The 112855-nt window shown below is 62.8% G+C and carries 107 protein-coding genes, 2 tRNA genes, 3 pseudogenes and 1 riboswitch (2 of these 113 running past the window's edge); of the genes and pseudogenes, 66 read left to right on the top strand and 46 right to left on the bottom strand.

Annotated features, from left to right (window positions below):
- The 24 genes from AC2CGW_RS02820 to AC2CGW_RS02705 all read left to right on the top strand — a co-directional run.
- Positions 1 to 829: the 3' portion of a phage portal protein gene (locus AC2CGW_RS02820; RefSeq protein ID WP_484573508.1), read on the top strand. 245 nt of this gene lie to the left of the window's left edge; 829 of the gene's 1074 nt are visible here — the last part of the coding sequence; its start codon lies off the left edge, out of view; it ends in the stop codon at positions 827 to 829.
- Positions 801 to 1505 carry a head maturation protease, ClpP-related gene (locus AC2CGW_RS02815; RefSeq protein ID WP_484573507.1) on the top strand — a complete coding sequence of 235 codons (705 nt, stop codon included), beginning with the start codon at positions 801 to 803 and terminating at the stop codon, positions 1503 to 1505. Before AC2CGW_RS02820 ends, AC2CGW_RS02815 begins: the two co-directional genes overlap by 29 nt.
- A gap of 67 nt (positions 1506 to 1572) precedes the next feature.
- Positions 1573 to 2796 (top strand): phage major capsid protein, encoded by a 1224-nt coding sequence (locus AC2CGW_RS02810; protein ID WP_484573506.1) that lies wholly within the window; start codon positions 1573 to 1575, stop codon positions 2794 to 2796.
- Positions 2797 to 2850: 54 nt separating this feature from the next.
- Positions 2851 to 3081, top strand: coding sequence for a hypothetical protein (locus AC2CGW_RS02805; protein ID WP_484573505.1), 231 nt, complete (start codon positions 2851 to 2853; stop codon positions 3079 to 3081).
- Positions 3082 to 3085: 4 nt separating this feature from the next.
- Entirely contained in the window at positions 3086 to 3658 is a 573-nt protein-coding gene (locus AC2CGW_RS02800; RefSeq protein WP_484573504.1) for a head-tail connector protein, read from the top strand.
- Positions 3655 to 3993 carry a phage head closure protein gene (locus tag AC2CGW_RS02795; RefSeq protein ID WP_484573503.1) on the top strand — a complete coding sequence of 113 codons (339 nt, stop codon included), beginning with the start codon at positions 3655 to 3657 and terminating at the stop codon, positions 3991 to 3993. Before AC2CGW_RS02800 ends, AC2CGW_RS02795 begins: the two co-directional genes overlap by 4 nt.
- Complete coding sequence (locus tag AC2CGW_RS02790; protein ID WP_484573502.1) at positions 3986 to 4471, top strand: HK97-gp10 family putative phage morphogenesis protein; 486 nt, start codon at positions 3986 to 3988, stop codon at positions 4469 to 4471. Before AC2CGW_RS02795 ends, AC2CGW_RS02790 begins: the two co-directional genes overlap by 8 nt.
- A complete protein-coding gene (locus tag AC2CGW_RS02785) occupies positions 4468 to 4836 on the top strand; it encodes a DUF3168 domain-containing protein (protein WP_484573501.1) in 369 nt (122 codons plus the stop codon). Before AC2CGW_RS02790 ends, AC2CGW_RS02785 begins: the two co-directional genes overlap by 4 nt.
- 52 nt (positions 4837 to 4888) lie before the next feature.
- Positions 4889 to 5614, top strand: a complete 726-nt coding sequence (locus AC2CGW_RS02780) for a phage tail tube protein (RefSeq protein WP_484573500.1) — start codon at positions 4889 to 4891, stop codon at positions 5612 to 5614.
- 8 nt (positions 5615 to 5622) lie between these two features.
- Positions 5623 to 6090, top strand: coding sequence for a phage tail assembly chaperone family protein, TAC (locus AC2CGW_RS02775; protein ID WP_484573499.1), 468 nt, complete (start codon positions 5623 to 5625; stop codon positions 6088 to 6090).
- Entirely contained in the window at positions 6066 to 6311 is a 246-nt protein-coding gene (locus AC2CGW_RS02770) for a phage tail assembly protein T (RefSeq protein ID WP_484573680.1), read from the top strand. The genes AC2CGW_RS02775 and AC2CGW_RS02770 overlap by 25 nt, the downstream gene beginning before the upstream one ends.
- A 77-nt stretch (positions 6312 to 6388) precedes the next feature.
- Complete coding sequence (locus AC2CGW_RS02765; protein ID WP_484573679.1) at positions 6389 to 6697, top strand: superinfection immunity protein; 309 nt, start codon at positions 6389 to 6391, stop codon at positions 6695 to 6697.
- A 39-nt stretch (positions 6698 to 6736) separates the two neighbouring features.
- Positions 6737 to 9268, top strand: a complete 2532-nt coding sequence (locus tag AC2CGW_RS02760) for a phage tail tape measure protein (RefSeq protein WP_484573498.1) — start codon at positions 6737 to 6739, stop codon at positions 9266 to 9268.
- Entirely contained in the window at positions 9268 to 9615 is a 348-nt protein-coding gene (locus AC2CGW_RS02755; RefSeq protein WP_054925847.1) for a phage tail protein, read from the top strand. The genes AC2CGW_RS02760 and AC2CGW_RS02755 overlap by 1 nt, the downstream gene beginning before the upstream one ends.
- Positions 9616 to 9756: 141 nt before the next feature.
- The gene (locus tag AC2CGW_RS02750) at positions 9757 to 10539 is read left to right on the top strand and encodes a C40 family peptidase (protein ID WP_484573497.1); all 783 of its coding nucleotides are present in this window, start codon (positions 9757 to 9759) and stop codon (positions 10537 to 10539) included.
- Positions 10536 to 11120, top strand: coding sequence for a tail assembly protein (locus AC2CGW_RS02745; RefSeq protein WP_484573496.1), 585 nt, complete (start codon positions 10536 to 10538; stop codon positions 11118 to 11120). Before AC2CGW_RS02750 ends, AC2CGW_RS02745 begins: the two co-directional genes overlap by 4 nt.
- A gap of 53 nt (positions 11121 to 11173) precedes the next feature.
- Positions 11174 to 14860 (top strand): TipJ family phage tail tip protein, encoded by a 3687-nt coding sequence (locus tag AC2CGW_RS02740; protein WP_484573495.1) that lies wholly within the window; start codon positions 11174 to 11176, stop codon positions 14858 to 14860.
- Positions 14861 to 15136: 276 nt separating this feature from the next.
- Positions 15137 to 15847, top strand: coding sequence for a hypothetical protein (locus AC2CGW_RS02735; RefSeq protein ID WP_484573494.1), 711 nt, complete (start codon positions 15137 to 15139; stop codon positions 15845 to 15847).
- A 1028-nt stretch (positions 15848 to 16875) separates the two neighbouring features.
- The gene (locus AC2CGW_RS02730; protein ID WP_416766587.1) at positions 16876 to 17232 is read left to right on the top strand and encodes a hypothetical protein; all 357 of its coding nucleotides are present in this window, start codon (positions 16876 to 16878) and stop codon (positions 17230 to 17232) included.
- The gene (locus tag AC2CGW_RS02725) at positions 17229 to 17507 is read left to right on the top strand and encodes a tail fiber assembly protein (RefSeq protein ID WP_484573493.1); all 279 of its coding nucleotides are present in this window, start codon (positions 17229 to 17231) and stop codon (positions 17505 to 17507) included. The genes AC2CGW_RS02730 and AC2CGW_RS02725 overlap by 4 nt, the downstream gene beginning before the upstream one ends.
- Before the next feature lie 60 nt (positions 17508 to 17567).
- Positions 17568 to 18215 carry a glycoside hydrolase family 19 protein gene (locus AC2CGW_RS02720; protein WP_484573492.1) on the top strand — a complete coding sequence of 216 codons (648 nt, stop codon included), beginning with the start codon at positions 17568 to 17570 and terminating at the stop codon, positions 18213 to 18215.
- Entirely contained in the window at positions 18212 to 18574 is a 363-nt protein-coding gene (locus tag AC2CGW_RS02715) for a hypothetical protein (protein WP_484573491.1), read from the top strand. The genes AC2CGW_RS02720 and AC2CGW_RS02715 overlap by 4 nt, the downstream gene beginning before the upstream one ends.
- Positions 18571 to 18840, top strand: coding sequence for a hypothetical protein (locus AC2CGW_RS02710; RefSeq protein ID WP_484573490.1), 270 nt, complete (start codon positions 18571 to 18573; stop codon positions 18838 to 18840). The genes AC2CGW_RS02715 and AC2CGW_RS02710 overlap by 4 nt, the downstream gene beginning before the upstream one ends.
- Before the next feature lie 427 nt (positions 18841 to 19267).
- Entirely contained in the window at positions 19268 to 19819 is a 552-nt protein-coding gene (locus AC2CGW_RS02705) for a YfbU family protein (RefSeq protein WP_484573489.1), read from the top strand.
- A 25-nt stretch (positions 19820 to 19844) separates the two neighbouring features.
- Here the strand turns inward: AC2CGW_RS02705 and AC2CGW_RS02700 are convergent, their stop codons facing one another.
- The 3 genes from AC2CGW_RS02700 to AC2CGW_RS02690 form a co-directional block, all read right to left on the bottom strand.
- Positions 19845 to 21077, bottom strand: a complete 1233-nt coding sequence (locus tag AC2CGW_RS02700; RefSeq protein ID WP_484573488.1) for an Arm DNA-binding domain-containing protein — start codon at positions 21075 to 21077, stop codon at positions 19845 to 19847.
- Entirely contained in the window at positions 21074 to 21328 is a 255-nt protein-coding gene (locus tag AC2CGW_RS02695) for a hypothetical protein (protein ID WP_484573487.1), read from the bottom strand. The genes AC2CGW_RS02700 and AC2CGW_RS02695 overlap by 4 nt, the downstream gene beginning before the upstream one ends.
- Before the next feature lie 218 nt (positions 21329 to 21546).
- Positions 21547 to 22428, bottom strand: coding sequence for a hypothetical protein (locus AC2CGW_RS02690; protein WP_484573486.1), 882 nt, complete (start codon positions 22426 to 22428; stop codon positions 21547 to 21549).
- 288 nt (positions 22429 to 22716) lie between these two features.
- On the opposite strand from AC2CGW_RS02690, the pseudogene AC2CGW_RS02685 reads away from it, so the two are divergent.
- Positions 22717 to 22833 (top strand): annotated as a pseudogene (locus AC2CGW_RS02685) (glycoside hydrolase family 19 protein); the annotation flags it as partial.
- Positions 22830 to 23393 carry a lysis system spanin subunit gene (locus tag AC2CGW_RS02680; RefSeq protein WP_484573485.1) on the top strand — a complete coding sequence of 188 codons (564 nt, stop codon included), beginning with the start codon at positions 22830 to 22832 and terminating at the stop codon, positions 23391 to 23393. The pseudogene AC2CGW_RS02685 and the gene AC2CGW_RS02680, both read left to right, overlap by 4 nt.
- 127 nt (positions 23394 to 23520) lie before the next feature.
- Here the strand turns inward: AC2CGW_RS02680 and AC2CGW_RS02675 are convergent, their stop codons facing one another.
- The 5 genes from AC2CGW_RS02675 to choX form a co-directional block, all read right to left on the bottom strand.
- Positions 23521 to 24177: a hypothetical protein gene (locus AC2CGW_RS02675; protein WP_484573484.1), complete on the bottom strand. Its 657-nt coding sequence runs from the start codon at positions 24175 to 24177 to the stop codon at positions 23521 to 23523.
- Between the two features lie 380 nt (positions 24178 to 24557).
- Complete coding sequence (locus AC2CGW_RS02670) at positions 24558 to 25088, bottom strand: hypothetical protein (RefSeq protein WP_484573483.1); 531 nt, start codon at positions 25086 to 25088, stop codon at positions 24558 to 24560.
- 887 nt (positions 25089 to 25975) lie between these two features.
- Positions 25976 to 27268, bottom strand: a complete 1293-nt coding sequence (gene tcuC / locus AC2CGW_RS02665; protein ID WP_186718954.1) for an MFS transporter — start codon at positions 27266 to 27268, stop codon at positions 25976 to 25978.
- Positions 27269 to 27392: 124 nt separating this feature from the next.
- A complete protein-coding gene (locus AC2CGW_RS02660; protein ID WP_484573482.1) occupies positions 27393 to 28313 on the bottom strand; it encodes an alpha/beta hydrolase in 921 nt (306 codons plus the stop codon).
- On the bottom strand, positions 28313 to 29248 hold the full coding sequence (gene choX / locus AC2CGW_RS02655) for a choline ABC transporter substrate-binding protein (protein ID WP_484573481.1): 936 nt from the start codon (positions 29246 to 29248) through the stop codon (positions 28313 to 28315). Before choX ends, AC2CGW_RS02660 begins: the two co-directional genes overlap by 1 nt.
- Positions 29249 to 29570: 322 nt before the next feature.
- On the opposite strand from choX, the gene hda reads away from it, so the two are divergent.
- The 3 genes from hda (at position 29571) to AC2CGW_RS02640 (ending at position 31714) form a co-directional block, all read left to right on the top strand.
- Entirely contained in the window at positions 29571 to 30275 is a 705-nt protein-coding gene (hda, locus tag AC2CGW_RS02650) for a DnaA regulatory inactivator Hda (protein WP_054890953.1), read from the top strand.
- A gap of 125 nt (positions 30276 to 30400) precedes the next feature.
- Positions 30401 to 31042 (top strand): C40 family peptidase, encoded by a 642-nt coding sequence (locus AC2CGW_RS02645; protein WP_054890952.1) that lies wholly within the window; start codon positions 30401 to 30403, stop codon positions 31040 to 31042.
- Between the two features lie 135 nt (positions 31043 to 31177).
- A complete protein-coding gene (locus AC2CGW_RS02640; RefSeq protein ID WP_186718959.1) occupies positions 31178 to 31714 on the top strand; it encodes a C40 family peptidase in 537 nt (178 codons plus the stop codon).
- Positions 31715 to 31749: 35 nt separating this feature from the next.
- Here AC2CGW_RS02640 and AC2CGW_RS02635 read toward each other — a convergent pair whose 3' ends face one another.
- Entirely contained in the window at positions 31750 to 32328 is a 579-nt protein-coding gene (locus AC2CGW_RS02635; RefSeq protein ID WP_288377421.1) for a hypothetical protein, read from the bottom strand.
- Positions 32329 to 32464: 136 nt separating this feature from the next.
- A riboswitch (cobalamin riboswitch) is annotated at positions 32465 to 32684 on the top strand.
- Between the two features lie 144 nt (positions 32685 to 32828).
- On the opposite strand from AC2CGW_RS02635, the gene cobO reads away from it, so the two are divergent.
- The 15 genes from cobO (at position 32829) to AC2CGW_RS02560 (ending at position 45319) form a co-directional block, all read left to right on the top strand.
- Positions 32829 to 33440 (top strand): cob(I)yrinic acid a,c-diamide adenosyltransferase, encoded by a 612-nt coding sequence (cobO, locus tag AC2CGW_RS02630; RefSeq protein WP_065862217.1) that lies wholly within the window; start codon positions 32829 to 32831, stop codon positions 33438 to 33440.
- On the top strand, positions 33437 to 34735 hold the full coding sequence (locus AC2CGW_RS02625) for a cobyrinic acid a,c-diamide synthase CobB (protein WP_186667142.1): 1299 nt from the start codon (positions 33437 to 33439) through the stop codon (positions 34733 to 34735). Before cobO ends, AC2CGW_RS02625 begins: the two co-directional genes overlap by 4 nt.
- The gene (bluB, locus tag AC2CGW_RS02620; RefSeq protein ID WP_186718969.1) at positions 34732 to 35382 is read left to right on the top strand and encodes a 5,6-dimethylbenzimidazole synthase; all 651 of its coding nucleotides are present in this window, start codon (positions 34732 to 34734) and stop codon (positions 35380 to 35382) included. The genes AC2CGW_RS02625 and bluB overlap by 4 nt, the downstream gene beginning before the upstream one ends.
- On the top strand, positions 35379 to 36287 hold the full coding sequence (gene cbiB / locus AC2CGW_RS02615) for an adenosylcobinamide-phosphate synthase CbiB (RefSeq protein ID WP_186667140.1): 909 nt from the start codon (positions 35379 to 35381) through the stop codon (positions 36285 to 36287). The genes bluB and cbiB overlap by 4 nt, the downstream gene beginning before the upstream one ends.
- Positions 36280 to 37272 carry a threonine-phosphate decarboxylase CobD gene (gene cobD / locus AC2CGW_RS02610; protein ID WP_484573480.1) on the top strand — a complete coding sequence of 331 codons (993 nt, stop codon included), beginning with the start codon at positions 36280 to 36282 and terminating at the stop codon, positions 37270 to 37272. Before cbiB ends, cobD begins: the two co-directional genes overlap by 8 nt.
- Positions 37269 to 38723, top strand: a complete 1455-nt coding sequence (locus tag AC2CGW_RS02605) for a cobyric acid synthase (RefSeq protein WP_484573479.1) — start codon at positions 37269 to 37271, stop codon at positions 38721 to 38723. The genes cobD and AC2CGW_RS02605 overlap by 4 nt, the downstream gene beginning before the upstream one ends.
- 1 nt (position 38724) lies before the next feature.
- The gene (gene cobU / locus AC2CGW_RS02600; protein WP_484573478.1) at positions 38725 to 39246 is read left to right on the top strand and encodes a bifunctional adenosylcobinamide kinase/adenosylcobinamide-phosphate guanylyltransferase; all 522 of its coding nucleotides are present in this window, start codon (positions 38725 to 38727) and stop codon (positions 39244 to 39246) included.
- On the top strand, positions 39243 to 40298 hold the full coding sequence (gene cobT / locus AC2CGW_RS02595; RefSeq protein WP_484573477.1) for a nicotinate-nucleotide--dimethylbenzimidazole phosphoribosyltransferase: 1056 nt from the start codon (positions 39243 to 39245) through the stop codon (positions 40296 to 40298). The genes cobU and cobT overlap by 4 nt, the downstream gene beginning before the upstream one ends.
- A complete protein-coding gene (gene cobC, locus AC2CGW_RS02590) occupies positions 40295 to 40864 on the top strand; it encodes an alpha-ribazole phosphatase family protein (protein WP_411383084.1) in 570 nt (189 codons plus the stop codon). The genes cobT and cobC overlap by 4 nt, the downstream gene beginning before the upstream one ends.
- On the top strand, positions 40864 to 41598 hold the full coding sequence (locus AC2CGW_RS02585; RefSeq protein ID WP_484573476.1) for an adenosylcobinamide-GDP ribazoletransferase: 735 nt from the start codon (positions 40864 to 40866) through the stop codon (positions 41596 to 41598). The genes cobC and AC2CGW_RS02585 overlap by 1 nt, the downstream gene beginning before the upstream one ends.
- Before the next feature lie 166 nt (positions 41599 to 41764).
- Entirely contained in the window at positions 41765 to 42877 is a 1113-nt protein-coding gene (locus AC2CGW_RS02580; protein WP_484573678.1) for a glycoside hydrolase family 5 protein, read from the top strand.
- 54 nt (positions 42878 to 42931) lie between these two features.
- Positions 42932 to 43336, top strand: a complete 405-nt coding sequence (locus AC2CGW_RS02575; protein ID WP_186711541.1) for a MarR family winged helix-turn-helix transcriptional regulator — start codon at positions 42932 to 42934, stop codon at positions 43334 to 43336.
- A 63-nt stretch (positions 43337 to 43399) separates the two neighbouring features.
- Positions 43400 to 44602 (top strand): MFS transporter, encoded by a 1203-nt coding sequence (locus AC2CGW_RS02570; protein WP_484573475.1) that lies wholly within the window; start codon positions 43400 to 43402, stop codon positions 44600 to 44602.
- Positions 44599 to 44721 carry a hypothetical protein gene (locus AC2CGW_RS02565; protein ID WP_272979658.1) on the top strand — a complete coding sequence of 41 codons (123 nt, stop codon included), beginning with the start codon at positions 44599 to 44601 and terminating at the stop codon, positions 44719 to 44721. Before AC2CGW_RS02570 ends, AC2CGW_RS02565 begins: the two co-directional genes overlap by 4 nt.
- 46 nt (positions 44722 to 44767) lie before the next feature.
- Complete coding sequence (locus tag AC2CGW_RS02560) at positions 44768 to 45319, top strand: glutathione peroxidase (protein ID WP_484573474.1); 552 nt, start codon at positions 44768 to 44770, stop codon at positions 45317 to 45319.
- A gap of 25 nt (positions 45320 to 45344) precedes the next feature.
- Here AC2CGW_RS02560 and AC2CGW_RS02555 read toward each other — a convergent pair whose 3' ends face one another.
- Complete coding sequence (locus AC2CGW_RS02555; RefSeq protein ID WP_065862204.1) at positions 45345 to 45602, bottom strand: DUF2798 domain-containing protein; 258 nt, start codon at positions 45600 to 45602, stop codon at positions 45345 to 45347.
- A 117-nt stretch (positions 45603 to 45719) separates the two neighbouring features.
- Here AC2CGW_RS02555 and AC2CGW_RS02550 point away from each other — a divergent pair, with 117 nt between their 5' ends.
- Positions 45720 to 46649: a LysR family transcriptional regulator gene (locus AC2CGW_RS02550; protein WP_484573473.1), complete on the top strand. Its 930-nt coding sequence runs from the start codon at positions 45720 to 45722 to the stop codon at positions 46647 to 46649.
- A gap of 44 nt (positions 46650 to 46693) precedes the next feature.
- On the opposite strand, the gene AC2CGW_RS02545 is transcribed toward AC2CGW_RS02550, so the two are convergent.
- The 3 genes from AC2CGW_RS02545 to AC2CGW_RS02535 all read right to left on the bottom strand — a co-directional run bounded on the left by AC2CGW_RS02545 (position 46694) and on the right by AC2CGW_RS02535 (position 49055).
- Positions 46694 to 47956 carry an OmpP1/FadL family transporter gene (locus AC2CGW_RS02545; RefSeq protein WP_063545839.1) on the bottom strand — a complete coding sequence of 421 codons (1263 nt, stop codon included), beginning with the start codon at positions 47954 to 47956 and terminating at the stop codon, positions 46694 to 46696.
- A 145-nt stretch (positions 47957 to 48101) separates the two neighbouring features.
- A complete protein-coding gene (locus tag AC2CGW_RS02540; protein ID WP_484573472.1) occupies positions 48102 to 48584 on the bottom strand; it encodes a hypothetical protein in 483 nt (160 codons plus the stop codon).
- A gap of 246 nt (positions 48585 to 48830) precedes the next feature.
- Entirely contained in the window at positions 48831 to 49055 is a 225-nt protein-coding gene (locus tag AC2CGW_RS02535; RefSeq protein WP_186667127.1) for a hypothetical protein, read from the bottom strand.
- A gap of 957 nt (positions 49056 to 50012) precedes the next feature.
- Here AC2CGW_RS02535 and AC2CGW_RS02530 point away from each other — a divergent pair.
- Complete coding sequence (locus tag AC2CGW_RS02530) at positions 50013 to 50435, top strand: tetratricopeptide repeat protein (RefSeq protein WP_186667126.1); 423 nt, start codon at positions 50013 to 50015, stop codon at positions 50433 to 50435.
- A gap of 168 nt (positions 50436 to 50603) precedes the next feature.
- A complete protein-coding gene (locus tag AC2CGW_RS02525) occupies positions 50604 to 51977 on the top strand; it encodes a DNA recombination protein RmuC (RefSeq protein WP_186667339.1) in 1374 nt (457 codons plus the stop codon).
- On the opposite strand, the gene AC2CGW_RS02520 is transcribed toward AC2CGW_RS02525, so the two are convergent.
- Entirely contained in the window at positions 51949 to 55425 is a 3477-nt protein-coding gene (locus AC2CGW_RS02520; RefSeq protein ID WP_484573471.1) for a hybrid sensor histidine kinase/response regulator, read from the bottom strand. The two genes, AC2CGW_RS02525 and AC2CGW_RS02520, sit on opposite strands and share 29 nt — an antisense overlap.
- Positions 55426 to 55576: 151 nt before the next feature.
- Positions 55577 to 56761, bottom strand: coding sequence for an MFS transporter (locus AC2CGW_RS02515; protein WP_186718996.1), 1185 nt, complete (start codon positions 56759 to 56761; stop codon positions 55577 to 55579).
- Between the two features lie 162 nt (positions 56762 to 56923).
- On the opposite strand from AC2CGW_RS02515, the gene AC2CGW_RS02510 reads away from it, so the two are divergent.
- The 4 genes from AC2CGW_RS02510 (at position 56924) to AC2CGW_RS02495 (ending at position 61187) form a co-directional block, all read left to right on the top strand.
- On the top strand, positions 56924 to 58063 hold the full coding sequence (locus tag AC2CGW_RS02510; RefSeq protein ID WP_484573470.1) for a TDT family transporter: 1140 nt from the start codon (positions 56924 to 56926) through the stop codon (positions 58061 to 58063).
- 129 nt (positions 58064 to 58192) lie between these two features.
- A complete protein-coding gene (locus tag AC2CGW_RS02505; protein WP_186711373.1) occupies positions 58193 to 58924 on the top strand; it encodes a GntR family transcriptional regulator in 732 nt (243 codons plus the stop codon).
- Between the two features lie 129 nt (positions 58925 to 59053).
- The gene (locus tag AC2CGW_RS02500; RefSeq protein WP_288377398.1) at positions 59054 to 60328 is read left to right on the top strand and encodes an MFS transporter; all 1275 of its coding nucleotides are present in this window, start codon (positions 59054 to 59056) and stop codon (positions 60326 to 60328) included.
- Between the two features lie 16 nt (positions 60329 to 60344).
- Complete coding sequence (locus AC2CGW_RS02495; protein WP_484573469.1) at positions 60345 to 61187, top strand: amidohydrolase family protein; 843 nt, start codon at positions 60345 to 60347, stop codon at positions 61185 to 61187.
- Positions 61188 to 61330: 143 nt separating this feature from the next.
- Here AC2CGW_RS02495 and AC2CGW_RS02490 read toward each other — a convergent pair.
- Positions 61331 to 61855 (bottom strand): annotated as a pseudogene (locus AC2CGW_RS02490) (methyl-accepting chemotaxis protein); the annotation flags it as partial.
- Between the two features lie 330 nt (positions 61856 to 62185).
- A pseudogene (locus tag AC2CGW_RS02485) lies at positions 62186 to 63250 on the bottom strand (methyl-accepting chemotaxis protein); the annotation flags it as partial.
- Between the two features lie 268 nt (positions 63251 to 63518).
- Here AC2CGW_RS02485 and AC2CGW_RS02480 point away from each other — a divergent pair.
- Entirely contained in the window at positions 63519 to 65393 is a 1875-nt protein-coding gene (locus AC2CGW_RS02480; RefSeq protein WP_186667110.1) for an MFS transporter, read from the top strand.
- Between the two features lie 15 nt (positions 65394 to 65408).
- Here the strand turns inward: AC2CGW_RS02480 and sugE are convergent, their stop codons facing one another.
- The 3 genes from sugE to rdgC all read right to left on the bottom strand — a co-directional run bounded on the left by sugE (position 65409) and on the right by rdgC (position 67959).
- Positions 65409 to 65726 (bottom strand): quaternary ammonium compound efflux SMR transporter SugE, encoded by a 318-nt coding sequence (gene sugE / locus AC2CGW_RS02475; RefSeq protein ID WP_186667108.1) that lies wholly within the window; start codon positions 65724 to 65726, stop codon positions 65409 to 65411.
- A 226-nt stretch (positions 65727 to 65952) separates the two neighbouring features.
- Positions 65953 to 66918: a bile acid:sodium symporter family protein gene (locus tag AC2CGW_RS02470; RefSeq protein ID WP_411383077.1), complete on the bottom strand. Its 966-nt coding sequence runs from the start codon at positions 66916 to 66918 to the stop codon at positions 65953 to 65955.
- Positions 66919 to 67038: 120 nt separating this feature from the next.
- Positions 67039 to 67959, bottom strand: coding sequence for a recombination-associated protein RdgC (gene rdgC, locus AC2CGW_RS02465; RefSeq protein WP_054890921.1), 921 nt, complete (start codon positions 67957 to 67959; stop codon positions 67039 to 67041).
- Positions 67960 to 68144: 185 nt separating this feature from the next.
- Between rdgC and AC2CGW_RS02460 the strand changes: the two genes are divergently transcribed.
- Positions 68145 to 68220: transfer RNA gene (locus tag AC2CGW_RS02460), tRNA-Val, on the top strand.
- Between the two features lie 13 nt (positions 68221 to 68233).
- Positions 68234 to 68310, top strand: a tRNA-Asp gene (locus tag AC2CGW_RS02455).
- Positions 68311 to 68441: 131 nt separating this feature from the next.
- Here AC2CGW_RS02455 and AC2CGW_RS02450 read toward each other — a convergent pair.
- Positions 68442 to 68822 carry a COG4315 family predicted lipoprotein gene (locus AC2CGW_RS02450; protein ID WP_484573468.1) on the bottom strand — a complete coding sequence of 127 codons (381 nt, stop codon included), beginning with the start codon at positions 68820 to 68822 and terminating at the stop codon, positions 68442 to 68444.
- A 267-nt stretch (positions 68823 to 69089) separates the two neighbouring features.
- Here AC2CGW_RS02450 and AC2CGW_RS02445 point away from each other — a divergent pair, with 267 nt between their 5' ends.
- Entirely contained in the window at positions 69090 to 70796 is a 1707-nt protein-coding gene (locus AC2CGW_RS02445) for an Hsp70 family protein (RefSeq protein WP_484573467.1), read from the top strand.
- Here the strand turns inward: AC2CGW_RS02445 and AC2CGW_RS02440 are convergent, their stop codons facing one another.
- From AC2CGW_RS02440 to AC2CGW_RS02425, 4 genes are all read right to left on the bottom strand, one after another.
- Positions 70797 to 73475, bottom strand: coding sequence for a molecular chaperone DnaJ (locus AC2CGW_RS02440; RefSeq protein ID WP_484573466.1), 2679 nt, complete (start codon positions 73473 to 73475; stop codon positions 70797 to 70799).
- Positions 73472 to 74164, bottom strand: coding sequence for a DUF1266 domain-containing protein (locus AC2CGW_RS02435; protein WP_186667097.1), 693 nt, complete (start codon positions 74162 to 74164; stop codon positions 73472 to 73474). Before AC2CGW_RS02435 ends, AC2CGW_RS02440 begins: the two co-directional genes overlap by 4 nt.
- Before the next feature lie 69 nt (positions 74165 to 74233).
- Positions 74234 to 75010 carry a type I methionyl aminopeptidase gene (gene map, locus AC2CGW_RS02430; RefSeq protein ID WP_484573465.1) on the bottom strand — a complete coding sequence of 259 codons (777 nt, stop codon included), beginning with the start codon at positions 75008 to 75010 and terminating at the stop codon, positions 74234 to 74236.
- The gene (locus AC2CGW_RS02425; RefSeq protein WP_054890915.1) at positions 75007 to 75210 is read right to left on the bottom strand and encodes a ParD-like family protein; all 204 of its coding nucleotides are present in this window, start codon (positions 75208 to 75210) and stop codon (positions 75007 to 75009) included. Before AC2CGW_RS02425 ends, map begins: the two co-directional genes overlap by 4 nt.
- 337 nt (positions 75211 to 75547) lie before the next feature.
- On the opposite strand from AC2CGW_RS02425, the gene AC2CGW_RS02420 reads away from it, so the two are divergent.
- From AC2CGW_RS02420 to nirD, 3 genes are all read left to right on the top strand, one after another.
- Positions 75548 to 79576, top strand: coding sequence for a bifunctional nitrate reductase/sulfite reductase flavoprotein subunit alpha (locus AC2CGW_RS02420; RefSeq protein ID WP_484573464.1), 4029 nt, complete (start codon positions 75548 to 75550; stop codon positions 79574 to 79576).
- A gap of 321 nt (positions 79577 to 79897) precedes the next feature.
- Positions 79898 to 82450: a nitrite reductase large subunit NirB gene (gene nirB, locus AC2CGW_RS02415; RefSeq protein WP_186667091.1), complete on the top strand. Its 2553-nt coding sequence runs from the start codon at positions 79898 to 79900 to the stop codon at positions 82448 to 82450.
- A complete protein-coding gene (nirD, locus tag AC2CGW_RS02410) occupies positions 82450 to 82812 on the top strand; it encodes a nitrite reductase small subunit NirD (protein ID WP_151926318.1) in 363 nt (120 codons plus the stop codon). Before nirB ends, nirD begins: the two co-directional genes overlap by 1 nt.
- A gap of 186 nt (positions 82813 to 82998) precedes the next feature.
- Here nirD and AC2CGW_RS02405 read toward each other — a convergent pair whose 3' ends face one another.
- From AC2CGW_RS02405 to AC2CGW_RS02380, 6 genes are all read right to left on the bottom strand, one after another.
- Positions 82999 to 83235, bottom strand: coding sequence for a hypothetical protein (locus tag AC2CGW_RS02405; RefSeq protein ID WP_202885218.1), 237 nt, complete (start codon positions 83233 to 83235; stop codon positions 82999 to 83001).
- A 134-nt stretch (positions 83236 to 83369) separates the two neighbouring features.
- Positions 83370 to 83843 (bottom strand): hypothetical protein, encoded by a 474-nt coding sequence (locus AC2CGW_RS02400; RefSeq protein WP_484573463.1) that lies wholly within the window; start codon positions 83841 to 83843, stop codon positions 83370 to 83372.
- A 65-nt stretch (positions 83844 to 83908) separates the two neighbouring features.
- The gene (locus AC2CGW_RS02395) at positions 83909 to 84346 is read right to left on the bottom strand and encodes a hypothetical protein (RefSeq protein WP_484573462.1); all 438 of its coding nucleotides are present in this window, start codon (positions 84344 to 84346) and stop codon (positions 83909 to 83911) included.
- A 384-nt stretch (positions 84347 to 84730) separates the two neighbouring features.
- Positions 84731 to 85228, bottom strand: coding sequence for an Imm42 family immunity protein (locus tag AC2CGW_RS02390; RefSeq protein ID WP_484573461.1), 498 nt, complete (start codon positions 85226 to 85228; stop codon positions 84731 to 84733).
- Positions 85215 to 89765: an RHS repeat-associated core domain-containing protein gene (locus AC2CGW_RS02385; RefSeq protein WP_484573460.1), complete on the bottom strand. Its 4551-nt coding sequence runs from the start codon at positions 89763 to 89765 to the stop codon at positions 85215 to 85217. The genes AC2CGW_RS02390 and AC2CGW_RS02385 overlap by 14 nt, the downstream gene beginning before the upstream one ends.
- 28 nt (positions 89766 to 89793) lie before the next feature.
- Positions 89794 to 90219, bottom strand: a complete 426-nt coding sequence (locus AC2CGW_RS02380) for a DcrB-related protein (RefSeq protein ID WP_484573459.1) — start codon at positions 90217 to 90219, stop codon at positions 89794 to 89796.
- 149 nt (positions 90220 to 90368) lie between these two features.
- Here AC2CGW_RS02380 and pcaQ point away from each other — a divergent pair, with 149 nt between their 5' ends.
- The 5 genes from pcaQ to AC2CGW_RS02355 all read left to right on the top strand — a co-directional run bounded on the left by pcaQ (position 90369) and on the right by AC2CGW_RS02355 (position 93744).
- Positions 90369 to 91301 (top strand): pca operon transcription factor PcaQ, encoded by a 933-nt coding sequence (gene pcaQ, locus AC2CGW_RS02375; RefSeq protein ID WP_186667079.1) that lies wholly within the window; start codon positions 90369 to 90371, stop codon positions 91299 to 91301.
- A 144-nt stretch (positions 91302 to 91445) separates the two neighbouring features.
- The gene (bamJ, locus tag AC2CGW_RS02370) at positions 91446 to 92189 is read left to right on the top strand and encodes a BamJ family beta-barrel-assembly machinery protein (RefSeq protein ID WP_186667077.1); all 744 of its coding nucleotides are present in this window, start codon (positions 91446 to 91448) and stop codon (positions 92187 to 92189) included.
- A 291-nt stretch (positions 92190 to 92480) separates the two neighbouring features.
- Complete coding sequence (locus tag AC2CGW_RS02365) at positions 92481 to 92921, top strand: YkvA family protein (RefSeq protein ID WP_063545813.1); 441 nt, start codon at positions 92481 to 92483, stop codon at positions 92919 to 92921.
- 89 nt (positions 92922 to 93010) lie between these two features.
- The gene (locus AC2CGW_RS02360; protein ID WP_484573458.1) at positions 93011 to 93370 is read left to right on the top strand and encodes a helix-turn-helix domain-containing protein; all 360 of its coding nucleotides are present in this window, start codon (positions 93011 to 93013) and stop codon (positions 93368 to 93370) included.
- A complete protein-coding gene (locus tag AC2CGW_RS02355; RefSeq protein ID WP_186667074.1) occupies positions 93367 to 93744 on the top strand; it encodes a hypothetical protein in 378 nt (125 codons plus the stop codon). The genes AC2CGW_RS02360 and AC2CGW_RS02355 overlap by 4 nt, the downstream gene beginning before the upstream one ends.
- 3 nt (positions 93745 to 93747) lie before the next feature.
- Here AC2CGW_RS02355 and AC2CGW_RS02350 read toward each other — a convergent pair whose 3' ends face one another.
- Both AC2CGW_RS02350 and AC2CGW_RS02345 read right to left on the bottom strand, forming a co-directional pair.
- The gene (locus tag AC2CGW_RS02350; RefSeq protein WP_186711497.1) at positions 93748 to 95502 is read right to left on the bottom strand and encodes a GGDEF domain-containing protein; all 1755 of its coding nucleotides are present in this window, start codon (positions 95500 to 95502) and stop codon (positions 93748 to 93750) included.
- 120 nt (positions 95503 to 95622) lie between these two features.
- On the bottom strand, positions 95623 to 97704 hold the full coding sequence (locus tag AC2CGW_RS02345; RefSeq protein ID WP_186667070.1) for a carboxy terminal-processing peptidase: 2082 nt from the start codon (positions 97702 to 97704) through the stop codon (positions 95623 to 95625).
- A 141-nt stretch (positions 97705 to 97845) separates the two neighbouring features.
- On the opposite strand from AC2CGW_RS02345, the gene AC2CGW_RS02340 reads away from it, so the two are divergent.
- Complete coding sequence (locus tag AC2CGW_RS02340; protein WP_288377374.1) at positions 97846 to 98808, top strand: NAD(P)H-quinone oxidoreductase; 963 nt, start codon at positions 97846 to 97848, stop codon at positions 98806 to 98808.
- Between the two features lie 63 nt (positions 98809 to 98871).
- Here AC2CGW_RS02340 and AC2CGW_RS02335 read toward each other — a convergent pair whose 3' ends face one another.
- The 6 genes from AC2CGW_RS02335 to AC2CGW_RS02310 form a co-directional block, all read right to left on the bottom strand.
- Positions 98872 to 99525 (bottom strand): HAD family hydrolase, encoded by a 654-nt coding sequence (locus AC2CGW_RS02335; protein ID WP_186667062.1) that lies wholly within the window; start codon positions 99523 to 99525, stop codon positions 98872 to 98874.
- A 13-nt stretch (positions 99526 to 99538) separates the two neighbouring features.
- Positions 99539 to 100528, bottom strand: coding sequence for an ABC transporter ATP-binding protein (locus AC2CGW_RS02330; RefSeq protein ID WP_186667060.1), 990 nt, complete (start codon positions 100526 to 100528; stop codon positions 99539 to 99541).
- Positions 100528 to 101322: an ABC transporter permease gene (locus AC2CGW_RS02325; protein WP_186667058.1), complete on the bottom strand. Its 795-nt coding sequence runs from the start codon at positions 101320 to 101322 to the stop codon at positions 100528 to 100530. The genes AC2CGW_RS02330 and AC2CGW_RS02325 overlap by 1 nt, the downstream gene beginning before the upstream one ends.
- Positions 101312 to 102151: an ABC transporter permease gene (locus AC2CGW_RS02320; RefSeq protein ID WP_186667057.1), complete on the bottom strand. Its 840-nt coding sequence runs from the start codon at positions 102149 to 102151 to the stop codon at positions 101312 to 101314. The genes AC2CGW_RS02325 and AC2CGW_RS02320 overlap by 11 nt, the downstream gene beginning before the upstream one ends.
- Entirely contained in the window at positions 102148 to 102954 is an 807-nt protein-coding gene (locus AC2CGW_RS02315; protein ID WP_125931639.1) for an alkaline phosphatase family protein, read from the bottom strand. Before AC2CGW_RS02315 ends, AC2CGW_RS02320 begins: the two co-directional genes overlap by 4 nt.
- 155 nt (positions 102955 to 103109) lie before the next feature.
- Complete coding sequence (locus AC2CGW_RS02310; RefSeq protein WP_186667053.1) at positions 103110 to 104174, bottom strand: ABC transporter substrate-binding protein; 1065 nt, start codon at positions 104172 to 104174, stop codon at positions 103110 to 103112.
- Between the two features lie 346 nt (positions 104175 to 104520).
- Between AC2CGW_RS02310 and AC2CGW_RS02305 the strand changes: the two genes are divergently transcribed.
- Positions 104521 to 105234 carry a UTRA domain-containing protein gene (locus tag AC2CGW_RS02305; protein WP_186667051.1) on the top strand — a complete coding sequence of 238 codons (714 nt, stop codon included), beginning with the start codon at positions 104521 to 104523 and terminating at the stop codon, positions 105232 to 105234.
- A gap of 35 nt (positions 105235 to 105269) precedes the next feature.
- On the opposite strand, the gene AC2CGW_RS02300 is transcribed toward AC2CGW_RS02305, so the two are convergent.
- The 7 genes from AC2CGW_RS02300 to minC all read right to left on the bottom strand — a co-directional run bounded on the left by AC2CGW_RS02300 (position 105270) and on the right by minC (position 111875).
- Positions 105270 to 107423: a mechanosensitive ion channel family protein gene (locus AC2CGW_RS02300; protein WP_186667050.1), complete on the bottom strand. Its 2154-nt coding sequence runs from the start codon at positions 107421 to 107423 to the stop codon at positions 105270 to 105272.
- A gap of 48 nt (positions 107424 to 107471) precedes the next feature.
- Entirely contained in the window at positions 107472 to 107636 is a 165-nt protein-coding gene (locus AC2CGW_RS02295; RefSeq protein ID WP_186667048.1) for a hypothetical protein, read from the bottom strand.
- Positions 107637 to 107776: 140 nt separating this feature from the next.
- Positions 107777 to 109066, bottom strand: coding sequence for a M18 family aminopeptidase (locus AC2CGW_RS02290; protein WP_054895571.1), 1290 nt, complete (start codon positions 109064 to 109066; stop codon positions 107777 to 107779).
- A gap of 103 nt (positions 109067 to 109169) precedes the next feature.
- The gene (locus AC2CGW_RS02285) at positions 109170 to 109805 is read right to left on the bottom strand and encodes an RluA family pseudouridine synthase (protein WP_186667046.1); all 636 of its coding nucleotides are present in this window, start codon (positions 109803 to 109805) and stop codon (positions 109170 to 109172) included.
- Positions 109806 to 109950: 145 nt separating this feature from the next.
- Positions 109951 to 110205, bottom strand: a complete 255-nt coding sequence (gene minE, locus AC2CGW_RS02280) for a cell division topological specificity factor MinE (protein ID WP_003252572.1) — start codon at positions 110203 to 110205, stop codon at positions 109951 to 109953.
- Between the two features lie 3 nt (positions 110206 to 110208).
- Positions 110209 to 111021: a septum site-determining protein MinD gene (gene minD, locus AC2CGW_RS02275; RefSeq protein WP_054893840.1), complete on the bottom strand. Its 813-nt coding sequence runs from the start codon at positions 111019 to 111021 to the stop codon at positions 110209 to 110211.
- 95 nt (positions 111022 to 111116) lie between these two features.
- Positions 111117 to 111875 (bottom strand): septum site-determining protein MinC, encoded by a 759-nt coding sequence (minC, locus tag AC2CGW_RS02270; protein ID WP_186667044.1) that lies wholly within the window; start codon positions 111873 to 111875, stop codon positions 111117 to 111119.
- Positions 111876 to 111986: 111 nt separating this feature from the next.
- Here minC and AC2CGW_RS02265 point away from each other — a divergent pair, with 111 nt between their 5' ends.
- Positions 111987 to 112855 carry the 5' portion of a lipid A biosynthesis lauroyl acyltransferase gene (locus tag AC2CGW_RS02265; protein WP_186667042.1) on the top strand. 67 nt of this gene lie beyond the right edge of the window, so only the first 869 of its 936 coding nucleotides appear in the window; the start codon lies at positions 111987 to 111989; its stop codon lies beyond the right edge, outside the window.

Below are 112855 nucleotides of genomic sequence, written 5' to 3'. Positions count from 1 at the left end.
GGTGGGTGACACGCTGCACTACTACGTCAACGACGACGGCAGGTACTTCGGACTGGAGGCAGAAGACGTACTGCACTTCCCTGGCTTCGGTTTCGACGGCACCAAAGGTGAGTCGGTGATTCGCTACGCAGCCCGCCAGGCTGTCGGGGCGGCCCTGGCTGCTGACGAGTATGCCGGCGAGTTCTTCAGCAACGGTGCCAGTCCGAGCGTGGTGATCACCTACCCGCAGGGCGTGTCACCGAACGATGAGCAGCAGAACTACCTGCGGCAGCAATTCACCGAGAAGTACACCGGCCGCACCAACCACCACAAGCCGATGCTGCTGGTGAATGGTGGCGATATTAAGCCGGTGAGCCTCACCGCCGAGGACGCTCAGCTACTTGAAACCCGAAAGTTCCAAGTGGTGGAGATTGCCCGAGCATTCGGTGCGCCGCCGCACATGATCGGTGAAACCTCGGCATCAACAAGCTGGGGCACCGGCATTGAGCAACTGTCGATCGGCTTCGTCCGTTACACCCTCGGTCCGCACTTGCGGCGCATCGAGCAGGAGCTGAACCGCAAGCTGTGGCCAAGGTCGGCGCAGTTCTTCACCGAGTTCAACCGGGACGGCCTGCTGGCCGGCGACAGCAAGACCGAGGCCGAAGTGCTCGGCAAGTCGCTCGGCGGCCCAGGCAGCCAGGGCTGGTCGACCGTAAACGAAGTGCGCCGCCTGAAGAACATGCCCCCGATCGAGGGTGGCGACAAACTGTATTTCCCGAGTGCCGGGCAGAAGCCGGCAAAACCCCCAGAGGCGCAGCCCGATGAACCTGATCCAGCTATTCCAGAATAACCAGGCCGCGAAGCGGGAGTTCCGCATCGTCAGCGAGGCGCGTGAGGCGACCGTCTACCTTTACGACATCATCGGCGAGGACTGGTATGGCGGCGTCTCCGCCAAGGACTTTGTCCCGAAGCTGGCCGCCCTCGACGTGGATACCATCCACCTGCGCATCAACAGCCCCGGCGGTGATGTGTTCGATGCTCGAGCAATGGCCCAGGCCATCAAGCAGCACCCGGCCAAGGTGATCGCGCACATTGACGGCCAGGCTGTCTCAGCAGCGACTTATGTTGCTATCGCGGCTGATGAGGTCGAGGCCGCCGACGGCAGCTTCTTCATGATCCATAACGCCTGGACCATCCAGATGGGCAACGCCAAGGACTTCCGCGACCAGGCCGATCTGCTGGACAAGGTCGACGCGAGCATTAGCGCGGACTACGAGCGCAAGACCGGCAAGTCGTCGGAGGAGATCTTGGCCATGATGGCCGCCACCACCTGGATGACCTCTGCCGAAGCGCTCGCCGCTGGCTTCATCGATCGCCTTGCTGAAGGCAAGTCCGCAACCCAGAACCACTGGAACCTTGCCGCTTACGGCAATGCCCCCAAAGCGCTCACTGAGCGCCCCGAACCCACGGTGAACCGCGAAGCCTTGGAGCGCCGCCTTTCGCTGCTGGAACAAATTGCGCCGTAGGCCTCGCGCCGTCGCGTAACCACAGCCCGCCCAGTGCGGGCTTTTTTGCATCTGGAGATCTGATCCTATGACCATTCAAGCAATGCGCGAGCGCCGCAGCGGCCTGGCCATCGAGGCGCGAAAGCTGCTCAATGACACCAAAGACAAGCCGTGGAACGCCGAGCACCAGGCGAAGTACGACACCCTGACCGGCGAGATTTCCGACCTCGACGGCCGGATCGAGCGCGAACAAAAGGTGCTGGACCTCGCCGCCGAGCAGCACTTCAATAAGGGCGGTGACGGTGAGAAGAAGCCTGGCAAGCGTAATACCGAGGACCTGCTCTCGGATATCGGCATCTTCGACACCTGGACCCGCCGCGGTGAGCGCGGATTCACCAACGAGCAGGCCGCCAAGTTCTTCAACACCATGAGCACCACCACCGGCGCCGAAGGCGGCTACACCGTGCCGTCTGCGGTGGCGTCGAGCCTGATCGAGTCCCTGAAGCTGTTCGGCGGTATGCGTGGGGTTGCTGAGATCCTGAATACCGCCCAGGGCAACCCGCTTAGCTTCCCGTCTTCGGACGGTACCAGCGAGGAGGGTGAAATCCTGGCGGAGAACGCACAGGCCAGCACGCTCGACCCTTCGTTCGGCACTGTTGGCCTGAACGTCTTCAAGTACAGCTCCAAGATCATCGCGGTACCGATCGAGCTGCTGCAGGACAGTTCCATCGATATCGAGGCGTTCATTCGCAAGCGCATCATCACGCGCGTGGGCCGCATCACCAACCGCCACTTCACCACCGGCACCGGTACCGGTCAGCCGCGCGGCATCGTCACCGCATCTACTGCCGGCAAGATCGGCGAGACCGGCCAGACCCTGACCGTCGGTTACGACGACCTGGTCGACCTGCTCGAATCCGTGGACGAAGCGTATCAGCTGGCCGGCAACTGCAAGTTCATGTTTGCACAGACCGTCCGCAAGCTGCTGCGCAAGCTGAAAGACACCGCCGGCCGCCCGATCTGGACCCCAGGCTACGAGGCTGGCATCACTGCCGGCGCGCCGGACCTGCTGCTGGGCAAGGAAGTCGCGCTGAACAACGACATGCCCGCACCGGCCGCGAACGCGAAGTCGATCATCTACGGCGACCTGTCGAAGTACATGATCCGCGATGCCATGCAGGTCAACCTCATGCGCTTCGACGACAGCGCCTTCGCCTCGAAGGGGCAGGTGGGCTTCCTGGCCTTCATGCGCAGCGGCGGCAACCTGACCGACTCGGCTGCGGTGAAGCACTACCAGCATTCGGCGACCTGATGCGCCTGGCGGGCTCCGGCCCGCCACCCACCCCACTTTCACGAGGATTGAATCATGGCTGCAAAGAAAGACCTGGTGCCGGTGCGCATCCTGTGCGGGTTCCCGCTCGATGGTCGCCAGTACACGCCTGGCCAACTGGTGGGGTTCCCTGCCGAGCTGGTTGATCAGCTGAAGAAGATGGGCTCCATCGACGCAGGCAAGGAAGCGGTGGCCGCCAGCAAGGCCGCCGGCTTCCAGCTGATCGAGCATTCGGCAGAAGACGAGCAAGAGCAGGCGGAGGGCTGACCTTATGGGGCTGCAACTGTTGGAAGGCCCTGCGGAGCAGCCCGTATCGATCGAGGTGGCCAAGAAGCACCTGCGCATCGCCCCGGCTGATACCGGCCAGGATGACGAGGTCGCCCGTATCATCCGCGCCGCTACGACGCGGGCTGAGAAGATCACGCAGCGCGCCTTCCTCACGCAGCGTTGGCGCCTCTATCTCGACTGCTTCCCGCCTGGAGCCATCCTGGTTCCGCGCCCGCCGCTGAAAAGCGTAGAGGCGGTCACGTACACCGACCCGCTTGGGGTTGAGCAGGTTCTTGACGAGGCGAGCTACCTGGTGAACCCATTCGAGATCCTTGGGCAGGTTACCCCCGCCCAGGGCCGTCGCTGGCCTGCAACGGCCAGACAAGCCATGGCTGTGAAGGTGGATTTCACTGCAGGCTACGACGCCGTGCCCGAGGATATAGTTTCGGCGATCCTGCTGCTGGTGGGGCATTTCGACCAGAACCGCGAGGAGGTGGTGACCGGCACCATCGCGACCAAGCTGCCGGGCGGGGTTGATGCGCTGCTCTCGTCGTATGAAGTTCCGGGTGTCCCGTGAGGCTGGGGCAACTGCGGCACCTCATCAGGATCGAGGAGAAGATTGTCCCGCGCGATCCCGTCACTCTGGAGTTCGGGGAACCGGTGTGGCAACTCTTCGCTGAGGTCTATGCCCGGAAATCGCCACTGTCGGCCCGCGACCTCATCGCGGCAAAGGCAGCGCAGTCGGAGGCCTCGGCTCGCTTCCTCATTCGCTATCGCGAAGGCGTTCTTCCTACGATGCGCATCGTCTACGCCGGCGAGGTCTACAGCATAGAAGGTCCACCGCTGGAGGACGATGATTCCGGGCTTGAGCATCTGACCATCCTGGTATCGAAGGGGGTGAAGGATGGCTGACGGCGTTGAGTTCACCATCACCGGCCTGGATAGCCTGCTCGGCAAGCTGGACGCCGTCAGCTACGACGTTCGCCGCAAGGGTGGCCGGGCCGCGCTACGCAAGGCTGCCCAAGTGGTGGTGCAGAACGCCAAGGAGCGCGCCGAGCGGATCGACGACAAGGCCACTGGCCGATCCATCGCTGACAACATCGCGCTGCGCTGGAATGGCCGGTTGTTCAAGCAGACGGGCGACCTGGGATTCCGGATCGGCGTTCTGCATGGCGCCGTGCTCAAGGATGGCGGTGATCTCAGTCCGAACGCACCGACGCCGCACTGGCGCTTGATCGAGTTCGGTACCGAGAAGATGGCCGCCGTGCCATTCATGCGGCCGGCGCTGGCAGACAGCATCAGCCAAGCGACCAGCACCTTCGTCAGCGAATACGAAAAAGCGATCGACCGCGCGATCCGTCGCGCTGCAAAGAAGGCAGCTTCCTCATGACCCCACCAATTGCCCAGCTGTGCACCGAATCAGCGGCCGTCACGGCACTGCTCGGAGCCGGGACAAACCTCAGGCTCTACTCATTCGGCGAGGCTCCAGAGGCCGTGGCCAAGCCGTACGCGGTATGGCAGGTGGTGAGCGGCAGCCCGGAGAACTTCCTGGCCGGCCGGCCAGACGCTGACAGCATAACGCTGCAGGTCGACGTGTACGGCACCACCGGCGTCTCGGTGCGCCAGGTCCGTGATGCGATCCGCGATGCAATTGAGTTGCACGCCTACGTCACCCGCTGGGGCGGCGAGGGCCGAGACCCAACAACCAAGAATTACCGAACAAGCTTCGACGTGGACTGGATAGTCCGCCGTTGAGCCAACCGAGCCCGCCTAGAGCGGGCTTTTCTTTGCCCGACAGGAGATCACCATGTCGATTCTCACCCAAGGCACCCAGGTATACACCCTGATGCCGCCCCTCAATGGCAACGGCCCATCGACTGTGATGGAGGTCGAATGCGCCACAGCCTTCAACCCAGGCGGCGCCCCTGCCGAGCAGATCGAGGACACTTGCCTCAGCGACCGAGATCGCACCTACAAGAAGGGACTGCGCACTCCCGGACAGGCATCGCTGACCATCAACGCGGACCCCAACAGCCCCAGCCACCTGCGGCTGCATCAGCGCTCCGAAGAGAACGGCGACACGACCCAGAAGTGGGCTGTCGGCTGGTCCGACGGAACCGCGGCCCCCACCTTGGCGGCTGCGGGCGCCCTGGACGCAATCGCCGTCACCAGCGGCGGCAGCGGCTACACCAGTGCGCCGACCGTGACCCTGACCGGCGGTGGCGGCAGCGGCGCGACTGCCGTGGCCCTGCTCGACGACGACGGGGTGGTGGCGATCAACATCACCAACCCTGGCAGCGGCTACACCAGTGCGCCGACCGTAAGCTTCACTGGCGGCTCCGGGTCCGGCGCCGCGGCCACCGCCTCGGTCAACCTCGAGGAAGACTTCGTTCTCCCTCCTTCGCGCACCTGGTTCGTCTTCGAAGGCTACGTCGCCGACTTCCCGTTCGACTTCGCCGCCAACGCTGTTGTCAGCACCGCGGTATCCATCCAGCGTTCGGGCGGTTCCGCCTGGATCAAGAAGACCGCTTGAGGTAGCCAATGAAGCTCAATATCGACAGCCTGCGCCAAGCGGGTTCGTTCACCGGCCGGCCAGTTGAAAAGGAGATCAGCTGGCGGCAGGGCAGCGATACGATCACCGCCACGGTGTTCGTGCGCCCGCTGGGTTACCAGACCGCCGTGAGCGATGTGCTCGCCGCCGGCGGCAAACAGGACAGTATCGCGGGGCGCATTGCAGCCGCGATCTGCGACGAGGAAGGCAATCCAGTGTTCACTGCGCTGGATATCACGCACGGCCCCCTCGACAAGGATGAGCAGGCCAAAGACCCGGACAGCACCAAGCGCATGGGCGCGCTCGATGGCAACCTCACCGTGGCGCTGCTCCAAGCTATCCATGAGGTCAACAACCTGGGAAAGACGACGAGCTCACCGACCTCGACGAGCTCTGGCATGAGCTCGTCCTCGCCGGTGTCGGAGGCTGCACCATCGCGCAAGCGCAAGAAAACCTGAGCCTGCGCGAATATCGATCCTGGGTGAAGTTCCGGGATCGACGCGGATCGCTGCACCTCGGGATGAGGGTTGAGCGGGGTGTGGCGCTTCTTGCATCCATCCTGGCCAACCAGGGCCGTGACAGGAAGGCGCGGCCACAACCCTTTACCCCGGATGATTTCACCCCTCACGGTGACCTCAAGGTGCTCAGTCTGGAGCAGGCGATGGACGAGTGGGCATAGCCCCAATCCTTTGGAGTTCGGCTGCTTGGTGGTAGATTGACCGGCTGTTTATGCCGGAGGGAACCAGAGTGGAAATCATGTATGGCGGTTACTTGCTTGGGATTGCGCTTTCATTAGTTATTTACTTCGTTCCAATGATGATTGCCTTTTATAGAAATCATGGACGATATACCACCATTTTCATGATGAACCTTTTTCTTGGTTGGACGATTTTGGTTTGGGTCATTTGTTTGATATGGGCTTTGTTTGGTGCATCCCGAATAAAAAATGCATTTGGCGGCTCGAATAAGTACGAGGACCTTGAGCGAATATCTCGTCTGAAAGCTTCCGGAGATTTAACGGAAGATGAATACCAGGCAGAGAAGGCCAGGTTACTCAATCAATGAAGGAGGCCCGCTTAATGCGGGCTTTTTTTTGGAGGCAGTATGGCAAACAGGTCGTTGGGGACGCTGACGCTGGACCTGATTGCCAAGGTTGGTGGGTTCGAGCAGGGTCTCGACAAGGCTGGGCGGTCTGCAGAAAAGCGTATGAAGCAGATCAGCGACAGTGCAGCCAAGCTTGGTGCGGCTGTTGGTGCAGGTCTCGCCGCCGGGGTTACGGCTCTTGGGGCGATAACCGTTTCAGCGATCAAATCTGCAACCGAGGTTGCAAAACTCGCTTCTGTAGCGAACGTCAGTACTACTGACTTTCAAAAACTTGCATCTGGCGCAAGACTTGTTGGTGTTGAGCAGGACAAGCTCTCTGACATTCTCAAGGATGTGAATGACAAGGTCGGTGATTTTCTTAATACCGGCGGCGGAGAAATGAAGGACTTCTTCGAGCAGATCGCGCCGAAAGTAGGCGTTACGGCCGATCAGTTTCGTAACCTTAGTGGAAGCCAAGCACTAGGGCTGTATGTATCAAGTCTTGAAAAGGCGAAGGTAAGCCAGAGCGATATGACCTTCTATATGGAGGCTATCGCCAATGACGCAACTTTGCTGCTACCCCTGCTCAGGAACAACAGTGAAGGATTCAAAAGGTTTGGCGATGCGGCTGAGGCAGCCGGCGCCATCATGGATGAGAAGACGGTTCGAGCGGCGAAAGAGCTGCAGGCTGCCAACTGGCTTGTCGATCAGTCGATCTCCGGCATTACAAATCAGCTAACCGCAGCGCTGCTGCCAAGCATGGCGGAGTTCGCTGGGCGGTTAAGTGATTCCAGCATCAATGGAGTTGTCGCGAAGAAAGTCGCGGATGATCTGGCAGCGAGCCTCCAGGCACTGGCAAAGTTCGCAATCGGGACAGTTGCAGGGATTCACCTGTTGGGCGTCGGTTTAAAGTCTCTTTCCGACTTCGACAACGCAATGGTAGGAGGAGAGGACGCCAAGTGGTGGGATAGGTATCTGCCGCCAGTGCGTATTTACAATGCTTTCAAGAATATCGATGCCATGGGGAATGTCATCGGTGGCACCAAAGAGCATATGGATAGCTTGATCACCGGTTACGGTGATCTCATGGCAAGCTTCGACTCCAAGACTGGTGGATCTGGTAGCACCAACCAGGTCAAGGAACTTGCAGACCTTCTCGATAGGCTTAAAACCAGTGGGCCTGGAACATTCACAGCGATCACAAGGGCCCAGCAGGATGCCGCCAAAGCCGCGGAGGCCGCAGCAAAGAAGCTTCAAGGGCAGTTCGATACGACAGAGCAGGACTACCAGCGCCAGATCGCACTCATCAATACCGAGGTCGACAAACGCAAGGACGCCACGGAGGTGGCGAAGCTGCAGTTCGAACTCGAATCCGGCAAGCTGAGCGGGCTGAGCGTTCAGCAGCAGGATCGCCTCAAAGGGCTCGCCGCTGAGCTCGACCAGCTCAAGAAGATCAAGCAGGAGAACGAGGACGCGAAGAAGCTCGCCGCCTTCCGAGCCAACGTCGGCGAAGACTACCAGACGGCCAGGAGCGGCTTCGATCAGGACCTGGCTGGCGCGGGCCGCGGCGACAAGTACAAGGAGCGCTTGAAGGAGCGCCTGGCGATTGAGGAGGACTTCAACCGCCAGCAGCGCGAACTGGTCTTGCAGCGCAACAGCGGCGATATCAGTGCCGAGTTGTACGCTCAAGAAACCGAGGTGCTGAGCGAGGCCCTTGCCGCGCGCCTGGTGCTGCAACAGGACTACTACAACCAGGTAGACGAAGCGCAAAGCAACTGGATGGATGGTGTCACCAGCGCCTGGGAAAACTTCGCTGACGCAGCCACCAACTATTCAGCCCTGGCGGCCGACGCCACCACTTCGACTCTCGGGAGCGCCAAGGGGGAGTTGAGTTCTTTCCTCTCTGACGTGGCCACCGGTTCCAAGGACGCCGGCGATGCGCTGGTGGATATGATCACCGGTTTCGGTAAGTCCTTCGTCGGCGCTCTTTCGGACATGGCTGCCCAGTGGCTGGTGTATCAGGCTGTGCAGTTGCTGGTTGGCAAGACGACCCAGTCAGCTGCGGGAATTGGGATGGTAGCCAATGCACAGGCTACTGCATTCCAAGCCCAGCTTGCGGCCTACGCTTCGACTGCTGCAATTCCTGTCTTTGGTCCAGCGCTGGCGCCGGGAGCCGCTCTTGCTGCAGCTGCTGCTACCGCGCCAATGGTTGCAGGTGTGGCATCGACTGCGCTGATGGGTATGGCTCACGACGGTATCGACAACATCCCCAGGGAAGGCACCTGGTTGCTTGATGGCGGTGAGCGGGTGCTGAACCCCAACCAGAACCGTGACCTGACCCACTACCTGCGCAGCGCGAACGAAGCCGGCGGGGGCATGGGCCGGGGCGGGGGAATCACCATTAACGCACCAGTGACCGTTCAGGCCCAGCCAGGCATGAGCGACGAAGCGGCGCGCCGCCAGGGCGAAATGATGGGTCAAGCGTTCAGGCAAACCATCCGCGAGGTGGTGAACGAGGAGTTCGCCCAAGGCGGATCGATGTGGAGGAGGTAATGGCCGAGGAGTTCAGTTTCTGCACCCGGGTGGGCGCCTCCGGGGATGTAAAACAGCGCGTGTGGGAAAACGACTTCGGCGACGGTTACAGCCAGTCGGGCGGTACCGGCATCAACGGCAAGTCGGAGGAGTGGACGCACCAAGCCGTGGGCAGCCTTGAGGAGGGTCAGGAACTACGCCAGATGCGTGACTTCCTCGATCGCCACGAGGGCTACAAGTCGTTCTTCTGGACCTCGCCAAGTGGCTTGCGCGCCCGCTTCAAGGTCAACGGCTACAAGCTGGACCCGCTGGGCGCGGGGCAGACCAAGATCAGCTTCACGATGAAGCAAGCCTTCACCCCTTACTGACCCCGCCTTCGCGGGGTTTCTTTTTTCTGAGGCCCCCATGACTTTCGAGACCGATATCCAGAAGCTCGAGCCGGGCAACCAGATCCGGCTGTATGAGGTGGACGCCATGGGCGCGAGCCTGATCGCAAGTTCGAGGTAACCATGCGCATCAACCAACAGCTGCAGGCCGCGATTCGCGAGCATGCCGAACGCGCGCACCCGGCGGAAGCCTGCGGCGTGCTGATCAAGACCGACGCCGGCCGCGAGTACGTGCCATGCCGCAACCTGGCACGTACCCCGCGCGACCAGTTCACGCTGCACCACGAAGACCTGGCCCAGGCCGAAGACCGCGGCACCCTGCTGGCGATCATCCACAGCCATCCTGATGCGAGCCCGCGCCCCAGCATGGCAGACCGAGTCAGCTGCGAGTTGCACGAAGTGCCCTGGGGCATCGTGTCGTGGCCAGGCGGGGATATGGAGTGGTTCAAGCCCTCCGGCTACGTCGCCCCGCTGCTGGGGCGGGACTTCTCGCACGGCCTGCTCGACTGCTGGGGGGCCTGCCGCGACTGGTACGCCCGCGAAGCCGGACTGGCGCTGCCGAACTTCGAGCGCAAGGACTTGTGGTGGGAGGAGGCCGAGGGGCCGAGCCTGTACGAGGACAACTTCAAGGGCGCTGGCTTCTACCAGGTCAATGAGCCGCGCCGTGGCGACATGCTGGTCTTCATGGTGCCATCGCCTGGCCGTCCATGCCTCCACCCGAACCACGCTGCAATCTATCTCGGTGACGAGCCGGCGCTGGTGAGCGAGGACGCTCCAGCCCTTGGCGGGTCCGGCCCGTTCATCTACCACCACATGGCTGGCCGCGCCTCGACCCGCGACATTTACGGGTGGTCGATGGCCAACCGCTGCCGACTGATCCTCAGGCACAAGGACTACCAGCCATGAAGCGCACCGTGAAGCTCTACGGCGTGCTGCGCAAGCACTTCGGGCGCGAATACCTCCTCGACGTGCAAAGCCCGCGAGAAGCGGTGCAGGCGCTGTGCATCATGCTGCCAGGCTTCGAGAAGTTTCTCGCAACAGGGGAGGAGCGCGGCCTGGTGTTCACCGTGTTCTCCGGCCGCCGCAACCTGGCGCCTGAGGAACTGGACCTGCAGGGCAGCGATGCTGAAGAGATCCGCATCGCGCCGATCATCCAGGGCAGCAAGCAAGGCGGCCTGTTCCAGGTGGTGCTCGGCGCCGTGCTGGTGGTCGCCGGGGTCTTCACTGGCGGCCTGAGCTCCGGTGTCGGTATTGCCCTGATGGCTGGTGGTGCTGCGCTGGCGCTGGGCGGTGTCGTGCAGATGCTCTCGCCTACGGCCAAGACCGGCAGCCTGGATCGCAACGAGGACGGCAACAACCCCAGCTATGGGTTCGGCAGCGCCGTCACCACCATCGCCCAGGGCAACCCCTATCCCGTCCTGTACGGCGAGCGCGAGATCGGCGGCGCGATCGAGTCTGGTGGGGTGTACCCACAAGACCGGCTGTAGCCAGCTGAATTACCTGACCTGCTTCGGCAGGTTTTTTGTTTCTGGAGGAATGAATGGGCGCAGAAGTGAAGCGCAGGGCGCGCATGCCTAAGGCGCAGCGGCGCCAGGTCGTCGGGCACAAGGGCGGCGCCAAGAAGCAGAAGCAGCCCAGCATTGCCTCGAACAGCGTGCCGTCGATCTCCACGGCGCGCCTGCTCTACCTGTGGAGCTGGGGGCCTATCGTTGGGCCGGTGAACGGGCTGCGCTCGGTCAAGCTCGACGGGACGCCGCTCGTGGCCGAAGACGGCACGGTCAACTATCCAGGCGTGAAGTGGCAGTTTCGGTCGGGTGAGCTGCACCAAGACCGCCTGGAAGGTGTGACCGAGTCCAGCAACGAGATCCAGGTCGCGCAGGAATTGCGCACCACCGCGCCCTGGGTGTACTCGATCAACAACCCCGTGATCGATGCGGCACGCGTGCGGTTCGGGTGGGCTGTACTGCAGGCTCAGGACAGTGGCGGCAACATCAACGGCGTGCGTATCGACTATGCGATTGACGTGGCTACCGACGGAGGCCCGTACCAGCAGGTGCTGGCGTCCTACGTAGACCGCAAGAACGTCACCAAGTACGAGCGATCCCACCGCATCGACCTACCGGAGGGTAGCAGCTGGACCATCCGCGCGCGCCGCATCACGCCGGAGGCCAACAGCTCCCTTGTCCAAGACACGATGGTCGTGGAAGCGATCGCCGAGGTGGTCGACAGCGACCAGGAGTACCCGCTGACCGCCGTAGGCTGCGTGGAGTACGACGCCCAGCAGTTCGGCGGCGACTTCCCGAAGATTGCCGTGCTGATGCGCGGCCGCATCGTTCGTGTGCCGATGAACTACGACCCGGCAACCCGCACCTACGCCACCAGCGGCGCCGGTACCAGCGGCGGTATCTGGGACGGCTCGTTCAAGGAGGCTTACACCAACAACCCGGCCTGGGTTTTCTACGACCTGGCGCTGCACCCGTACTACGGGCTCGGCGACCGAATCGACGCAAGCATGATCAATCGCTGGTCGCTGTACCGGATCGCGCAGTGGTGCGACCAACTGGTGCCGGACGGGAAGGGCGGACAGGAGCCGCGTTTCACCTGCAACCTCTACCTGCAGAAGCAGGCCGAGGCCTGGGCCGTGCTGCAGGACTTGGCCGCGATCTTCCATGGCCTGGCCTACTGGGACGGCAACCAGATTGCCGTGAACGCCGACATGCCGCAGGACCCGGTCTACACCTATACCGTGTCGCAGATCCTCGGCGACGGCGCGATCAAGTACACCGGCAGCAAGTGGCGCGACCGGCACAGCCTGGCCATGGTGTCGTTCGACGACCCGGACCAGGGCTTCGAGACCGACAAGGAGCCGGTATTCGACGAAGACGCCATGGCCGAGTATGGGGTTCGCGACGTGTCTGTCGAGGCCGTTGGCTGCACCAGCAGGGGCCAGGCTCAACGCGCCGGCAAGTGGGCTCTGCTGACCGAGCAACTGCAGACCCGCGGCGCAACGATCAATGTCGGCCTCGATGGGTACATCCCGAAGCCCGGCACAGTGATCGCGCTGTCCGACCCGATGCTGGCCGGCAGGGCCAACGGCGGCCGGATCGCCGCTGTCGCCGGGCGTGTTGTGACACTCGACCGTGACGTTGAGGTGCCCGCCGGCGCTAGGCTGCTGGTCAACCTGCCAAGCGGGAAGGCTGAAACCCGGCAGGTGCGCTCGGTTTCGGGCCGCCAGATCACCGTGATTGCCGACTTCAGCGAGCCACCGCAGCCGGAGTGTGCCTGGGCGATCGATTACGACGACCTGAAGCTGATGCAGTTCTACGTTCGCAACGTGACCCGGCCGGAATGGACCCGTTTCCAGCTGGAGCTGATCCAGCACGAGCCGAGCAAGTTTGACGCCATCGATCACGGGACCATGATCGATGATCGGCCGATCAGCGTGCTACCGCCTGGCGTGCAGGATGCGCCGGCGCGCGTGCTGATCAGCAGCCACTCGGCGGTTGACCAGGGCATTGCGGTCACCACCATGACCATCGGTTGGGACGCTGCACCCGGCGCCGTCGCGTATGACGTGGAATGGCGCTGGGGCTCGCGCGACTGGATCAAGGTGCCGCGCACTGGCGAGCTCTCGGTTGACGTGCGGGGCGTGTATGCCGGCCAGTACCTGGCCCGCGTGCGCGCCGTGAACGCGATGGATGTGGCTTCGATCCCGACCACCTCGGTGCTGACCGACGTGGCGGGCAAGACCACGCCACCGCCGGCGGTGTCGTTCCTGCGTACAGCGTCGGAAATCTTCGGCATCCGGTTACAGTGGGGCTTCCCTACAGGAGCTGATGACACGGCGTACACCCAGATCGAGATGGCCTCCGAGAGCAGCGGGCAGAACCCCGTGGCGCTGGGGATGTTCGCTTATCCGACCACCACCTACCTGAACTCGGGCATGGCGGGGGCGGTGGTGCGGTTCTTCCGTGCGCGCCTGATCGACCGTACGGGCAATATCGGTCCGTGGTCCGATTGGGTCTATGGTCAGTCGAGCGCCGACTCGTCGGCTGTGCTCGAGTATCTGGATGGCAAGATCACAGAGAGCCACCTTGGCCAACAGCTACTCAGTGAGATCGGGAAGATCAGCGGCGACGGCCCCGGGTCGGTCAACGAGCGGTTCAAGGAGGGTGACAAGGCGCTGCAGAGCCAGATCGATTCACTGTCCGCCCAGTTGGCTGATCTTGCTGGCGCTGAAGAATGGAAGCCTGATCAGCCCTACCTGGCCGGAACCTTGGTCAAGCACGAAGGCAAGTTGTACCGGGCGAAGGTGGATGTTCCAGCGGGCACCCCGGTGGGCGATGCCGCATTCTGGGAGTACCTGGGCGACTACGCGTCTCTCGGGGAAATGGTCACGGCACTTGCTGTGCGCGTGGACGGCGTCGAGACCAGCGTAGAGGAGATCAACGGCGAGCTCACTGCCATGGCGAGCCGAATTCTCGGCGTAGAGGCGGCTGTCTCGCCCAAGATGGCTGGCGCAACCGAGGGCTGGCGCGCAGGCGAAACCGGCTCCCACGCTGGGGCTTGGTCGATCTACTCGGCGTTTGCGCAGGCAGACATGGCGATCGCCAAACAGGTCGACGAGGTGAAGGCGCAGGTCGGCGGCAACCTGGCGCGAGTAGTTCGCACCGTGGAGACGCTCACAGACGACGTGTCCGCGCTGGCGCGTGACAACGAGACCCTGACTGCGCAGGTGGGCGACACCAAGGCGATGGTAGAGGATAACGCCGAGGCTCTGGTTGAACTGAATGGAGACATTCGCGCGACGCGCAACATCAAGGTCGGCGTTGACGTGAACGGCGTCTACTACGGTGCGGGGATGGGCGTTTCGGTCGAGAACACTCCGGAGGGAATGCAATCCATGATTGTCTTCCTGGCCAACTTGTTCTCCGTCATGCACCAGCCAGGAGGCACGCCGAAGTCGGTCTTCGCGATCAACAACGGCCAGGTGTTCATGAACAGCGCGATCATCAACCAAGCCGACATTATCAACCTGATCATCACCGGCGAGCTCAAGAGTGCGAATTACATTCCAGGCCAGCAGGGGATTTTGATCAACTTCGTGACAGGGGCGTTTGAAATCAACGGCGCTCAACCGGGACAAGGCAGAATGAACATCACCAATCGCCTACTGACGATCTATGATGCGACCCGGCTCCGCCTGCGAATGGGGCTGCCAGGATGACTAATGTAGTCTTTGATGTTTATAGAGCTGACGGAAGTCTTCAAATTGATCTGGCAGCATCTTTGCCTCAGACGCTAGGGGTTGTGTATGTGACTGAGTTTCCGGGGAATGAAGGGTCGGTTTATGTCCCGCAATGGGAAGGGAATCGACACTGGTTTTTCCTCGAAGGATCTATGACGCCAGCTTACATTTCCAACCCGTTAATCAGTCGCTCAGGAAACTATCTGGTGTTTTCCAATTTCAGGATACGCACTGGAGACAATCCGAGGATAAAATATGGCATCTATTGAAATCATAAATGATGACGGTTTTATCCTTCTTGGTGATGGGAACTATCCACACAGGCTTATTGCAAGTGGTGTTGTTTCCTCTTCGAGGAGCGTAGGCAATGGTGAGATAGTTGGCGCCGGTTTTGCAATTACCCTGCCTATTTCTGTTGCAAGGGAGTCGATGCCCATTCTTGCAGTCAGGCCGCTAACTCCGGGCGCATTCTTTGACCTTTTCCGAACCTATGTAAATGTCGATACTGTGCAGTGGGTTATTGCAACCGCGCAGTACACGGCAGGAGAAAGTTTCGAGTGGTTCGCCTTCCAGGACGGAATATCCTCACCATTGGCTGGCACAGGGCTGGTTGTGCTATGGGATGCCAATGGTCGGGTAACCTTCGATAGCGATGCCAGCTATGCCGTCATGAAGGATTTTGTCCAAGTTCCGGTGAGTGGTAGCGCAGTGCGAAATCTGGCGGCGGGGCGAAAATATGCTGTGGCGCCTGTTATCCCTGCTGTGCGTCGTGTCTCGGGCGGGCCCGGCGGCGGTTACATTGATGTGATGCCGCTTGGGTGCTCAATCAACGGATCAACGATCAATTTTCAGCACTACTGTGAACGCCCTAGCGGCAATACCGGCGTGTGCTCGTTTGGCTCACCGGTTACGTCCGGTGCGGTGGGGTGCTTTATGATTTTCGATGCTACCGGGCTAGGTATTTAGCGGTTGGTGTATAATCAGCGTCCCAAATGGATTTAATCTTCTAAAGGACTTTTATGAAGCTCATCATTGCTGCTCTTATCGCTACCCTTGTGTGCGCCTGCACCCCCTACACCGCAGAAGAATACGCCGAGTTGATGGCGAAGGAGCGGAAGTGGAACGGACCAACAGGAACTGTGTGCACGCGGACAGCCCACGGCGAACTTTGCAACTACTCGGGAAGGTAGACGCTTCCCTTCAACCGATTAAGTGGCAGGAGAAAGTATGTCGCTAGATTTAATCAGGCTCGGAACTCCTCCCGCGGCCCTGGACGGTGATGATCCGCGCACCGCGTTCACGAGGGTCAACAACAACTTCCAGTTCTTGGACACTATTGGGGTTTCTGCCCCAATCGGTCGACCAGTCCCTAACGATGACTGCAATCAGGCAATGACCGAAGGTTGGTGGAACGCGGCCAGCGGTTCAGCTGCCAACAGACCGCCGAGCATGACTTTCATATTGATCCACGTCGTGACCGTTGGCGGCTACGTTGTCCAAAACGCTGTGGATATGTTTTCTGGCCGTCGTGCGGGGCGGGCCTTTAACTTCGGAAACTCGACATGGAGCGTATGGGGGCGGGAAGTTTTCCTTACGGACCTTGGGACTGCTGCATTTGCTAATATCCTTGGGGCCGTTTCGAGTTCTGGAGGCGTCCCGACCGGGGCAATCATGGAGGCCGGAAGCAATGCCAGCGGGCGATACGTCAAATTTGCGGACGGGACAATGATCTGCACGTCAGAGGGCGTTGTTATTCAAACGCCATCGTTTCCAGCAAATAGCGTATCCAACACATTTGCCGTAAATCTTCCCGCAGCCTATGCAAATGGTGCTTTCACTCCGTACGCTATCGCTGGCCCTAACGGGAGTAACGACCACTACGGCGTTACGAACTGCTACCCCTCCGGTGCATCTCAATTCAGCATTATCGTCCGTAACGGCGGAGTGGCACAGGCATTTGTCGTTCGTTACATAACCATAGGACGCTGGCGCTAATGATCATCACACTATATCCGACGCGAATGGATGAGACTCTGTTTCTGTCCAGGGACGGTGACGCATTGATTGTAAACGGTGAGGTCTTCGATCTATCACCTCTTGCCGATGGCGCAACCTTGCCATGCGAAGCGATCGATTCAGATTGGTTCTGCGGTCCGGTAGAGAAGGTCGAAGGTGTCTTGACTGTAGCCCTGCGTCTTCCTTATGGCCCTAACGCACCCGAAGCTACCAAATTCCCGCAGCCGATCCGGGTCACTAACCATAACGGTCAAGTAGATTTGCCGCTGTACGGCACTCCGGCAGATTCAAGCCAAACTGAAGAATATCCTGTAGAGGTGGGAGTCACACGATGAGCAACATCGACTGGAGCAAGATGATAACCGCCGAAATGAAGGCAGATAAGGAAGCAGCAGATCGGCTTTCCTGGGTCGGGGGCGAAACATCTCGCCTGCGATCCATTGCTGATGCCACCATTGCTCCGCTGCAGGATGCAGTCGACCTCGAAGATGCAACCGAAGCGGAAGCGGCGTTGCTCAAGGAGTGGAAGCGGTACCGCATCGCGCTCAATCGTCTGCCTGATCAGCCAGGCTACCCGAAGACCATCGACTGGCCCGCGCCGCCGGCATAAATCTACACATCCGACAGACAACCGCCGCATGGCGGTATTTTTTTGCCTGGAGAAACCCGAATGCCGATCACTGAGCAGCAGTTGCTGCAGATCCTCCCCAATGCCCGCCCAGTTGCGGGCATTTTTGTACCCGCACTGAACCGGGCGATGTTGCGCTGGAAGATCGATAGCCGCCTGCGCATCGCTGCCTTCCTTGCCCAGGTCGGGCACGAGTCTGGACAACTTCGCCGCCTGGTGGAGAACCTCAACTATCGCGCGGACCGTATTCGGCAGATCGGCCAAGGGTCGTCAGCCGGAAGCCGTTGGCGATCCCTGGTGCCGCGGGCGGACGAGCTGGGCGGTAAGCCTGAGCGCCTGGGCAATGCCGTATACGGCGGCCGGATGGGCAACGGTCCTGAGTCGTCCGGCGACGGCTGGCGGTACCGCGGGCGAGGCCTGATCCAGCTGACCGGTCGCGACAACTACCGCGCCGCCGGCCAGGGCTTGGGCCTGCCACTGCTTGAACAACCTGAACTGCTCGAGCAGCCCGAACACGCAGCCGCTTCCGCCGCCTGGTGGTGGTCACAGCGCGGCCTGAACGAACTTGCCGACGCGGGCCGAATTCAGGATATCGGCAGCATCATCAACACCGGCCAGCCTGGCCGGGTGCCGCACGGCGCTGCTGAGCGGAAAGCGCTATATGACCTCGCGGTCAAGGTGCTGTCATGAGCACCTGGCTGCTTCGCCTCGCCGGCGCAGGCCTGCTGATCCTGCTCGGTATGGCCGTCGGTACCTGGGCCACCACCAATCACTTCCGGCCGCTGCTCGACGCTGAGCAGGACCAGGTCGCCCAGTGCGCCGCCGCGCGCGAAAACTTGGCCGGCCTGGCGCAGGAGCAGGGCAAGGCACTCGGCGACCTGACCCTGGCCGCGAACGAGCGCCAGGCCCTGGCAGAGCAAGCGCTGATTGAGGCCAAGGCCAGCGCCCAGGACGACTACGTGGCGGCGAACCGCCTGCAGCAGGAGCGCACAGGTGGCGATCAGTGTGCCGCTGCTTCCTCTATCATCGACAAGGAGCTTGGCCTATGAACGTGCAGGTGCTGCAGGTGCTGCTGGCCGGCCTGCTGCTGGCTGGCTGTACGACGAGGCCTGCGCCGGAGATCCGTTACGTGCGCGTCGAGGTGCCGGTGCAGGTGCCGTGTCGCGCGCCGGAGGTGGCTGTGCCGCCGTGGGCAGCTGCCGGCCTGCGCAAGACCGACAGCCTGGAGGTGAAGGTGCGGGCGCTGTTGGCTGAGCGCCGGCAGCGGATCGGGTACGAGAAGCAGTTGGAGGCGGCGACCTCTGCCTGCCAGTAGCCTGGGGGAATTTTGGGGGAATTGATCCCCCCAATGGTGTGGAATCCTGTTGCGTTACCTTGTGTTGAAGTGGCTGATTTTATTGGGATTTGTGAAAGTCGCCCAAAAAAATATGAGGCTAAAAACGGATTCGAAATCCGTTGTACTGGCAACAGTACCTAGGGTTCAAATCCCTATCTCTCCGCCATACGCGAAGTAGCCAAAGCCCCCGAAAACGTTGATGTTTTCGGGGGCTTTGTCGTTTCTGGCTTAGCGCTTAGGGCATTTTTAGGGCAGATTTCAATCACTCCAGACCGCAATAGGCCGAATTCGGCCGCTGTTCTGTAGGTTTTGGAATTGATTTCTGCCTTCCTGTTTTCATGGCGTTTTGTAATCATCGATGTTTCTAGGGAAATCTCCAGCCTCAATCGATTCCAGGAGGAACGTCATGCGCCCTACGGCTACCGAAAAACTGATTTTGCAAATGCTTTGCGATATTCATAAGCGCCTTGAGATTGACGACAGTTACGATGCTGAACTGATCTCGAAGGCGATCGCTTCTGATGACTACTGGGTGTTGGACTGGGCGTATGACATTCGCGACCCGGGTGATGATACTCCAGCTCATGTCAAGCTCGTGGCTGATACCCTCGACATGTACAGTTTCCTGCGTGACTCCTTCGAAGAGATCGGGCCTGAGGGAAGGCAGGTTGTTGAGGCTGCAGTTAGCAATGCTGCTGGCCAGGTCGTTTTCCCAGGTTTCGATGGTAACAATGAGGGTGAATACAGGACCGCCGCCCGTTTCCTTGTTGATGATCTGGAGCGTTTTCAGTCGATGAGGGAGGTGGCAGCTAAGAACTCGCACGTGCCTTCGGTCCAGGCCTACTCTCGTATGATCGAGGTCTTTGAACCAATCCGAACTACCTTGGTTGGGCATTTGATGAGCCCTGAGCAAATAATCGAGGTTCTGCAGGCTTGGGTACATCCCTCGAACAGATGATCAAACAGGCCCTCGCGGGCCTGTTTCATTCGAACCCCATCATCTTGGACACGATGTCCGCCATGCTCTTGGTATCCTTCGAGATCCAGCGGCCGTAGTGCTTGCGGACCATAGTCGTGTCGCTGTGGCCGAGTTGGCGGGCGACCCATTCAATCGGTACGTAACTCGACAGCGCTTGGCTTGCAAACGTGTGACGTGCTTGGTTGGCGCCTCGATGGCGAATGCCTGCTTTCTCAAGGTGCGCGGTGAACCAGTTGCTGACTGTCTTGCCGTTCCACAGCAAGCCGCTGGTGGAGCTGCGAAACAGGAAGCGGACCCGATCATGCTTCTTCGTGATGTTGTCCCGCTGCACAACGGTGATGTGCGTGGGCTCGGCATCCTTGGCTTCCGTCACGATCATGCTCAGCAGCTCCAAGGCCGGCGCGATTAGCTCCACCGTACGAATGCGCGAGCGCTCCTTCGGTACCTTGAACTCCCCAGCGACCAGGGCGCGCCGTATTGTCAGGGTGCCGGCCACCAGGTCGACGTCCTCTACCCCGGCCGCGATCAACTCGGACAGAGACAGCCCGGCCCAACAGTTGAAGACGATCATCCGGCTGTCTGTCATTCGCTCAGGGTCGGCGGCGGCTATCCGCTCGATCTCGCTCCGAGTGAATGGGTCGGCGAATTCGCTGTCGCTGTCAGACTGGATGTTCTCGATGCGCTCTAGGGGGTTGAGCTTGATGATCTCATCGCTGAACGCATCCCCCCACACCCCTCTTATGATTGTGAAAACGTCGTTTACGGTTTTCGGTTTGAGGCCATTGGTGAGTAGTTCGGCTTGGAACAATTCAAGCTCGCTCTTTGGGATGCTTGCTATTGTTCTGCCTGTGAATTTTTTTCTAACGTGCTCGGACTTGCTCTTATAGTTGATGAACGTACTGTGGGCCTTTTTGACCTTGGCAACTTCAAGCCACTGAGTTATTCCTTCGTCTACAGTCCTTTTGGCTGGCTCATTGGGAAGTTCTTGTCGAGCTTTGAGCCAAGCCGAATCTGGAAAGTGTGCCGCATAGTCGAAGCGGTTTTCCTTGATCTCCGCAAGTATCGTTCTGCGCTTGTTGTCTGCATATGCGATGGCGGCCTTGTTGATCTTGGCGACGTTTCGTAGGGGCTCCCGGCGGCGCTCGCCTTCATACATGAAGGCGATCCGCAGAAGGTTGCCATTGATATCGATGCCCGTCGGTAAGGCGCCGATACCTGCTGGGAGTTTCGCACTCATGGACGGCCGGCCATCCAGTTTTCGATTTCAACACGGTTGTAGACAATAACGTTGGCGGGGTCAGTACGCCATTGTTTCTCTTCCAGCCAGATGCCTCTATCACGGTACTTGCGTACCGCCTCAGTGCTCAGACCAAAAATTGGGAACAACAACTCTTTGCGGATCCATACTGCTGGAGTTATTAGAAGTTGCACCGCATCGGAGGTCGAGTTGCTTGCTTCGTTGATAGGTTTAACTTGTGGCTTTGCCATATGAAGACTCTCCGAATTACCGAAGTGGTCGCAGGCGCTGTGCCTGCTGACGATTTTTCGCGGCCACATTGGCCATGTACGCTTCCCATTTGCCGCTCTCGCGCTGTTGTCGGATTCGACTGCACCGCTTGTGTCGCCGCGTCGACCTGCCTTTGCCGCACACATCGCAGATGGCAGGAAGGTCGAGGCTGTGTGAGGCCATGGGTGGCCGGATGCGCTCAGTCATAACTCACTGCCTCGCTACCATTGTTGATAGCGTCCAGCGCGGCTTGGTCAAACAAGCGATGCATTTGGTTGGTGCCTTGCTCGTCCTCACGCTGCAGTTCGTGGATGATTTCCTGAATCAGTAACGTACCGCTCTGGATGCTGATCGGATTGCCCTTGTAGTCGATCGGCCATTCCGGTGCGCAAGTGATTGCGTGCAAGAGGCACTCGGTTGTGATGCGGATAACCAGTTGGTCGCCTTCGACAGCCACGCTCGGCAGCACGTCGGTGAGTTCGGAGGTCGACGTGCTCGGTTTTGCGCTGGCGGATAGGGCGTCCGCGATCGCCGCCGCAGCGTAATCCGCTACCGTGCACCCTTTCGGAACCTCTCTACCGGCGATGGTGGCCATGTCACGGTGTAGGCCATCGTGCCGTCGCTTGAGGTCGGCCAGTTGGGCGCGCAGCCGCTCGACCTCGCCGGAGTCTGCATGATCGTAGAGTGCAGAAACCGCAAACCCTTGTTCATGCCAGCCGGCTGCCAGGTCTTTGTCAGTTGTGTGGTCGTCGATGAAGCCATTGTCAAAGATGACCCAGGCCACCGGCGTGGCCTGATCCTGTTCGGCTTCTGGAGTGTTGAGGTCGGGCTGCTCGCCCTCCGCCTTGTCGAGGCTGCGGCAAGGCGCTGCCCCGGCGCCGGGGAGGCCGAAGAGCAGGATGCTGCTGTCGGGCTTGCAGCCCTCGGCTTCTACCTGGCGGCGGCGCTCGATTTCCGCGATCAGTTCCAGCGTTACCGCCGGCTCCATTGCCATGCCGTAGTCATTGAGTGCTACGGCGTCGTACTGGTTGTGCTTGGCTGCGGTGGCGAGCGCCTTCAGTTCGATGAGGTCGATGGTCATGCCTTGGTACTCCGAGAAATGATGAACCCCGCCGCTTGGCGGATCTTCGAGCACTTGTCGTGGCCGCCTGGGCGAGTACGCGATTTGCCGCACACGTCGCAGATCGCCGACATCGCTGGGCGAAGTAGGGGCTGCATGCCCCTACGCGTTCTGGTCTCAGGTTGATAGCTGGTAGCGGGATTCACAGTGAGTACCTCTCATGAGCGCGGCGGGCTGCCGGGCTCAGCACTAGAGCGGTGGCGGCGTCGGCATTGATAACAGCCGGTAACGTGCCTTTGGTGGCTGGGGCATAGCCTGGCAGACAAGGGCGACCTGCTGGCCATCACGAAGCGGATCAACGGCGGCACCAATGGCTTGGATGATCGCTTGGCCATCTATAAGCGAGCCGTTGAGGTGCTGCGGTGAGCGCGTGGGGCGGTCGACTGATCGCATTAGCGACCCTGGTGCTCGTGTCTGCCGTAGGTGCTCGGGCGGCCTGGGTGTGGCAGGCGAATGCCTACGGCGCACAGCTCGCCGAGCAGGCAGACGACTTCGGCGAGCAGTTGGCGGAGAAGGACCGCCTGTATGGCCGTGAGCGTGAGGAAGCTGCTGCAGCTGCGCTTAACCAATTGGCAGTGCAGCAGGATGCGCGTCGTGCCCTGGAGGCGCGCCTGCAGGATCAGACTAAAACGCATTGGAGGGAAATGAACGATGCTCAACAAGCTCAGGCTCGTCTGCGCGATAGGCTTGCTACCGCTGATCTGCGGTTGTCAGTCCTTGTCGAGGCCGATGCCCTTGCCGCCCAGGGTTGTGACAGTGGGGTGCGAAAGACCCCCAGCACCGGAGGCGTGGTACATGGAGCCGTACGCGCCCAACTTGACGCAGCGCATGCTCAACGAATTGTCGCCATCACGGACGAAGGCGACCGGGCAATCGTCGCTCTGAGGTCCTGCCAAACCTATATCCGTGAAATCGTAGACAACTAGGTGCTAAATTCATTAAGCGCGATCGCCTGATTATAAGTTATTAAGTTTTTGCTCGGGTGTAAATCGAAAGCTTAGATCTGGGCGGCGCGCTGTGTAGGGTTTAATATATTGACTGTTGCTGGCGTTTTTATTTAACAAGTCTCAGGTATGGCCTTTCTTTGCCCGCGGGCTTGCTTTTCGAGAATTTATTTCGACAATCTTTTACGATGTGGCTTAAGAGGTCTAAGTATTCCATGCATAATTTTTCTATTGATTTGTTTTCAAGTATTTTTGCATATTTATCTGGGACGTTGCCGAACTCATGTTGGGTATAACCTACTGATGTTGGAAGTTCAATGTAATACATTTCTGAGGAGCCGTCAGGAAAATCAATTTTCCACCCGTTGCCCCCGTATTGATCGCCTATTATGAATGCTGTAGCACCAGGTGGGCGAGGTAGATTGTGAAGTTCGCGGCTATCAAAAAGTGCTGAAACTTTATTTGTTTCAAGTTTTCCTTGTTTTAGTATCTCGTTTCTCAGTTCGACAAAATATTTGAGTGTTGGATTTTCTTGTAAGGCTTTTTGTACTTCAGTGTACCAGGGGTCAAAGTTTTCGACTTTGCCTTTTAAGTTTTGAATGACAAATGTTACACTTCTTGCAAATACTAGAAAGTTCCTTAGGCCTGTGTATCTCTTAGGGCCGACTATGGAGGTGAAATCATCATATCCATGTTTTGCAGTAAGTAAGGTTTCATCAATGCGATTAAGGATTTCTTCAACTTCTTTTTCCTGGGTTGTGCTCATTTTTAAGCTCCTCGCCAATCTCGGATTCCAGTAGGTGCGGTATTTTATGTAATGTAGTTGAAGAACGATTTAGGCATTGGCCCGGTCTCTGCGGGGGTTGTCCTGATGCAATCACGCTTCGTCCTGCCAGTCAATCTGTCCGGGCAAGTATGGCCAGAGGACGTCATGATTTTCACGTCGCTAAGCGACTGGAAGGATTGTAAACAATTGGGTCGAGTTAGAGTTGGATGTCTTAACCGCCTTGTTTTCCGAGGTGGTGTGCTATACAGGCTCAATCCACCATTACGCCTTGGTTGTGCCCTATAGGGCAGATGTAGTAAGACCGCCAGCTCGGCCTATTGGGGGTTGCTCATGGAGCAACCATGCGCTTTTTCATGTTGCTACTCCCTCATAATCGGAGTATGTCCAATTATTGTTCCCTTACCCGTATCTACCTTCGCGGTATACCTCAAGGCTGGCCGAGAAGAGGCGGAGTCCACAATCTCTTCGGGTGTAGCCTTCAGTATCGCCTGGGCGACCTTCTGTGAAGCCAGGTTGGTCATATCCGTCACTGCCTCAATGTAGATATACGAATATCCTGCCCGTCTGGCCTGCGCAGCTTGGTCGAGGACAACGTCTCGAAGCAGCGATTTAGCGTAGCCCTTGTTGCGGTTGGTTTCGGGTATGGCATAGCCCACCGCAACACAAGGCGCATCGCCGATCTTTCCATTCATGACGCAGGTCAAGAATGCCTCAACAGTCTTGCGATCATCCGAGAGCCGGACATACGTGAAGCGGGCAGTCCCAGGTGTTGGCACATCGAAGTGGCTGTAGAGGTTGGGATACCCAGGTACGGGGTCGATTTCTAGGATGCCGATACTCAAGCCCTGCTGAAAGGAAAGCATGCCGTCGTGTGGGTCGGCCATTTGCATTGTGAAGCTCCGAGGGTTGAGGTGGTAACCCCGATGCTAGCTGTTGCTTGGCAAATTGCCATGATGGAAGCGCTAAGATGGCCCGTTTTTTAGGGCAAATTTAGGGCAGAGTTGGGGCCGCATTAGGCCGTAATGAGTCACATCACCATGGCTCGATAGCAATGATTTCGGGCCTGAAGCGGCCTGTCGGGCAACCCGGGCGGGTTCAAATCCCTATCTCTCCGCCATACATGAAAAGCCCCGCTGATGAAAATCAGCGGGGCTTTTTAATGGGCAAAATTCGACGATAGGTAGGCTCGAGGCTCTCAAGAGTTTGCGGCAGATATCAGCGCTTCGGCCTCTAGTCTGCCGGGTCGTTGCCAATTCAACGACCGGCTTTGACAGGCCGCTTCGATCACTGAAACTCGAATTCCTTTTGAAACAGGTTGCTCAGGATCTGGGTGTTGCCTTGAGCATTGCAGACCGACGATGGTTTTGGGGTCAGGAGCTGCCGCGATCAGAGGCCTGGTCAGGATGGCTTTGACCAGGATGCTAGGGTCTGTATGAAAAGCCTTGAGACGAAGGTCAGGCAAGGCGAAAACAGCCGAGGAACGGCCGGGGTCGCGCTCGACTTTACGAGTTGTAAATGAGCATTCCGACCGGGCTGGCGCACCAGGCTGTTTTCAACGCAGCATCACCGAGTATCAAGGTTTTTCATACAGAGCCTAGTAGATCGCTATGGATCTTTGCCGATGGCGGCGCCCCCATCGCGGGACCAGCCCGCTCCTACAGGTAGAATGAACCAGGACTAAGCCGAAAGCGCGCCCGAGAAGCTCGGGCGCGCTTTTTAGTTATGCGAATTTACTTTCCAGCGCTCTGCACAGCACTCGTAAGGATCCGTCACACCCTCAGGCAACAGCCGTGCTGCGTGCAGGCCGGCGGCGATACAGCACAAGCGTTGCAGTGAACGCACACAGCGCTGCAAACATCAGCCAGTAAGCCGGGGCGGCCTTGTCTGACGTGGCATGGATCGCCCAGGTGGACACCGCCGGGGTGAAGCCGCCGAATACCGCAGTGGCGAGGCTATAAGCCAGGGAGAATCCGGCAACACGCACTTCGGTGGGCATGATTTCGGTCAGGGCCGGGATCAGTGCGCCGTTGTACACGCCGTAGAGGCACGAGAACCACAGCAGCACCTCCAGCATGTGAGCGAAGCTGGGGCTCTGGGCCAGGTACGACAGCGCGGGATATGCCGTGAGCACGGTCAGCAGGGACATCGCCGCCAGCAGCGGTTTGCGTCCCAGGCGATCGCTCAACGTGCCGCCGATCGGCAGCCACAGGAAGTTGGACACGGCGACCAGCAAGGTCACCATCAATGCGTCACTGGTATCGAGCTGCAGCACGGTTTTGCCAAAGGTCGGGGCGTACACGGTAATCATGTAGAAAGCGGTGGTGGTCATGGCCACCATCAGCATGCCCAGGATCACCACCGATGCGTTGGCGCACAGCGTCTTGAACACTTGGCTCATGGTCGGGCGATGTTCGCGTTTGGCGAATTCTTCGGTCTCCTGCAGGTTACGGCGCAGCAGGAAGATGCACGGGACGATCAGGCAGCCCACGGCGAAGGGAATCCGCCATCCCCACTGGGAGAGCTCCTCGGCGGACAACCACTGATTCAAGCCATAACCCAGGGCTGCGGCAACCATGATGGACACCTGCTGGCTGGCCGATTGCCAACTGGCGTAGAAGCCTTTGCGCCCGGGCGTGGCCATCTCCGCCAGGTAAACAGAGACGCCGCCGAGCTCGGCGCCGGCCGAGAACCCTTGCAGCAGCCTGCCTAGCAACACCAGGGCGGGCGCCCATAGACCGATACTGGCATAGCCGGGCACGAACACGATCAGCAAGGTGCCGCTGGCCATGATCGCCAAGGTCACGATGAGGCCCTGGCGCCTGCCTACGTCATCGATGTAAGCGCCAAGGATGATTGCGCCCAGCGGGCGCATCAGGAAGCCTGCGCCGAACACGGCGAAGGTCATCATCAAGGAGGCGAATTCGTTACTGGCAGGGAAGAACGCGGCAGCGATCTGGGTGGCGTAGAAGCCAAACAGGAAGAAGTCGAATTGTTCGAGGAAGTTGCCGGAGGTCACCCGGAAGACTCTTCCGGCTTTGGACGAAGCTTTGGCAGGGAGGGAGGGATTCATCACAGGCTCCAGCTATTCAGCGAATCTTTGTAAGAGGTTGTAACTAAAGATTCTTGCAGAAAGAGCATGAGTCAAAACATGAAACTTTCATTAGGTTGGCGCCCGTGGTGCCGTCAGGGGACGATCAATCGAGGCTGTTCTCGAGCGCCGCAAACAGTGCCTGGTACAACTGCTCCACCTCCGGCAGCTCCCTGGCCCGCAGGCAGCCATGAACCAGCCCGTGGCCGGGGAAGTAATCCACGGTCACGCCGTGATCCTCCAGCCGTTGCGCATAAAGCAGGCCGTCATCGCGCAATGGATCGAACTCGGCGACGGCAATGAAAGCGGGCGCCAGCCCTTTGAAATTGTCGGCGAGCAGCGGTAGCGCCAGCGGGCTGCGGGTAGTGGAGGGCAGGTAGGCATTCAGGCAGGCCTGCATGTCCGCGACAGACAGCAGCGGCGCATCGGCACATTCGCGTCGCGACACGCTGTCCTCGTCGCCCAGTGCTGGATAGATCAGTGCCTGCATGCGCGGCTGCGGCTCACCGGCCTCGCGCAGTGCCAGGCACAAGGCGGCGGCGAGGTTACCCCCGGCGCTGTCGCCGATGGCGACCAGGCGCGTGAGGTCGATCGGTATATCCAGCACGCCATCGCGCAGGGCGCGCCAGGCGGCGAGGCTGTCGTGCAGGGCGGCGGGGAAGGGGGTTTCCGGCGAGAGTCGGTAATCCACCGCCACCACCAGCACCTCCAGGCGAGCTGTCAGTTCGGCGCAGAAGAATGCGTGTGAATCGAGCCCGCCCAGCATCCAGCCGCCGCCGTGCATGAATAGCAGCGCTGGCCACCCATCGGCCGGTGCCGATTGTGCAGGCTGGAACACGCGCAGCGGCGCCAGTCCGGGCAAGCTCAGGTCGCGCACCTGCACGCCTTTCGGGCAGGGCGGGGTGAAGGCTGCTGCCATGCGTGAATAGGCCGCGCGCTGGGCCGACAGTGCAGGATCGGCCACGCCGAAGGCGCGGGTCCGCTCGATGAAGGCCTGCATGCCGGCCGAGAGTGCGTAGCGCTGCATTACTGTTGCGCGACCAATGCCGCATCGGCGGGCTTGCCGTCGAACGTGGTGACGCCTTCGAGCCAGGCCGAGACCTGCTCGGGGTGTGCCTTGAGCCAGTCTCGCGCGGCATCGAGCGGCGCTTTGCGGTTGAGGATCGGCTCCATGACCTGACTCACACCTTCACTGGTGAAACGCAGGTTGTGCAGCAGCTTGGCGACGTTGCCGCATTGTTGCTGGTAACCGGCAGCGGTCATGATCGAGACGGTGGCCGAGCCTTCGTTGGGGCCGAAGGCGTCATCGCTGCCGGAGAGGTAGCGCATGTCGATCTGCAGGTTCATCGGGTGCGGCTTCCAGCCGGCGAACACCACCCACTCGCCCTTCTGCACGGCACGCTTGACCGCTGTCAGCATGCCAGCCTCACTGGACTCTATGCCCTTGAAGCCCTTCAGGCCGAATTTGTCTTCGGCGATCATCTGCGCGGTGATGCGGTTCATGCCGCTGCCTGGCTCGATCAGGTACAGCTGGTTCTTGAGCTTGTCGCGAAACCTGGCGATGTCGGCGAAGGTCTTCAGGCCTGCGTCGTAGGCGTAGGCAGGCACGGCATAGGTGGACTGAGCATCGGCGAGGGTGGCGGGGCTGATCACGTCGATCTGCTGTTTGTCCAGGAAGGGCTTGGCCACCGATTGCATGGTCGGCTGCCAGTAACCGAGGAACACATCGAGGCGTTTTTCCGCCATGCCGGCCAGGACGATCTGCTGCGAGGCGCTGGTCTGCTTGACCTTGTAGCCCAGACTGTCGAGCAGGGCTTCGGCGACGGCGCTGCTGGCGACGACATCGGTCCAGTTCACCGAGCCCATGCGCACATTCTGGCAAGCGGCGGGCTCTGCGGCCCAGCTGGCTGCGCTGATACTCAGGAGTGTGGCGCAGGTGGCCGCCTTGATCGATCGCTGCATGACTTTTCCCCTCACGAGACGGTGATTATCGTTGTTATGTCATGACGCCCCGCGCGGCGGTGGCTGCCGCTCAGGTTATGAGTCGGCCGAGCGGAAAAATCGCACCCAGGCGACCTGCTTTTGCACCCAGGCGACTTCGAGTTTGGCACGCTACCGGATGAGGCGCTTGGCCGGGACGCTGTTCTGGTTGTTCAAAAATCACGCAACCCGTTGATTTTGCTTGCGCTATTCCCCTCCCTGATTGTGCCGCCCGCGTTGCGGGTATAGACTTTGCAAACTCTTCACCAAAGGCCCCCTTTGGTCCTCGCGACCGCCCGCCAGCATGAAACCGATCCAGTTGCCCCTGGGTGTGCGCCTGCGCGATGACGCCACCTTCATCAACTACTATCCGGGTGCCAACGCCGCGGCGCTGGGCTATGTCGAGCGGCTGTGCGAAGCCGACGCCGGCTGGACCGAGAGCCTCATCTATCTATGGGGTAAGCAGGGCGCGGGGCGTACTCACCTGCTGCAGGCCGCCACCCACCGTTTCCAGCAACTGGGCGAACCCGCTGTCTACCTGCCGTTGGCGCAATTGCTCGACCGTGGCGTGGAGCTGCTCGATCATCTGGAGCAGTACGAGCTGGTGTGCATCGACGACCTGCACGTGATTGCCGGCAAGGCCGACTGGGAAGAGGCGATGTTCCATCTGTTCAATCGCCTGCGAGACAGCGGCCGGCGCTTGCTGCTGGCGGCATCGAGTTCGCCGCGGGAGCTGCCGATCAAGCTTGCCGACCTCAAGTCACGGCTTACGCTGGCACTGATTTTCCAGATGCGTGGCCTGTCCGACGAAGACAAGCTGCGCGCCTTGCAACTGCGGGCCTCGCGCCGTGGCCTGCACCTGACCGATGAGGTCGGGCACTTCATTCTCACCCGTGGCACGCGCAGCATGAGCGCACTGTTCGATCTGCTCGAGCGCCTCGACCAGGCCTCGCTGCAGGCCCAGCGCAAATTGACCATTCCCTTCCTCAAGGAAACCCTCGGCTGGTAACCCTGAAAACACCGGGCCAGAGCGGCAAAACGCAAAAGTCACATTTTTTTCGATAAAATTTGCAAATAGGTCCGATAGAAGGCATAGTTTCCCCCTTCTAAAGGATTACAGACACGGTCGTGCCCATGCTCAAGCGCTTCGCACCCCTCGTGCCACTCGCACTCGTGACCCTGCTTTTTGGCTGCGCGGCCCAAGGCCCGATTTCCCAGCCCCAGGATCACCCATCGGTCACCGCGCAAACCGCGGTCAAGGCCAAGGCGTCGCATTCGTCGGTATTCGATGAAGAAGACCTCGCCACCGATGAAGACCTCCAAGCCTTCTCCAGCAACAGCAAGCCCTACCAGCTGCCCGTCCTTGCAGACAGCATCCTGGAGCGCGGCATGTCGCTGATCGGCACCCGTTATCGTTTCGGCGGTACTTCCGAGCAGTCCGGCTTCGATTGCAGCGGCTTCATCGGCTACCTGTTCCGCGAAGAGGCCGGCATGAACCTGCCGCGCTCGACCCGCGAGATGATCAACGTCGACGCACCCAAGGTCGCACGCAACAAGCTCAAGCCAGGTGACCTGCTGTTCTTCAGCACCAATGGCCGTGGCCGTGTCAGCCATGCCGGCATCTACCTGGGCGACAACCAGTTCATCCACTCCAGCAGCCGCCGCAGCGGTGGTGTGCGCATCGATAACCTCGGTGACCGCTACTGGAGCAAGACCTTCATCGAAGCCAAGCGTGCCCTGGCCATGGCGCCGACCACTACCCTGTCGCGCAACTGATATCAAAATGCTGTATCCTCGCACGGCGGCGTAGCTGAAAAGCTAGCCGCCGTGCGCATTTACGAATAGCGTCTAATCTAAATCCTTAACTCTTTTTTCGGCTGCGGCCGATTGGTCTCAGACAGGTTCTGACCCATGGCGATGATGACGCGCTTCGCATTCCTCTCCCTGGTGGCACTGCTTGCCGCCTGTTCCAGCCGTGCTCCGGCCCCGGCACCCGTGGCCAAGCCGCAGGTTACCTTCATTGACCAGCCTTCCTCGTCGCCCGTGGCTGACGACGTGCTGATCCGTGCCATCGGTCTGGTCGGCACCCCGTATCGCTGGGGCGGCAACACGCCGGACTCGGGCTTCGATTGCAGTGGCCTGATCGGTTATGTGTACCGCGATGCGGCGAACATCAGCCTGCCACGCTCGACCCGCGAGATGATCGTCATGCGTGCGCCGACCGTGAGCATCAACGCGCTGCAGTCCGGTGACCTAGTGTTCTTCGCCACCGGCGGTGGTTCGCAGGTAAGCCATGCCGGGATCTACGTGGGTGAGGGGCGCTTCGTGCATGCGCCGTCCACCGGCGGTACGGTGCGGCTGGACTACCTGTCGAACAGCTACTGGTCCAAGGCCTACCTGCAGGCCAAGCGGGTGTTGACGCCGGGGCATCTGGCGCAGAATCCCTGAGATCGTCGGGGCTGCACAGCAGCCCCGACGTACATTCAAGCCTGCTTGAGCAGCAGCGCCACCCCCGGATGGTATTGCCCCGACTCGTTATGCAGCTTGCGGTACGCATACGGGAAGTACCAGGCAATCGCACAGGCCGTGTGCTTGTTCAGGTCATCGACCAGATCCTGCAGTTCCTCGGGGCTTGCATTCTGCCCCGCCTTCCACGGGCTGACGAACAGCGCCCCGGCCTTGAGCTGGCTGGGATAGGCTGCCAGCCGCGCCAACGTCGCCGCCTCCTGCAGGGCCCCCGCCAGATCCAGGCGGGCGATCTTCGGCCAGCGCTGTTCAGTGTGCAGATGAATGGAGTGTTCGGCACCGGCAATCGACAGATCGCAGCGCCCTTCTCGCTCACCTTCGTCACGCTGCTTCTTGCTCTGATAGTGCTGCAGCGCCACCAGCTCGGCCTGCCAGGCCGCCGCGGCGAGAATACCGGCATTGGCCTGGGCACCATGCCAGTAGGGCGCGTCGCCGTCGCCGTGGATCTGGTTGAAACGGTCGATGCAGTCGATCCAGCGCTCCAGGGCCGGGCGCAGGAACTCCAGGTGCGGGTTGTTGATGATCAAGCCTTGCATGCCGCGCTCTCCTTTTATTATGGTCGCGTACAGCCGGTGATGGCTGTGTGATATCACTGCTTCAATAGTGAGACAAGCATCCAGATCAACCGTTCATCGTCCGCGTTTAATTGACGCTCCCGGTGCAACCCTCTAACCTTCGCGGCGTGTTTCAGGTGCTCTGCGGATCAGCTCCGGCAGGGTGAAACTGGGAAGCCGGTGGGCGCCAGCAGGGCGCGAATCCGGCGCTGCCCCCGCAACGGTAGGTGAGTCAAGGCCGCGCAAGGCCACTGGGTGTCCACACCCGGGAAGGCGCGCGGTTTCGGGCCAAGGCCCGGCTCACGAGCCCGGAGACCGGCCTGTCACTGCCAACGGCATCACGGAGGGTGATGCGCGCTGCCCCGTGGTGTCGCCACGGCTTTTGCGCGCTCCCTTCGCCTGCCTGCCTTGTTTTCTGTCGTTGCCTGGTGCCCGCCCGCGAGTGCCCGACCGGTGCGTCGACAGCTTGCGGAGAACCCCTGATGAGCGAATCCACCGAACGCGACGAACGCCACTTGGCGCGCATGCAGCGCAAAAAAGCGATCATCGACGAACGTATCGCCAACTCCCCCAACGAATGTGGCCTGCTGCTGGTGCTCACGGGCAATGGCAAGGGCAAGAGCAGCTCGGCCTTCGGCATGCTCGCCCGCGCGCTGGGGCATGGCATGCAGTGCGGGGTGGTGCAGTTCATCAAGGGTCGCAACAGCACTGGCGAAGAGCTGTTCTTCCGCCGCTTCCCCAATGAAGTGCGCTACCACGTGATGGGCGAGGGCTTCACCTGGGAAACCCAGGACCGCCAGCGCGACATCGCGGCTGCAGAAGCGGCCTGGGCGGTCTCCCGCCAGTTGCTGCAGGACCCGTCGGTGCAGTTCGTGGTGCTCGACGAGCTGAATATCGCCCTCAAGCACGGCTACCTCGACCTCGACCAGGTGCTCTCGGACATCCAGGCCCGTCCACCGATGCAGCACGTCATCGTCACGGGCCGCGCCGCCAAGCCGGAGATGATCGAGCTGGCCGACACCGTGACCGAGATGGGCATGCTCAAGCACGCCTTCCAGGCCGGTATCCGCGCACAGAAGGGCGTTGAACTGTGAGTCGAGCCACCCGTCATTGCCCAGCGGTGTTGATCGCCGCACCGGCCTCCGGCCAGGGCAAGACCACCGTCACTGCCGCCCTGGCGCGCCTGCACCGCAACCTCGGGCGCAAGGTGCGGGTGTTCAAGTGCGGGCCGGATTTTCTCGACCCGATGATCCTGGAGCGCGCCAGTGGCGCCCCGGTGTATCAGTTGGACATGTGGATGATCGGCGAGCAGGAGAGCCGCCGCCTGTTGTGGGACGCCGCCGCCGAAGCCGACCTGATCCTCATCGAGGGTGTCATGGGGCTGTTCGACGGCACGCCGTCGAGCGCTGACCTGGCGCGGCATTTCGGCGTGCCGGTGCTGGCGGTGATCGATGGCACTGCCATGGCCCAGACCTTCGGGGCCCTGGCCCTGGGGCTGGCGCGCTACCAGCCCGACCTGCCATTCGCTGGCGTGCTGGCCAACCGGGTCGGCAGCCTGCGTCATGCGCAACTGCTCGAAGGCAGCCTGACCGAAGGCTTGCGCTGGTATGGCGGGTTGTCTCGCGAGCGCGGCATCGAATTGCCCAGCCGTCACCTCGGGCTGGTCCAGGCCAGTGAGCTGAACGATCTGGATGCACGCCTGGACGCCGCCGCCGAGGCCTTGGGCGCCAGCTGCGATGCTGCCTTGCCGCCACCGGTGGCCTTTGTCGAGCCACAAACCGTGCACTCGGCCGCAAGCCTGGCCGGTGTGCGCATCGGTGTGGCCCGCGACGAGGCCTTCGCCTTCCTCTATGGCGCCAATCTCGACCTGCTGCGCGATCACGGCGCGGAGCTGGTGTTTTTCTCCCCGTTGCATGATCGCCACCTGCCTGTGGTCGACAGCCTGTATTTGCCTGGCGGCTACCCCGAACTGCATCACCACGCCCTGGCGGCCAACGCGCCGATGCGCGAGGCGATCCGCGGCCATCATGCCGAAGGCAAACCCTTGTTGGCCGAATGCGGCGGCATGCTCTATCTGCTCGATGCCTTGACCGACGTTGCGGGCGAGCGCGCCGAGCTGCTGGGACTGTTGCCCGGCGAAGCCGTGATGCAGAAGCGCCTCGCCGCCTTGGCGCTGCAGGCTGTCGAGTTGCCTGAAGGCACCCTGCGTGGCCATACCTATCACCACTCCCTGACCACCACCGAGCTTGTGCCCATCGCCCGTGGCCTGAGCCCCAATGGCGGACGTGGCAACGAGGCGGTCTATCGTCTGGGGCGCTTGACGGCGTCCTACGTGCACTTCTATTTCCCTTCCAACCCCGAAGCGGCGGTGGCGCTGTTGCGACCATGAACGAACACGCTTTCAGCGAGGCCGAGCGCGCTGCGGTCTACCGCGCGATCGGCGAGCGTCGCGACATGCGCCACTTCATCGGCGGCGACGTGGCGCCTGCGCTGCTTGCCCGGCTGCTGGCCGCCGCGCACCAGGCGCCCAGCGTCGGGTTGATGCAGCCCTGGCGCTTCATTCGGATCAGCCAGCGCGATCTGCGCTTGCGCATCCAGGCGCTGGTGGAGGAAGAGCGGATTCGCACCGCCGAGGCCCTCGGTGAGCGCTCCGATGCATTCATGAAGCTCAAGGTCGAAGGCATCGGCGAGTGCGCCGAGGTGCTGGTTGCCGCCTTGATGGACAAGCGCGAGCCGCACATCTTCGGCCGCCGCACCCTGCCGGAAATGGACCTGGCGTCGATGGCCTGCGCGATCCAGAACCTCTGGCTGGCCGCACGCGCCGAGGGGCTGGGGATGGGCTGGGTGTCGTTGTTCGACCCGCAGGCGCTGGGCGAGCTGCTGGGCATGCCGACTGGGGCCAAGCCGGTGGCGGTGTTGTGCCTGGGGCCGGTGGCGAAATTTTACGAAGCGCCCATGCTGGTGCTGGAAGACTGGGCGCGTGAGCGGCCGCTGAGCGAGATGCTCTACGAGAACCAATGGGGAGAGCGGCCATGAGCATCGCCTTGCTGACCGTGGCCGGTGTGGCGCTGGATGCGCTGTTGGGGGAGCCGCAGCGGCGTCATCCTCTGGTGGCTTTCGGCAACTTCGCCGGGCGTCTGGAGCAGCGCTTGAATGCCGGTGGCCGTGGCTGGCGCAGCCACGGCGTCAGTGCCTGGTTCCTGGCCGTGGTGCCCTTGACCCTGCTGGCGCTGATCCTGTCGTGGCTGCCCTACATCGGTTGGCTGGTGGACGCCCTGGCGCTGTATTGCGCGCTGGGCATGCGCAGCCTGGGCGAGCATGTATTGCCCGTGGCCCAGGCCCTGCGCCAAGGGGATCTGGATGAAGCACGGCGACGGGTAGGCTATCTGGTCAGCCGCGAGACCCGCGAGCTCGACGAGGCTGCCGTGGCCCGCGCCGCCACCGAGTCGGTGCTGGAGAATGGCAGCGATGCGGTGTTCGCCGCGCTGTTCTGGTTCGTCGTGGCCGGTGCGCCGGGCGTGGTGCTGTATCGCCTGAGCAATACCCTGGATGCCATGTGGGGCTATCGCAATGAGCGCTTCGAGCGCTTTGGCTGGGCTGCGGCGCGCATCGACGATGTGCTCAACTTCCTGCCGGCCAGGCTGGTGGCACTGACCTACGCGTTGCTGGGCAAGACCCGCCTGGCCTTGAGGTGCTGGCGCAGCCAGGCGCCACTGTGGGACAGCCCCAACGCGGGCCCGGTGATGGCCGCAGGGGCCGGCGCCCTGGGCGTGGAGCTGGGAGGCCCGGCGGTGTACCACGGCGAGCTGCACGAACGCGCCCGTCTGGGTGAGGGGCCGGTGGCCGATGCCGATGCCATCGAGCGCGGCTGGAGCCTGGTGCAGCGCGGCGTATGGCTGTGGCTGCTGGTGATCTGCACGGGGGCCTGGCTCTATGCTTGAACATGGTGGTCGCCTGCTGCGCGCGATGCGCCAGTACGGTATCGCACGCGAAGACTGGCTCGACCTGTCCAGCGGTATCGCTCCCTGGTCCTTCGCCATCCCACCGATTCCGCTGGATGCCTGGGCGCGCCTGCCCGAGGTCGAGGATGGCCTGGAGCAGGCCGCGCGCGCCTATTACGGTGTCGATGAGCTGCTCGCGGTGGCCGGTTCCCAGGCGGCGATCCAGGCCTTGCCGCATTTGCGCGCGCGCGGGCGTGTTGGCGTGTTGTCGCCGTGCTATGCCGAGCATCCGCACGCCTGGCAGCGCGCCGGGCATGAGCTTGTCGCGCTCGATGACGACCAGGTCGAAGAGGCCCTGGACAGTCTCGATGTGCTGTTGCTGGTCAACCCGAACAATCCGACCGGGCGCTGTGTACCGCGCGAGCGTCTGCTCGCCTGGCACGCTCACCTGGCCCGGCGCGGCGGCTGGCTGGTGGTGGACGAGGCGTTCATGGACAACACCCCGGCACACAGCCTCATCGACCAGAGCGGACGTGCTGGATTGATCGTGCTGCGTTCGTTCGGCAAGTTCTTTGGTCTGGCCGGTGTGCGTCTGGGCTTCGTCATGGCCGAGGCGCCACTGTTGCAGCGCCTGGCCGAGATGCTGGGGCCATGGACGGTCAGCGGCCCGACTCGAATCATCGGCCAGTCGTGCTTCGCCGACCATGCCTCGCAGCAGACGCAGATCCTGCGCTGCGCCGAAGCCAGCGCACGCCTGGCAGCACTGTTGGCCGAGTCCGGCTTGCCCGCCACTGGCGCCTGTAACCTGTTCCAGTACCTGCGTGATCCGCGCGCCGCGCAGTTGCATGACTTTCTCGCCCGTCGCGGCATTCTCGTGCGCCTGTTCGAAACGCCTGCCGCCCTGCGCTTTGGCTTGCCCGCCTGTGCGGCGGATGAACAGCGCCTGCGCCAGGCGCTGCAGGACTTCCAGAAGGAATCGGCATGACCACCCTCATGGTGCAAGGCACCACCTCCGATGCCGGCAAGAGCACGCTGGTTACCGCCCTGTGCCGCTGGCTGTTGCGCCAGGGTGTCGGCGTGGTGCCGTTCAAGCCGCAGAACATGGCGCTCAACAGCGCGGTGACCGCCGACGGTGGCGAGATTGGCCGCGCCCAGGCGGTGCAGGCCCAGGCCTGCCGGCTGGCGCCGCACACCGACATGAACCCGGTGCTGCTCAAGCCCAACAGCGACACTGGCGCCCAGGTCATCGTCCATGGCCGCGCGGTAACCAGCATGAACGCCGTCGCCTACCACGACTACAAGGCCATCGCCATGCAGGCGGTGCTGGCCTCGCACCAGCGCCTGAGCGCCGCCTACCCGGTGGTGATGGTCGAAGGTGCAGGCTCGCCCGCCGAGATCAACCTGCGCGCCGGCGATATCGCCAACATGGGGTTTGCCGAGGCAGTGGACTGCCCGGTGATCCTGGTGGCCGATATCAACCGTGGCGGCGTTTTCGCCCACCTGGTCGGCACCCTCGAACTGCTGTCGCCCAGCGAGCAGGCGCGGGTGAAGGGGTTTGTCATCAACCGTTTTCGCGGTGACATCGCCTTGCTGCAACCGGGCCTGGACTGGCTCGAGCAGCGTACCGGCAAACCGGTGCTGGGCGTATTGCCCTACGTCACCGACCTGCACCTGGAGGCCGAGGACGGCATTGACCGGCGCCAGTCGCTCAAGGGCGATCGTGTGCTCAAGGTGATCGTTCCGGTGCTGCCGCGCATCAGCAACCACACCGACTTCGACCCGCTGCGCCTGCACCCGCAGGTGGACTTGCAGTTCATCGGACCCGGCCAGCCGATCCCGCCTGCCGACCTGATCATCCTGCCCGGCTCCAAGAGCGTGCGCGGTGACCTGGCGCAATTGCGCGAGCGCGGCTGGGACAGCGCCATTGCCCGCCACCTGCGTTATGGTGGCAAGCTCATCGGCATCTGTGGCGGGCTGCAGATGCTCGGGCGCCAGGTGCACGACCCGCTCGGGCTGGAGGGGCCAGCAGGTTCGAGCGCTGGGCTGGGCCTGTTCGACTACGCCACGGTGCTGGAAGCCGAAAAGCAGCTGCGCAATGTCGCAGGCGTGCTGAGCCTCGAGCAGGCATCGGTGTCGGGCTACGAGATTCACGCAGGTGTCACCCAGGGGCCTGCGCTGGAGCAGCCCGCGGTGATGCTCGCAGACGGCCGTGCCGATGGCGCGATCAGCGCCGACGGGCAGATACTCGCCACTTATCTGCATGGCCTGTTCGAGGTTAGCCAGTCGTGCGCCGCGCTGCTGCGCTGGGCCGGGCTGGATGACGTCGAGGTGGTCGATTACGAGGCATTGCGCGAGCGCGATATCGAGCGTCTGGCCGACCTCATCGAGCAGCACCTGGACACTGCGCAGTTGCGCGCCTTGTGTGGAGTCGCCTGAGATGCGCAACCTGATCCTCGGTGGTGCCCGCTCGGGCAAGAGCCGCCTGGCCGAGCAACTGGCTGCGGCCAGTGGTTTGCCGGTCACCTACATCGCCACCAGCGAGCCGCTGGACGGCGAGATGAATGAACGCGTGCGCCTGCACCGCGAGCGTCGGTCTTCTGACTGGGGGCTGATCGAAGAGCCTCTGGCCTTGGCCCGCGTGCTGCGTGCCGAAGCCGACCAAGGGCGCTGCCTGCTGGTGGATTGCCTGACCCTGTGGTTGACCAATCTGCTGATGCTCGACGACGAGCAGCGCCTGGCCGAGGAGCGTGACGCGCTGCTCGACTGCCTGGGTAGCCTGCCGGGCACGCTGATCCTGGTCAGCAACGAAACCGGCCTGGGCGTGGTGCCCATGGGCGAGCTGACCCGTCGTTACGTCGACCTGGCCGGCTGGCTGCACCAGGCCGTGGCCGAACGCTGTGAGCGCGTGGTGCTCACGGTTGCCGGCCTTCCTCTCATGCTCAAAGGACCTGCTCTATGAATACCACCTGGTGGCTCGATGCCTGCCAACCCCTCGACAACGACGCCATGGAGCAGGCGCGCAGCCGTCAGCAGCAACTGACCAAACCCGCCGGATCGCTGGGCCAGCTGGAAGCCCTGGCGATTACCCTGGCCGGCCTGCAAGGTCGTGAGCGTCCGAACCTCGAGCGCGTGGCAATCGGCCTGTTTGCCGGTGACCATGGCGTGGTGGAGGAGGGTATCTCCGCCTATCCCCAGGCAGTTACTGGCCAGATGTTGCGCAATTTCGTCGGCGGTGGCGCGGCGATCAGCGTGCTGGCGCGTCAACTGGAGGCGACGCTGGACGTGGTCGACCTGGGGACCATCGACCCCGAACTACAACTGCCGGGCGTGCATCACCTGCGCCTGGGTACCGGTACTGCCAACTTCGCCCGTCAGCCAGCGATGACCGACGCGCAACTGCGCGCCGCGCTCGCGGCCGGGCGCGACAGTGCCTTGCGTGCAGCAGAGCAGGGCGCGCAGTTGTTCATCGGTGGCGAGATGGGCATTGGCAACACCACGGCAGCGGCGGCCCTGGCCAGTGCGTTGCTCGGGTGCCCGGCCAATGCCCTGAGCGGCCCGGGTACCGGGCTCGACAGTGCCGGGGTACGGCACAAGGCCGAGGTGATCGAGCGTGCCCTGACATTGCACGGCCTGCAGGACGGCGACCCGTTGCGGGCATTGGCCTGCGTCGGTGGTTTCGAGATCGCCGCGCTGGCGGGGGCGTACCTGGCCTGCGCGCAGGAAGGGATAGCGGTGCTGGTCGACGGCTTCATCTGCAGCGTGGCGGCCTTGGTTGCCGTGCGCCTCAATCCGCAGTGCCGCCAGTGGCTGCTGTTCGCCCACCAAGGCGCCGAGCCTGGGCATCGGGCCTTGCTCGAGGCGCTGCAGGCAGAACCGCTGCTGGCCCTCGGGCTGCGCCTGGGCGAGGGCAGCGGTGCTGCGCTGGCGGTTCCATTGATGCGTCTGGCCTGCGCGCTGCACGGGCAGATGGCGACCTTCGCCGAAGCGGCGGTCGCGGATCGCCCGGCATGATCCTCGATCTGCTGCGCCATGGTGAGACCGAACTGGGCGGCGGCCTGCGCGGCAGCCTGGACGACGCCCTGACCGCGCAGGGCTGGACGCAGATGCGTGCGGCTGTCGAGAAGGGTGGGCCCTGGGACGTGCTGGTCAGTTCGCCCTTGCAGCGTTGTGCACGTTTCGCCGACGAGCTGGGCGCAGGTCTCCAACTGCCGGTGCAGCTCGAAGCGGGTGTACGCGAGCTGCACTTTGGCGAGTGGGAAGGACGCAGCGCGGCGCAGATCATGCAGACCGAAGCTGACGCCTTGGGGCTGTTCTGGGCTGACCCTTACGCCTTCACGCCGCCTGCAGGCGAGCCGGTTGCCGACTTCGCCGAGCGCGTGCTGGCCGCGATCGAAACCCTGGCCCGGCAACACTCGGGCAAGCGCGTGCTGCTGGTGACCCACGGCGGTGTCATGCGCCTGTTGCTGGCGCGTGCCCGTGGCCTGCCGCGTGAGCAGTTGCTGCAGGTCGAGGTGGGGCACGGTGCGTTGGTACGCCTGGCGCTGCAGGCTGACGGCCAGTTGCGTGAGGTAGCCTGATGCTGCCGTTCTGGATTGCCCTGCAGTTTCTCAGCAGCCTACCGGTAAGCCTGCCGGGCATGCCGGAGCCGCGGCAGATGGGCCGCTCGCTGCTGTTCTACCCCGCCGTCGGGTTACTGTTCGGCCTGCTGCTGTGGGCTGCCAGCGCGCTGCTGCAGGGGGCAGCGGCACCGTTGCAGGCGGCATTGCTGCTGACCTTGTGGGTGCTGCTCAGTGGCGCCCTGCACCTGGATGGCCTGGCCGACAGTGCCGATGCCTGGCTGGGTGGCTTCGGCGACCGCGAGCGCACCTTGCAGATCATGAAAGACCCGCGCAGTGGCCCGATTGCCGTGGTCACCCTGGTGCTGGTGCTGCTGTTGAAGTTCTGCGCCTTGTGGGTGCTGGTCGAGCGTGGCGCGGGTGCCTGGTTGGTTCTGGCGCCAGTGGTCGGGCGGGCTGCGATGCTCGGTTTGTTCCTCTGCACACCTTATGTGCGTGCGGGGGGGCTGGGCTCGGCACTGGCCGAACACCTGCCCAGGCGTGCGGCAGGCGGGGTGCTGCTGGGCAGTGCGCTGGGCTGTCTGGTGCTGGGTGGCTGGCTGGGGCTGTGGCTGCTTCTAGTGGCAGCGCTGGTCTTTGCGCTCTTGCGGCGGCAGATGTGCCGCCGGTTGGGCGGGACCACCGGTGACACTGCAGGTGCACTGCTGGAACTGCTGGAGTTGACGGTGGTATTGGGGCTGGCACTTTTGTATTGATACCCGGGCAAATTCGGAATCTGCCTTCAATCATTGTGGAAATTTCCCAGTGTTTGCAGGGTTACGCTCGGCTTCCTTCCGTGCCCTGGGGTAATCTCCGATGCTCTACCGTCTGCTTGTCGGCCTGTTGTTACTGGTGCCGCTAACGGCTCCAGCAGCTGATCTGATCGATTTCTGGGGCACACCGCGCCACGGTGGTAACAGTTTCAACCGCCTGCCGCCCGAGCAAGCTTACTTCGACGCCCTGCAAGCCTACGGTGCGACCTGGGTGCGGCTTTCGTACGACAAATGGAAGCCGGCCGGCAGGGATTTCCTGTTGGGCGACGCCGACAACTACACAGAGCTTGTCCAGACAGATCTGGACACACTGAAACAGGTGCTGGATCGCGCGCAGCGTGCAGGCCTGAAAGTGGTCATCGCACCGCTTTCGCTGCCGGGCATGCGCTGGTCGCAGAACAATCAGGGTCATTTCGATGATCGGCTGTGGCAGGACAAGCGCTACTGGGTTCAGTCCGCGGCCTTCTGGCGGGACCTGGCGCAGGCATTGAAAGGCCATCCCGCTGTCGCAGCCTATAACCTGGTCAATGAGCCCGCCCCGGAAAAGCAGGGTGGTCTGCCGGAGCATGCCTCGCAGGAGCAGATGAAAGCCTGGTATGCGCGGCAGCAGGGCGGGCCGCGTGATCTGCCGGCACTGTCTGCCAAGCTGCTGGCAGCGATCCGGGCAGTGGACGACAAGACCCCGGTGATGGTCGATGCCGGCTGGTATGCCGCGGCCGATGCTTTCGGCTATTGGCCAAGGCCGCTGGCAGATGTGCGTGTGCTCTACAGCGTGCACATGTACGAACCCTACGCTGCCACCAGTGCGCCGAACATGGCGCGCAAGCGGCCGTTCGAATACCCGGGCAGGGTGCCTTTCGCGGGGCGTGACGAGCACTGGGATGCGGCGCGGGTAGCACAGTACCTGCAACTTCCGCTGCAATGGGCCGAGGCCATGCGGGTCCCGCGTTCACGACTGGTGGTCGGCGAGTTCGGCTGTATGCGCCGTCTGCCGGGCTGTCATCGCTACCTGGAGGACGTTCTGGAAGTGCTCGTGCATGAGCGGCTGCACTGGGCCTTCTACAGTTTTCGCGAGGACAGCTGGGATGGCATGGACTACGAACTGGGCAGCGGCAAGGTGCCGTGGCGCTACTGGAAGGCTATCGACGAGGGCGCGCCCGATCCGCTCGAGCGTAAGGCCGGTGAGGCATTCGAACCGATTCGTCGGCGTTTGCAGCCATGAGCGAATCGAGAAACTTCTTGCAACATCCCTGGGTGCGGGTATATACACGCTTTCATGTTGACCAGTGAATGCATCTGCACCCACCTGCGTCGTGCCGCCCGCGGGGTGAGCCGACATTACGACGAGGCCCTGGCGGGCTTCGGTATCAATGTCGCGCAGTTTTCCTTGTTGCGTCATCTGCAGCGGCTCGACCAGCCGAGTATCACCAGCCTGGCCGAGGCCATGGGCCTGGACCGCAGCACCTTGGGTCGCAACCTGCGGGTGCTGGAGGCCGATGGGTTGGTGGCGCTTGGCGAGGGCAGCGACCAGCGCAATCGCCTGGTGTGCCTGACCGAGGCTGGCAAGGCGTGCCTGGCTGCCGCACATCCTGCCTGGGAGCAGGCTCAGCTACAGTTGGTCGAGCATCTGGGCGAGGAGCAGCGCGATGAACTGGTTCGCTTGTTGGAGCGTTTGGCCTGAAATGTGCCCTATAAAGCGGGTATATACCCGCACAAACCTTGCGATGGTTAGGAGACAACAACAATGACTTCCGTTTGGCGAACCAGTGGCTGGGTGCTGCTCGGGGCGGCGCTGATCCTGGCGCTGTCGCTGGGTGTGCGGCATGGCTTCGGCCTGTTCCTGGCCCCCATGAGCGCCGATTTTGGCTGGGGGCGTGAAGTCTTCGCCTTCGCCATCGCCCTGCAGAACCTGATCTGGGGATTGGCCCAGCCGTTCGCCGGCGCGCTGGCCGATCGCCTGGGCGCGGCGCGGGTGGTGATCATTGGCGGCATTCTCTACGCCGTTGGCCTGGTACTGATGGGCATGGCCGATTCGATCTGGTCGTTGTCGCTGAGTGCTGGCTTGCTGATCGGCATCGGGCTGTCTGGTACCTCGTTCTCGGTAATCCTCGGCGTGGTTGGCCGCGCGGTGCCGCCGGAAAAACGCAGCATGGCCATGGGGATTGCCAGCGCGGCGGGATCGTTCGGCCAGTTCGCCATGCTGCCGGGTACGCTTGGGCTGATCCAGTGGCTGGGCTGGTCGGCAGCGCTGCTGGTACTGGGTTTGATGGTGGCGCTGATCGTGCCTTTCGTCGGGCTGCTGCGCGATCGGCCACTGCCCAGCCAGGGCGGCGAGCAGACGCTGGGCCAGGCACTGCGCGAGGCGTGCTCGCATTCCGGTTTCTGGCTGCTGGCACTGGGCTTTTTCGTCTGCGGTTTCCAGGTGGTGTTCATCGGTGTGCACCTGCCGGCCTATCTGGTCGACCAGCACTTGCCAGCGACCATCGGCACCACGGTGCTGGCACTGGTCGGGTTGTTCAACATCGTTGGCACCTACACTGCCGGCTGGCTGGGCGGACGCATGTCCAAGCCGCGTCTGCTGACTAGCCTCTATCTGTTGCGGGCGGTGGTGATCGTGCTGTTCCTGTGGATACCGGTGACCGAATTCAGCGCCTACCTGTTCGGCATTGCCATGGGCCTGTTGTGGTTGTCGACGGTGCCGCTGACCAATGGCACGGTGGCGACCCTGTTCGGTGTGCGCAACCTGTCGATGCTGGGGGGGATCGTGTTCCTGTTCCATCAGCTCGGCGCCTTCCTCGGTGGCTGGCTGGGCGGGGTGGTCTATGACCGCACGGGCAGCTATGACCTGGTCTGGCAGATCTCCATCCTGCTCAGCCTGCTGGCGGCGGCCCTCAACTGGCCGGTGCGCGAACGCCCGGTTGCGCGCCTGCAGGCCACGGCGGCATGAACCGCGCCTTGCTGCGCGGGCTGCTGGTGGCGGGTGCGCTGCTGGTGGTGGCGCTCGCCTGGTGGGGCTGGCATCAGGGCGGATTGGCGTTGATGCAACTGGGCATGGGTGTTTGTTAAGCGCTACCCTGCAAGGCAAGGAATTGTCTTGCAGGAGAACAAGAACATGCTCACTCGTTGGTTCGCGCTACCTTTGCTGGCCCTGACAGTCACTGCTTCCACTTGGGCGGCCGAATGCCCGGCGCTGCTGCAGGGCAGCCTGCCGGAGCTGCGTGGCAAAGGGCAGGTCGAGCTGTGCCAGCGCTACGCCGGCAAGCCGTTGGTGGTGATCAATACCGCCAGTTACTGCGGCTTCGCGCCGCAGTTCGAGGGCCTGGAGGCTACCTACAAGGAGTACCACGAGCAGGGGCTGGAAATGCTCGGCGTCCCCTCCAACGATTTCAAGCAGGAAGATGCCGACAGCGAGAAGACCGCCAAGGTCTGCTACGCCAACTACGGCGTCACCTTCACCATGACCAAGACCCAGTCGGTGCGTGGCAAGGATGCGATCCCGCTGTTCGTCGAGCTGGCAAAGCAGAGCAGTGCGCCCAAGTGGAATTTCTACAAGTACGTGGTGGACCGGCGAGGCAAGGTGATCGGCAATTTCTCCAGCCTGACCAAGCCGGATGATCCGGCGTTCCGGGCGGCTATCGAGAAGGCCATTGCGTCGCAGCCTTGATGCAGCGCTTTCTGTTGATGGGCGATCAGTGCGGGTGCACGGTGATTGCCACCAGGCGCATCACCACGGGCCGCACCATCAGCACGCAGACGAACGCCACCGGCATCGCCAACTGATAGGCCTGGAGTACTTTGCGCAAGTAGTCCTGGTCGATGCCGGCCGTTGCAGCAGTGATCACGAAGCACATCAGCATCGCCATGATCGCCGACATGTAGAAGGCGAAGACATAGGGTGTGGCACTGGCGCGCAGCTTGCGACGGCGGGGCTGGGACAAAGGAGTCATGAGGGCGCCTCTTGGTTGAACATGAGAAGCGCAGGGTAACAATGGCCTCCTGTGCGCTGTAGACCCGTCGCGCTGAGTTCTTTATAAAGAGATTCTTACGAATCCCCAGAGCCCGCCATGGATCTGCTCAACGCCATCCGCAGTTTCATCAAGGTCGTCGAGGCCGGCAGCATTGCCGGTGCGGCGCGCGCACTGGGCCTGAGTGCGGCAGCGGTCAGCCAGAACCTGGCACGCCTGGAAGCGCACCTGCAGGTCCGCCTGCTATCGCGCAGCACCCGCAGCATGGCCCTCACGCCCGCTGGCAGCCAGTATTACAGCCGGGTCAAGCAGGTGGAGCGCGACCTGATCCTGGCCGAGCAAGCGGTCACCACTCCCGATACCGAACCGCAAGGGCGCTTGTGCATTGCCGCCACATCGGCATTCGGGCGCCGTATCCTGGCGCCACTGATTCCCGCTTTCAGTGCACGTTACCCGCTGCTTTCGATAGAAATGGTTGCGAGTGATCGTCGCGTCAATCATGCCCGCGAAGATGTCGATGTCAGCCTGCGTATCACTCCGCAGTTGGAAGACCACTTGCTGGCTCGGCATATCGCCCGTATCCCGTTCGTCTGCTGTGCCTCGCCCGGCTACCTGGCCCAGGCCGGCCGGCCGACCACGCCCGAGGCGTTGCGGGATCACCGCTGCCTGGTGCTGCGTTACCCCGTCGATGGGCGGCTGCTGCGCTGGGGATTCGTGCGGGATGGTATGCGCTTCGAGGCTGAGTTCGGACGCGTGCTGATCAGCGATGACATCGAGGCCCTGGCGGAAATGGCGCTCAACGATGGTGGGGTGACGCGCCTGGCCGAGTTCCTTGTGCGCCCGCACCTGGACAGTGGTCAGTTGGTGCCGTTGTTCGACTCTGCCCAGTCCGGTGAGGCGTATGCGCAGACCGAACCGATGGATGTGTTTCTGTGCGTGGCTGATCGCTTTGCCATGACCGCCAAGGTGCGCGTGTTCATGGAGTATCTGCAGGTGAGCCTTGGGGAGAGCTGGCGCGTGCAGGCATGAAAAAACCGCCACGAGGGCGGTTTTTTCATGCAGGTCGAACCTACTCAGAAGCGGTAGGTGAGCGAAGCTCCGATACCGTGAGCGCTGTTCTCGTACTTGGCCTGGTAAGTGCCTTTGGTGGCGCTGGCCAGGTTCACCTTCGTGTCCTCTTCCCACAGGTAGGAGTAGGCCACGTCGATGGTCACGTCGTCGGTCGGGCTGTAGCCGGCACCCAGGCTGAAGATCTTGCGATCGCCAGTAGGGATGCGCGGAGAGCGGTCGTGGTTGTTGGTCGGCGACTGGTCGACGGTGAAACCGGTACGCAGGGTCCACTCCTTGTTCACCTTGTACGAGGCACCGATGGCGTGAGCCCAGGTGTCGTGCCAGTTCTGCTCTTCGCTGATGGTGCCGAACTGGCCGGCCAGCGGGGCAGGGACGTCGTTGGTGACGGTGATGTCTTTCAGGCGGCTCCAACGGGTCCAGGTGCTGCCTGCGTACAGGGTCCACTGGTCGTCGAGTTCGTGGGTGACCGAGAAGTCTACCGACTCGGGCGTCTTGATCTTCAGGTCGGCGTCGAACTTGCTGCCGCTGAACGGGCCGATCAACGCGTTGTTGATCTTGGTCTTGCCTTCGAGCTTGTAGTCGACCATCGAGTGGTAGGTCAGGCCGAGGCGGGTACGGTCGGTGGCCTGGACCAGGATACCGATGTTGTAGCCCACGGCGGTGTCATCGCCCTTGATCTTCACTTCGCCATCGTTGCGGCCAGGGGAGCGCGGGTTGATGGTGCTCGAACCCAGCTCGCCCTTGATGCGGTTGATGGTCGGGCCGAAACCGATCGACACCTTGTCGTTGAAGGCGTAGCTGACGGTCGGCTGGAAGGTGACCACTTCGACGTGGCTTTTCTTGCCCCAGTAGCGCGCCGCGTGGTTGCTGCCGTAGTCGGTGACCAGGCCGAAGGGCACGTAGACGCCGAAGCCCAGGCTCCAGTGATCATCGATTGGCTTGACGTAGTAGCCCATGGGCACGCCCACGAACGGCACCATGTCACCGTCCATTTTCCCGCCCAGGTTGCTGCCGCGGCCGGAAATGTCGGTCTTGGCGATGACGGCTGCGCCGCCTACGGTGATCTGTTCGCGCTTGAGGCGCGACATGCCGGCAGGGTTTCCGTAAATGGTGCTGGCATCGTCGGCAGAGGAAGAACGACCCGCAAAACCTGTCCCCATGCCACTGACGCTTTGTTCGTTGAGGGCGAAGCCGCTGGCGAACAGTTGGCTGGAAGCGAGCGCGATCGCGACGCCGAGAGAGGTTTTGAGCATGACTGTTTTCATTATTAGAACTCCTTGGGATCTCCGGGGCGAAAAGCTACCAACAAATCACGCACTACGCCATAGCCTGTATCGGCGGAGATAGAGCGGTTTTGTAGGACAATCCGACCAAAATTCCCTTTTTTCCGGTTTGTGCGTAGGACAGTTCTTAAGATGCCTGGGACATTATCGGATTTACCCAGCAGTGCCAGGCTTGGGTGAAATCACGCAGGCGTCCCTGGGGGTGGAATGTCTGTCGCCAGATTCGCGCCAGGCCCAGAAGATCGTCGGCGGCGGGTAGAGGGGTGGCCTGTTCTTCGATGAGCATCCAGGCAATGGCGGTGGCATAGCGCAGGTTGACCGTCAGCTCCAGGTGCGGGCCGCCAAGGAAGGCATGCTGGCTGGCAAGCCCGCGTACCAGGCTTGCCAGCTCGGGGTCGCGGGCCAGGTACTCGTCCCAGAGGGTCTGATGGCGCGTCTCGCCGATCCTGTACAGGCCGTGACCGCGACGGTCGTGCAGGGCCGCTCCAAGGCTGGACTGGCTGGCGGCGACCCCCAACAGCAAGGCTTCGGCGCTCGCGCTGTGGCGATCCAGGTAGATCAGCGTGGGGCGGATCACATATTGGCTCAACTCGTTCGCAGCGATACCCATGATGCCCTCGAACTGTCAGGGGCCGACGGGCGCTGGAGCTTGGCAGCTAATGGATGATCAGGCCCGCCGGAAGCGGCTCGCACCGCTCGAGTTGAAGTGTAGTGTGATAATCATGGTGTAAAGGGCTGTTTTTAAATCGATTGCTGCCGCAGCGCCTGCGCTATATGCCTTGTGGCAATTAAGCAAAGAGCGTTTCGGGCAGCGATCAGGGTCGCTCATTCATGGGGTGAATCCTCACCCATTCATTCATGCGACCAGCGACTGGCGGGTGCGATCGATTACCGCCTGCAGCGGCTCTGCACGGGTGTAGTGCTCTGGATACAGGCGCTCGGTGTGACAGGCCACGCCGTGTTCGTCGACCAGGGTGAAGCTGAAGCTGCCCTTGCGAGGGGCAACGATGAGGCACTTCAGTGGGGCGAAGGCCTGAGAAAGCGTGCCGAAGGCGCGCTGGATCTGATGGTGATTAGTCATTTTTTTAGATTTCCTGCTCAAGACACGGGTTTCGATCCGTGCACAATAGAAACGTTCCGGTGACGCCTTTATTAAGGGAGGCGAAAAACCTGACCGGAACAGAGCAGCCAGAGGTAGCGCAAGCACAAGTAAGGCGCCGGGCTGACTGGTAGGTACTTCGGAAGGCGGGCAGCATCCCGCGGACCAGGTTCTAGGCCGCTGGGTGAAGATCCCGATCAATCTGTCATTAGGTGATTCGTGCTGGAGCGGCTGTTGCCGTCGAGGGAATCATCGAGTGGGCCGGTCCTGGTTTCAGCGGTGCTACCCGGGGAGGGTGGCAATTCGCAAGGACGTTGTGGCCAGAATTGACTTTCAGCTTGGTACTAACGACGGCCACACTACTGGAAGAATTGCCGAATGGCAAGCCCTTTTTGATTTTTCTTCAGCGAAGCCGATCATTATCTCTGTTCGCGGGGCTTCTGTGAAGAGGGCGCGATGCCGTGAAATAGCGCGGTTTTTTCTTCGTGGTGCAAGCCCGGGCACTTCGTTGGTGCACTTGTGCACACTTGGAGTATGACTTGTAACCGTTCTGCAACAGGCTCCCCGGACTCCGCCAATGACTTGACTGAGCCCTTAAGTCAATGAAAAAAAACACTTATTTTGGCTGGTGAAAAAATCGTCAGTTTGACTGTAAGCCCCATTCCACAGGGGTTTGCGGGCGCCAAGGGGGGGTTGTCCACCGAGTTATCCACAGGTTCTGTGGATTGTCCCTAGGGCTTGCTCTAGGACGGGCGTGCCAGCTGTTTTCAGAAGCGTCCGACACTGCGCCGAGGAAAATACCCACGACCTTTCTCTGGGGTGAAAACGTCAAGAAAAGAACCATAAAATATTTTTTCCCAACGCCCCAAGGTTGCACCGGGCCTTTGTCGAAAAAAAGGAGTAGAGTGGCGCGCCTTTCGAATCACCATCGCTGTTGTCATGAATTTTCGTGGTAAATCCCCCGCTGGATCCCCCGCCGTTGCGCCATTGGTTTCCCCCAAGCGCTTTTCCCTGAAAGTGGCCCTGTGGCTGCTCGACAACCCGCGCCTGGGCGACAAGCCCAGCGTCAAGCACCTTGCGGGGCGTATGCTCAAACAACCCGCCCGGCAAGGCGTGGTGGTGGCGCAGAGTCGCCTGGGGCAGATGCTCTGCCGTGACTGCGGCACTGCGCGGGATCGGCGTATCGGCCACGAGCTGCTGCGCCAGGCCGCCCGCGCAGGCGATAGCCGGGCTCAGCTCGAATATGGCCGGTTGTGCCAGGCGCAGGACCCCGAGCAAGCGCGGTACTGGCTGGAGCTGGCGGCAGGGCAGGGTTCGCAGGAGGCGCGGCGGCTGCTTGGGCTGCTGCCTTCGCTGCGATAGCACCGGCAAAAAACCTGTAAGCTGCGCACAATCTAAGCGTTGACCGGAGCAAGCATGGCAGTGGACCTGGCCAGTATTCTATTGGGCATCGTGGCTGCCGCGGTGCCATGTCTGGGGTGGGTGTTGCAGCTCCAGCGTCGGCTCGCTGCCCGCCAGGCCGAAACCGGCCTGATGCAGGAACGCCTGAGTGCCGCGCAGTTGGCCCAGGCCGGCCTGCAGGCGCAGCTCGAGGCCAGTCGCGACGAGATCAGCGACCTCAGCGAAGCCAACAGCCACAAACAGGCGACGCTCGCCGCGCAGAACCGCGAACTGGAACTGTTGCAGATCGATCGCGACAACGCCCGCGATGCTGCCCATGCCTGGAACCTGGAGCGCGCCACCCGCGAAGCCGAACTGCGTCGCCTGGAGGCCCAGGCCGCACGCCTGGACGCCGAACTGCGCGAGCAGCAGGAAAGCCACGCCCAGCGCCTGGACGACTTGCAGGAAGCCCGCGATACCCTGCGTGCCCAGTTCGCCGAGATGGCCACCAAGATTTTCGACGAGCGCGAGCAGCGCTTCGCCCAGACCAGCCAACAGCACCTGGGGCAATTGCTCGATCCGCTCAAGGAGCGCATCCAGGCCTTCGAAAAGCGCGTGGAAGAAAGCTATCAGCAGGAGGCCCGCGAGCGCTTCTCGCTGGGCAAGGAGCTTGAGCGCCTGCAGCAACTCAACCTGCGTCTGTCTGATGAGGCCACCAATCTCACTCAGGCGCTCAAGGGCCAGAAGACCCAGGGCAATTGGGGCGAGTTGATTCTGGAGCGGGTACTGGAGCATGCGGGCCTTGAGAAAGGCCGCGAATACCAGACCCAGGTCAGCCTGAAGAGCGCCGATGGCGAGCGTTTCCAGCCCGATGTGCTGATCATGCTGCCGGGAGACAAGCAGGTGGTGGTCGATGCCAAGGTCAGCCTCACCGCCTACCAGCAGTTCGTCTCCGGCAACGACGAGGCGGCGCTCAAACAGCACGTGCAGTCGTTGCGCAGCCACGTCAAAGGCCTCTCCAGCAAGGATTACAGTCGGCTGGATGGCTTGCACAGCCTGGATTTCGTATTGCTGTTCGTGCCCATCGAAGCGGCCTTCTCGGCAGCGCTGCAAGCCGAGCCGGGCCTGTTCCAGGAAGCCTTCGACCGACAGATCGTCATTGTCAGCCCCACCACCTTGCTCGCGACCCTGCGGGTCATCGACAGCTTGTGGAAGCAGGAGCGTCAGGGCCAGAACGCCCGCGAGATCGCCGAGCGTGCGGGTTGGCTGTACGACAAGTTCGTGCTGTTCATCCAGGACTTGGACGAGCTCGGCGCGCGCCTGCAGCAGGTCGACAAGGCCTACGCCGCAGCGCGCAACAAACTGTGCGAAGGGCGTGGCAACCTGATCAGCCGCAGCGAGCAGCTCAAGCTGCTGGGCGCGCGCGCCAGCAAGAGCTTGCCGGCCGACCTGCTGGAGCGGGCGCTGTCGGATGAGGCGCTGGCCGATGCAACGCTTACTGAACCAGGCTCAGATGCCGATTGAGCAAGGCGCGCAGGGCGGCGGGCTTGACCGGCTTGGCCAGGTAGTCCAGCCCGGCGGCATGCACCTGGGCGATGGTTTCGTTGCGCCCGTCGGCACTGATCACCACGCCAGGGACGGGTTCGCCCAGGCGCGTGCGTAGCCAGACCATCAGGCCGATGCCGGTTTCGCCATCGTCCAGGTGGTAGTCCACCAGCGCCAGGTGCGGGCGCATGCCCTTCAATAGCAGCGCCTCGCACTCGGCCTGATTGCGTGCGGTCCAGACCTGGCAGCCCCAGCGCCCGAGCAGGCTGTTCATGCCGATCAGGATGCTGTCTTCGTTGTCCACGCACAGCACCTGCAGCCCGGCGAGCGGCTGCCCGCCCGGTTCCACTGGCGCTGCGGGCGCTGCCACCGAATGTCTGGCGATCGGCACGCTGACCCGGAACACGCTGCCCTTGCCTGGCCATGAGCGCACTTCCAGGCGATGCCCGAGCACCCGGCACAGACCATCGGCGATTGCCAGGCCCAGGCCCAGGCCTTTTTCGGCGCGGGTCTGATGGCTGTCCAGGCGTTTGAACTCCTGGAAGATCACCTGCAGTTTGTCGTCGGCGATGCCCGGACCGCGGTCCCAGACCTCCAGCCAAAGGTGCTCGCCTTCGCGCCGAGCGCCCAGCAGGATCGGGCTCTTGCCGTAGCGCAGGGCATTGGTGAGGAAGTTCTGCAGCACCCGGCGCAACAGTTTCATGTCGCTGGCGACTTGCAGTCGGCTGCCGCGCAAGCGGAATTCCAGGCCTTTCTCGGCCGCCAGTACCTTGAACTCTGCGCCCAGGGTGTCGAACAGTTCGTTGAGCGCGAAGGGCTTGATGTCGGGGGTGACCTTGCCGTTCTCCAGGCGCGAGATGTCCAGCAGGTCGCTGATCAGCTCCTCGGCCGAGCGCAGCGAGCTGTCCATGTGCTGCACCAGTTGCTGGGCCTCCTCACTCAGGCCCTCGGCTTGTTGCGACAGGGCGGCGGAGAACAGCCGCGCGGCATTCAGCGGTTGCATCAGGTCGTGGCTGACGGCGGCGAGGAAGCGGGTCTTGGACTGGCTGACCGCCTCGGCATGGCTCTTGGCTTCCGACAACGCCTGGTTCAGTTGCGACAGCTCGTGGGTGCGTTCGGCCACGCGTTGCTCCAGCCCCTCGTTGGCGTCCTTGAGCGCCTGCTCGGCTTCGCGGAACGGGGTGATGTCGGTAAAGCTCATGACGAAGCCCCCGCCGGGCATGGGGTTGCCGATCAGTTCGATCACCCGCCCGTTGGGGAACAGCCGTTCGGAGGTGTGCGCCCGGCCCTGGCGCATCCAGTGCAGGCGCCTGGCCACGTGCACCTGCGCCTCGCCCGGGCCGCACAGGCCGCGCTCGGCGTTGTAGCGGATGATGTCGGCGATCGGTCGGCCGACACTGATCAGCCCGTCGGGGTAGTTGAACAGCTCCAGGTAACGACGATTCCACGCCACCAGGTGCAGGTTCTGGTCGACCACACTGATGCCCTGGTTGATGTTCTCGATGGCGCCCTGCAGCAGGGCGCGGTTGAACTGCAGCACCTCGCTGGCTTCGTCGGCGATGCGCACGACGTCTTCGAGCTGCATGTCGCGGCCTTCGATGGCCGCCTTGACCACCGCACGGGTGGAGGAGGTGCCGAGCACGCCGGCAAGCAGGCGCTCGGTGTGTTCGATCCAGTCGCCGTCGGCGTTCTGGTTGGGGTTGAAGCCCTTGCCCTGGCGGTAGGCGAAGCGGATGAAGCTCTGCCGTGCGCGCTCCTCGCCAACGAAGCGCGCGGCGAGGTTGAGCAGATCGTCGATCTGCACCGCCAGCAGGGTGCGACTGCTGGGGCGGGCGCTGGTTTGCTGGCCGATGAAACGCCCGGCCTGCCAGTGCTCGGAAACCCGGGTGCGCGAGAGGATCGAGACCCAGGCAAAGAGCATGAAGTTGCCCGCCAGCGACAGCACCACCCCTTGCGTCAGCGGGGTGATCGGCAGGTCCAGCGGGTTGCCGTGCAGCCAGGCAAGGCCGGGGAACAACTGCAGCGACCAACCCAGGCTATGGGCGGCGATCGGCAGCACCAAGGTGTAGAACCACAGGAAGATGCCTGCGGCGAGGCCAGCGAACACGCCACGGCGGTTGGCCTGCTTCCAGTACAGGGCGCCGAGCATCGCCGGGGTCAGCTGGGTGACCGCGGCGAAGGCGATCTGGCCGATGGTCGCAAGGCTCGCGGTGGAGCCGAGCAGGCGATAGCTGACGTAGGCCAGCAGCAGGATGACCACGATGGTCACCCGGCGCACCGAGAGCATCCAGTGGCGGAAGGCCTCGAACGGGCGTTCGGCGTTGGTGCGTCGCAGCAGCCAGGGCAGCAGCATGTCGTTGGAGACCATGGTCGACAGCGCCACTGCCTCGACGATCACCATGCCGGTAGCGGCCGAAGCGCCGCCGATGAAGGCGAGCAGGGCCAGGCTCGGGTGGGCCTCGGCCAGCGGCAGGCTGATGACGAAGGAGTCGGAAATCACCGTGCCCGGCAGCAGCATCTGCCCAGCCAGGGCGATCGGCACCACGAACAGTGCGGCCAGCACCAGGTACAGCGGGAACACCCAGCGCGCCAGACGCATGTCCTGGGGCTCGATGTTTTCCACCACGGTGACGTGGAACTGCCGTGGCAAGCAAATGATCGCCATCATCGCCACGGCAGTCTGCACCACCATCGATGGCCAGTTGATGGTCTCCTGCCAGTAGTTTTCCAGATGGATCGACTGGCGTGCCTGGCTGAACAGGTCGTCGAAACCGTCGTACAGGTTGAAGACCACGAAGGCGCCGACGGCAAGAAACGCCAGCAGTTTGATCAGTGACTCGAAGGCGATGGCCAGCACCATGCCGCGATGGTGTTCGGTGACATCCAGGCTGCGCGTGCCGAAGACGATGGCGAACAGCGCCAGCACCAGCGACACCACCAGTGCGGTGTCCTGCACCCGGGTGCCGGTGGCGTCGGGGGTGGCGCCGATCAGCAGGTTGACGCCAAGCACGATGCCCTTGAGCTGCAGGGCGATGTAAGGCAGCACGCCGACCAGGCAGATCAGGGCCACCACCACCGCGAGCGTCTGCGACTTGCCGTAGCGGGCGGCAATGAAGTCGGCGATCGAGGTGATGTTCTGCTGCTTGCTGATCAGCACCATCTTCTGCAGCACCCAGGGTGCGAAGATCAGCAGCAGCACCGGGCCCAGGTAGATGGGCAGGAACGCCCAGAGCTGCTCGGCCGCCTGGCCGACCGCACCGAAGAACGTCCAGCTGGTGCAGTACACCGCCAGCGACAGGCTGTACACCCAGGCGCGCAGGCGCGGCGGCAACGGCGTGCTGCGACGGTCGCCGTAGAAGGCGATGGCGAACATGATGGCCATATAGGCCAGGGCGACCACGGCGATCAGCCCGCTGGACAACGACATGCAAACTCCGGAGCAAAAAGGAAAACGCGGTCCCGATCAATCAGTCTGGCACGCGGGCGCGGGTTCGTCAGCGCAGACGATGGTCGCAGTGGCAGGTGGTCGCAGGGGCCCCTGTGGGAGCGGGCTTGCCCGCGAAACGGCCAGCGCCGCTCTAAGCCTTTGCCCCTCGCGTCCCCAGCCAATAGAACAACGCCGCCAGCACCACCGACAGCACCAGCAGGTAGAACACCGCCACCGGCACCACATACCCCAGGGCAAACCCGACCAGAACCGGCCCCAGCGCCGCGCCGAGGTTGGAGAGGTTCTGTGCGCCATAGTAGACGCCGCGCAGATGCTCCGGCGCGATCAGGTCGATGAACATGTACTCGGCGGGAATCACGATGATCTCGCCGAGGGTGAACACCAGCATGGCCAGGCACCAGGCCAGCACCGAGCCGGCCAACGAGAAACCCACGAGCCCGGCGATGAACAGCGCCATGCCAGCCATCAACCAAGGCATCAGGTGCTGGCGGCTGATGCGTCGGCCGATCAGGTATTGCAGGGCGATCACCGTCACCGCGTTGGTCGTCACCAGCACCCCGACCAGCCGCGCCGCTTCGGCAGGGCTGGCGGTCACCACCAGGAATTGCGACAGGTAGGCCGTGAACTGGCCGAACACCACCGCGCTGAGCACCCCGCCCAGGGTGAAGCACACCAGGCGCCGGTCCCGCGCCAGCCCCATGGCGACCTGAACGAAGCCGGCACCGGGCCGTTGCGGCTCGCTGGGGCGCAGTTGGCGATCGCCCAGACGCTGGTAGACCAAGCACATGAGCAGGCCGATCAGCGCCGAGACCAGGAACGGCAGATGGCCATCGAGCTCGATCAGCGCCACTCCCAGCAACGGGCCGACGGCATAGCCGATGTTGCTGAGGGTGTACTTGATGGCGAACACCTCGGCGCGCTCCTCCACCGGCAGCAGGGCGCAGAATCCGGCCTTGCTGGCGATGTCGACCACCGCCAGGGCGAGGTTGATCAGCACCAGGCACAGGAAGAACAGCGCCACCGAGGGGCTGAACATGGCGACGGCGAACGACAGCGTGAACACCAGGGTTGCGACGATGATCACCGTATGGTTGCGCAGCGTGTCGACCAGATGACCGCCATACAGGCTCAGCAACGAGGCGACGATCAGTGCCCCGCCGATCAGCAGGCCGATATGGCTGACCGACAACTGGAAGCTGTCCGACAGATAGACGACCAGATAGGGCAGGGTGATCGCGCGCGCCAGGGTCAGCACGAAGGTGGTGAGCAGCAGCAGGCGGACAGCGGAGGGATAGCGTTTCAGTGCGGCGAGCATTGCCACGTCCTTGTTGTTGGAATTGTCGCAGGCAGCAAGCATAAGCCACCGGCTCTGGCTTGCGCTATATCTGCATAATAGATAACAGATAGAGAAAATAACCGTTATATGGATATTCTTTGCGGGCATAAGATGATTCCACCTTACACGAGGAATCTTGCCATGACCTGCCCACAGACTCGCGCTGCATCCTTGCGGCCCTTCCACCAGTTGGCCCGCCCGCTGGAAGTGATCCGTCAGTTCACCCCGAACTGGTTTGCCGCGACCATGGGCACCGGTGTCCTCGCGCTGGCCTTGCGGCAGTTGCAGATACCGGCGCTGCATGGCGTGGCAGAAGGGCTCTGGTGGCTGACCATTGGCCTGTTCATCCTGTTCTGCGTGCTGTACGGCGCGCGCTGGTTGCTGTTCTTCGACGAGGCGCGGCGGATCTTCGCCCACTCCACGGTCTCGATGTTCTTCGGCACCATCCCCATGGGTCTGGCGACCATCCTCAATGGCGCGCTGGTGTTTGGCCTCGAGCGCTGGGGCGACGGCGTGCTGCCTTGGGTCGAGGCGCTCTGGTGGCTGGACGTGGCGCTGGCACTGCTGTGTGGCGTGGCAATCCCTTATCTGATGTTCACCCGCCAGGAGCACAGCATCGACCAGATGACTGCAGTGTGGTTGCTGCCGGTGGTAGCGGCCGAGGTGGCGGCGGCCAGTGGTGGCCTGCTGGCGCCGCACCTGGCGGATGTCCATGCGCAGTTCCTGGTGGTGGTGACCAGCTACGTGCTGTGGGCGGTGTCGCTGCCGGTGGCGTTCAGCATCCTGACCATCCTCATGCTGCGCATGGCGCTGCACAAGCTGCCGCCGGCCAACATGGCCGCATCCAGCTGGCTGGCGCTGGGCCCGATCGCCACCGGGGCGCTGGGCATGCTGCTGCTGGGCGGCGATGCGCCCGCAGTGTTCGCGGCCAATGGCCTGGGCAACCTGGGTGAAGTGGCACGCGGGTTGGGACTGGTGGCCGGGATGGTGTTGTGGGGCGCTGGCCTGTGGTGGCTGCTGACCGCAGTACTGATCACTCTGCGCTACATGCGCCAGGGCATGCCGTTCAACCTGGGGTGGTGGGGTTTCACCTTCCCGCTGGGGGTCTACAGCCTCGCCACCCTGAAGCTGTCGGCCTGGCTGGGCCTGGGTTTCTTCACCGTGTTCGGGCAAGTGCTGGTAGCGATGCTGGCGGTGCTCTGGCTGGTGGTGGCGAGCCGCACGCTCAAGGGCGCCTGGCGTGGCGAGCTGTTCGTCTCGCCCTGTATCGCCAATCGTTGAGTGCGTGGATCTTTTAGCGGGTGATCGTTCAAGCCGATAGGCGGAGGATTGACAGCGTTCAGGGCAGCAGGAATACTCTCGGAAAAATTCATATATATGTTTATATAACAAGACCAGAGACAGGCCTCCATGAACACTTTGCCCGGTGATGCGCGTCTGCCCCGCTATCAACAACTGCGCGACCATATGGTCGAGCAGATCGCCAATAACCGCTGGCGCCCTGGTGAGGCCATTCCCACCGAAGCGGCCCTTGCCAGTGAGTTCGACATGTCGGTCGGCACCGTGCGCAAGGCCGTCGATGTGCTGGTGACCGAGGGCGTGCTGGAGCGCCAGCAAGGCCGCGGCACCTTCATTCGTCGGCCGCAGTTCCATTCCTCGCTGTTCCGCTTCTTCCGTTTCGAGTCGGCCAACGGCGAGCGTGCCGTTCCCGAGAGTCGCATCCTGTCCATCGAGCCAGTCCCGGCGCCCTCGGCGGTTGCCAGTGCCCTGGGCTTGGCGCCGGAAGCCGAAGTCATTCACATCGTGCGCCTGCGTCTACTCGGTGCCAAGCCGGTACTGGCCGAGGAAATCTGGCTGCCGCGCCAGACGTTCCAGCCACTGCTTGAGGTCGAGCTGGACCGCAAGGGCCCGCTGCTCTACCCGATCTACGAAGAGCTGTGCGGCCAGGTGGTGGCCTATGCCGAGGAGACCCTCACGGCCGAGTCGGTCGATGCCGTTCACGCGCGCCTGCTGCAGATGCCGGAGGGCAGTCCGGTGGTGGTGATCGAGCGTCTGGCCCGTGACTACGCCGGCAAACCGTTGGAATGGCGCCGTTCGCGCGGCCATGCCGAGCACTTCCGCTACCGCATCGATATTCGCTGACCGGGCGCTTCACGCCCCGTTGTGACGTCCGGCGCCGTGCCAGCACGGTGCCGTGGTTCTGCCTGCCCGGCCGGCGTGCGTCCGGCCGCTCTCTGACCTCGCACACACGACATAGAAGGATAAGAAATCATGTTCAGTTGGTACCGCGAAATCACCTCGCGCGAACGCAAGACGTTCTGGGCCTGCTTTGGTGGCTGGTCGCTCGATGCCCTTGAAGTTCAGATGTTCGGCCTGGCCATCCCGGCGCTGATCGCCGCGTTTTCCCTGACCAAGGGCGATGCTGGGCTGATCAGTGGTCTGACGCTGGTCACCTCGGCGATCGGTGGCTGGCTTGGCGGTACGTTGTCCGACCGTTACGGCCGGGTGCGCACCCTGCAGTGGATGATCCTCTGGTTCTCCTTCTTCACCTTCCTGTCGGCCTTCGTCACCGGCTTCTACCCGCTGCTGTTCGTCAAGGCCATGCAAGGCTTCGGCATTGGTGGCGAGTGGGCCGCAGGCGCGGTGCTGATGGCCGAGACCATCAACCCGAAATACCGCGGCAAGGTCATGGGCACCGTACAGAGCGCCTGGGCCGTGGGCTGGGGCCTGGCGGTGGGGCTGTTTGCGCTGATCTATTCGCTGGTGCCGCAGGAGTTCGCCTGGCGGGTGATGTTCTTCGTCGGCCTGCTGCCGTCGCTGCTGATCATCTGGGTGCGGCGCAACGTACCCGAGCCGGACAGCTTCCAGCGCCTGCAGAAGGAAAAGGCCATTCCCGTCAGCTTCACCAAGTCCATGGCCGGCATCTTCCGTCCTGAACTGCTGCGCGTGACCCTGCTGGGCGGGCTGCTGGGTTTGGGTGCCCATGGTGGTTACCACGCGGTGATGACCTGGCTGCCGACCTTCCTCAAGACCGAGCGCAACCTCTCGGTGCTCAACTCCGGCGGCTACCTGGCGGTGATCATCTTCGCCTTCTGGTGTGGTTGCGTGGTCAGTGGCCTGCTCATCGATCGTATTGGTCGGCGCAAGAACATCCTGCTGTTCGCCCTGTGCTGCGTGCTGACGGTGCAGGCCTACGTGTTCTTCCCGCTGAGCAATACGCAGATGCTGTTCCTCGGCTTCCCGCTGGGCTTCTTCGCCGCCGGTATCCCCGCGAGTCTGGGGGCGTTCTTCAACGAACTGTACCCGGCCGACGTGCGCGGTGCCGGGGTGGGCTTCTGCTACAACTTCGGCCGGGTGCTGTCGGCCGTGTTCCCGTTCCTGGTCGGTCACATGAGCGAATCCATGTCGCTGGGGGCAGCCATCGGCATCGATGCCGGCATCGCCTACGGCGTGGCAGTGATCGCCGCACTGTGCCTGCCGGAAACCCGCGGTCGCAACCTCGAGGCCCCTGCCTCGCCGCAGGTTGCGGGTGCGGTCGCCAAGTAACTTTCAATAGTCCCGAATGAGCATCATGCCCCAAACCCCTGTTTCCCCATTCACTGCGATCGACAGCCACGCCCACGTGTTCAGCCGTGGGCTGAACCTGGCAGCAGAGCGCCGTTACGCACCCACCTACGATGCGCCGCTGGGCGACTACCTGGCCCAGCTGGCCGGGCACGGTTTCAGTCATGGCGTATTGGTGCAGCCGAGCTTTCTCGGCACCGACAACAGCTACCTGCTGGCGGCGTTGCAAACTGCGCCCAGGCAATTGCGTGGGGTGGTGATGCTCGATCCTGGCATTGCGCGCGACACCCTTGAGCAGATGGCGCGCCTCGGGGTACGCGGCGTGCGCCTGAACCTGATGGGGCAGGCCTTGCCTGATCTGCGCGACGCCGGTTGGCGGTCACTGCTGGAGCTCATCGGCGATCTGGGCTGGCATGTCGAACTGCATCGGCAGGTGGCCGATATACCGGCACTGGTGCGTGCCTTGCAGCCATATGGTGTGGATATCGTGATCGATCACTTCGGCAGGCCGGATGCACGCCTGGGGTTGGGGCAGCCGGGGTTTGCCGAGCTTCTGACCCTGGGCGGGCAGGGCAAGGTGTGGGTGAAGGTGTCGGGGATCTATCGACTGGGTGGCTCGCCCGAGCAGAACCTGGACTTCGCCCGCCAGGCGCTGTGCGCCCTGGAGGCGCACTATGGTGCGGACCGGTTGATGTGGGGCAGCGACTGGCCGCATACCCAGCATGAGTCGGTGATGAGCTTTACGGCGGTGGTCGAGCAGTTCGATGCACTGGGCTGCTCGGCTGCGCTGCGTCGGTCGCTGTTGGTGGACACGGCGCGGGGGCTGTTCGGGTTCGCGTAGGGGCAACTGTCTTTTTCAAAATCTAAAGGCCAGCCCAATCCTTGTAGGAGCGGGCTTGCCCGCGAACACGGGCGTAGCCCGTGCCAGGCACCGCGGTGTGCTTTTCGCGGGCAAGCCCGCTCCTACAAGAGGTTCTCGGTCTGTCAGAGGCGGAACCGGCTGATCATCTGCTGCAATTGCCCACCCAGTCGCGCCAGTTCGACGCTGGACACCGAGGTCTGCTCACTGGCCTCGGCGGTCTGTTCGGAAATATCCCTCACCGTCACCACGCTGCGGCTGATCTCCTCGGCCACAGCGCTCTGCTGTTCGGAGGCTGCAGCAATCTGCTGGTTCATCAACTGGATGCCCGATACCCGCTGAGTGATGCCCTCCAGCGCAACGCCGGCCTCACGTACCAGTGCCACGCTGCTTTCGGTCAGGCTCTGGCTTTCTTCCATCAGGTCGCTGACCGAGCGCGTGCCTTGCTCCAGGCTGCTGATCGCCGATTCGATTTCTTCGGTCGAGGCCTGGGTACGCTGGGCCAGGCTGCGTACCTCGTCGGCGACCACAGCAAAACCACGACCGGCCTCGCCAGCGCGGGCGGCCTCGATGGCGGCGTTGAGCGCCAGCAGGTTGGTCTGTTCGGCCACCGCCTTGATCACGTCCATCACCTTGCCGATACGCTGGCTTTCGTTGCGCAGGGCGTCCATCGCCTCATTGGTGGCGTCGACCTGGCTGGCCAGGCGGCCGATCTGGGTCACGGCGCGGGTGACCACACTGTCACCTTCGCGGGCTTCGAGGTCGGTGGCACTGGCGGCCACCGAGGCTTCGCCAGCATTGCGCGCCACTTCTTGCACGGTGGCGGCCATTTCCTGCATCGCGGTGGCGACCTGGTCGGTCTCCTGGCGCTGGCTGCTGGCCCCGGCGCTGGTTTGCGCGGTGATCGCCGAGAGCTCTTCGGTGGCACTGGCAATCTGCGAGATGCCGTCGCGCACGCCGCCGATCAGCTGGCGTAGCTTGGTAGTCATGCCATGCAGGCTGTTCTGCAACTGGCCGAGTTCATCACGGCGACTGCTGCTGGGTTGTTCGCCCAAGTTGCCGTCGGCCACCTCCTCCAGGGCGTGCAGGACCCGTTGCAGCGGCTGGCTGATCTGCCGGGCGATCAGTATCGCCAGCAGGGCGCCGAGCAGCAGGGCGAGGGCGGTGGTGGCGAACTGCAGCGTCTTGGCGAACTGGCTGTCATTGACCACGGCCACCGCTTGGCTGTCGAGCAATTGGCCGATCAGGGTGGTGAGGGTCGCGACGTCATTGCCCATGTTGGCGCGGTAGTCCATCAGTTTGCGGGTTTCGCCGCGGAAGGCCTCGACGGCGGCGGCGTAGGCGCGCACCTGTTCGTTCAGTTGGCGGAATTCGTCGGCGAACTGGCCATTGAATGCCGCGGTCAGGGCTGGCAGGTCGTTCACCGTGGTGGCGATCTGTGCATTCATCACCTGCTCGGTGTCTGCGTTGGTGTTGCCGGTGTAGCCACGTACCTGGTAGCGCAGCAGGATCAGGTTCTCGCGGATCTGGTTGATCGCTTCGCTGCGCACGTAGCGCTGTTCGGCATCGGGCAACGCGCGGACCTGCTTGCGGATGCTGTCGATCGTGGCGAACGACTGGGTTGCAAGCGCGCCCATCTCTTTTTGCGCCGCGCGCATGGTGCGGTACGACTGCAGGCTCAGTTCCTGGTTGCGGGCGTAGGCCTGCAGGGTCTGCTCGGCCTTGTCGAGGGTCTGCAGGTTGGTCGCGTTGCGCATGATGCCGTGGAGTTTCGTCAAACGGGCCTGGAAGGCCGCCAGTGTCTGTTGCAACGCCTTGTCCTGTGCTTCGTCGCCACTGGACATGGCGTGTTGCAGGCGCGCCTCGCGCAGATCGCCCAGGGCATCGTTGAGTGCGGAGACGTCGCTGACCACTTCGCTGCGCCGTACCAGGCTGCCCAGGGCGTCCCAGCCGATCAGCGACTGGGCCAGGGTCAGCACGAGGACCAGGCCAAAACCGAGGCCAAGTTTGTGTGCGATCTTCAGATCGCCGAACCAGGTGAACATCTGCTGCTGTGCTCCTTTTCTTGTGCGTTGGAGGAGAGCCGAAGGCTGATCCTGTTACCGGATTTAGTCATCTATATGAATTATCGGCAGCCTTGCAACAATCTGAAAAGGGTTTGCAGAAAAATAATGGCATATAGCCATTAATTGGTTCGTTGTGCGTGATGCGGTTCGCAGGCCAGTTGCCAGGGATGGGCAATCGCGTGCAGATTTGTGGCTTCTCGCGATGAGCAGACCTCCAATTGACAACGCCCTCTCAGGAACAAGGACGATGAGTCATTCCTCGCAATTCACCTTGCTCGGCAAGCGGCGCTTTCTGCCGTTCTTCATCACCCAGTCGCTGGGTGCCTTCAACGACAACCTGTTCAAGCAGTCGCTGATCCTGGCGATCCTCTACAAGCTCAGCCTGGAGGGCGACCGTTCGATCTGGGTCAACCTTTGCGCGCTGCTATTCATCCTGCCGTTCTTCCTGTTCTCGGCGCTGGCCGGGCAGTTTGGCGAGAAGTTCGCCAAGGATGCGCTGATCCGCGCGATCAAGCTGGCTGAAGTGGTGATCATGGTGATTGGCGCGGTCGGCTTTCTCAGTGATCACCTGGAACTGATGCTGCTGACATTGTTTGCCATGGGCACTCATTCGGCGCTGTTCGGGCCGGTGAAGTACTCGATCCTGCCCCAGGCCTTGCGCGAAGACGAACTGGTTGGCGGCAACGGGCTGGTGGAAATGGGCACCTTCCTGGCGATCCTGGCCGGCACCATCGGTGCCGGGGTGATGATGTCCTCGGGCAACTACGCCACGGTGGTGGCCGGAGGCATCGTCGGCACTGCGGTGCTCGGCTACCTGGCCAGCCGCTGGATCCCGCGGGCGGCGGCGGTGGCGCCGCAGATGAAGCTGGATTGGAATATCTTCAAGCAGTCCTGGGCCACCTTGCGCCTGGGCTTGGGGCAGACCCCGGCGGTGTCGCGCTCGATCGTCGGCAACTCGTGGTTCTGGTTCGTCGGGGCGATCTACCTGACGCAGATCCCGGCTTACGCCAAGGACTGGCTGCATGGCGACGAGACCGTGGTCACGCTGGTGCTGACGCTGTTCTCGGTGGGCATTGCCGTGGGGTCGCTGCTGTGCGAACGCCTGAGCGGGCGCAAGGTGGAGATCGGCCTGGTGCCGTTCGGCTCCTTCGGCCTGACCCTGTTCGGCCTGCTCTGGTGGTGGCATTCGGGTGATGTGCCAGCCGCTGCTGCGCCACACGATTGGCTGAGCCTGTTGGGCATGAGCCAGGCTTGGTGGATCATGGTCTCGATCGTCGGGCTTGGTGTGTTTGGTGGTTTCTACATCGTGCCGCTGTACGCCCTGATCCAGGCGCGTACGCCTGAAGACCAGCGCGCCCGGGTGATCGCCGCGAACAACATCCTCAATGCCCTGTTCATGGTGGTCTCGGCGATCGTCACCATCGTCCTCTTGAGCCTGGCCGACCTGAGCATCCCGCAGCTGTTCCTGGTGGTGTCGCTGCTCAACATTGCGGTCAACGCCTACATCTTCCGCATTGTTCCTGAATTCACCATGCGCTTCCTGATCTGGCTGCTCAGCCATTCGATGTACCGCGTCGAGCACCGCGACCTCGATCGTATCCCTGACGAGGGGGCGGCGCTGTTGGTGTGCAACCATGTGTCTTTCGTCGATGCGCTGCTGATCGGCGGTGCGATCCGTCGACCGATCCGTTTCGTCATGTACTACAAGATCTACAACCTGCCGGTGCTCAACTTCGTGTTCCGCACTGCCGGGGCCATCCCGATTGCCGGGCGCAGTGAGGACGAGGCGACGTACGAGCGGGCCTTTGCGCGCATTGCCGAGTATCTGCGGGCGGGTGAGGTGGTGTGCATCTTCCCGGAAGGCAAGCTGACCGCCGATGGTGAGATCGATGTGTTCAAGGGCGGGGTCAACAAAATTCTCCAGGAAACCCCGGTGCCGGTGATTCCGCTGGCTTTGCAGGGGCTGTGGGGGAGCTTCTTCAGTCGCGATCCGGCCAAGGGCTTTCTGCGCCGGTTATGGTCGCGGGTGACCCTGGTGGCCGGTGCCGCCATCCCGGTGGAGGCGGCCCAGCCTGAAGCGCTGCGCGAGAAGGTCAGTGCCCTGCGCGGCGACTTGCGTTGAGGGAAAGGGCGAAGGTCAGCTGGCGCTGACCTTCAGGCCGATCAGGCCGGCGACGATCAGCGCAACGCTGAGCAGTCGTACCAGTGCCATGGATTCGCCGAACAGGATGATCCCGGCGATTACCGTGCCGATCGCGCCGACGCCGGTCCAGATGGCGTAGGCAGTGCCCAGCGGCAATTCCTTCATGGCCAGGCCAAGCAGGCCCAGGCTCACGGCCATGGCGGCGACGGTCAGTGCGGTGGGGAGTGGGCGAGTGAAGCCATCGGTGTATTTGAGGCCGACAGCCCAGCCGACTTCGAACAGGCCGGCGAAGAACAGGATGATCCAGGACATGATGATTCTCCATCGTTGAAAGATGGGGCCGTCCCCGGATTGGTCACGCCTTGCGTCGTGAGGTCGTCCTCACAGTGCGCACTATATTGCACATCTGTAGGGTTGCAGGCAAGTGGTGGCTGTCCGGGCCTCTTCGCGGGCAAGTCGCGGCGGCGAACCGCCGCTCCTACAAGGTATCCAGCTGTCTTGAGTGTGGGAGCGGGCTTGCCCGCGAAGAGACCCCCGCTCAGTGCCCGACTTGCGCCTGTTCCTCCCCAGCACCGCGGGGCTCTTCCATGCGCCTGAACCAGGTCGAGAGCAAGGCCCCGGAAATGTTGTGCCAGACACTGAACAGCGCGCTGGGCACCGCCGCCAGCGGTGAGAAATGCGCCGCTGCCAGGGCCGCGCCCAGGCCCGAGTTCTGCATCCCCACCTCCAGCGCCAGCGACTTGCGCTGCGCCAGGGGCAGTTTGCACAGCTTGCCGGTCAGATAGCCCAGCAGGAAGCCGAAGCTGTTGTGCAGGATCACCACCGCCATGATCAGCAGCCCGGACTCGGCGATCTTCGCCTGGCTGGCCGCGACCACCGCGCAGACGATCATCACGATGCTCACCACCGACACCAGTGGCAGCACCTGCACCGCCACCTGTACGCGCGCGCCGAGCAGCTTCTGCGCCAGCACGCCGAGCACGATCGGCAGCATCACCAACTGCAGGATCGACCAGAACATGTCCATGAACGAGACGGGCAGCCAGGCCGAGGCCAGGAACCAGATCAGCGCCGGGGTCAGCAAGGGGGCGAGCAGGGTGGTGACTGCGGCGATGGCCACAGCCAGTGCCAGGTCGCCCTTGGACAGCCAGACCATCACGTTCGAGGCGGTGCCGCTCGGGCAGCAGCCGACCAGGATCACGCCCACGGCGATTTCCGGTGGCAGGTGAAACAGTTGGCACAGCAGCCAGGCAACGCCCGGCATGATCACGAAATGCGCCACCACCCCCAGCGCCACGCGCCAGGGTTGACGGGCGAGGGCGGCGAAGTCGTCGAGCTTGAGCGTAAGTCCCATGCCGAACATCACCAGCCCCAGCAGCGGCACGATGGCCACCTTCAGGGCGATGAACCATTGCGGTTGCAGGTAGGCCAGGCAGGCGAACACCAGGACCCAGAGGGCGAAGGTGTTACCGACGAAACGGCTGAAGGCGGCGAGGGCACGCATGGGGGATTCCTTTTCTATTTATAGCTTTGTGGCATTCACTGACCTCTTCGCGGGCTTGCCCGCGAAGAGGTCGGTACTGGCGACAACACAACCACCCCAGCACCGGCCCTTCAACTTGAATCAGACCCCCTGCGGAATCTCTTCCCCACCCAGGGCCTCGAACAGCACCGGCAGGAATTCGTTGAGGGTCATCATCATCAACAGGAAGCTTGCGTCGAACTGTTGCGCGGCTTCGTCGCCACCATCCTGCTCGGCCTGCTCCTGCAGCAGTTCCTCGAATTTCAGGCGCTTGATCACCATCTTGTCGTCGAGCACGAACGACAGTTTGTCCTGCCAGGCCAGGGCCAGTTGCGTGACCAGCTTGCCGGTGCTCAGGTGCAACTGGATTTCCTCGCTGGCCAGGTCCTGGCGCTTGCAGCGCACGATGCCACCGTCTTCGGCGGTGTCGCGCAGCTCGCATTCATCCAGTGGATAGAAGCCTTCGGCAGGCTGCTGCGACTTGACCCAGTCGGTCATGGTCGCGGTCGGGGCGATCTTCACGGTGGCCGGGCGCACCGGCAGCGAACCCATGACTTCACGTAGCGTGGAGAGCAGGTCTTCGGCGCGCTTGGCGCTGGCCGAGTTGACCAGGATCAGGCCCTGGCGCGGGGCGATGGCAGCGAAGATCATCGAGCGGCGGATGAAAGCACGCGGCAGGAAGGCCTGGATGATCTCGTCCTTGATCTGGTCGCGTTCCTTCTTGTAGACCTTGCGCATCTGCTCGGTCTCGATCTCTTCGACCTTCTCCTTGACCGCATCGTTGACCACGCTGCTGGGCAGGATACGTTCTTCCTTGCGTGCGGCAATCAACAGGAATTCACCGCTGACGTGCACCAGGGGAGCGTCTTCGCCCTTGCCGAACGGAGCGACGAAGCCGTAAGTGGTCAGCTCCTGGCTGGCGCAGGGGCGGGCCGGCTTGCTGGCCAGGGCGGTCTCCAGCGCTTCAGGCTCGAACGGGACATCCTGGGTCAGGCGGTAGGTCAGCAGGTTCTTGAACCACATGAGGGGGAATCTCTCCTTAATGCATAAGGCGGGCATTATTCTCCGAGCAGTGGTTGCAGGCCAACCCTGTCAGAGGGCCAGCAGTGACTTATTCATAGGTCTTTGAAAGATCAGATAAAAAATTTGAAAAAAGTGCTTGCCAGGGTACAGGGTCCTCCGTAGAATGCGCGCCACACCGAGACGAAGGGTGATTAGCTCAGCCGGGAGAGCATCTGCCTTACAAGCAGAGGGTCGGCGGTTCGATCCCGTCATCACCCACCACTCGATGTATAGCGCAGCGGTAGTTCAGTCGGTTAGAATACCGGCCTGTCACGCCGGGGGTCGCGGGTTCGAGTCCCGTCCGCTGCGCCATATTCCAGCTTCCAGGGCCCACTGAACACCCGGAAGCCACAAAGAAAGCGACCTTAGGGTCGCTTTTTTTGTTTGTGCCTCGCAAAACGCCCCGGGGGCTGTCGGTCGACAGTCCCCGGGGCGTTTCAGCTTCAGGGTTTGGCCACGTGCCAGACCTGGCCGACACCTTCGCCGGTGGTATCGCCCGGCTTCTGATCCTTGACCCAACTGTACAGCGGCTGGTCTTTGTAAGCCCACTGCTTGCTGCCGTCGTCACGGGTAATCACGCTGTAGCCATCGGCGGCCTTGGCGTAGGCGCCGGCGGCCAGCGGCGGCCAATTCTGCGCACATTGACCGTTGCACGCCGACTTGCCAGCGCTGTCCTTGGTGAAGGTGTAGAGGGTCAGGCCTTTGCTGTCGACCTGAACCTTGCCAAGGGCGCTGTCGCCGACCTTCGCGGGGGCGTCCGCCAAGGCCAGGCCAGACACGCAGGTCAGAGCCAATGAAAGAACGAGTGCGCTTTTCTTCAACATGAGAGATACCTCTGGCGGTTATTCGAATCTGTTCGGGGGAATGATGGCTTTATGCATCGGCCATGCAGGAACAACGCCTCGGTGTCGGCTTCTATTCCCGTGTTCGATGAATATTTTTCCCGTCGCTGATGCCGCCCTGGGGCAGCAGGCACGCCGGGTTCGCATCTGCGCCTTCAACTCGCTGGCCCATTGCGTCAGAATCCCCCTACACGCCGGATGCAGCCAGCAGGCCGCGCGCCGGCTCTACCTTGCAAGCAGAGACCGACCATGCAGGATGCCAGCACCTCTCCAACGCCCACGCCGTCGACCCCACTGCTGGGTATCGACCTGGGGACCACCAACAGCCTTATCGCAGTCTGGCAGGACGGCAAGGCGCAGCTGATCGCCAACGCCGTGGGCGAGGTGCTGACGCCGTCGGTGGTCAGCGTCGACGACGATGGCAGCATCCTGGTGGGCAGCGCTGCCCGCGCCCGGCTGACCACCCATCCCCATCGCACCGCTGCGGCCTTCAAGCGCTACATGGGCAGTGACAAGCGCTTCGAGCTCGGCGAGCACCGTTTCACCCCCGAAGAGCTCTCGGCCCTGGTGCTGGGCGCGTTGAAGCAGGATGCCGAAGCGTATCTGGGGTGCCCGGTCAGCGAAGCGGTGATCTCGGTGCCGGCCTATTTCAGCGACGAACAGCGCAAGCGCACGGTCTTCGCTGCGGAGCTGGCGGGGCTGAAGGTGCAGCGCCTGATCAACGAGCCGACCGCGGCCGCCATGGCCTACGGGCTGCACGAGCAGAAGTTCGAGCGCACCCTGGTGTTCGACCTGGGCGGCGGGACCTTCGACGTCACTGTGCTGGAATACGCCTTGCCGCTGATCGAAGTGCATGCTTCAACCGGTGACAACTATCTGGGGGGCGAGGATTTCACCGAGGCCTTGCTCAATGCCTGCCTGCGCGACTGGAACCTCAGTGCCGAAGCCCTGGAGCCCCAGGCGCTGTCGAGCCTGCATGATGCGATCGAGCAACTGAAACGCGAGGTGGGCGAGGGCAGCCGCACCCTGAACTGGAGCGGCGATGGCCAGGCCCGCGAATGGGGGCTCGACCAGGCCCGGCTGCAGTCGATCTGGGCGCCGTTGCTGGCACGGGTACGGACCCCCATCGAGCAGGCCCTGCGTGATGCGCGCCTGAGCCCGCGCGAACTGGACAGCCTGGTGCTGGTCGGTGGGGCCACGCGCATGCCGCAGATCCAGCAACTGGTGGCCAAGCTGTTCGGCCGCCTGCCGTATCGCCACCTCGATCCGGACACCATCGTCGCTCTTGGCGCCGCCAGCCAGGCAGCCTGCAAGGCGCGGGATTCGGCGATCGACGAGTTGATCCTGACCGACGTCTGTCCTTACACCCTGGGGGTCGCCTCGTCCCGTGGCGAGGAAGTGTCCGGAGCCTTTACCCCGATCATCGAACGCAACACGGTGATCCCCACCTCGCGTGTGCAGCGCTTCTACAGCAGCCATCCGGAACAGAAAGTGGTGCGCATCGCCGTGTACCAGGGCGAGCGGCCATGGGTGCGCGACAACATTCTGGTCGACAGCTTCGAGATTCCATTGCAGCCGACCGGCCAGGTGCAGTCGCTGGATGTGCGCTTCAGCTACGACATCAATGGCCTGCTCGAAGTGGACGTGACGTTCCTCGAAACCGGGCACAAGCACAGCCACAGCATCGACCGCAGCCCGACCGGGCTGGACAGCGACGCCCGCCAGGCCAGCCACGAGCGCCTGGCGAGATTGAAGATTCACCCGCGCGACGCCTTGCCCAACCGCACCCTGCTGGCTCGCCTGGAGCGCGCCTGGATGCAGAGCCTGGGGGATGAGCGCGACCTTATCGGCAGTTGGCTGGATGCCTTCAATGCCGTGCTCGCTGGCCAGCAGGCCAGCGAGATCAGTCGCCAGCGCCAGCAATTGAGCCAGGCGCTGGACGAGCTGCGCTACTGATCAGGGATGGTTCAGGCGCCGCAGGGCCACTTGCAGGCCCAGTTGCAACTGGTCGGGGTCGTCCGGTGAAGGGCCATAGCGGTTGGCCAGCTTGTCGCCGGGTAGCCCCACCAGAAGCAGCGGTGCGAACGGCAGCAGGCGGCTGACGGCCAGCAACCCCACCAGTGCCCAGACGCCCTGGCCCAAGTCGCGCAAGCGCCGCAGGAAGGATGTCAACAGCAGCAACACGACAAGGGTCCAGAGCATCGGGCTCTTGGTCGCGGTGGTCAGCACCGTGCCCGCCAGCAGCAGCACGATCACGTGGGCGATCAGGTCGCTGCGATTGAGACGGCTGTCCAGGCGCCAGAACGCCCAGGAGGGCACCGGCTTCTGGCTGACGCGAGCCATCAGCAGACGCTCGGCGCGGGCCAGTATCGCCATGCTGGCGCAGCGCAGGCCGGTGTCCTGGTCCGGATCGTCCTTGGCTTTCTGCAGGCGCATCAAGGCGCGGGTGCCTGGCGGGGATGCGGATTTGACCAGGTGATTGAAGGCGTCGAGGATCTCGTTGAGCAGCTTGCCGTCGACCTTCTCTTCCTGCTCCACCGCTTGGCGCGGCGGGCGTTTGACCTTGCCGGCGATCAGGCCGTCGCGCAGCGGAGCGAACCAGGGGCTGTCGTTGTTCAGTGCCTCGAGGCGATCGCGCAAGCGGGCGCGCTGTTGAGCATCGAGCTCGGGGTCGTGGTACAGCACGGCGCACAGCAGCATGTAGCCCAGTGGGTGGTCGTCGAGGGTGCCAACGTCTTCTTCCAGGCATTCGAGCAGGCGGACCGCGCCGGGCAGGCGAGTGCTGCCGAACACGTAGCCCAGGGTTTGCAGGCGGCTGGCAACCAGGGCCTGCATCGGATCGCGATCGTCCATCCAGCCGAGCAGGGCATTGTGTTCGTTGAACTGAGCCTGACGGGCGATCAGCACCTTGTGCAGGGGGGCGAACGGATGGTCGCTCGGATAGGTGAGCTGGGCGGCCAGTTGCGGTGGCGCCAGGTCCAGCCAGCGTTGCGGCTGTTGCGCCGTGGCCAGCATGAACAACTGCTGGCGATGCCAGTTCCACAGCGCTTCGCCCTCGACCATCGGCGGCAGCTCAATGCCGTTCAGTGCCAGTTCTTCCATCAGCACCAGGCCGAACGGCACGGTGAACATGCGGCGCATGTCGAAATGCTCGTTCAGCTCGCCCAGCGCTCGGGGCGAATAGACCCGCATGCGCCGCAGCCACTCGCGGCAGGCCGGGTGCAGTGCGTCGGACTTGAGCGCCTCTGGCAGTTCCACAGGCCCCTCGTCACGTGCGCAGTACTCCGCCAATGCACGCGCCACCGGTGAGTGTTCGAGCCAATGCAGTTGCTGCGCAGCCTGGCGCTGGAAGCCCTCGAGGATCAAGGCATCGAGCGGGTCGTTGCCCAGGCGCTCATCGACAATGGTGCGCAGCAAGCCGGCTTCACCGCGTTGCAGGGCCCAGGCCTGCCAGTAGCGGCGGTGCAGTTCGCGATCTTCCTGATTGGGCAACAGCCAGGCGAGCAGCGGCAGTTCGTCGTCGCCGTCCAGGCGCCAGTCGATGTAGGTGGCGGCGATGCCCTCAAGGCCCAGGCGCGAGGCTTCGGACCAGCGCGCCAGTGTCTGCGGCGACTGTGCCGGGCTGCCCAAGACCTGTGCCGGATCGGCCAGGTCGGCGGGCCAGGTCTCGGGTGTGCTCTGCTGGTCGAGGGCCTGGATCAGCAGGGGCAGGCGTTGCGGCTGGTAGCGCGCGCAGAGGTCGAGCAGCCAGCGTTCGGCCTGCGGGTGGCGATGTTCGCGCCACAGCCGTAGCCAGCAGTCCAGGGCTTGCTGCTCGGCGCCCAGGGCGTCGGCCTGGCGGGCCAGCAGGAACAGCAGGTCGACATCGTCCGGCGCCTGCTGGTGCTGCAACTGCAGGCGTGCATGCAGGGTGAGGCTGCCGATGCCGACCTGGCTGAACTGTTCGGTCAGACGCTGGACCAGGTGTTCGTCGTCAGGGAACGCCACGCAGGTGTGGTACCCGGCGAACTGTGCGTACTCGAACAGCGGGCGCTCCTGATGGTAGTAGCCAAGGCTGCGGAAGTACCAAAGGGTTTCCAGTTGCGCGGCGGGCGACCAGCTGTGCATCAGGCGGGTGTCGAACGGATCGGGCTCCTCGATGCGTTGCAGGAAGGCTTCTATCTCCTGGGCATCCTCCGGCGCCAGGCGCAGCAACTGCTCGGCCCAGCCCATGCGCCGGGCCAGCAGGCGCGCGCACTGGTACGAGATCGGTCCGCAGTTGCGCAGGTTGTGCAGCAGTCGCCAGCTGAGGTCTTCCAATTGCTCCAGGGGCAGTTCGTTGAGCTGGGCGATGTAGTCCTGCCAGGCTTGGGGTTCGTAACGGCGAGTGGAGTCTTCGAGCAGTGCATGGAACGCCTCGAAGGCTTCGCTGGTGGACGCTTCGCTCTGCCCGTCGGCTGCTTGCTGCTCGGGCGCCGCGCCGGTTTCGGCGTGTTCACGCGCCAGGCGCTGCGCTTCTTCGTAGGCGGCGCGCAGGGCCTGGAAGCCTTCGGGGTCGGTTTCCGGATGGTGCGTCGGCAGGCGGCCGCGGTAGGCCTGGCGGATGGTGTCGAGGTCCTGGGTCGGCTCGATGCCCAGGCGAATCCAGCAACTCATGACCAGCAGTCCTCTTCCAGTGATGCCGGGCGTTCCGGCTCGGGCAACGGCAGCTCCCAGGGCAGGTCGGCGAGCAGCGCGTTGGCGCCGATTCTCAGGTTCAGGGCAATGCAGCGATTCCAGTGTTCGTTGCCTTGGCGCTCCAGGTTGGCGGCAAAGGTCTCGTCGCTGCTGTCGGAGACATTCCACAGCGCCTTGCCGAACAAATACCCGGCGATGTAGCTATCCCAGCGGTTGTAGTAATGGCGAGCGCGCAAGGCCAGGCGATAGTGCAGGTAGAGGCTTTCGTCGCGGCTGATATGGCCCTTCTTCACACCGGCGCGCAGCAGAAAACTCATGCGTCCGATGTCCCAGGCGCGGGTTCCGCCCGGGCCGCAGTCGGGAAAGGTGCGTGCGGCGTAGCTGTACTTGACCCGGTCACGTGGCGTCAGGGTTGCGAGCAGCGCCTGCCACTGGCTTGGCAGGCAGCGCTGGAACTGCCAGTAGGCGTTGCTCATCTCGCTGGCGTGGCCGTTGTCGGCCATGCCGAGCACGTCGAGCAACTGGGCACGGGTGCTGATGCCCCAGCCGCTTTCCAGGTCGGTCTGGTCTTCGCCTTCGAAGTACTCGGCGGCGGTGTAGCTGGCACCGTTGAGTGCAGCCATCGGGGCGGAGAGGGCGTGCAGCCAATGCTGTGCGGATTCGTCCATGAAGAGTGTCCGGGGCGAGGGGTGTGGCGCGATTGTAGAGAGGCAGCAAGGGGGCCGTCTACGCAGGCCTCAACGCCGGCCTTCTTCCGCTCGCAGCGTCAGCACTTCATAGCCCTGCTCGGTCACCGCGACCGTGTGCTCCCACTGCGCCGACAGCCCGCCATCGCGGGTGATCACCGTCCAGCCATCCTTCAGCGTGCGTGTGCCGCGGGCGCCCTGGTTGATCATCGGCTCGATGGTGAACACCATCCCCGGCTTGAGTTTCAGGCCCATGCCGCGTTGGCCGTAGTGCAGCACCTGCGGCGCTTCGTGCATCTGTCGGCCGATGCCGTGGCCGCAGTACTCGCGTACCACGCTGTAGCCCGCCGCCTCGGCGAACTGCTGGATGGCGTGGCCGATATCGCCCAGGGTGGCGCCGGGGCGCACCTGTTCGATGCCTTTCCACAGCGCCTCGTAGGTAGTGTCGACCAGGCGCCGGGCCTCCTCGCTGATTGCGCCGATGCGGTACATCTTCGACGAGTCGGCAATGTAGCCGCCCTGTTCCAGGGTGATGTCGACGTTGATGATCGAGCCTTCCTGCAGCACCTCTTCAACCTTGGGCATGCCATGGCAGACGACCTGGTCCACCGAGGTGTTCAGCGAATAGGGGAAGCCGTACTGGCCCTTGCTCGCCGGGCGCGCCTTGAGCGTCTCGACGATGAAGGCTTCGGCGCGGTCGTTGATCTGCATCGTGGTCACCCCGGCACGGATGAAACCGTCGAGGTCGGCGAACACCTGTGCCAGCAACTGCCCGGCCCTGCGCATCAGTGCCAGCTGCTCCGGGTTCTTGAGTATCACCTCGCTCATTGCAGCAGCTCCTTGAGATTCGCTTGTTCCTGACGCAACAGTTGGCGCAGCAGTTCCTGGTAAGTGGCCTGGGGATGCAGTTCGGCAAGCATGCCGATGCGGATCCAGTGTTCGGCCTGGGCGTTGATCGAGCGCGACATCGCGGCGCTGGCGATGCGCAGGTCTTCGTGGAGGTCGTCGCAGATCTTGACGATGCCCATGGGGAGTCTTCCTGGTATATGAAACGTATACGGATCATATGGTCGGTTGGGCGTCGTGTCATCTTCTGGTGCGCGGGGGCATCAAGACGGGGCGGATATCGCGTCGATGTTTTCGCGGGTCGACCCGTCCCCTGGGGGCTGCGCAGGCCTGTGGGCGCGGGTTTGTCCGCGACATGGCCACCGCCATCGCGCAACTGGCCCGCAAATTGCTGATTCAACTGCATCCGGACCCCTCAACGCCGAGGGGCCCTAAATCTTCACGACAAAGGCGCCGTGTTACCCGCTTGCCCTGCAGGCCGGGTAGCCGGCGCCTTTTGCGTTTTCAGGGAGACCGCCCATGAGCAGCAGCGAGGTGCGCAGCGTTTGCCCGTATTGCGGGGTCGGGTGCGGCATCGTCATGACCGTGGCCGAGGGCAAGGTCACCAAGGTCAGCGGCGACAAGCAGCACCCGAGCAACTTCGGACGCCTGTGCACCAAGGGCCTCACCGCACACCTGCCACTGTCCGCTGCCGGGCGCATGGAGCACGCTTTCTTGCGCCAGCAGCGCAGCCAGCAGCCGGTGCGCACGGGCATGGACGAGGCCATTGCGCAATCGGCCGCGCGCCTGCGCGCGATCATCGACCAGCACGGGCCGGATGCCGTGGCGCTCTATGTGTCAGGGCAGATGTCGCTGGAGGCTCAGTACCTGGCCAACAAGCTGGCCAAGGGCTTTATCCGCACGCGCCATATCGAGTCCAACTCGCGGCTGTGCATGGCCAGTGCCGGCAGCGGCTACAAGCAGTCGCTGGGCGCCGATGGTCCACCGGGCAGCTACCAGGATTTCGAGCGTGCCGAGGTGTTCTTCGTCATTGGCGCCAACATGGCCGACTGTCATCCGATCCTGTTCCTGCGCCTGCTCGACCGAGTCAAGGCCGGGGCCAGGCTGATTGTCGTCGACCCGCGCCGCAGTGCCACCGCCGACAAGGCCGACCTGTTCCTGCAGGTGCGCCCGGGCAGTGATCTGGCCCTGCTCAACGGCTTGCTCTACCTGCTGCACGAGAACGGCCACACCGACAGCGATTTCATCGCCCGTCACACCGAGGGCTGGGACGACATGCCGGCCTTTCTCGCCGACTATACCCCCGAGCGGGTCGCGGCCCTGACCGGCCTTGCCGAGGCCGATATCCGTCAGGCGGCTGCCTGGATCGGCGGGGCGTCGGAGTGGATGAGCTGCTGGACCATGGGCCTCAACCAGAGCATCCATGGCACCTGGCACAGCAACGCGCTGTGCAACCTGCACTTGGCCACCGGCGCGATCTGCCGTCCTGGCAGCGGACCGTTCTCGCTGACCGGCCAGCCCAACGCCATGGGCGGCCGTGAGATGGGCTACATGGGCCCAGGCCTGCCGGGCCAGCGTTCGGCGCAGGTGGCGGGCGACCGTGCTTTTGTCGAGCAGCAGTGGGGCCTGGCGCCGGGCGCGCTGCGCAGCGAAGGCGGTGAAGGCACGGTGGCGCTGTTCGAGCAGATGAAGGCCGGGGAAGTGAAGGCCTGCTGGATCATCTGCAGCAACCCGGTGGCCAGCGTCGCCAACCGCCAACAGGTGATCGACGGCCTGCACGAGGCGCAGTTGGTGATCGCCCAGGACGCTTTCCTCGACACCGAGACCAACCGCCATGCCGATATCCTCCTGCCTGCCGCGCTGTGGGCCGAGGGCGAGGGTGTGATGATCAACAGCGAGCGCAACCTCACCCTGATGCCGCGTGCAGTCGCAGCGCCCGGCGAAAGCCTTGAGGATTGGCGCATCATTGCCCGCATCGCCTGTGCCATGGGCTATGCCGAGGCGTTCAGCTATGCCGATGCCGAAGCGGTGTACGACGAGATCCGCCGTTTCTGGAACCCCGCCACCGGCTATGACCTGCGCGGCATCGGCTACGCCGAGCTACGCGACAAACCGCGCCAGTGGCCAAGCGCCCCCGGACGCGCGGACGACCGCAGCCCGCTGCGCTATCTCAACGACGGCAGCAGCCAGGCGCTGCTGCATGACGCCCAAGGCGAGCGACCCGCGCTGGCCTTTCCCACGCCCAGTGGCAAGGCGCGGTTCTTCGCCCGGCCCTGGCTGGCGCCGGCCGAGCTGCCGGATGCCGACTTTCCGCTGGTGCTCAACACCGGCCGCGTGCAGCACCAGTGGCACACCCTGACCAAGACCGGCAAGGTGCCGAGCCTGAACAAGCTCGAGCCCGGTCCCTTCGTCGAGATTAATCCGCAGGACGCCCGACGCCTGGGCATCGCCGACAAGGACCAGGTGGCGATTCGCTCGCGCCGCGGCCAGGCCGTGCTGCCGGCACGCATCAGCGAGCGGGTGCTGGTCGGCAACTGCTTTGCCCCTTTTCACTGGAACGACCTGTATGGCGAGCAACTGGCGATCAACGCCGTGACCTGCGACGCGGTCGATCCAACTTCCCTACAACCGGCCTTCAAGCATTGCGCCGTGACCCTGGAGCGGGTTGCAGGCGAACGCATCGAGGCACTCGAGCTGCCCTGCGCGATCCCTACGGAGCCTGCCACCATGCCCACCGACACCCTGTCTCGCCTGCTCGGCCTGGACAGCCTGCCGGCCCCCGTCCTGGCTGACGAGGAGCGTCATTACCTGCAGGGCTTCCTGCTCGGCCTTGGGCAGGCGCGTACACCGGGTGTGCCCAGCCTGCCGCCCGGTGCGCCGCTGGCGCCCGCCAGTCGGCTGTTCGTCGATGGCTTGATCGCCGGCCTGTTCGCCCAGCCGGTGGTGGCGCCGGTCGCCATGGCCGAGGTCGCCCGGCATCGGGTGCTGTGGGCCTCGCAGACCGGCAATGGCGAGGTGCTGGCCGAGCGCTGTGCGGCCCATCTGCGCGAAGCGGGCCTGGCGGTCGAGCTGAGCTGCATGGATGCAGTCAGCCCCGGCCAATTGCGTGGCGCCGCCAGCGTGCTGCTGATCACCAGCACCTTTGGTGACGGCGATGCGCCTGACTGCGCTTCGGCGTTCTGGCAGGCGCTGCAGGGCGAGGAGGGGGCGCAGTGTGCGGCACTGCCCTTCGCCGTGCTGGCGCTGGGTGACTCCAGCTACGACCAGTTCTGCGGCTTTGGCCGCAAGCTCGACCAGCGCCTGGCTGAACTGGGCGGCCGACGTCTGCTCGATCGGGTCGATTGCGAACCGGACTTCGACCCATCGTTCGCCGCCTGGCTGCAGGCGTTGCTGCCGCTGCTCGGGCCGACGGCCGAAGCACCCGTCATAGCCCCGCCGGCGCGGGTGTTCGGCAAGCAGCAACCCTGCCTGGCTCCCATCATCGAGAACCGTGTGCTCAATGCGCCCGGAGCGACCAAGGAGACACGCCAGGTGGTGTTCGACCTGCAAGGCACCGGGCTGGTCTACGAGGCAGGCGATGCGCTGGGTGTCTGGCCGCGCAACTGCCCGGCGCTGGTCCAGGAGCTGCTCGGCCTGATGGGGCTCGATGGCCAGACGTGCGTGCAACTGCCCGACTTGCCGACGATGCCGTTGGCCGAGGCGATGGAGCGGCATCTGGAGATCGCCCGGGTCACGTCGCAACAGCTTGCCGCCTTCAGCCAGGCGCCGCAGGCAGGTGAACTGCGTCGGCTGCTGCTGCCCGAGCACAAGGCCGAACTCAAGGAGTGGCTGTGGGGGCGGCAGTTGGCCGATGTGCTCGCGGCATTCGCGCCGCAACTGTCGCTGGAGCACTGGCTGACCCTGCTCAAACCCTTGCAGCCACGCATGTACTCGATCAGCTCCAGCCCCAAGGCCCATCCACAGCAGGTGCACCTGACCGTTTCAACCGTGCGCTATGGCCAGCGAAAGGGTGTGAGTTCAAGCTTCCTCGCCGAGCGCGCCGAAGCGCTGGAGGTGGCGATCTTCCCGCAGGTCGCGCGGCATTTCCGACTGCCGGACGACGATGCTACACCGCTCATCATGGTCGGCCCTGGCACGGGTATCGCGCCGTTCCGAGCCTTTCTCGAAGAGCGCGAAGCCCGCGGTGCGACCGGCGGCAACTGGCTGTTCTTCGGTGAGCAGCATGCTGCCTTCGATTTCTATTACCGCGAGCAGTTGCAGGCCTGGGAGGCCAGCGGTCATCTGCGCCTGAGCACGGCGTTCTCGCGTGACCAGGCCGAGAAGCTGTACGTGCAGCAGCGCATGCTCGAACAGGGCGCCGAGCTGTGGCAGTGGCTGGAGGCAGGGGCGTACTTCTACATCTGCGGCGATGCCCAGCGCATGGCCAAGGATGTCGATGCTGCGTTGCGCCAGGTCGTGGCCGAGCACGGGCGGATGAGCGCCGAGGCGGCAGCGGCTTATGTCGAGGGGTTGGGCAAGAACAAGCGTTATCGACGCGATGTGTATTGAGTGCACCGGGATGGGGAGGGGTGCACCGGCTTGAGGCGTTGCCGCGTGCGGCGCTGTCGCCGGACACGCCCGCTGCCACAGGTCGCGCAACGCTGCATACCCCGCAGGAGCGGGCTTGCAACGCGACAGCGCCAGCACCCATTCCGACCTTGGCACGCTCCCTGCTTTCAACGGTTTACAACACAGCCCCACTGATCAACGGCGATCAACAGGGGCCTCACACTGATGAGTACAGGCAAAGGCGCCTGGAGCTTCGGCTCCAGGCGCCTTTTTTTGTCTTTGCCGCGGGCACGCCCCGCACACCGTGATCGAGGATCGGCTATGAAGGCAACAGCGAACGGCGGACAACGAGAGCGACTGGTCATTGTCGGCAACGGCATGGTCGGTCATCACCTGGTCGAGCAACTGATCGAACGTGGTGCCCTGGCGCGCTTCGAGCTGCGTGTGTTCGGCGAGGAGCGCCAGCGCGCCTACGACCGTGTGCACTTGTCGGAATACTTCGCCGGCAGCAGCGCCGAGACACTAGCTATGTGCGAGCCCGACTTCTATGCCCAGCACGGCGTGCACCTGCACCTGCACGAAGCTGTGCTGGAGATCGACCGCACGCTGGGCGAGGTGGTCACCGCCCAGGGGCGCTACGGTTATGACCAACTGATCCTTGCCACCGGCTCCTACCCGTTCGTACCGCCGATCGAAGGCTCCACGGGCACGGCCTGCTTGGTCTACCGCACCCTCGACGATCTTGACGACATCCGCGCCTCGGCTGCCGGGGCCCGGCGTGGCGTGGTGGTCGGCGGTGGGCTGCTGGGCCTTGAGGCTGCCAATGCGCTCAAGTCGCTGGGGCTGGAGGCTCATGTCGTGGAGTTCGCGCCACGGCTGATGCCGGTGCAGCTCGATCATGAAGGAGGCGCGGCCTTGCGTGCGCAGATCGAAGCGCTGGGTGTCGGCGTGCATCTGTCTCGCGCCACCCAGTCGATCGACCCGGGAGAAGAGTATCGCCACCGCATGAATTTCGATGGTGGTGAGTACCTGGAAACCGACCTGATCGTGTTCTCTGCCGGTATCCGTCCGCGTGACGCCCTGGGGCGTGCCTGCGAGCTGGAGATCGCGCCGCGCGGCGGCGTGGTCATCGACGGCAACTGCCGTTCCAGCGATCCACGGATCTTCGCCATCGGCGAGTGTGCGTCGTGGAACGGCAGCGTGTTCGGGCTGGTCGCGCCCGGCTACAGCATGGCGCGCAACCTCGCTGCGCTGCTGGTCGGCGAGGCCAGTGCCGAGTTCAGCGGTGCCGACATGTCGACCAAGCTCAAGCTGCTGGGGGTCGATGTCGGCTCCATCGGCGACGCCCACGGCGCCACTCCAGGCGCCCGCAGCTACCGATACATCGACGAGGCCAACGCCAGCTACCGCCGCCTGGTGGTCGACGCCAGCGGCAAGCGGGTGATCGGCGCGGTGCTGGTCGGCGACAACAGCTACTACGACACGCTGCTGCAGTACGTGCAAAACGGCATCGCCCTGCCGCAGGATCCGGCGGCGCTGATCCTGCCGCAGAGCGGCGGCGCGCCGACGCTGGGCGCCGATGCCCTGCCCGACAGCGCGACCATCTGCTCCTGCCACAACGTCAGCAAGGGCGCGATCTGCGCGGCCATCGACAGTGGCTGCGCGGACCTGGCGGCGGTCAAGGGCTGCACCAAGGCGGCCAGCGGCTGTGGTGGCTGTGCGGCGCTGCTCAAGCAGGTGTTCGAGCACGAACTGACCGCGCGTGGCGTGACGGTCGACAAGAGCCTGTGCGAGCACTTTGCCTATACCCGCCAGGAGCTGTATGCATTGGTGCGCGTCGAGGGGATTCGAACCTTCAACGAGCTGCTCGAGCGCCACGGCAAGGGCCATGTCGGTTGCGACATCTGCAAGCCGACCGTGGGTTCGATCCTCGCCTCGTGCTGGAACCAGCCGATCATGGACCCCTCGCTGGTACCGCTGCAGGACACCAACGACACCTTCATGGCCAACATGCAGAAGAACGGCACCTACTCGGTGGTGCCGCGCATCCCGGGTGGTGAAATCACCCCCGACAAGTTGATCGTGATCGGCCAGGTGGCGAAGAAATACGACCTCTACACCAAGATTACCGGCGGCCAGCGCATCGATTTGTTCGGCGCGCAGTTGCACGAGTTGCCGCTGATCTGGGGCGAGCTGATCGAGGCGGGCTTCGAAACCGGCCACGCCTACGGCAAGTCGACCCGCACGGTGAAGTCGTGCGTGGGCAGCACCTGGTGCCGCTACGGCGTGCAGGACAGCGTTGCCATGGCCCTGCGTATCGAAGACCGCTACAAGGGCCTGCGCTCGCCGCACAAGCTCAAGTTCGCGGTGTCCGGCTGCACCCGTGAATGCGCCGAGGCGCAGAGCAAGGATATCGGCGTGATCGCCACCGACAAGGGGTGGAACCTGTACGTTTGTGGCAACGGCGGCATGCGCCCGCGCCATGCCGAACTGTTCGCCACCGATCTGGACGACGACACCCTGATCCGCCTGATCGACCGCGTGCTGATGTTCTACATCCGCACCGCCGACAAACTGCAGCGCACCTCGGTGTGGCGCGAAGGCCTGGACGGCGGGTTGGACTATCTCAAGGCGGTGATTCTCGACGATAGCCTGGGCCTCGCCGACGAGCTGGAAGCGCAGATGCAGCATGTGGTCGACCGCTACGAATGCGAATGGGCCAACGCCTTGAAAGACCCGGAGAAGCTCAAGCGCTTCCGCACCTTCGTCAACGACCAGCGGCCTGACCCGGATGTGCATTTCGTGCGTGAGCGCGAACAGCGTCGACCGGCTACGCCGCTGGAGTTGATCCCTACTGTCGAGGAGCTCGTTTGATGAACCTGTCTAATGCTGTCGTTGCACCACAAGATATCTGGCAGTCAGTGTGCCGGGTCGATGATCTGATTGCCGACTCGGGGGTGGTGGTCTGGCTCGACGGCGAACAGGTCGCGCTGTTCTACCTGCCCGGGCAGGAGCAGACACTGTATGCCGTGGACAACCGCGACCCGCGTTCAGGGGCCAATGTCATCGGGCGGGGGTTGATCGGCAGCCTGCAAGGCGAACTGGTGGTGGCGGCGCCGTTGTACAAGCAGCATTTCAGCTTGCGTGATGGGCGTTGCCTGGAGGATGCGGGGCAGCGGTTGCGCGTGTGGCCGGTGCGGATGGAAGGGGGGCAGGTCGAGATTCGCTGTTTCTAGCAGGTATGGCTCCTGCCCGGCCTGTGCAGTACCTGTGGGGGACGGGCTTGCCCGCGAACACCGGCAAAGCCGGTGCCATCTACCGCGGTGTTTGCTTCGCGGGTAAACCCGCTCCCACAGGTACTGCGCAGGCCTTGGGTCTGGCACGTTTGCAGGTCCTCGGATAAAGGTGGCTCCACGGCTTGTTCACAATGGATATTCATCCACATCCGAGGCATCGACAAAGTCCTCCAGAACCAGACTGTTTTTGCTGAGAAAGACCTTCAGCTCAGCTATTGATTCAAGTGCTCTGAATGAGCCAACTCGATCGTACGAGGGGTCTAGCGCCTGCTCTATATCTTCGGCGTTGAACGTGTTCAGCCGAGCTTTGAAGCGCGCCTCTTCAATGCGGCATTGGTCGGCGTAAGGGGAATGCCCGATCATTGAGTAGGGTTCGGTCCTCAGTGGATACGCAGGGATTAGATGGTCCTGCAGGGATAACTCTATCCAGGTTCTGGATTGTGGTGTGTCCGACTTGATCTCGGAAACTAAAGTCCGCCCCTGAAGAAGTGTTTTAATCATTTCTGTGTGTCTATTTTGAAATCAAAGTTCTCGAAGATTATTTTTACAGTGGCGTCCTCGAATACCAATTCGTGCCGAAGCTTGCTGGTGTTGTCCATTATTGTCATTTCGTCAGTTATGAGGTCGCCGTGAGTGGATTGGTTGGCAGGCCATTCTGTGGGTCTTTTTTCGACGGAGTAACTTGAGACTTTTGTATAGGTAAGCGTCAGGGTGTCTCCGTAAGCTCCGTTTAGGATTATTTGAGCGTTGTTGGCGTAGCATTCGTCGATGTCATGCTCTTCGAATCTAATGCTTTTTAGCCGGGCGTCATGTAAGCATCGGGAGTCGGAGGGATTGTAGTGCCAAGCACTGCTCATAAAAGTGTAAATATTCTCTGGGAGTAAATGCTTTACGCTCTCGACATAAGCTGGGTATTCGCTGCTGTCTAGAGTGTATCCGTCGTGGTTTTCGGTGAGTTTGATGATTTTCATGACGGTCGTATACAGGGAAAGGATTCGGTTTTCAGCGCCGCTGAGGTGTCTTCATCTATGGAAATTTACTCAAGAGAGTATTGATAGCTGTCGGCGATGATCTCAACATAGCTGTCGTACCCCGCGATGATGTAGTGCTTCAATGAAAGAAAGTTGGCGGGGTCATACAACGGATTTGTTTCTGCCAACAGCGCTGAATCGACGACCTCATAGAATTTTGGGTCAGGATGAAGTCCGGTCTTTCGCCAAGTTTCTACTTCATCGCCTCGGCTGCCCAGAATTTCGTAGTTCTGATACTCGCGCTCGAAAAAATTGAGTGTGATACAGCGCATCTCAGCGACACGCTCAAAAACAAGTGTCGCCACGGCGTAGGTGTTATTTTCGATGTGTTCGATTCGCTGAGCTTCAACCTGAATCGATGCGGCACCAGTCTCGTCGTACTTTGCGTTGAGCTGTGTGGTGTTGATGACAAAATTAATTTTTTGAGGGGCGAGCTTTATCATCGATCACACCAAGAAAATCGAAGGGGTTCAATGGCGCGAGGGGCACTCGCAGGAGCGTTGGTTTTAACGAGTGTCCTGAATCATAAGTCCTGCCACCTCACTCTTAGCGAATTGATATTGATGGTGAGTTTTCGCCTAAGTGATCCGGACATGATGTCGCATGAGATCTCGTCCTCGTTAATCGAAAGGCAATGCAGCCCGCTGGCGTAATTGAACGCCAGAAGCCTATCGTCAAGATACAGCGATGTCGAAACAGTACCGTCCAGTGAGTAGACCAACTCCAGCCGGAGGGGCTCTGCGGTGAGCTTGCAGCTCCATTGTGCATACTCTGGATCGAAATCTGCGACGAGCCCGAGCACCTCAAACAATGTGGTTTCGAAAGAATTAATCATGGTTTTTGGGCGGACTGAAAAAATTTATCACATCGTTCAGTGTGTTTTTTACGTATCCAGGAGGTAGGAAAATTTCTTGCACCACGTCATCGTCATGCGCTTTCCAAATGACCCGGTCCATTGTCTCAAGCATGAGCAGAATCACGATATCGCCATCAAGGCAGGGCGTCAGGTTCAGCGACAAGAACAGTGCACCAATTTTGCTAGAATCAATCCAGTTTTGAGACTGCTCGTACCCTTGCTCGATCTGGGAAAGGACGGCTGATTTGTCCAGGTTTTTCAGGGAGTCAGCGTAATCGAGATCATAATTATCGAATTTGACACTGATCATGTTCAAGAAGGTATCGATCTGCGTGATCTCTTCGTTTGCACCAATGAGATGATTGTCTAAAGATAGGTTCACGGCCATCCAACCCGACTTGAAGTTTGGCGCGCAAGTCGAGCAACAGACTGAAAATAACTCTTTTTTCCCAGTGTTATAGTAGGTCACAGTTGCTTCCTCGGTTTTTCTTTCTATTAGCCATGTCTTTGAATCTTCGTTTGATCCAGTCAGGAACTTTCAGTCCCCTCGATGAATTTTCGCGCCCGTTCCAATGCACTTCGCCGTTTGCGCCTTGATAGCGATAGAATTCTCCATTCTTGTTCTGGCCAAACCAGGAGTCTGCCCTATCAGGAACGGCACGTTTGTAAACCTCTGCAGCATCATCGGGCAAGAGTGTTGTGGTATTACCGCCCCCTCGGAAGTTAGGTGATTTAGGGTCGTGATGCCCTGGGTCGACCAGTTTGGGTTTGGGGCCGTGATACTGAGCATCTGCCTTGTAATCGGCCTCCAGTCCAAATGGATCGATCCAACGAAGTGGGTTGGGCGCGTATCTATAAAGGTTGGGCCCTGCACTGATACTCAGTGGATCCTGCTGCGTAAACCGCCCCACCTCCGGATCATAGAACCTGAACGTGTTGTAGTGCAGCCCCGTCTCCCGGTCCAGGTACTGCCCCTGGAACCTCAGGTTCTGCTGACGGTTCTGCCCGGCATGGTGCCATTCTTCCCGACACTTGCCCCAGGTCGCGAACTCACCTTGCCACACGGTCACGCCGTTTTCATCGGTGAGCTGTTCGGGCAGCCCGGCGAGGTTGGTGTGGAAGTAGTGCAGTTGTTCGGTGCCGGGGGCGCCATCGAGGCGGGCGAGGGGTTCGTAGCTGTCGCTGTCGGCGTAGACGTACAGGCTGGGTTTGTCGTCCTGGATGTCCTGCAACAGGCGCAGACCCTGCCAGAGGAAAAGGGTCTGGCTGACAGGGGTAGGGTGATCGTTGCGGTACAGGCGCTTGGCGATCCTGCGCCCCAGCGGGTCGTAGTCGAATTCCACCCGCTCGTGCACCGGCCCGCGTTGCTGGTGTACGCGTACCAGGCGGTGCTCGGCGTCGTATTCGAAGCGCTGGATCAGGTGCGCGCCAGTCCGTTTTTCGCTGAGGCGGCCGAAGCGGTCGTAGCGGTAGCGCTTGTCCTGGTAGACCTTTAGGCGGTTGTGCCGTACGTAGCCCTTGATCGGGTAACCGTCGAGCAGGTTGCCGGCCTTGTCGTAGCCGTAGTGCTCGACCTGTTGGCCATTGCGATGAGGCAGTGTGCGGCTGGCGCCATGGATGCGTTCTGTGGGGCCATAGTCGTAGCGAACCTGACCGCGCTGGACATTGCCGCTGGCGTCGGTGCCGAACAGGCGACCGATGATCTGGGCGTGCGTGGGCGGCTCGCCGTCGCGGGCTCGCTGACACTGGATGAAGTCCTCGCCGACCAGGTTGTCACTGTCGTCGTAACGATACTGCTTGCTCAGCAGGGCCAGGCTGCCGGGGCCTGCGCCCTGTACATGCAGGGCTTTTTCCAGCAGGCGCCCGGTGCTGTCGTAGCGGGTCCGGGTCTGGATCCGGCCTTGTGTTCGCAGGACTTCGGCATGCAGCTCGTCGCGCTCGAAATCGCAGATCACTCGGCCATCGAGGTTGAGCTGATGCAAGTGGCCGCTGCCGTAGTACAGATGATTGAGGCGTCGGCCATCAGGCAGGGTCAGGGTCTGCAGGTTGCCCAGTTCGTCATGTTCGTAGGCAAGCCGGCCCGCTTTCCCGGTTTCGCTCAGCAGTTGCCCGAGGGCGTCATGGCTGAAGGCGAGCCGTTTTGGCTCGCCCAGCAGGTTGGTGAAGGTGATCGCCAGCAGGTTGTCGGCGATGTCATATTCGTAGTCGGTGACGCCGTCGTCGGTGCGCTTGCGCAACAGGCGCCCGGCGGCGTCGTATTCGAAATATTGCGACTGTATCGAAGCCTCGGGCTCCGGCGGGCTGCCGGGGAACGTCGGCTCGGCGTCGCGGGCAGGGTGCAGCCTCGCCTCGATGACATTGCCCGCTGCATCGTAGCGATAGCTGTGACCGCCGCCATCGAGGTTGTGCTGGGCGGCCAGGCGGTCCAGGGCATCCCAGTGGAAGGCGTAGTGCTCGCCGTTTTCATTTTCCAGGCGTTGCAGGCGGTCGTGCGCATCCCAGGCGAAGCGAAGGGTGAGCCCCATGGCGTCGGTGCGTTGGCTGAGGCGCCCACGCTCGTCGTAGTGCCATTGGGTGAGTTGCTGGCCGGAGTCGATGTGCTGGGTCAACTGCCCCGACAGGTTTACCTGGTAGCGGTCGACGCGCCCGTCGGCGCGGGTGCTTTCCAGCAGGTGGCCACGGGCGTCGAAACGATAGCGGGTGCGGTTGTTGCGGCCGTTGAAGACTTCGCTCAGGTGACCGCGCTCGTCGTAGCGCCAGAGGGTGGTGCGGTTGGAGCAGTCGCTGTAGCGAATCAGTTGCCCTCGGGCGTTCCATTCCAGCTGGCGGGTCTTGCCCTGAGCATCGATGACCTGTTCCACCCGGCCTTGTCGATCGTGACGGTAGCGCGTGGTGCGCCCCAGCGGGTCGGTGGTACTGATCAGGTTGCCGCGGGGGTCGTAGGTGTTGCGATAGGTATGGCCGGCGCCATCGCTGATGTGGGTGGGCAGCGCCCAGTGCTCGGTGTAGGTGGTGCGCTCGCAACGCCCCAGCGGGTCGTGGCTTTCGATCAGGCGCCCGAGCGCATCGTAGTGGTATCGCCACTCGGCGCCTTGCGGGTCGATGCTGGCCAGCAACTGGCCCTGGACGATCTCTTCCTGCCAGCGCTGGCCCAGTGGATCTACATACACCAATACCTCGTGCAACGGGCCCCACTCGAAATGTTCCTTGCGACCTAGGCTGTCGGTGACCTCGGTATGACCCTGCCCCAGGTCGTAGTGGAAAAGGTAGTCCTCGCCGTCTTCGCTCCAGTGACGGATCACCCGCCACTCATGGTCTGGCTGCGGCTCGAGCAGCGGTGGCAGGTGCGGTGTCGGGCGAGGGACGGCGGCGAAACGTTGCCACTGGTAATGGAAGGTCGCACCGCTGGCCAGGGTGTGACTGGCCATCAGCCCTTCAGGGGTATAGCTGAAGCGTCGCAGCAGCTGGCCGCCCGGCTCGTGTACTTCGCTCAGTTGACCGGCAGGGGTGTAAGCGTAGGTGGCGAGGGTTTCACGGCGCTCGACCACAAAGTCGTTGCCCTCGCGCAGGAACAGGCGCTGCACCTGGCCGACGCGGCGAGGGTGCATGCTGTCGTAGAGCAGTTCGACCACCGTGCGGCCAAAGGTGTCGACCAGGTACTGCAGGCGGCCGTCGTTGTCGTAGAGCAGGTCAAGGCGGTTGAGATTGCGATCCCCCAGTTGCACCAGGCGTGAACGACTCGGGTCGTGCGGGTCGGTGCGCAGCACCTGGTACTGGCCGCTGTAGATGTCCTCGACCACGGTGATGCCGGCGTCCTGGTGGAAGAACGCCAGGCCGTCGAGGCTGCTGACCAGCGCGCTGCCTGGCTGCAGGCGTCCCAGTTCGATACGCGTGCCTTCCTCGTCGACATAGACCCACAGCTCGCCCCCTTCAGGATGGGGGACACGCTCGATGCGAACTTCATAAGGCAGGCTCCAGCCCAGGCCGAACACGCCATCGCCGCGCGTGTCGTTGCTGTCGTAGCGCCGGGCCCATTCGATCGGCAGCAGGCCGGGGAGGGCGAAATCCAGGTCGTCAGGGCCGTCGAGCAGCTTGGCACCGCTGGAAACGATCACCGGATGGCCCTTGCACTTGGGAATCATCGACTTTGGCTTGGGTGCCTTGCCTGGGCGTGAGCGGGCCTTGCCACCCCGGCGCGAGAGGAGCATGCCGGCGACGATGCCGATGATCTTGGCCAGCGCGCTCTTGCCATCGCGGATGTCGCGCACGGTCAGCGTGCCGCCGCCGATGCGCACATTGGGCGAGAAGGTCATGCCCACAGGGCCGTCGCAAGTAGTCTTGTCGCCCACCCGCACGGCGGGTTGGCCATTGATGAACACCTTGTCCGAACCCTGGGCGAGGAAGTTCTTGGCCGGGTGCTTGCTGCAGGTGACGGTATCCTCGCCCCGCTCCTGGGTGCCGGGATCGGCCGGTGTGGTGACTGGCGGGTTGAAGATGCTGGCGATGTCCTGGGCCATGCCGATGATCGGGAGCATCATCGAGGCGCCGACCATGGCGTAGGCACCGACGTTTTCCAGGATGGAGGGGGGCTCGGGGTTGTCGGGCGAGGCCTCGACGCCCAGGCTGATGCCGGCAGCACGGGCAGCGGGCATGCCATTGATATGGACGTTGGTGGAGCCGGTCAGGATGGCGCCATAGGGCTCGGGCGGGAACAGCGAGTTGCCGACCCAGTCACTGAAGTCGGAAATGTGTTCGCCGATGCTCTTGTCGCCGCCGGGCAGCGAACTGGCCGCGCCTACCAGCAGGCCGGCAGCCACCGGCACCAGTGCAGCCGCCGCGCCGCCGGTGCCGATGGTGGCGGCGACGGCGGCGCCCAAGGCCGCACCCACTGCGGCGGTGGCGGCCGCATAGACCACCGCCTCGGTCAGCGCGCTGGTGAGCTCGGCCATCAACGGTGGGTGCAGTATCAGGTCGTCCTTGCGGGCGGCGTGGAGGTCCTGCGCCATGAATCCGGGCTTCCTTGCTGGAGGGGTGTCAGCGTGTCTGCAGGCTCGCCTTGATGGCTTGCCAGTGCATGAGGTCGTTTTCCGTCAGCGGTGTCTCCTTGCTATAGCTCAGCACCATAAGACGCTGTGCCTGCACATGGGGATAGGCCAGTTGACGCTGGTGCGAGCGAATTTCGCCACGCTGGAACTGCAGGCCGACTTCCAGGCCCTGGATGGCTTGCGCCATGCCGCAGGTCGTGGCTTGAGGCTCGGTGATGTGTGCTTCGAGGCGACTGCGCAGTTGTTCGAGCTGCTGGCGGTAGACGGTATCGAAGGAGTGGTCTGCGGGGAGCGGGCTACGGGCGATCACCAAGGTGGTGCCGCGCTCCGGGAACGTCAGCATGTTCATGCTGCTGTCCTGCGGCAGCTCTGCGCCCAGGTCTAGTGATAGGTCCTGGGTTTGGTAGAGCGACATCGGTTGGCTCCTTGCCGGGGAAAGCTGCACCCTACAAATCCAGGGGCTTGAGGGCAAGCTGCGCATTGTCAGAATGGGATCGAGTCGTTGTAGGAAAGGATATTCATAGACGACTTGCAGCCCTCCTGCACACCGTTACACTGCCGTGCATGAACCTCGATACCCGCATCAAGTACCGCCATCTGCTGTGCTTTCTGGAGATCGCCCGTCAGGGCAGTCTGGCCAGGGCGGCCGATGTCCTGGCGATCAGCCAGCCGGCCATTTCCAAGACGCTCAAGGAACTTGAGGACTTGCTCGAGACGCGTCTGTTCGAGCGCACCCGCCAGGGCGTCGAGCTGACCTCGGCGGGCACCCGCTTCATGCGCTACGCCGGGCCCAGCGTGCAGGCCCTGCGCGAAGGTGTCAGCACGGTGCGCGGCGAGGCCCGGGCGCCGTCGCAGGTGCGCATAGGTGTGCTGTCGACGGTCGAGGGGTTGCTGATGCCGGAGGTGCTGTGTCGCCTGCATCAGCGTCATGAGGCGTTGGTGATCAGCGTGGTCACCGGGATCAGTGCGCAGTTGCTGGGGCAACTGCGCCTGGGCGAACTGGAACTGGTGGTCGGGCGGATGACCGACAGCCCGCAGATCCAGGGCCTGTCGTTCGAGCACCTGTACAGTGAGTCCATGAGCCTGGTGGTGCGTCCTGGCCATCCGTTGCTCGCGCGCCAACCCCTGGATCGGGCACGGGTCGGCGATTACGCACTGGTGCTGCCGCCAGCAGGTACCACCATTCGCCTGCACGCCGACAGCCTGTTCGTGCAGTGCGGTATCCAGATGCCGGGGCAACGCCTGGAAACCCTGTCTCTGGCCTTGAGCCGGCGCTACCTGCTGGGCAGCGATGCGGTGTGGGTGGCACCGCGTGACGCCGTGCTGATCGACCTGCAGCGTGGTGAGCTGGTCGAGCTCGACCTGGGTGTGCGCGAACCGGGAGGCTCGGTGGGTATCTGCCGCAACGCGGCCCTGCCGCAGGGGCTGGCAGCCCAATGGGTGTGCGAGGTATTGCGGGAAGTGGCGGGCGAATACCGGGCCGGCAGCTACCCTTGATTTTCACCGTGGGATGAACATCCCTTCATACAGGAACTTCCTGGCACAAACCCGCTCCTATGCCGGTAGCCATTGGTCATGGCCGCCTGATAAGCTCGCGGCTTTACCCTGATTGCCCTCATGGCGCATGAACAAGGAAATAGCATGAAACAGCATCGTTTGGCGGCTGCGGTTGCCCTGGTAGGCCTGGTCCTGGCTGGCTGCGACGCTCAGACCAGCAGCGTCGAGCTGAAGACCCCAGCACAGAAGGCCTCCTACGGTATCGGCCTGAACATGGGCAAGAGCCTGGCGCAGGAAGGCATGGATGACCTGGACTCCAAAGCGGTGGCCCTGGGTATCGAGGATGCAGTCGGCAAGAAAGAAGCCCGTCTGAAGGACGAAGAACTGGTAGAAGCCTTCACCGCGCTGCAGAAACGCGCCGAGGAGCGCCTGGCCAAGGCCAGCGAGGAAGCGGCCGCCAAGGGCAAGAAGTTCCTTGAGGACAACGCTAAGAAGCCGGGCGTGGTCACCACCGCCTCGGGTCTGCAGTACGAAGTCGTGAAGAAGGCCGATGGCCCGCAGCCCAAGCCGACCGATGTGGTTACCGTCCACTACGAAGGCAAGCTGATCGATGGCAAGGTCTTCGACAGCTCGATCGAGCGTGGCAGCCCGATCGACCTGCCGGTCAGCGGCGTGATCCCAGGTTGGGTCGAAGGCCTGCAACTGATGCACGTCGGCGAGAAGTACAAGCTGTACATCCCGGCCGAGCTGGCCTACGGCGCCCAGAGCCCGAGCCCGCTGATCCCGGCGAACTCGGTACTGGTGTTCGACCTCGAGCTGCTGGCCATCAAGGACCCGAGCAAGCTGGACGCCGAACCTGCCGAGCCTGCCGAAGCGCCGGCCAAGTAATTTGGCAACTGCCGCACCTGACGCCCCGTTTCGACGGGGCGTTTTCATTTTGGTCGCACGCTTGACGCGAACGCTGCAGGTGTCTCACTGTCTGAGCATGAGGCACCTTGACGCGTAGCCAACCATACGTCTGACGCAAATCGTTTGCCTGTCTGAAACGGTTGTGTAAAAAACGCCCGATCTGAGCGAGACCCTTGCTCCGTGGGCGCCTAGCGCCCTAAAACGCTGCCCTGTTCACAAGGTTATCCACAATAAATGTGGATAACCTTCCTGGCTGATGCTGGAGACACCATGAGCGCACCCTGGAATTTTGCCCGTTTTCTGCCGCTGGCCGAGCGCCTGCTCAGCCGTGGCCGCCTGCCTGCGTTGCTGTTCGCCGTGGCCCGCAAGGGCCCCAAGCTGGGCCAGTTGCGTGACGACCTGCGCCTTATGCAAGGCCTGTGTCTGGCCTGGTGGCGTGGCGAGTACCGTGCCGTCAGTCCCAAGGCCTTGGTGACCATCGTCGCTGGCCTGCTGTATTTCGTCAGCCCCCTGGATGCCATTCCGGACTGGATCGTCGGTGTCGGTTTTCTCGATGACATCGCCGTGCTGGGGTGGGTGCTGAAGACCGTCGGTGACGAGCTGGCGCGCTTCAAGGCCTGGCGCGACAGCCAATCACCCGAGCGCCTGCGCGTGGTCGAGCGGCTGCCGGACAGCCCGGAAGCGTTACGCCTGGAACGTCCTCACCCTTGATTTTGGCCTGATCTGCACAGACTCCCGCACTTGGTCATATAATTGGCATAAGCATTATGCCGACGGATTACATGCAGTAAGGGGGTTGTATGGGTATTCAGGTCATCAGTCGGGACGGTCAGCCCGAGTATGCGGTTGTTCCCTGGGCCCAGTACCAGGCACTGCTAGCCGCAGCCGGGCAGGCGCCAGTCAATGCCGACGAACCTCAGGCTGCGGCCAGTGAGGGTCGCGGCGAAGTCGCGAAGCAAAGCGCCAGCTTGCCTGCCTTGGGTGAGCTGGCGCAGTTGCGTCAGGCCAAGGGCCTGGCCCCCGAGCAGTTGGCCCGCAGCGTTGGCATCAGCTCGTCGTACCTGGCCATGATCGAGTCGGGCGAACGTGTGCCCGATGCGGCGATCCAGCGCAGCCTGGCATGGCACCTGGGGATCGCCGGCTGGAGCGAGCCATCATGAGTCAGGTCAGGATCAGTCGTCAGCAATGGCAACGCCTGCTGGACGAGCTTGACCTGGCCCGCCGTCAACGCCACCTGCTCACCTACAGGGCGCTGCTCGAGCGCCTGGAGTTGCCCACCCCCGCCATGCAGACCCTGACCGCCGCCCTGGAATACCTGGCGATGATCGATGCGCGTGCCGAGCAGCCGCTGCGCAGCTCGCTGGTGATCAGCCAGGGGGCCAGCCGCCTGCCACGTACCGGCTTCTTCGAATGTGTCGAGCGCCTGGGGCGGTTTTCAGGGCCCGTCGATGGTATGGAGGCGGCTTCGTGGCATGCCTCCGAAGTGGTGCGGGTGTTCGAGTTCGCTTACCCCGAAGAAGTGACGGCAGGGTAGGGGCTACGACACCCCGGTATCGATCAGGCTCAGACTGGGCCCGGCGGTATCCTTGGCCTGGCGCTTTGCCTGCGAAGCAAGATCGGCCAACTGCGCCGCATCCAGGCTGGCACAGCACTCCGGCCGCAGCAAAACCACGCCGATCGACAGCGACAGCAAGGGGAAGGTCTCCCGCTGCCCTTGGCGGTTGTGGGCGATGAAGCAGCCGGCCTCCAGGTGCTCGCTGCGGTAGAAGCGTCGACATTCGCGTAGAAAATTGTCGATCAACGTGTGCAGACGCTCGCGCCAATCGGCCGATCCCAACACCAGCATGAAATCATCACCGCCGATATGCCCGACGAAGTCTCGGCGCGGATCGACGCTGTCGTTCAGGCATTGGGCCAGGCACAGCAACACCTCGTCGCCACGGGCATAGCCATAGATATCGTTGAAGGGCTTGAAGCTGTCGATGTCGACGTAGCACACCGCCGCTGCACGCTGCTGCTCCAGCAGGCGGGTCAGGCACTGGCGGATCGGCACGTTGCCTGGCAGCAGGGTCAGTGGATTGGCGTAGCGGGCCTGCTGGATCTTCTGCTCGGTGATCAACTTGAGCACGTCGATCACGCGCCCCAGCCCCAGGTAGCGGCCACCATGGGTGATGATGAAATCTTCCTCGATGCGCTGCCGTGCGCGGCTGGTGAGCAGGCGGCTGACCTGCTGCAGCGACTGGCTGCGCTCGACCACGAGAAAGTCCTCGTTCATCAGCCGGCTGATCGGCTTGCGGGCGAACAGGTCGGTGCCGAATGGCTTGAGCAGCGCGTCGGACAACGAATGCCGATGGACGATACCGCAAGCCTGGCCCTGGGCGTCGAGCACGGCCAGGGAGTTGAGATTGGCCTGGCGGCGGAAGGCCTCCAGCACCTGCTGGGTTGGCGTATCCAGCGCAACCGCAGGCTGCTCGATCAGCAGTGCGGCGAGGTCGCCGCCTTCCTCGCTGATCACCAGCGCGCAGCCTTGCGCAGGCGGCAGCAGATTCAGGCCGTCGCGTGGGGGAAACTCTTGCGGGCGACCGAGCAGGTAGCCTTGCAACAGGTCGACGCCCATATCGGCCAGTACTGTCAGCTCCTCACCCAGTTCGATGCCCTCGGCAATCACCTGGGCCTTGGAGGCGCGGGCGATCTGCAGGATGGAGCCGACGAATTCGCGCTTGAGCGGGTCCTGATGGATGCTATCGATGAAGTGACGGTCGATCTTCACGTAGTCCGGACGCAGCTCCGACCACAGGCGCAAGCTCGAGTAACCTGCCCCCAGGTCGTCCAGCGCAATGGAAAACCCCATGTCCCGGTAGTGGTGCAGGGCGTTGGACAGCAACTGGAAGTCGTCGGTGGGGGTTTGTTCGGTCAACTCGATCACCACACGGCTGGGTTGCAGACCAACCTGCTCGAGCATCTTCAGGGTACGCCCGGAAGGGTAGTGGGGTTCCAGCAGCGACTCGGGCGAGACATTGAGGAACAGCTTGCCTTCGAGCCCCAGCTCGCTGAAGCGCCGGCATGCGTTCTCCCGGCACAGCACTTCAAGCTCGCTCAGGCGCCCTGCCTGGCGGGCGATGGCGAACAGGTTCAGGGGCGAGTGCAGAGGGCTGTTGGACGGCCCACGGCTGAGCGCCTCATAGCCGAGGATGCGCCGCTCGGAAAGGCAGATGATCGGTTGGAACAGGCTGTGAATGCTGCGTTGAGCCAGGATGGCGCTCAAGGCACTGAGCTGTTCGGTGACGGTCATGGACTGTTTCCTGAAAATGAAAAGGCCGGACGTTTTGGCGTCCGGCCCTTCTATTTCACGACAGTGCGATGACTGTTTGATGACAGGTCACATTAATCTGCCATCATCTGATCGAGTCGCTTATTTCTTCGCCACCTGCGAGCTCAGGCGCAGGTAGTCGAGCAGGATACGACCGGTTTCGGCCAGGTAGGCATCATCTTCTGGCTTGGCGTCGTCCTTCTCCTCGGGCAGGGCGTCTTCATCGACCTTCTTCAGTTCCTTGAGCGGCTCTTCGCCCTTGGCCTTGCGTCGGGTGTTCTCCAGCGCCAGTTGCTTGGCCTCGATCTCGTCGTGACGGGTGCGACGGTCTTGCTCGTTGAGGCTGACGGTCTTCTCGTTCATCAGTTTCTGCGTCAGCGCCAGGCGGTCGCGGATGTAGGTGAACTCGGCGTCCTTGACGCTGCGCGCCTCATGTTGCGCCTTGAGCTGGGCCAGGAATGGCTTGAACGGATCAGCTGCCGGTTTGACCACCGGGCGGATGGTGTCCCAGGGCATGGCTTCGGGCAGGGCGCTTTCGCCGATTTCCTTGGTGTCGATGATCGACGGGTAGTCGATGTCCGGCAGTACGCCCTGGTGCTGGGTGCTCTGGCCGGAAACACGGTAGAACTTGGCCAGGGTGAGCTTCAGCTCGCCATGGTTCAGTGGCTGGATGGTCTGCACGGTGCCTTTGCCGAACGTCTGGCCACCGATGATCAGGGCGCGATGGTAGTCCTGCATGGCGCCGGCGAAGATCTCCGAGGCCGAGGCCGAGAGGCGGTTGACCAGCAGTGCCAGTGGGCCCTTGTAGAAAGCGCCTGGGTTCTCGTCCTCGAGTACGTCGACGCGGCCGTCGCTGTTGCGCACCAATACCGTCGGGCCTTTCTCGATGAACAGGCTGGTCAGTTCGGTGGCTTCCTGGAGCGAGCCGCCGCCGTTGTTGCGCAGGTCGATGACCACGCCGTCGACTTTTTCCTTCTGCAGTTCGGTGAGCAGTTTCTTCACGTCGCGCGTGGTGCTCTTGTAGTCCGGATCGCCAGCGCGGTAGGCCTTGAAGTCGAGGTAGAAGGCCGGGATCTCGATGATGCCGAGCTTGTAGTCACGACCGTCCTGCTTGAGCTTGAGCACCGACTTCTTCGCCGCCTGCTCCTCGAGCTTGACCGCCTCGCGGGTGATCGAAACGATCTTGGTGGTCTGGTCGTTCGGCGCATTGCTCGCCGGGATGATCTCCAGGCGTACCACCGAGCCTTTGGGGCCACGGATCAGCTTGACCACTTCGTCCAGGCGCCAGCCGACCACGTCGACCATTTCCTTGTTGCCCTGGGCGACACCGATGATCTTGTCGGCAGGGGCGACCTGCTTGGTCTTGGCGGCAGGGCCGGCCGGTACCAGGCGTACGATCTTGACCTGGTCGTTATCGCTCTGCAGCACCGCGCCGATGCCTTCGAGCGACAGGCTCATGTTGATGTCGAAGTTTTCGGCGTTGTCTGGCGACAGGTAGTTGGTGTGCGGATCGTAGGACTGGGCGAAGGTGTTGATGTAGGCCTGGAAGATGTCTTCGGCACGGGTCTGGTCCAGGCGCGCCAGTTGATTCTTGTAGCGCTTGGTGAGGGTTTCCTGGATCTGCTTGGGATCCTTGCCGGCCAGCTTCTGGCGCAGCACTTCGTCCTTGACGCGCTTGCGCCACAGGTCGTCGAGCTCGGCCTCGTTCTTCAGCCACGGAGCGTCCTTGCGGTCGACCAGCAGGTCTTCCTTGACGGTGAAGTCGATCTTGTCGACACCCTTGTTCAGTTCGGCCAGGGCGAAGTCCAGACGCGATTTAACACGGTCCAGGTAGCGCTTGTAGATGGTGAAGCCGGGATCGAGGTTGCCGCTCTTGAGGAAGTCGTCGAACTGCGTCTTCCACTTGTCGAATTCGGCGATATCACTGGCCATGAAATAGCTGCGCGACGGGTCGAGCAGCTTGATGTAGCTGTCATAGATGATGACCGAGCGGGCATCGTCAAGCGGCGGCTTGCTGTAGTGATGGCGCTTGAGCAGCTCCACCACGTTGAGGCTGGCGACGATCTCGTCGCGGTCCGGCTGCAGGCTGTCCCATTTGTTGGCGGCGGCCGCATTGCCACCGAGCGTGAGGCTGCCGAGGCCGACCATGAGGGCGAGGGCGGTGCTGGGAAGGAAATGCTTCATGCTGATTCGACGTGGGGGCAATTGATCACGCATAGTAGGCCGTCTTTTCTGTACGCCGGCTCCATGAAACCGGCTGAATACTGCAAAAAACCCGGGACATGGTGATCCCGGGCTCAGTCATGACTCAACTATGGAGGCACTGTGAAGGCATTGCAAGGCGTTGACGGACATGTAGCCTGGGTCGAAGCCGAACGTCCGGTGTGCGACGCGGGGCAGGTACGCATTCGAGTGGCTGCGGCCGGGTTGAACCGCGCCGACCTGTTGCAGATGAAGGGTTTGTACCCGCCGCCACCCGGCGCCAGCCCTTATATGGGGCTGGAGTGCGCCGGAGTGATCGAGGAGGTGGGTGCGGGGGCAGATTGGCGTGTGGGCGATCGGGTCTGCGCGCTGTTGGCCAGTGGTGCCATGGCCGAGGAAGTGGTCGTGGATGCCCGCCATGTGCTGCCGGTGCCCGAGGGCCTGAGCCTGCACGAGGCAGCCGCGCTGCCCGAGGTGTACGCCACGGCCTGGCTGAATATCTTCCAGCTCGGGGCGGCCAAGGCGGGTGAGAAGGTGCTGGTGCACGCCGGTGCCAGTGGTGTGGGCTCTGCGGCCATCCAGTTGGGCAAGGCGTTTGGTTGCCCGGTATGGGTCAGCGTCGGTTCCCAGGAGCGCCTGGACTACTGCAAGGCACTGGGTGCCGCAGGAGGTGTGGTGCGTAACGAGAACCTCGACGCGCTCAAGGGGTTCGGGCCGTTCGATGTGATCCTCGACCCGGTAGGTGCGAGCTATGGCCCGCTCAACCTGGAGCTGCTGGCCCGCGACGGCCGCTGGGTGATCATCGGCCTGATGAGCGGGCGCAAGTTCGAAGTGGACCTGGCGCTGGTGCTGGGCAAGCGCCTGGAGATCACAGGTTCCACCCTGCGCAATCGTGACGATAGCTTCAAGGCCGAGTTGCTGCGCGACCTGCAGCAGCAGGTGTGGCCGCTGTTCGCCGAAGGGCGGTTGTCGCCACAGTTGGTCGATACCTATCCGGTCGAGTTCGCCCAGGCGGCGTATGCCGAGCTTGAGAGCAACCAGGTGTCCGGCAAGCTGGTGATGGTGATCGACGCTGGCTTGACCTAAGCGGCCCCGGCCTCTTCGCGGGCAAGTCGGGGCGCGAAGAGGCCGGCACAGCGGCGATGGAACTCAGGACCAGCTCAATACAGGCCAGCCATTGGTCTGGGCATGTTCACGCAGCACCGGGTCCGGATTAACGGCAAACGGATGGTCCACTTTCAGTAACAGCGGCAGATCGTTCCGTGAGTCGGAATAGAAGCTCGCGCCTTCGAGGTTTTCCTGTTCCTGGTCCAGCCACTCCAGCAAGCGGGTAATCTTGCCCTCGCGGTAGGTCAGTACGCCGTGGGTCTTGCCGGTGTACACGCCGTTGACCGCCTCCAGTTCGATGGCCAGGTACTCGTCGACCCCCAGGCGTGCAGCGATCGGCCCGACAAGGTGCGTGCCGGAGGCGGAAATGATCAGGATACGGTCGCCCTTCTTGCGGTGTTCGGCGATGCATCGGCAGGCATCGCCATAGATGATCGGCTCGATCACATCCTCCACCCAGGGCTCGACCAGGTGTTCGACTTCCTCCAGCGTGCGCCCGGCGATGGGCTCCAGGCTGAAGGCCATGTAGTCCTCCATCTGCAGGTGGCCCTTGCCGTATGCATCCATCAGTTCCTGGTCGCGACGCAGGAATTCCTTGCCGTCCACCCAGCCCAGCCGGGCCATCTGTTCGCTCCACAGCGACGCGCAGTCACCGTGGATCAGGGTTTCGTCCAGATCGAAAATCGCCAGTGCCATTGCTTGAATCTCCTTAAGCCACTTCCCGTAGCGCGGTGGGATCGATCGACAGCGACACCCGCTGTCCGTCGGCGTACAGATCGGCAGACGAGCGATTGAGCACGTCCACCACCACCTCCACGCCGCGCGCCTCGACCCGGTAGCGGATCACGTTGCCGAGCAGGCTGTGACTGCGGATCTGGCCGTCCAGTTCACCGTCCAGGCCCAGGCTGATGGACTCGGGACGGATCGCCAGGCGTGCGCTGACCGGGCGCTGCAGCAGGCGGCTGGCGCTGTCGGCGTCGAGCAGGTTGTAGTTGCCGATGAAACCGGCGGCGAACAGGTCGACAGGTGCGGTGTAGAGGGTTTCGGCGTCGCCGCTCTGGACGATGCGCCCCTGGTTCATCAGGACGATGCGGTCCGACATGGTCAGCGCCTCTTCCTGGTCGTGGGTGACGAAGATGGTGGTCAGCCCCAGCTCGCGCTGGATCGCGCGGATCTGCTCGCGCAGGTGTTTGCGAATACGCGCATCCAGCGCCGACAGCGGCTCGTCGAGCAGCAGCAGGCGCGGGCGGGTGACCAGCGAACGGGCCAGCGCCACGCGTTGGCACTGTCCGCCCGACAACTGGTGCGGGTAGCGTCCGGCAAAACTGCCCAGCTCCACCATCTCCAGGGCCTCGCGCACACGCGCCTGGCTCTCGTCGGCCTTGACCTTCTGCATGCGCAGGCCAAAGGCGACGTTTTGTTCAACCGTCATGTTGGGGAACAGCGCATAGCTTTGGAACACCATGCCGATCCCGCGCTTCTGCGGGCTGAGTGGCACGATGTCCTGGCCGTCGAGCAGGATGTGGCCACTGTCTACGGGGGTCAGCCCTGCGATGCAGCGCAGCAGGGTGGACTTGCCGCACCCCGAGGGGCCGAGCAGGGTGACGAACTCGCCGCGTTCGATGTTGCAATCGATGTTTTCGAAGACCGGGCTGCCGGCGTAGCTCTTTTGCAGTTTCTGGACACTGACGAAGCTCATCAGGATTTATCCTTGTTCAGGCGGTTGGCGACCCAGGTCAGTACCAGCACGAAGGCGAAATAGGAGATCACCAGTGCGCTGTTGAAGTGGCCGCTGCTGTTGCGCATGTTGTTCAGGTAGACCTGCAGGGTTTCGTAACGGGTGCCGACCAGCAGGTTGGCGAACACGAATTCGCCGAACAGGAAGGAAAACGACAGCAGCAACGCCACCATCAGGCCCTTGCGCAGATTGGGCAGCACCACCAGAAGGGCGGCTTGCCAGGTGCTGGCGCCGAGTAGTTGCGCGGCGTCCATCAGGTCGCGCAGGTTGATCGCCTGCAGGTTGTTGGTGATCGCCCGGTACATGAAGGGCAGGGCGATGGTGAAATAGCAGCCGATCAGGATCCACGGCGTCCCGACCATGGCCATCGGCCCGCTGCCGTACAACTGCAGCAGCCCCACCGAAGACACCACCGGCGGCACCGCGAAGGGCAGCAGGATGAGGATGTTCATCAGCGCGTCGAGCTTGGGGAAGTGGTAATGCACCACGAACAGCAGCGGCAGGATCAGCACCACCGAGAGTACCAAAGCTCCCACGCAGACGATCAGCGACTGGCCGAAGGCGGCGAGAAATCGCGGCTCGCTCCACAGTTGCACGTACCACTTGAGGGTCAGGCCGCTGGGCAGCAGGCTCGCCGACCAACTGGTAGCCAATGAGTAGAGCAGGGTGCCGACCAGGGGCAACAGCAGGATCAGGAACAGCAGGTACACCACGGCGCGGTGATACCAGCCGCCCTTGTGTGATTCAGCGCGCATGGTAGCTCCTTTTCAGCAGCCATTGATGGACCACCGTCACCAGGGTCATCAGCCCCACCAGCACCATGGCCAGCGCGCTGCCCAGGTTCGGGTCGAGGGTGATGTCGCCGGCCACCAGGGCGGCGATACGGATTGGCAGCACGTTGAAGTTGCCGGTGGTCAGGGCATAGACGGTGGCGTAGGCGCCCAGGGCGTTGGCCAGCAGGATGACGAAGGTGCCCAGCAGTGCCGGGGTCAGCACCGGCAGGCCGATGTGCCGCCAGAACTGCCAGTGGCTGGCACCGAGCAGCGCGGCGGATTCGCGCCAGTCTTCGCGCAGGGCGTCGAAGGCCGGGTAGAGCAGCAGCACGCCCAGCGGAATCTGGAAGTAGGTGTAGACGATGATCAGGCCAGTCTTGGAGTAGATACTGAAGTCGCCGAGCAGGCCGATCTCCTTGAGCGCCAGGGTGAGCGCGCCGTTGAAGCCCAGCAGGATGATGAAGGCGAAGGCCAGGGGCACGCCGGCGAAGTTGCTGGTCATGTTGGCGAAGGCACTGACGAAGTCGCGCAGGCGCGAATCGACCTGGCGCAGCGAATAGGCGCCGAGGGTGGCGATGACGATGCCGAACAGGCTCGACCAGAAGCTGATCTCGAGGCTGCGCTCGATGGCCTGCAGGTAGAACTTCGAGGCGAAGATCTTGCTGAAGTTGTCCAGGCCCCAGCCACTTTCGTTTTGCAGGCTGGCGATGGCGACCCAGACCAGCGGGGCGATCTGGAAGATGATGAAGAAAATGGCGAAGGGCAGCAGGCAGAGCAAGGCCAGGTGACGGCTGCGGTGGCTGGAATTCACTTGAGCAACTCCCGGCAGACCGGTTTGTCGTGGGCCGCGCCGAGCAGTTCGCAGATCGTGCCGCACAGCTCGGTCTGCAGGGGCTTGGCGGCGGGGTCGAGGCTGAAGGCATCGCCGAAGACGAACAGCGGCACCTCGCGTTCCTCGGCCAGCAGGCCATTGTGCGAGCGGTCGTTGTTCATGCCGTGGTCGGCGGTGACCAGTACCTGGTAGCCCTCTTCGAGCCACAGTGGCAGGTAGTCGGCCAGCAGGATGTCGGCGCTGCGTGCGGCGTTGCGGTACTGGCTGCTGTCCAGGCCGTGGCGGTGGCCGGCATCGTCGATGTTCATCGGGTGCACCAGCAGGAAGTTCGGTGCATGACGGCGGCGCAGGTACTCGGCGTCGGCCAGCAGGTGCGAATCGGGGTAGTGATCGGCGTAGTAAAACAGCCCGTGCTGGATAGGCAGCTTGGGCGCGTGGGTATGGCGGTCGCGGATCGGATCGAAGGGCGAGCGGTTGTACAGTTCGCTCATCCAGTGGTAGGCCGCAGCTGCAGTGCCCAGCCCGGCTTCGCGGGCGTAGTGGAAGACGCTGCGCTGGTTGGACAGGCGATTGACGTTGTTGTGCACGATACCGCTGTCGATCGGCGCGACGCCGGTGAGAATGCACTCGTACAGCGGGCGTGACAGTGACGGCAGTTCGCATTCCACGCGGTACAGCGCGGCGCGGTCGGCCTCGACGTAGGCGTGCAGGTGGCCCATGGCGTGGTGTGCGACCTGGTGGTTGAGTCCGTCGAGCAGGACCAGGATGACGTTGTGTTGCATGTTGGCTCCGCAGAGGAATAGGTCGGTACCGCGTCGTCCTTTTCGCGGGTAAACCCGCTCCCACAGGTATCGCGCAGGCCTGGAAGCTTGTGCTGCACCTGTGGGAGCGGGTTTACCCGTGAAAGGGCCGTGTCAGGCGCTGGAAAACCCCGCCGTCACTCCATCTCGATGATCACCTGCTCCTGCCACTTCTGCGGCAGGGCCTTGGAGGTCTTCTCCCAGGCGTCGGCGTTCTTGATCGGCTGGGCGGCCTGGTACTGCTCGTTGGGCAGCAGCTTGGCCTGCACATCGGCTGGCAGCTTCAGGTGCTCGGCGCGGATCGGGCGGGCGTGGCCGATGGCCAGGTTGGTCTGGCCGGCGTCGCTGAAGATGTATTCGCGGGCAAGCTTGGCGGCGTTCGGGTGCTTGGCGTATTTGTTGATGATGGTGGTGTAGCCGGAAATCACCGAGCCATCGGACGGGATCAGCACTTCGAAGCGCTTCGGATCGATCTGCTCGCGGTAGCTCAGGCCGTTGAAGTCCCAGACCACGCCGACTTCCACCTCACCTTTCTCGAGGGTCTGGATGGTCGGGTTGGCCAGCGACAGGCGCTTCTGCTGAGCCAGCTTGGTGAACAGTTGCAGGCCCGGCTCGATATTGCTTTCGTCGCCCTTGTAGGCGATGGCGGCGGCCAGTACACCGTTGGCAGCCTGGGCTGCGGTGCCGACGTCACCGATGGCGACCTTGTACTTGCCTTTTTCCAGGTCGTGCCAGGTCTTCGGGCGTTCGTCTTCCTTGACCAGGTCCTTGTTGATGATGAAGGCGATGGTGCCGGTATAGGCCAGCGCCCAGTGACCGTCCTTGTCCTTGGCCCACTCCGGCACTTGGTCCCAAGTGCTCGGCTTGTAGGGCTGGGTCACGCCCTTGTTCACGGCGATCGGGCCGAAGGCGGCGCCGACGTCACCGATGTCGGCACTGGCGTTGTCTTTTTCAGCGTCGAACTTGGCGATTTCCTGGGCCGAGCTCATGTCGGTGTCGCTGTGCTTGAGGCCGTACTTCTTGGCCAGGTCATCCCAGGTGCCTTTCCAGTTGGCCCAGGCATCCGGCATGCCCACGCTGTTGACCGTGCCCTCCTTGCGGGCGGCGTCTTCCAGGGCCTTGAGGTCGGTATCGGCGGCCATGGCCGTGGTGCACAGGGCGATGGCCGAGCCCAGCAGTGACGCCATGAAGAACTTTTTCATCCGAAGCTCCTTTGGTGGGTGCCTTGCAATCGTTGTTATGAACGCTGTTGTGAATGCTGTGGTGCAGACCTTGCCGAGAACCTTTGGTCTAGGTCAGCAAACCTTGAGCCAAGGTAGGCCGGTTGCATGACAGTTTGATGTAGGACAGGCCCGTCAGCGGGGAGGCTTGGGCCCTGAAAGCAAAGCGTAGACTAGAACCCGGCCCTTTATTCACGCGGCTTGGCCCGATTCTGGCAATCGTGGTGCAAGGGCTTTGTCACAGGATCTTCATCAGCCGTGCCTAGGCTTGCTCTATTCTCCAGTTGCCCTGTTATGGGGCTGGACTAGTCCAGATAGGTAACCTTTGATGCAATCGACCCCACCGCGGGCGGTAACAGCCATCTGCCATGCGCTGCAGGAACAGATCGAACATGGCCTACTGGCGCCGGGCGGCAAGCTGCCGGCCGAGCGCAAGCTGAGCGAGGTATTCGACACTACCCGGATCACCTTGCGTGAGGCGCTGGTGCAGCTCGAGGCCCAGGGCCTGATCTACCGCGAAGAGCGCCGCGGCTGGTTCGTCGCCCCCGAACGCCTGACCTACGACCTGATCGAGCGCAGCCACTTCCATGCGATGGTGCGCGACCAGGGGCGGGTTCCGAGCACCGAGCTGCTCTCGGCGCGCTTGCTGCCGGCTTCCGCAGCGATCTGTGCGCGCCTGCGGCTGCCGGCGTTGTCGAGTGTGGTACAGATCTGCCGTTTGCGGCGCATCGATGGGCGCGGTGTGTTGTATGCCGAGCACTACCTCAACCCACGCTATTTCCCGGGGATCCTGGCGCTGGACCTGGCACAGTCGCTGACCGAGATCTATGCCCGCGAATATGGCATCCGCTACGGGCAGGTGTGCTTCGAGATCCTGCCGACTGCGTTGCCGGTGGCGGCGGCCATGGCGCTTAGGGTGTCGGCGGGGAGCCCGGGGTTGCACATTACCCGGGTCAACAGTGACCAGCATGGGCACCTGATCGACTGCGACCTGGAGTATTGGCGGCACGATGCGATTCGTATCCAGGCGCAGGCGGGGTAAGGGGCGCTTTTTGCGGGCTTGCCTGCGAAAGGGCCCTAATTGGCGGAGCCAGACTCAGCCATCGCCCCACCCCCTGCCGTCACCACCTGCACCGACAACCGTGGCGTAGCCAGGTCCAGCCCGGCTTCGTCGAGCTGGCGTTTCAATGCCAGGTTGAAGGCCCGCGACACCTCCCACTGCTTGATCGGCGCGGTCTTGAAGCGTGCGCGCAGGATCGCCGAGCCCGACTCGAAACTCTCGACTCCCTGCAGTTCCAGCGGCGACCAGATGTTGCGGCGCATCAGCGGATCATTGCGCAGCTTCTGTCCCACCTCGCGAATCAGGCTGATCGCCTTGTCGATGCTCATGCTGTGCGGGATGGCGACTCGGAAGATCGCATAGCCGAATTCACGCGAGTAGTTCTTGATGCTCTTGATCTCGCTGAACGGGATGGTGTGGACGATGCCGTCGATGTCGCGCAGGCGCACGGTGCGAATGGTCAGGCCCTCGACTGTGCCCAGGTGGCCGCCGACGTCGACATAGTCGTCGATGGCAAGGCTATCCTCGATGATGATGAACAAGCCGGTGATCAGATCGGCCACCAGCGATTGCGCACCGAAGCCGATAGCCAGGCCGATGACACCGGCACCGGCCAGCAGCGGTGTGACGTTCATGCCCATGTTGGCCAAGGCGACGATCACCGCGATGATGAAAATCGCCACGAACAGTACGTTGCGGATCAGCGGCATCATGGTCTGCGCGCGGGCGTTGGCCAGGCCTCGGCGCGAACGCACCAGTGCGTGGTGCACGGCGGTGTCGGCCAGGATCCACACCAGCCAGGCGGCGATCAGGGTGCCTGCCAGGCCCAGCAGGCGCACGCTGACATCATGGCCGTCGCCCTCGGCAAAACCGATCATCGAAAGCCCCCACACGCGCAGGCCCAGTTCGATGAACAGCAACCAGATGCCTAGGTGCACCAGGGCGTAGCCAAAGTTCTTCAGGCGTTCGGTATACACCGCCTGACGTTTGTTGGCGCGCCGAGGTTTGGCGGCGTGGCGGCGCACCAGGCCGTTGAGCACCATGCACACCACCACCAGCACGGTGCACATCAGTGACTGGCGCAGGGCGGTGCTGGTGTCGCCGGCCGAGACGAAGGTGGCGAACAGCGAGATCGCCACCAGGATCAAGGCCGGGACGAACCAGAAACTGCCAAGCAGCTCGATGGTGTCGCTGAGTGTGCGCCGGGTCAGGCGCCGCGACAGGGGCTGATTGCGGATCAGGTGCGCAATCGGCCGCCTGAAACGCAGGATGAACAGGCCGGTGCACAGGGCCGCCAGCACGTTGGTCACGGTCGCTATCGCATGGGCCAGGTGTGTGCCCAGTGCAGTGGTCAGGCGTGGATCGCTCATCGCTTCACCGAAGGCGGCGAAGCTGCCGATCAGCCATAACGGACGAAACGCCTGGTGCCGCAGGATATGCAGGGCACGGTGGCGATGTGGGCCGTCGAGCAGAGAGAAGGCAATCACGCAGATCGCCGAAAAGCAGGTGCCGACCACCAGCGCATAGGCCAGGACCATGGCCAGGGATTTGCCCAGCGACGGTGGCAGGGCGAAGCTCAGGTACACGGTGAATACCAGCGCCACCAGCCAGGGCCCGAGCTTGCGCAGGGCGAATCGCACCAGATCCCAGGTCCGTGGGTGTTGGGGCAGTTCCTCGGTCAGCCCGAAGCGGATCCGTACCCGATGGCCGATCCAGTTGAAGGCGTAGGCCAACAGGCTCCACACGGCAATGACCGCAGCGAAGCCGAACAGGATCGCTGGCCACTGGTGCACGGGCACGACCAATGCTGCCAGTTCGGTCTGGGCTTGGTCGATTTCCTGCGACCAGCGCACGAAGGGGCTGGCATCGCCGCTGAACTGCTTTTCCAGGTCGTGCATGGCGTTGCCGATCAGCCCCAGTACGCCCTGTTCCACCGTGGGTTGCGACTGTTTGCTGGCATCGCGCAGTTTCTTCAGGTCGGCCAGCAACTTGGCCCGTTGCTGGTCGTTTTCCAGGCTCTTGATCACCTCGTCCAGTGACTTGTCCAGCGGCTCGGTGGCCTGGGGTTGGGCAGGCGCGCTGCTACCCAGCAAGCCGGGCAGGCCAGCGGCTTGCACCGGAGCGATGAACAGGAAAAGCAGCAGGGTCAGGCAACGGAGAAAGGCGGGCACCGGAAAATCTACCTCAGGTCGATCGATTGCCGGAGTGTAGAGGATTTCTCAGGCGAGTTTCTCGAGGATCTTCCAGCACATGATGCCAAAGATGCCGAGGGTGCCGATCCACATCATCAGTACGCCGACATTGCGCTCGCGCAGGCTGAAGCCGATGGTCAGCAGCATCAGGAAAAGGAACACCGGCACGAACAGGGAGAGGAAGGGTGACATGAACAGAATCCTTCTGTTGTCAGGGGCATGCTTGAAGCATAGCGCGTTGAGGGGCGGAGAATTCGCGGGTAAGCCCGCTCCTGCAGGAACGGTGATGCACCTGTGGGAGCGGGTTTACCCGCGAAAAGGCCTATCTGATATCAGGGCAGTTCGCGGCTGCGATAGAACGCCGTCAGCACCTTCACCAGGTGCGCCAGGTCCTGGCTGCCGCACAGCTCGCGGATCGAGTGCATGGCGAAGGTCGGCAGGCCGATGTCGACGGTACGCACGCCCAGGTGGCTGGCGGTGATCGGGCCGATGGTCGAACCACAACCCATGTCGCTACGCACCACGAAGCTCTGTACAGGTACTTCCTCGGCCATGCACAGGTGGCGGAAATAGCCGGCGGTTTCGCTGTTGGTGGCGTAGCGCTGGTTGTTGTTGACCTTGATTACCGGGCCGGAGTTGAGCTTGGGCCCATGATTGCCGTCATGCTTGTCGGCGTAGTTGGGGTGCACGCCGTGGGCGTTGTCGGCCGACACCAGCAACGAGCGCTGGATGGTGCGCACGTATTCGTCGCCATCGGGCAGCAGGCGTTGCAGGGTCTGCTCGAGCATCGGGCCGTCGGCGCCACAGGCCGAGCAGGAGCCGACCTCTTCGTGATCGGTGCATACCAGCACGCAGGTTTCGTCGCTCTCGGCGGCCAGTAGCGCCTGCAGCCCGGCATAGCACGACAGCAGGTTGTCCAGGCGCGCGCCTGCGATGAAGTCGCCATGCAGGCCGATGACCGCAGCGCTCTGGGTGTCGTAGAAACTCAGCTCATAGTCCAGCACCACGTCGGCGATCAGGCCGTGCTCGCGGGCCAGTTGTTCGGTGAGCAGGGCGCGGAAGTCGACGCGCTCATCGCCGGCGACCTGGGCCAGGATAGGCGGCAGCTCGTTCTGCGGGTTGATCGGCCAGCCCTCGTTGGCGGTACGGTTGAGGTGGATGGCCAGGTTGGGAATGATGGCGATCGGCAGCTTGAAGTCGACCAGTTGGCTCTCGACCTTGCCATCGCGGCGGAAGGTGACGCGGCCAGCCAGCGACAGGTCGCGGTCGAACCAGGGGGCGAGCAGGGCACCGCCATAGACTTCGACGCCCAGTTGCAGGAAGCCCTGGCGCTGCAGTTCGGGCTGCGGCTTGACCCGCAGGCACGGGCTGTCGGTGTGCGCGCCGACCATGCGGATTCCGCCGATCAGGGGCGAATGCTTGCCCAGGCGAATGGCGATGATCGAAGAGTCGTTACGGGTGACGTAGTAGCGCCCGCCGGGCACGGTGGCCCAGCTGTCACGCTCGTCCAGACGCTGGTAACCGGCGGCTTCGAGGCGCTTGGCCAGGCTGGCGGTGGCGTGGAAGGGCGTCGGGGAGGCCTTGAGGAAATCGATCAGGCCGGTATTCAGTGCTTCGCGCATAGCTCACTCCAGACAGCAGTGGCGCGAGTTTAGCGTAAATGGTCCAGGATTTGTGCGGGCCTCTTCGCGGGCAAGCCCGCTCCTACGGGCGCCACGCGATCCCTTAGAATGGCGCCGGACACTCGAACTTCAAGCGCTCCCCGGAAACCGGATGAGTAAAGCTCAGCATCGAGGCATGCAGGCATAGCCGCTCATGGGCCGCCAGTGCCTCGGGGTTGGCATACAGGCGGTCGCCCAGCAGCGGGTGCCCGATCGACAGCATGTGCACGCGCAACTGGTGCGAACGGCCGGTGATGGGCGTCAGCTCCACCCGGCAATGCTCGCCGCAGCGCTCCAGTACGCGCCAGAAGGTCAGGGCATGCTTGCCCTGCTCATGGTCGACCACATGGCGTGGCTTGGTGGGCGGGTCGTAGCGCAGCGGCAGGTCGATGCTGCCACTGTCGAGCGTCGGCTGGCCCCAGCACAGTGCGGTATAGGCTTTCTCCGTCTCGCGGTCGTGGAACTGGCGCGACAGCTCGCGGTGACTGTCGGCATCGCGGGCCAGGAGAATGATCCCTGAGGTTTCCCAGTCCAGGCGATGGACGATCAGCGCGTCGGGATAGCCGTTTTCCTGCAGGCGGGTGATCAGGCAGTCCTTGTTGTCCTCGGCACGGCCCGGCACCGACAGCAGCAGGGTCGGCTTGTTGATCACCAGGATGGCGGCGTCTTCGAAGAGGATCTGGATGTTCGACAGCGGCATGTTCAGCGGTTCTCTGTAAAGCACTGTGGGAGCGGGCTTGCCCGCGAAGAAGCCCGGTAAAAGTGCCAGGGTGATGGCGCCTGTACCGGGCTTTTCGCGGGCAAGCCCGCTCCCACAGGGGATCGCGGTGTGGCAGGGGATCCTGTCAGCGATCCGGCAAGGTGATGTTCAGTTCCAGAATCGAGCAGCTGCCCTGGTTTTCCAGCTCGATATGCACGTCATCGTTGCCGATGTTCACATACTTGCGGATCACTTCGAGCAGTTCTTTCTGCAGCGCCGGCAGGTAGTCCGGTTCGCTGCGCTGGCCGCGCTCATGCGCCACGATGATCTGTAGACGCTCTTTCGCTACCGACGCACTGGTCTGTTTCTGTCTGCCACGAAAGAAGTCAAAAAGGTTCATGGTTTATTTGCCTCCAAACAGGCGCGCGAAGAATCCTTGCTTCGGCACTTCGATGAAGCGCAGAGGCTTCTCTTTACCCAGCAGGCGGTCGACGGTATCGCTGTAGGCCTGGCCGGCGTCGCTCTGGTCGTCGAGGATGACCGGGATACCCTGGTTGGATGCCTTGAGGACCGCTTGCGACTCGGGAATGACGCCCTTGAGCTTGATCGCGAGGATCTCTTCGACGTCGGCGATGCTGAGCATTTCGCCCTTTTCCACGCGCTCGGGGTGGTAGCGGGTGATCAGCAGGTGTTCCTTGATCGGCTCTTCGCCGTTTTCGGAGCGGCGCGACTTGCTCGACAGAATGCCCAGCATGCGGTCGGAGTCACGAACCGAGGAGACTTCCGGGTTGGTCACGACGATGGCTTCGTCGGCGAAGTACATCGCCAGGTGCGCGCCTTTCTCGATACCGGCCGGGGAGTCGCAGATGACGTAGTCGAACTGCTCCTTGAGCTCCATCAGGACCTTTTCGACGCCTTCCTGGGTCAGGGCGTCCTTGTCGCGGGTCTGGCTGGCGGCCAGCACGAACAGGTTCTCAAGGCGCTTGTCCTTGATCAGGGCCTGCTGCAGGTTGGCTTCGCCGTTGACCACGTTGACGAAGTCGTACACCACGCGGCGTTCGCAGCCCATGATCAGGTCGAGGTTACGCAGGCCGACGTCGAAGTCGACGATCACAGTCTTGTGCCCGCGCAATGCGAGGCCGGTACCGATGGCGGCGCTGGTGGTGGTCTTGCCCACACCCCCCTTGCCGGAAGTAACCACGAGAATCTTGGCCAAGGTGTTTCACCCCTAAATAAACGGGACCCGAAGTCCCAGCAAATGCAAAAAAGGCAACGGTGGAAAAGTTGCTCTTAAAATGGCGGCAGTATCCGTTAAAGACGGGTGATGTTCAACACGTCGCCGACCAGGCTCACCTGCACGCCCGAACCCCACAGCGGGTCGCGGCGCAGGTCTTCGCAGACCTTGTACTGACCGGCGATGGAGACCATCTCGGCAGTCATCTGCTGACAGAAGATCCTGGCCCGGGTGTTGCCCTTGATACCGGCCAGTGCGCGGCCACGCATGGCGCCGTACACATGGATATTGCCATCGGCGAGAAGTTCCGCACCCGGGCTCACCGAGGCGGTCACCACCAGATCGCCGCCCTGAGCATAGATCTGCTGGCCGCCACGTACAGGACTGGTGATGATGCGGGTCGGGCGAACCTCGGGTTCGGCGGCCACAGCGGGTGCCGGAGCGGGCTCGACTTTCTTCACTTCCGGCTCAGGTTCCAGCGGGCGTTCGCGGGCGCCGGAGGGCGGCAGGACCGGCAGGTCGATGGCGATCGCTGCGGCGATGTCCTCGATCCTGCTGGCGCGGATCGCCAGGGTGCGCAGGCCATGGTGACGGCAGATGCGCATCAGCCCTGGCAGGTCGATGGCGCCTTCGTCGGGCGGCAGCTTGTCCAGGGCCAGCACCAGCGGTGTGTTGCTGAAGAAATTGGGGGCCTGCGCCACTTTCGCCGCCAGTTGGCGGTCGAGGGCTTCGAGGTCGTTGCGCGCCAGCTCCAGCACAGTGATGGCGAGCATGCTGCCCTTGAGCTGGAACACGGTGGCGGAGTCGGGTGTCTGGTTGAGGCTCATGGTCTGCATAGACGACTTGTTGCGAAAAAAGTGCCCTGACTTATAACGATAAGACCGATTGGCCGCAACCTGCGGCCAAAGGTTGTAGAATGCCAGGCCTTTGTCTTACCGGAAGCTTCAATGGATCGTCCGCGTTTTCGTCCCTACTTCCTCCATCCGCGTTTCTGGGGCCTGTGGCTCGGCCTGGGCCTGCTGTGGCTGGTCGTGCAGTTGCCTTACCGAGCCTTGCTGCGGCTCGGCAGCGCCCTGGGCGCCGTGATGTATCGCCTGGCCGGCGAGCGTCGGCGTATTGCCGCGCGCAATCTGGAGCTGTGTTTCCCGGCACTGTCCGGCGACGAACGGCAGCGCCTGCTGAAGGAAAACTTCGCCTCCACCGGCATCGCCTTCTTTGAAATGGCCATGAGCTGGTGGTGGCCCAAAGCCAGGCTTGCCCGCCTGGCGCATATCGAAGGTCTGGAGCACCTGCAGGCAGCCCAGCGTGACGGCCAGGGCGCCATCCTCATGGCGGTGCATTTCACCACGCTGGAGATCGGCGCGGCCCTGCTTGGGCAGGAGCACACCATCGATGGCATGTACCGCGAGCATGGCAACCCGGTGTTCGACTTCATCCAGCGGCGCGGTCGCGAGCGGCACAATCTCGACTCCCTGGCGGTGGAACGCGAGGACGTGCGAGGCATGCTCAAGCTGCTGCGCGGCGGGCGGGCGATCTGGTACGCCCCGGACCAGGACTACGGCACCAAGCAGAGCCTGTTCGTGCCGCTGTTCGGCATTCCCGCCGCGACGGTGACTGCGACCACCAAGTTCGCCCGGCTGGGCAAGGCGAGGGTGATTCCGTTCACCCAGAAACGCCTGGAAGATGGCAGCGGCTATCGTCTGGTGGTGCATGCGCCACTCGAGGACTTCCCGGGGGAGAGCGAGGAGGCCGACTGTCTGCGCATCAACCAGTGGGTCGAGAGTGTGCTGCGCGAGTGCCCCGAGCAGTACCTGTG

The sequence above is a fragment of the Pseudomonas sp. SYWMCR5 genome, assembly GCF_057197165.1.
Note: the sequence above shows the minus strand (reverse complement) of the source record. Positions and strands in the feature narration are given on the sequence as shown.

Coding starts and splice junctions, on each gene's coding strand:
- AC2CGW_RS02295 (WP_186667048.1), bottom strand. CDS start 107,636: ATGTCACCCTTCCTCTCCCTGTTCGTGCCGGTGTTCCTTTTCCTGATG.
- AC2CGW_RS02520 (WP_484573471.1), bottom strand. CDS start 55,425: ATGTCGTTGTCCAGCGGGCTGATCGCCGTGGTCGCCCTGGCCTATATG.
- AC2CGW_RS02310 (WP_186667053.1), bottom strand. CDS start 104,174: ATGAAAAAGTTCTTCATGGCGTCACTGCTGGGCTCGGCCATCGCCCTG.
- AC2CGW_RS02530 (WP_186667126.1), top strand. CDS start 50,013: ATGAATTTTCGTGGTAAATCCCCCGCTGGATCCCCCGCCGTTGCGCCA.
- AC2CGW_RS02425 (WP_054890915.1), bottom strand. CDS start 75,210: ATGGGCATCGTCAAGATCTGCGACGACCTCCACGAAGACCTGCGCATC.
- AC2CGW_RS02605 (WP_484573479.1), top strand. CDS start 37,269: ATGACCACCCTCATGGTGCAAGGCACCACCTCCGATGCCGGCAAGAGC.
- cobU (WP_484573478.1), top strand. CDS start 38,725: ATGCGCAACCTGATCCTCGGTGGTGCCCGCTCGGGCAAGAGCCGCCTG.
- AC2CGW_RS02765 (WP_484573679.1), top strand. CDS start 6,389: ATGTATGGCGGTTACTTGCTTGGGATTGCGCTTTCATTAGTTATTTAC.
- map (WP_484573465.1), bottom strand. CDS start 75,010: ATGAGCGAGGTGATACTCAAGAACCCGGAGCAGCTGGCACTGATGCGC.
- AC2CGW_RS02330 (WP_186667060.1), bottom strand. CDS start 100,528: ATGAGCTTCGTCAGTGTCCAGAAACTGCAAAAGAGCTACGCCGGCAGC.
- AC2CGW_RS02710 (WP_484573490.1), top strand. CDS start 18,571: ATGAACGTGCAGGTGCTGCAGGTGCTGCTGGCCGGCCTGCTGCTGGCT.
- AC2CGW_RS02305 (WP_186667051.1), top strand. CDS start 104,521: ATGCAATCGACCCCACCGCGGGCGGTAACAGCCATCTGCCATGCGCTG.
- sugE (WP_186667108.1), bottom strand. CDS start 65,726: ATGTCCTGGATCATCCTGTTCTTCGCCGGCCTGTTCGAAGTCGGCTGG.
- AC2CGW_RS02290 (WP_054895571.1), bottom strand. CDS start 109,066: ATGCGCGAAGCACTGAATACCGGCCTGATCGATTTCCTCAAGGCCTCC.
- AC2CGW_RS02785 (WP_484573501.1), top strand. CDS start 4,468: ATGACCCCACCAATTGCCCAGCTGTGCACCGAATCAGCGGCCGTCACG.
- AC2CGW_RS02365 (WP_063545813.1), top strand. CDS start 92,481: ATGAGCGCACCCTGGAATTTTGCCCGTTTTCTGCCGCTGGCCGAGCGC.
- AC2CGW_RS02800 (WP_484573504.1), top strand. CDS start 3,086: ATGGGGCTGCAACTGTTGGAAGGCCCTGCGGAGCAGCCCGTATCGATC.
- AC2CGW_RS02350 (WP_186711497.1), bottom strand. CDS start 95,502: ATGACCGTCACCGAACAGCTCAGTGCCTTGAGCGCCATCCTGGCTCAA.
- rdgC (WP_054890921.1), bottom strand. CDS start 67,959: ATGTGGTTCAAGAACCTGCTGACCTACCGCCTGACCCAGGATGTCCCG.
- AC2CGW_RS02285 (WP_186667046.1), bottom strand. CDS start 109,805: ATGCCGCTGTCGAACATCCAGATCCTCTTCGAAGACGCCGCCATCCTG.
- AC2CGW_RS02805 (WP_484573505.1), top strand. CDS start 2,851: ATGGCTGCAAAGAAAGACCTGGTGCCGGTGCGCATCCTGTGCGGGTTC.
- AC2CGW_RS02540 (WP_484573472.1), bottom strand. CDS start 48,584: ATGGGTATCGCTGCGAACGAGTTGAGCCAATATGTGATCCGCCCCACG.
- cobC (WP_411383084.1), top strand. CDS start 40,295: ATGATCCTCGATCTGCTGCGCCATGGTGAGACCGAACTGGGCGGCGGC.
- AC2CGW_RS02550 (WP_484573473.1), top strand. CDS start 45,720: ATGGATCTGCTCAACGCCATCCGCAGTTTCATCAAGGTCGTCGAGGCC.
- AC2CGW_RS02735 (WP_484573494.1), top strand. CDS start 15,137: ATGGCATCTATTGAAATCATAAATGATGACGGTTTTATCCTTCTTGGT.
- AC2CGW_RS02505 (WP_186711373.1), top strand. CDS start 58,193: ATGAACACTTTGCCCGGTGATGCGCGTCTGCCCCGCTATCAACAACTG.
- AC2CGW_RS02515 (WP_186718996.1), bottom strand. CDS start 56,761: ATGCTCGCCGCACTGAAACGCTATCCCTCCGCTGTCCGCCTGCTGCTG.
- AC2CGW_RS02345 (WP_186667070.1), bottom strand. CDS start 97,704: ATGAAGCATTTCCTTCCCAGCACCGCCCTCGCCCTCATGGTCGGCCTC.
- AC2CGW_RS02575 (WP_186711541.1), top strand. CDS start 42,932: ATGTTGACCAGTGAATGCATCTGCACCCACCTGCGTCGTGCCGCCCGC.
- AC2CGW_RS02700 (WP_484573488.1), bottom strand. CDS start 21,077: ATGAGTGCGAAACTCCCAGCAGGTATCGGCGCCTTACCGACGGGCATC.
- AC2CGW_RS02315 (WP_125931639.1), bottom strand. CDS start 102,954: ATGCAACACAACGTCATCCTGGTCCTGCTCGACGGACTCAACCACCAG.
- nirB (WP_186667091.1), top strand. CDS start 79,898: ATGAAGGCAACAGCGAACGGCGGACAACGAGAGCGACTGGTCATTGTC.
- AC2CGW_RS02510 (WP_484573470.1), top strand. CDS start 56,924: ATGACCTGCCCACAGACTCGCGCTGCATCCTTGCGGCCCTTCCACCAG.
- AC2CGW_RS02640 (WP_186718959.1), top strand. CDS start 31,178: ATGGCGATGATGACGCGCTTCGCATTCCTCTCCCTGGTGGCACTGCTT.
- AC2CGW_RS02480 (WP_186667110.1), top strand. CDS start 63,519: ATGAGTCATTCCTCGCAATTCACCTTGCTCGGCAAGCGGCGCTTTCTG.
- AC2CGW_RS02695 (WP_484573487.1), bottom strand. CDS start 21,328: ATGGCAAAGCCACAAGTTAAACCTATCAACGAAGCAAGCAACTCGACC.
- AC2CGW_RS02400 (WP_484573463.1), bottom strand. CDS start 83,843: ATGAAAATCATCAAACTCACCGAAAACCACGACGGATACACTCTAGAC.
- AC2CGW_RS02535 (WP_186667127.1), bottom strand. CDS start 49,055: ATGACTAATCACCATCAGATCCAGCGCGCCTTCGGCACGCTTTCTCAG.
- AC2CGW_RS02335 (WP_186667062.1), bottom strand. CDS start 99,525: ATGGCACTGGCGATTTTCGATCTGGACGAAACCCTGATCCACGGTGAC.
- cobD (WP_484573480.1), top strand. CDS start 36,280: ATGCTTGAACATGGTGGTCGCCTGCTGCGCGCGATGCGCCAGTACGGT.
- minE (WP_003252572.1), bottom strand. CDS start 110,205: ATGAACCTTTTTGACTTCTTTCGTGGCAGACAGAAACAGACCAGTGCG.
- bamJ (WP_186667077.1), top strand. CDS start 91,446: ATGAAACAGCATCGTTTGGCGGCTGCGGTTGCCCTGGTAGGCCTGGTC.
- tcuC (WP_186718954.1), bottom strand. CDS start 27,268: ATGAATCCCTCCCTCCCTGCCAAAGCTTCGTCCAAAGCCGGAAGAGTC.
- AC2CGW_RS02500 (WP_288377398.1), top strand. CDS start 59,054: ATGTTCAGTTGGTACCGCGAAATCACCTCGCGCGAACGCAAGACGTTC.
- AC2CGW_RS02660 (WP_484573482.1), bottom strand. CDS start 28,313: ATGCAGCGCTACGCACTCTCGGCCGGCATGCAGGCCTTCATCGAGCGG.
- AC2CGW_RS02790 (WP_484573502.1), top strand. CDS start 3,986: ATGGCTGACGGCGTTGAGTTCACCATCACCGGCCTGGATAGCCTGCTC.
- AC2CGW_RS02420 (WP_484573464.1), top strand. CDS start 75,548: ATGAGCAGCAGCGAGGTGCGCAGCGTTTGCCCGTATTGCGGGGTCGGG.
- AC2CGW_RS02440 (WP_484573466.1), bottom strand. CDS start 73,475: ATGAGTTGCTGGATTCGCCTGGGCATCGAGCCGACCCAGGACCTCGAC.
- AC2CGW_RS02740 (WP_484573495.1), top strand. CDS start 11,174: ATGGGCGCAGAAGTGAAGCGCAGGGCGCGCATGCCTAAGGCGCAGCGG.
- AC2CGW_RS02815 (WP_484573507.1), top strand. CDS start 801: ATGAACCTGATCCAGCTATTCCAGAATAACCAGGCCGCGAAGCGGGAG.
- AC2CGW_RS02380 (WP_484573459.1), bottom strand. CDS start 90,219: ATGTCGCTCTACCAAACCCAGGACCTATCACTAGACCTGGGCGCAGAG.
- AC2CGW_RS02670 (WP_484573483.1), bottom strand. CDS start 25,088: ATGCAAATGGCCGACCCACACGACGGCATGCTTTCCTTTCAGCAGGGC.
- AC2CGW_RS02355 (WP_186667074.1), top strand. CDS start 93,367: ATGAGTCAGGTCAGGATCAGTCGTCAGCAATGGCAACGCCTGCTGGAC.
- nirD (WP_151926318.1), top strand. CDS start 82,450: ATGAACCTGTCTAATGCTGTCGTTGCACCACAAGATATCTGGCAGTCA.
- minC (WP_186667044.1), bottom strand. CDS start 111,875: ATGCAGACCATGAGCCTCAACCAGACACCCGACTCCGCCACCGTGTTC.
- bluB (WP_186718969.1), top strand. CDS start 34,732: ATGAACGAACACGCTTTCAGCGAGGCCGAGCGCGCTGCGGTCTACCGC.
- AC2CGW_RS02675 (WP_484573484.1), bottom strand. CDS start 24,177: ATGAGCACAACCCAGGAAAAAGAAGTTGAAGAAATCCTTAATCGCATT.
- AC2CGW_RS02725 (WP_484573493.1), top strand. CDS start 17,229: ATGAGCAACATCGACTGGAGCAAGATGATAACCGCCGAAATGAAGGCA.
- AC2CGW_RS02635 (WP_288377421.1), bottom strand. CDS start 32,328: ATGCAAGGCTTGATCATCAACAACCCGCACCTGGAGTTCCTGCGCCCG.
- AC2CGW_RS02645 (WP_054890952.1), top strand. CDS start 30,401: ATGCTCAAGCGCTTCGCACCCCTCGTGCCACTCGCACTCGTGACCCTG.
- AC2CGW_RS02435 (WP_186667097.1), bottom strand. CDS start 74,164: ATGGACGAATCCGCACAGCATTGGCTGCACGCCCTCTCCGCCCCGATG.
- AC2CGW_RS02565 (WP_272979658.1), top strand. CDS start 44,599: ATGAACCGCGCCTTGCTGCGCGGGCTGCTGGTGGCGGGTGCGCTGCTG.
- AC2CGW_RS02395 (WP_484573462.1), bottom strand. CDS start 84,346: ATGATAAAGCTCGCCCCTCAAAAAATTAATTTTGTCATCAACACCACA.
- AC2CGW_RS02450 (WP_484573468.1), bottom strand. CDS start 68,822: ATGTTGAAGAAAAGCGCACTCGTTCTTTCATTGGCTCTGACCTGCGTG.
- AC2CGW_RS02755 (WP_054925847.1), top strand. CDS start 9,268: ATGGCCGAGGAGTTCAGTTTCTGCACCCGGGTGGGCGCCTCCGGGGAT.
- choX (WP_484573481.1), bottom strand. CDS start 29,248: ATGCAGCGATCGATCAAGGCGGCCACCTGCGCCACACTCCTGAGTATC.
- AC2CGW_RS02750 (WP_484573497.1), top strand. CDS start 9,757: ATGCGCATCAACCAACAGCTGCAGGCCGCGATTCGCGAGCATGCCGAA.
- cobO (WP_065862217.1), top strand. CDS start 32,829: ATGAGCGAATCCACCGAACGCGACGAACGCCACTTGGCGCGCATGCAG.
- AC2CGW_RS02560 (WP_484573474.1), top strand. CDS start 44,768: ATGCTCACTCGTTGGTTCGCGCTACCTTTGCTGGCCCTGACAGTCACT.
- AC2CGW_RS02445 (WP_484573467.1), top strand. CDS start 69,090: ATGCAGGATGCCAGCACCTCTCCAACGCCCACGCCGTCGACCCCACTG.
- AC2CGW_RS02570 (WP_484573475.1), top strand. CDS start 43,400: ATGACTTCCGTTTGGCGAACCAGTGGCTGGGTGCTGCTCGGGGCGGCG.
- AC2CGW_RS02325 (WP_186667058.1), bottom strand. CDS start 101,322: ATGCGCGCTGAATCACACAAGGGCGGCTGGTATCACCGCGCCGTGGTG.
- AC2CGW_RS02470 (WP_411383077.1), bottom strand. CDS start 66,918: ATGCGTGCCCTCGCCGCCTTCAGCCGTTTCGTCGGTAACACCTTCGCC.
- cobT (WP_484573477.1), top strand. CDS start 39,243: ATGAATACCACCTGGTGGCTCGATGCCTGCCAACCCCTCGACAACGAC.
- AC2CGW_RS02745 (WP_484573496.1), top strand. CDS start 10,536: ATGAAGCGCACCGTGAAGCTCTACGGCGTGCTGCGCAAGCACTTCGGG.
- AC2CGW_RS02495 (WP_484573469.1), top strand. CDS start 60,345: ATGAGCATCATGCCCCAAACCCCTGTTTCCCCATTCACTGCGATCGAC.
- AC2CGW_RS02405 (WP_202885218.1), bottom strand. CDS start 83,235: ATGATCGGGCATTCCCCTTACGCCGACCAATGCCGCATTGAAGAGGCG.
- cbiB (WP_186667140.1), top strand. CDS start 35,379: ATGAGCATCGCCTTGCTGACCGTGGCCGGTGTGGCGCTGGATGCGCTG.
- AC2CGW_RS02545 (WP_063545839.1), bottom strand. CDS start 47,956: ATGAAAACAGTCATGCTCAAAACCTCTCTCGGCGTCGCGATCGCGCTC.
- AC2CGW_RS02585 (WP_484573476.1), top strand. CDS start 40,864: ATGCTGCCGTTCTGGATTGCCCTGCAGTTTCTCAGCAGCCTACCGGTA.
- AC2CGW_RS02730 (WP_416766587.1), top strand. CDS start 16,876: ATGATCATCACACTATATCCGACGCGAATGGATGAGACTCTGTTTCTG.
- AC2CGW_RS02715 (WP_484573491.1), top strand. CDS start 18,212: ATGAGCACCTGGCTGCTTCGCCTCGCCGGCGCAGGCCTGCTGATCCTG.
- AC2CGW_RS02780 (WP_484573500.1), top strand. CDS start 4,889: ATGTCGATTCTCACCCAAGGCACCCAGGTATACACCCTGATGCCGCCC.
- AC2CGW_RS02385 (WP_484573460.1), bottom strand. CDS start 89,765: ATGGCGCAGGACCTCCACGCCGCCCGCAAGGACGACCTGATACTGCAC.
- AC2CGW_RS02810 (WP_484573506.1), top strand. CDS start 1,573: ATGACCATTCAAGCAATGCGCGAGCGCCGCAGCGGCCTGGCCATCGAG.
- AC2CGW_RS02775 (WP_484573499.1), top strand. CDS start 5,623: ATGAAGCTCAATATCGACAGCCTGCGCCAAGCGGGTTCGTTCACCGGC.
- hda (WP_054890953.1), top strand. CDS start 29,571: ATGAAACCGATCCAGTTGCCCCTGGGTGTGCGCCTGCGCGATGACGCC.
- AC2CGW_RS02360 (WP_484573458.1), top strand. CDS start 93,011: ATGGGTATTCAGGTCATCAGTCGGGACGGTCAGCCCGAGTATGCGGTT.
- AC2CGW_RS02705 (WP_484573489.1), top strand. CDS start 19,268: ATGCGCCCTACGGCTACCGAAAAACTGATTTTGCAAATGCTTTGCGAT.
- AC2CGW_RS02690 (WP_484573486.1), bottom strand. CDS start 22,428: ATGACCATCGACCTCATCGAACTGAAGGCGCTCGCCACCGCAGCCAAG.
- AC2CGW_RS02555 (WP_065862204.1), bottom strand. CDS start 45,602: ATGACTCCTTTGTCCCAGCCCCGCCGTCGCAAGCTGCGCGCCAGTGCC.
- AC2CGW_RS02720 (WP_484573492.1), top strand. CDS start 17,568: ATGCCGATCACTGAGCAGCAGTTGCTGCAGATCCTCCCCAATGCCCGC.
- pcaQ (WP_186667079.1), top strand. CDS start 90,369: ATGAACCTCGATACCCGCATCAAGTACCGCCATCTGCTGTGCTTTCTG.
- AC2CGW_RS02760 (WP_484573498.1), top strand. CDS start 6,737: ATGGCAAACAGGTCGTTGGGGACGCTGACGCTGGACCTGATTGCCAAG.